The organism is Rossellomorea sp. GQ25, from assembly GCF_059758515.1.
The window spans coordinates 804,250-919,592 of sequence record NZ_JCAXEQ010000001.1 but is presented as its reverse complement, the minus strand read 5'-3'; the positions used below and the strand labels follow the sequence as shown (position 1 = coordinate 919,592).

105 protein-coding genes, 1 tRNA gene, 7 pseudogenes, 2 riboswitches and 1 other annotated feature (2 of these 116 only partly in view) are annotated in these 115,343 nt (G+C 39.2%); of the genes and pseudogenes, 101 read left to right on the top strand and 12 right to left on the bottom strand.

The genetic code is table 11. The features are described from left to right. The 12 genes from AC6CIB_RS04990 to AC6CIB_RS04935 all read left to right on the top strand — a co-directional run. Positions 1–941 carry the 3' portion of a carbon starvation CstA family protein gene (locus AC6CIB_RS04990; protein WP_498278379.1) on the top strand. 508 nt of this gene lie to the left of the window's left edge, so the window shows 941 of its 1,449 coding nt (coding positions 509–1,449); its start codon lies off the left edge, out of view; the stop codon is at positions 939–941. Between the two features lie 422 nt (positions 942–1,363). Continuing rightward, on the top strand, positions 1,364–2,254 hold the full coding sequence (locus AC6CIB_RS04985; protein WP_498278378.1) for a nitrilase-related carbon-nitrogen hydrolase: 891 nt from the start codon (positions 1,364–1,366) through the stop codon (positions 2,252–2,254). A 91-nt stretch (positions 2,255–2,345) separates the two neighbouring features. After that, positions 2,346–3,701, top strand: a complete 1,356-nt coding sequence (locus AC6CIB_RS04980) for an NAD(P)-dependent oxidoreductase (RefSeq protein WP_498278377.1) — start codon at positions 2,346–2,348, stop codon at positions 3,699–3,701. Positions 3,702–3,723: 22 nt separating this feature from the next. Beyond that, on the top strand, positions 3,724–5,010 hold the full coding sequence (gene preA / locus AC6CIB_RS04975) for an NAD-dependent dihydropyrimidine dehydrogenase subunit PreA (RefSeq protein WP_498278376.1): 1,287 nt from the start codon (positions 3,724–3,726) through the stop codon (positions 5,008–5,010). Between the two features lie 16 nt (positions 5,011–5,026). Next, on the top strand, positions 5,027–6,454 hold the full coding sequence (gene hydA, locus AC6CIB_RS04970) for a dihydropyrimidinase (protein ID WP_498278375.1): 1,428 nt from the start codon (positions 5,027–5,029) through the stop codon (positions 6,452–6,454). Between the two features lie 133 nt (positions 6,455–6,587). Next, positions 6,588–8,060, top strand: coding sequence for an NCS1 family transporter (locus AC6CIB_RS04965; RefSeq protein ID WP_498278374.1), 1,473 nt, complete (start codon positions 6,588–6,590; stop codon positions 8,058–8,060). Positions 8,061–8,131: 71 nt separating this feature from the next. After that, entirely contained in the window at positions 8,132–8,335 is a 204-nt protein-coding gene (locus AC6CIB_RS04960) for a hypothetical protein (RefSeq protein ID WP_113968125.1), read from the top strand. A gap of 21 nt (positions 8,336–8,356) precedes the next feature. Then, a complete protein-coding gene (locus AC6CIB_RS04955; protein WP_498278373.1) occupies positions 8,357–8,542 on the top strand; it encodes a hypothetical protein in 186 nt (61 codons plus the stop codon). Between the two features lie 72 nt (positions 8,543–8,614). Next, positions 8,615–10,216 carry a PucR family transcriptional regulator gene (locus AC6CIB_RS04950; protein WP_498278372.1) on the top strand — a complete coding sequence of 534 codons (1,602 nt, stop codon included), beginning with the start codon at positions 8,615–8,617 and terminating at the stop codon, positions 10,214–10,216. A 148-nt stretch (positions 10,217–10,364) separates the two neighbouring features. Then, the gene (locus AC6CIB_RS04945; RefSeq protein WP_498278371.1) at positions 10,365–11,831 is read left to right on the top strand and encodes a CoA-acylating methylmalonate-semialdehyde dehydrogenase; all 1,467 of its coding nucleotides are present in this window, start codon (positions 10,365–10,367) and stop codon (positions 11,829–11,831) included. Positions 11,832–11,852: 21 nt separating this feature from the next. Beyond that, positions 11,853–13,208: an aspartate aminotransferase family protein gene (locus AC6CIB_RS04940; protein WP_498278370.1), complete on the top strand. Its 1,356-nt coding sequence runs from the start codon at positions 11,853–11,855 to the stop codon at positions 13,206–13,208. Between the two features lie 106 nt (positions 13,209–13,314). Beyond that, entirely contained in the window at positions 13,315–13,686 is a 372-nt protein-coding gene (locus AC6CIB_RS04935) for a VOC family protein (RefSeq protein ID WP_498278369.1), read from the top strand. A 46-nt stretch (positions 13,687–13,732) separates the two neighbouring features. On the opposite strand, the gene AC6CIB_RS04930 is transcribed toward AC6CIB_RS04935, so the two are convergent. After that, positions 13,733–14,659, bottom strand: coding sequence for a VanW family protein (locus AC6CIB_RS04930; RefSeq protein WP_498278368.1), 927 nt, complete (start codon positions 14,657–14,659; stop codon positions 13,733–13,735). A 130-nt stretch (positions 14,660–14,789) separates the two neighbouring features. Here AC6CIB_RS04930 and AC6CIB_RS04925 point away from each other — a divergent pair, with 130 nt between their 5' ends. The 4 genes from AC6CIB_RS04925 to mutL all read left to right on the top strand — a co-directional run bounded on the left by AC6CIB_RS04925 (position 14,790) and on the right by mutL (position 21,057). Further along, the gene (locus AC6CIB_RS04925; protein ID WP_498278367.1) at positions 14,790–15,608 is read left to right on the top strand and encodes a hypothetical protein; all 819 of its coding nucleotides are present in this window, start codon (positions 14,790–14,792) and stop codon (positions 15,606–15,608) included. Positions 15,609–15,725: 117 nt separating this feature from the next. Next, complete coding sequence (locus tag AC6CIB_RS04920) at positions 15,726–16,346, top strand: DedA family protein (RefSeq protein WP_498278366.1); 621 nt, start codon at positions 15,726–15,728, stop codon at positions 16,344–16,346. A 186-nt stretch (positions 16,347–16,532) separates the two neighbouring features. Further along, the gene (gene mutS, locus AC6CIB_RS04915) at positions 16,533–19,154 is read left to right on the top strand and encodes a DNA mismatch repair protein MutS (RefSeq protein ID WP_498278365.1); all 2,622 of its coding nucleotides are present in this window, start codon (positions 16,533–16,535) and stop codon (positions 19,152–19,154) included. 13 nt (positions 19,155–19,167) lie between these two features. Then, a complete protein-coding gene (mutL, locus tag AC6CIB_RS04910) occupies positions 19,168–21,057 on the top strand; it encodes a DNA mismatch repair endonuclease MutL (RefSeq protein ID WP_498278364.1) in 1,890 nt (629 codons plus the stop codon). A 227-nt stretch (positions 21,058–21,284) separates the two neighbouring features. On the opposite strand, the gene AC6CIB_RS04905 is transcribed toward mutL, so the two are convergent. Continuing rightward, complete coding sequence (locus AC6CIB_RS04905) at positions 21,285–21,722, bottom strand: hypothetical protein (RefSeq protein ID WP_498278363.1); 438 nt, start codon at positions 21,720–21,722, stop codon at positions 21,285–21,287. Between the two features lie 558 nt (positions 21,723–22,280). Between AC6CIB_RS04905 and AC6CIB_RS04900 the strand changes: the two genes are divergently transcribed. The 4 genes from AC6CIB_RS04900 to spoVK all read left to right on the top strand — a co-directional run bounded on the left by AC6CIB_RS04900 (position 22,281) and on the right by spoVK (position 27,529). Then, positions 22,281–24,665 (top strand): penicillin acylase family protein, encoded by a 2,385-nt coding sequence (locus tag AC6CIB_RS04900; protein WP_498278362.1) that lies wholly within the window; start codon positions 22,281–22,283, stop codon positions 24,663–24,665. Between the two features lie 298 nt (positions 24,666–24,963). Then, a complete protein-coding gene (gene miaA, locus AC6CIB_RS04895) occupies positions 24,964–25,923 on the top strand; it encodes a tRNA (adenosine(37)-N6)-dimethylallyltransferase MiaA (protein ID WP_498278361.1) in 960 nt (319 codons plus the stop codon). A gap of 27 nt (positions 25,924–25,950) precedes the next feature. Next, a complete protein-coding gene (gene hfq / locus AC6CIB_RS04890) occupies positions 25,951–26,187 on the top strand; it encodes an RNA chaperone Hfq (RefSeq protein WP_113968114.1) in 237 nt (78 codons plus the stop codon). A gap of 388 nt (positions 26,188–26,575) precedes the next feature. Then, positions 26,576–27,529, top strand: coding sequence for a stage V sporulation protein K (gene spoVK / locus AC6CIB_RS04885; RefSeq protein WP_498278360.1), 954 nt, complete (start codon positions 26,576–26,578; stop codon positions 27,527–27,529). A gap of 79 nt (positions 27,530–27,608) precedes the next feature. Here spoVK and AC6CIB_RS04880 read toward each other — a convergent pair whose 3' ends face one another. After that, positions 27,609–28,217, bottom strand: a complete 609-nt coding sequence (locus tag AC6CIB_RS04880; RefSeq protein ID WP_498278359.1) for a trimeric intracellular cation channel family protein — start codon at positions 28,215–28,217, stop codon at positions 27,609–27,611. A gap of 216 nt (positions 28,218–28,433) precedes the next feature. On the opposite strand from AC6CIB_RS04880, the gene hflX reads away from it, so the two are divergent. From hflX to glnA, 4 genes are all read left to right on the top strand, one after another. Next, positions 28,434–29,675: a GTPase HflX gene (gene hflX, locus AC6CIB_RS04875; protein WP_498278662.1), complete on the top strand. Its 1,242-nt coding sequence runs from the start codon at positions 28,434–28,436 to the stop codon at positions 29,673–29,675. Positions 29,676–29,693: 18 nt separating this feature from the next. Further along, on the top strand, positions 29,694–30,971 hold the full coding sequence (locus tag AC6CIB_RS04870; RefSeq protein ID WP_498278358.1) for a methionine gamma-lyase family protein: 1,278 nt from the start codon (positions 29,694–29,696) through the stop codon (positions 30,969–30,971). Between the two features lie 139 nt (positions 30,972–31,110). After that, entirely contained in the window at positions 31,111–31,527 is a 417-nt protein-coding gene (locus AC6CIB_RS04865; RefSeq protein ID WP_498278357.1) for a MerR family transcriptional regulator, read from the top strand. A gap of 37 nt (positions 31,528–31,564) precedes the next feature. Continuing rightward, positions 31,565–32,899, top strand: a complete 1,335-nt coding sequence (gene glnA, locus AC6CIB_RS04860) for a type I glutamate--ammonia ligase (protein ID WP_498278356.1) — start codon at positions 31,565–31,567, stop codon at positions 32,897–32,899. 127 nt (positions 32,900–33,026) lie between these two features. On the opposite strand, the gene lexA is transcribed toward glnA, so the two are convergent. Next, positions 33,027–33,647 (bottom strand): transcriptional repressor LexA, encoded by a 621-nt coding sequence (gene lexA, locus AC6CIB_RS04855; RefSeq protein ID WP_044337292.1) that lies wholly within the window; start codon positions 33,645–33,647, stop codon positions 33,027–33,029. Between the two features lie 157 nt (positions 33,648–33,804). On the opposite strand from lexA, the gene yneA reads away from it, so the two are divergent. The 9 genes from yneA to AC6CIB_RS04810 all read left to right on the top strand — a co-directional run bounded on the left by yneA (position 33,805) and on the right by AC6CIB_RS04810 (position 44,116). Continuing rightward, positions 33,805–34,131: a cell division suppressor protein YneA gene (yneA, locus tag AC6CIB_RS04850; protein WP_498278355.1), complete on the top strand. Its 327-nt coding sequence runs from the start codon at positions 33,805–33,807 to the stop codon at positions 34,129–34,131. An 11-nt stretch (positions 34,132–34,142) separates the two neighbouring features. Next, the gene (locus AC6CIB_RS04845) at positions 34,143–34,793 is read left to right on the top strand and encodes a YneB family resolvase-like protein (protein ID WP_498278354.1); all 651 of its coding nucleotides are present in this window, start codon (positions 34,143–34,145) and stop codon (positions 34,791–34,793) included. 106 nt (positions 34,794–34,899) lie between these two features. Beyond that, a complete protein-coding gene (locus AC6CIB_RS04840) occupies positions 34,900–35,133 on the top strand; it encodes a DUF896 domain-containing protein (RefSeq protein ID WP_498278353.1) in 234 nt (77 codons plus the stop codon). A 186-nt stretch (positions 35,134–35,319) separates the two neighbouring features. Beyond that, positions 35,320–37,323, top strand: a complete 2,004-nt coding sequence (tkt, locus tag AC6CIB_RS04835) for a transketolase (protein ID WP_498278352.1) — start codon at positions 35,320–35,322, stop codon at positions 37,321–37,323. 266 nt (positions 37,324–37,589) lie between these two features. Beyond that, positions 37,590–38,027 carry a sporulation inhibitor of replication protein SirA gene (gene sirA / locus AC6CIB_RS04830; protein WP_498278351.1) on the top strand — a complete coding sequence of 146 codons (438 nt, stop codon included), beginning with the start codon at positions 37,590–37,592 and terminating at the stop codon, positions 38,025–38,027. 84 nt (positions 38,028–38,111) lie between these two features. Further along, on the top strand, positions 38,112–38,333 hold the full coding sequence (locus AC6CIB_RS04825) for a YneF family protein (protein WP_044337285.1): 222 nt from the start codon (positions 38,112–38,114) through the stop codon (positions 38,331–38,333). A 179-nt stretch (positions 38,334–38,512) separates the two neighbouring features. Beyond that, a complete protein-coding gene (locus AC6CIB_RS04820; RefSeq protein WP_498278350.1) occupies positions 38,513–39,634 on the top strand; it encodes a CamS family sex pheromone protein in 1,122 nt (373 codons plus the stop codon). Between the two features lie 924 nt (positions 39,635–40,558). Next, positions 40,559–42,307, top strand: a complete 1,749-nt coding sequence (locus tag AC6CIB_RS04815; RefSeq protein ID WP_498278349.1) for an ABC transporter transmembrane domain-containing protein — start codon at positions 40,559–40,561, stop codon at positions 42,305–42,307. Between the two features lie 3 nt (positions 42,308–42,310). Then, on the top strand, positions 42,311–44,116 hold the full coding sequence (locus tag AC6CIB_RS04810) for an ABC transporter ATP-binding protein (RefSeq protein WP_498278348.1): 1,806 nt from the start codon (positions 42,311–42,313) through the stop codon (positions 44,114–44,116). 90 nt (positions 44,117–44,206) lie between these two features. Here the strand turns inward: AC6CIB_RS04810 and AC6CIB_RS04805 are convergent, their stop codons facing one another. Next, on the bottom strand, positions 44,207–44,383 hold the full coding sequence (locus AC6CIB_RS04805) for a Spo0E family sporulation regulatory protein-aspartic acid phosphatase (protein WP_498278347.1): 177 nt from the start codon (positions 44,381–44,383) through the stop codon (positions 44,207–44,209). A 266-nt stretch (positions 44,384–44,649) separates the two neighbouring features. Between AC6CIB_RS04805 and AC6CIB_RS04800 the strand changes: the two genes are divergently transcribed. The 4 genes from AC6CIB_RS04800 (at position 44,650) to AC6CIB_RS04785 (ending at position 47,084) form a co-directional block, all read left to right on the top strand. After that, positions 44,650–45,357, top strand: a complete 708-nt coding sequence (locus AC6CIB_RS04800; protein WP_498278346.1) for a cytochrome c biogenesis CcdA family protein — start codon at positions 44,650–44,652, stop codon at positions 45,355–45,357. Between the two features lie 115 nt (positions 45,358–45,472). Continuing rightward, positions 45,473–45,832, top strand: coding sequence for a response regulator (locus AC6CIB_RS04795; RefSeq protein ID WP_498278345.1), 360 nt, complete (start codon positions 45,473–45,475; stop codon positions 45,830–45,832). Positions 45,833–45,955: 123 nt separating this feature from the next. Further along, positions 45,956–46,435 (top strand): CcdC family protein, encoded by a 480-nt coding sequence (locus AC6CIB_RS04790; RefSeq protein ID WP_498278344.1) that lies wholly within the window; start codon positions 45,956–45,958, stop codon positions 46,433–46,435. 169 nt (positions 46,436–46,604) lie between these two features. Then, complete coding sequence (locus AC6CIB_RS04785; protein ID WP_498278343.1) at positions 46,605–47,084, top strand: site-2 protease family protein; 480 nt, start codon at positions 46,605–46,607, stop codon at positions 47,082–47,084. A 437-nt stretch (positions 47,085–47,521) separates the two neighbouring features. On the opposite strand, the gene AC6CIB_RS04780 is transcribed toward AC6CIB_RS04785, so the two are convergent. Beyond that, positions 47,522–47,947: a DUF2621 domain-containing protein gene (locus tag AC6CIB_RS04780; protein ID WP_498278342.1), complete on the bottom strand. Its 426-nt coding sequence runs from the start codon at positions 47,945–47,947 to the stop codon at positions 47,522–47,524. Between the two features lie 206 nt (positions 47,948–48,153). Here AC6CIB_RS04780 and AC6CIB_RS04775 point away from each other — a divergent pair, with 206 nt between their 5' ends. The 21 genes and pseudogenes from AC6CIB_RS04775 to AC6CIB_RS04675 form a co-directional block, all read left to right on the top strand. Further along, positions 48,154–49,479, top strand: a complete 1,326-nt coding sequence (locus AC6CIB_RS04775) for an ATP-binding protein (protein WP_498278341.1) — start codon at positions 48,154–48,156, stop codon at positions 49,477–49,479. 575 nt (positions 49,480–50,054) lie between these two features. After that, positions 50,055–50,354, top strand: a complete 300-nt coding sequence (locus AC6CIB_RS04770; RefSeq protein ID WP_498278340.1) for a hypothetical protein — start codon at positions 50,055–50,057, stop codon at positions 50,352–50,354. A gap of 354 nt (positions 50,355–50,708) precedes the next feature. Beyond that, on the top strand, positions 50,709–52,352 hold the full coding sequence (locus tag AC6CIB_RS04765; RefSeq protein WP_498278339.1) for an alkaline phosphatase: 1,644 nt from the start codon (positions 50,709–50,711) through the stop codon (positions 52,350–52,352). Between the two features lie 638 nt (positions 52,353–52,990). Then, a complete protein-coding gene (locus tag AC6CIB_RS04760) occupies positions 52,991–53,167 on the top strand; it encodes a DUF3953 domain-containing protein (protein WP_498278338.1) in 177 nt (58 codons plus the stop codon). Between the two features lie 250 nt (positions 53,168–53,417). After that, positions 53,418–53,517: riboswitch (purine riboswitch) on the top strand. A 58-nt stretch (positions 53,518–53,575) separates the two neighbouring features. Next, positions 53,576–54,577 carry an adenosine deaminase gene (add, locus tag AC6CIB_RS04755; protein ID WP_498278337.1) on the top strand — a complete coding sequence of 334 codons (1,002 nt, stop codon included), beginning with the start codon at positions 53,576–53,578 and terminating at the stop codon, positions 54,575–54,577. 781 nt (positions 54,578–55,358) lie between these two features. After that, positions 55,359–55,901, top strand: a complete 543-nt coding sequence (locus AC6CIB_RS04750) for a DUF3995 domain-containing protein (RefSeq protein WP_498278336.1) — start codon at positions 55,359–55,361, stop codon at positions 55,899–55,901. Between the two features lie 322 nt (positions 55,902–56,223). Next, positions 56,224–56,709 carry a DinB family protein gene (locus AC6CIB_RS04745; RefSeq protein WP_498278335.1) on the top strand — a complete coding sequence of 162 codons (486 nt, stop codon included), beginning with the start codon at positions 56,224–56,226 and terminating at the stop codon, positions 56,707–56,709. Between the two features lie 250 nt (positions 56,710–56,959). Beyond that, positions 56,960–57,502 (top strand): hypothetical protein, encoded by a 543-nt coding sequence (locus AC6CIB_RS04740; protein ID WP_498278334.1) that lies wholly within the window; start codon positions 56,960–56,962, stop codon positions 57,500–57,502. 417 nt (positions 57,503–57,919) lie between these two features. After that, on the top strand, positions 57,920–58,762 hold the full coding sequence (mleCBF, locus tag AC6CIB_RS04735) for a CBF family alpha/beta fold macrolide esterase (protein WP_498278333.1): 843 nt from the start codon (positions 57,920–57,922) through the stop codon (positions 58,760–58,762). Positions 58,763–58,780: 18 nt separating this feature from the next. Then, positions 58,781–59,248, top strand: a pseudogene (locus AC6CIB_RS04730) (SRPBCC family protein). Positions 59,249–59,537: 289 nt separating this feature from the next. Then, positions 59,538–60,350, top strand: a complete 813-nt coding sequence (locus AC6CIB_RS04725) for a pentapeptide repeat-containing protein (protein WP_498278332.1) — start codon at positions 59,538–59,540, stop codon at positions 60,348–60,350. A 356-nt stretch (positions 60,351–60,706) separates the two neighbouring features. Then, the gene (locus tag AC6CIB_RS04720; protein WP_498278331.1) at positions 60,707–61,396 is read left to right on the top strand and encodes an aspartate/glutamate racemase family protein; all 690 of its coding nucleotides are present in this window, start codon (positions 60,707–60,709) and stop codon (positions 61,394–61,396) included. A gap of 64 nt (positions 61,397–61,460) precedes the next feature. After that, positions 61,461–62,114 (top strand): class I SAM-dependent methyltransferase, encoded by a 654-nt coding sequence (locus AC6CIB_RS04715; protein WP_498278330.1) that lies wholly within the window; start codon positions 61,461–61,463, stop codon positions 62,112–62,114. Between the two features lie 417 nt (positions 62,115–62,531). Then, complete coding sequence (locus AC6CIB_RS04710; protein ID WP_498278329.1) at positions 62,532–63,002, top strand: GNAT family N-acetyltransferase; 471 nt, start codon at positions 62,532–62,534, stop codon at positions 63,000–63,002. 399 nt (positions 63,003–63,401) lie between these two features. After that, positions 63,402–63,653 (top strand): hypothetical protein, encoded by a 252-nt coding sequence (locus AC6CIB_RS04705; protein WP_498278328.1) that lies wholly within the window; start codon positions 63,402–63,404, stop codon positions 63,651–63,653. A 139-nt stretch (positions 63,654–63,792) separates the two neighbouring features. Further along, complete coding sequence (locus AC6CIB_RS04700) at positions 63,793–64,524, top strand: class I SAM-dependent methyltransferase (RefSeq protein WP_498278660.1); 732 nt, start codon at positions 63,793–63,795, stop codon at positions 64,522–64,524. A gap of 913 nt (positions 64,525–65,437) precedes the next feature. Then, the gene (locus AC6CIB_RS04695; protein ID WP_498278327.1) at positions 65,438–65,779 is read left to right on the top strand and encodes a DUF3817 domain-containing protein; all 342 of its coding nucleotides are present in this window, start codon (positions 65,438–65,440) and stop codon (positions 65,777–65,779) included. 685 nt (positions 65,780–66,464) lie between these two features. Continuing rightward, a complete protein-coding gene (locus AC6CIB_RS04690; RefSeq protein WP_498278658.1) occupies positions 66,465–66,917 on the top strand; it encodes a LysR family transcriptional regulator in 453 nt (150 codons plus the stop codon). A gap of 539 nt (positions 66,918–67,456) precedes the next feature. Continuing rightward, entirely contained in the window at positions 67,457–67,933 is a 477-nt protein-coding gene (locus AC6CIB_RS04685) for a cell wall hydrolase (RefSeq protein ID WP_498278326.1), read from the top strand. Between the two features lie 24 nt (positions 67,934–67,957). Further along, positions 67,958–68,422, top strand: coding sequence for a spore coat protein GerQ (gene gerQ / locus AC6CIB_RS04680; RefSeq protein ID WP_498278325.1), 465 nt, complete (start codon positions 67,958–67,960; stop codon positions 68,420–68,422). 109 nt (positions 68,423–68,531) lie between these two features. Next, a pseudogene (locus tag AC6CIB_RS04675) lies at positions 68,532–68,695 on the top strand (tyrosine-type recombinase/integrase); the annotation flags it as partial. A gap of 111 nt (positions 68,696–68,806) precedes the next feature. Here the strand turns inward: AC6CIB_RS04675 and AC6CIB_RS04670 are convergent. Continuing rightward, a tRNA-Sec gene (locus AC6CIB_RS04670) sits at positions 68,807–68,903 on the bottom strand. Between the two features lie 301 nt (positions 68,904–69,204). Here AC6CIB_RS04670 and AC6CIB_RS04665 point away from each other — a divergent pair. The 26 genes and pseudogenes from AC6CIB_RS04665 to metH all read left to right on the top strand — a co-directional run bounded on the left by AC6CIB_RS04665 (position 69,205) and on the right by metH (position 94,582). Next, entirely contained in the window at positions 69,205–69,732 is a 528-nt protein-coding gene (locus AC6CIB_RS04665) for a hypothetical protein (protein WP_498278324.1), read from the top strand. 107 nt (positions 69,733–69,839) lie between these two features. Further along, complete coding sequence (locus tag AC6CIB_RS04660; RefSeq protein ID WP_113968090.1) at positions 69,840–69,977, top strand: YvrJ family protein; 138 nt, start codon at positions 69,840–69,842, stop codon at positions 69,975–69,977. Between the two features lie 181 nt (positions 69,978–70,158). Further along, complete coding sequence (locus AC6CIB_RS04655; RefSeq protein ID WP_498278656.1) at positions 70,159–71,304, top strand: exonuclease SbcCD subunit D; 1,146 nt, start codon at positions 70,159–70,161, stop codon at positions 71,302–71,304. Then, positions 71,301–74,435, top strand: a complete 3,135-nt coding sequence (locus tag AC6CIB_RS04650; protein ID WP_498278323.1) for an SbcC/MukB-like Walker B domain-containing protein — start codon at positions 71,301–71,303, stop codon at positions 74,433–74,435. The genes AC6CIB_RS04655 and AC6CIB_RS04650 overlap by 4 nt, the downstream gene beginning before the upstream one ends. Positions 74,436–74,793: 358 nt before the next feature. After that, positions 74,794–75,122, top strand: a pseudogene (locus AC6CIB_RS04645) (spore germination protein). A gap of 58 nt (positions 75,123–75,180) precedes the next feature. Beyond that, positions 75,181–75,402: pseudogene (locus AC6CIB_RS04640) on the top strand (spore germination protein); the annotation flags it as partial. Then, a complete protein-coding gene (locus AC6CIB_RS04635) occupies positions 75,383–76,252 on the top strand; it encodes a Ger(x)C family spore germination protein (protein ID WP_498278322.1) in 870 nt (289 codons plus the stop codon). The pseudogene AC6CIB_RS04640 and the gene AC6CIB_RS04635, both read left to right, overlap by 20 nt. Then, positions 76,249–76,542, top strand: coding sequence for a Ger(x)C family spore germination C-terminal domain-containing protein (locus AC6CIB_RS04630; protein WP_498278321.1), 294 nt, complete (start codon positions 76,249–76,251; stop codon positions 76,540–76,542). The genes AC6CIB_RS04635 and AC6CIB_RS04630 overlap by 4 nt, the downstream gene beginning before the upstream one ends. Before the next feature lie 113 nt (positions 76,543–76,655). Then, positions 76,656–76,952, top strand: a complete 297-nt coding sequence (locus tag AC6CIB_RS04625) for a hypothetical protein (RefSeq protein ID WP_498278320.1) — start codon at positions 76,656–76,658, stop codon at positions 76,950–76,952. After that, positions 76,949–77,770, top strand: a complete 822-nt coding sequence (coaW, locus tag AC6CIB_RS04620; protein ID WP_498278319.1) for a type II pantothenate kinase — start codon at positions 76,949–76,951, stop codon at positions 77,768–77,770. The genes AC6CIB_RS04625 and coaW overlap by 4 nt, the downstream gene beginning before the upstream one ends. An 81-nt stretch (positions 77,771–77,851) precedes the next feature. Then, positions 77,852–78,448 carry an SCO family protein gene (locus tag AC6CIB_RS04615; RefSeq protein WP_498278318.1) on the top strand — a complete coding sequence of 199 codons (597 nt, stop codon included), beginning with the start codon at positions 77,852–77,854 and terminating at the stop codon, positions 78,446–78,448. A 407-nt stretch (positions 78,449–78,855) separates the two neighbouring features. Then, entirely contained in the window at positions 78,856–79,173 is a 318-nt protein-coding gene (locus tag AC6CIB_RS04610) for a GTP-binding protein (protein WP_498278317.1), read from the top strand. Between the two features lie 20 nt (positions 79,174–79,193). Continuing rightward, on the top strand, positions 79,194–79,964 hold the full coding sequence (locus AC6CIB_RS04605; RefSeq protein WP_498278316.1) for an EF-Tu/IF-2/RF-3 family GTPase: 771 nt from the start codon (positions 79,194–79,196) through the stop codon (positions 79,962–79,964). Positions 79,965–80,147: 183 nt separating this feature from the next. Continuing rightward, a complete protein-coding gene (locus AC6CIB_RS04600) occupies positions 80,148–80,639 on the top strand; it encodes a hypothetical protein (RefSeq protein WP_498278315.1) in 492 nt (163 codons plus the stop codon). Continuing rightward, entirely contained in the window at positions 80,611–80,703 is a 93-nt protein-coding gene (locus AC6CIB_RS04595; RefSeq protein ID WP_498278314.1) for a hypothetical protein, read from the top strand. Before AC6CIB_RS04600 ends, AC6CIB_RS04595 begins: the two co-directional genes overlap by 29 nt. A gap of 7 nt (positions 80,704–80,710) precedes the next feature. Continuing rightward, positions 80,711–81,184 (top strand): 8-oxo-dGTP diphosphatase, encoded by a 474-nt coding sequence (locus AC6CIB_RS04590; protein ID WP_498278313.1) that lies wholly within the window; start codon positions 80,711–80,713, stop codon positions 81,182–81,184. Between the two features lie 80 nt (positions 81,185–81,264). Then, positions 81,265–81,822 (top strand): VanZ family protein, encoded by a 558-nt coding sequence (locus AC6CIB_RS04585; RefSeq protein ID WP_498278312.1) that lies wholly within the window; start codon positions 81,265–81,267, stop codon positions 81,820–81,822. A gap of 300 nt (positions 81,823–82,122) precedes the next feature. Further along, a complete protein-coding gene (locus AC6CIB_RS04580; RefSeq protein ID WP_498278311.1) occupies positions 82,123–82,641 on the top strand; it encodes a phospholipase D-like domain-containing protein in 519 nt (172 codons plus the stop codon). A 533-nt stretch (positions 82,642–83,174) separates the two neighbouring features. Then, complete coding sequence (locus AC6CIB_RS04575; RefSeq protein WP_498278310.1) at positions 83,175–83,831, top strand: HAD hydrolase-like protein; 657 nt, start codon at positions 83,175–83,177, stop codon at positions 83,829–83,831. Between the two features lie 13 nt (positions 83,832–83,844). Further along, positions 83,845–84,471, top strand: coding sequence for an NUDIX hydrolase (locus tag AC6CIB_RS04570; RefSeq protein WP_498278309.1), 627 nt, complete (start codon positions 83,845–83,847; stop codon positions 84,469–84,471). A gap of 98 nt (positions 84,472–84,569) precedes the next feature. Further along, positions 84,570–85,196: a metal-dependent hydrolase gene (locus tag AC6CIB_RS04565; RefSeq protein ID WP_498278308.1), complete on the top strand. Its 627-nt coding sequence runs from the start codon at positions 84,570–84,572 to the stop codon at positions 85,194–85,196. A 66-nt stretch (positions 85,197–85,262) separates the two neighbouring features. Further along, positions 85,263–85,504: a binding site (T-box leader), on the top strand. 60 nt (positions 85,505–85,564) lie between these two features. After that, positions 85,565–86,563: a tryptophan--tRNA ligase gene (locus AC6CIB_RS04560; protein WP_498278307.1), complete on the top strand. Its 999-nt coding sequence runs from the start codon at positions 85,565–85,567 to the stop codon at positions 86,561–86,563. A 223-nt stretch (positions 86,564–86,786) separates the two neighbouring features. Next, positions 86,787–86,896: riboswitch (SAM riboswitch) on the top strand. A gap of 93 nt (positions 86,897–86,989) precedes the next feature. Continuing rightward, positions 86,990–88,111, top strand: coding sequence for a methionine biosynthesis PLP-dependent protein (locus AC6CIB_RS04555; RefSeq protein WP_498278306.1), 1,122 nt, complete (start codon positions 86,990–86,992; stop codon positions 88,109–88,111). Further along, positions 88,104–89,288 (top strand): cystathionine beta-lyase, encoded by a 1,185-nt coding sequence (gene metC / locus AC6CIB_RS04550; protein ID WP_498278305.1) that lies wholly within the window; start codon positions 88,104–88,106, stop codon positions 89,286–89,288. Before AC6CIB_RS04555 ends, metC begins: the two co-directional genes overlap by 8 nt. A 16-nt stretch (positions 89,289–89,304) precedes the next feature. Next, positions 89,305–91,155 carry a bifunctional homocysteine S-methyltransferase/methylenetetrahydrofolate reductase gene (locus AC6CIB_RS04545; protein ID WP_498278304.1) on the top strand — a complete coding sequence of 617 codons (1,851 nt, stop codon included), beginning with the start codon at positions 89,305–89,307 and terminating at the stop codon, positions 91,153–91,155. Further along, positions 91,136–94,582 carry a methionine synthase gene (gene metH / locus AC6CIB_RS04540; RefSeq protein WP_498278303.1) on the top strand — a complete coding sequence of 1,149 codons (3,447 nt, stop codon included), beginning with the start codon at positions 91,136–91,138 and terminating at the stop codon, positions 94,580–94,582. Before AC6CIB_RS04545 ends, metH begins: the two co-directional genes overlap by 20 nt. A 68-nt stretch (positions 94,583–94,650) precedes the next feature. Here the strand turns inward: metH and AC6CIB_RS04535 are convergent. Together AC6CIB_RS04535 and AC6CIB_RS04530 are read right to left on the bottom strand one after the other, a co-directional pair. Further along, positions 94,651–95,890, bottom strand: a pseudogene (locus tag AC6CIB_RS04535) (IS3 family transposase). Positions 95,891–96,174: 284 nt separating this feature from the next. After that, positions 96,175–96,372 (bottom strand): hypothetical protein, encoded by a 198-nt coding sequence (locus AC6CIB_RS04530; RefSeq protein ID WP_498278302.1) that lies wholly within the window; start codon positions 96,370–96,372, stop codon positions 96,175–96,177. A gap of 495 nt (positions 96,373–96,867) precedes the next feature. Here AC6CIB_RS04530 and AC6CIB_RS04525 point away from each other — a divergent pair, with 495 nt between their 5' ends. From AC6CIB_RS04525 to AC6CIB_RS04515, 3 genes are all read left to right on the top strand, one after another. Beyond that, positions 96,868–97,713 (top strand): STAS domain-containing protein, encoded by an 846-nt coding sequence (locus AC6CIB_RS04525; protein WP_498278301.1) that lies wholly within the window; start codon positions 96,868–96,870, stop codon positions 97,711–97,713. Between the two features lie 172 nt (positions 97,714–97,885). Then, positions 97,886–98,866 (top strand): ring-cleaving dioxygenase, encoded by a 981-nt coding sequence (locus AC6CIB_RS04520; protein WP_498278300.1) that lies wholly within the window; start codon positions 97,886–97,888, stop codon positions 98,864–98,866. 14 nt (positions 98,867–98,880) lie between these two features. After that, positions 98,881–99,486, top strand: a complete 606-nt coding sequence (locus tag AC6CIB_RS04515; RefSeq protein ID WP_498278299.1) for an alpha/beta hydrolase — start codon at positions 98,881–98,883, stop codon at positions 99,484–99,486. A gap of 44 nt (positions 99,487–99,530) precedes the next feature. On the opposite strand, the gene AC6CIB_RS04510 is transcribed toward AC6CIB_RS04515, so the two are convergent. Next, entirely contained in the window at positions 99,531–100,448 is a 918-nt protein-coding gene (locus AC6CIB_RS04510) for a hypothetical protein (RefSeq protein WP_498278298.1), read from the bottom strand. Positions 100,449–100,708: 260 nt separating this feature from the next. On the opposite strand from AC6CIB_RS04510, the gene AC6CIB_RS04505 reads away from it, so the two are divergent. From AC6CIB_RS04505 to AC6CIB_RS04495, 3 genes and pseudogenes are all read left to right on the top strand, one after another. Then, positions 100,709–101,767 (top strand): bifunctional transcriptional activator/DNA repair enzyme AdaA, encoded by a 1,059-nt coding sequence (locus AC6CIB_RS04505; protein ID WP_498278297.1) that lies wholly within the window; start codon positions 100,709–100,711, stop codon positions 101,765–101,767. 18 nt (positions 101,768–101,785) lie between these two features. Then, positions 101,786–102,366: pseudogene (locus tag AC6CIB_RS04500) on the top strand (DNA alkylation repair protein); the annotation flags it as partial. Positions 102,367–102,572: 206 nt separating this feature from the next. Next, on the top strand, positions 102,573–103,178 hold the full coding sequence (locus AC6CIB_RS04495) for a YitT family protein (RefSeq protein ID WP_498278296.1): 606 nt from the start codon (positions 102,573–102,575) through the stop codon (positions 103,176–103,178). 32 nt (positions 103,179–103,210) lie between these two features. Here the strand turns inward: AC6CIB_RS04495 and AC6CIB_RS04490 are convergent, their stop codons facing one another. Then, positions 103,211–103,987 carry an MBL fold metallo-hydrolase gene (locus AC6CIB_RS04490; RefSeq protein WP_498278295.1) on the bottom strand — a complete coding sequence of 259 codons (777 nt, stop codon included), beginning with the start codon at positions 103,985–103,987 and terminating at the stop codon, positions 103,211–103,213. A 175-nt stretch (positions 103,988–104,162) separates the two neighbouring features. On the opposite strand from AC6CIB_RS04490, the gene AC6CIB_RS04485 reads away from it, so the two are divergent. The 11 genes and pseudogenes from AC6CIB_RS04485 to AC6CIB_RS04435 all read left to right on the top strand — a co-directional run bounded on the left by AC6CIB_RS04485 (position 104,163) and on the right by AC6CIB_RS04435 (position 114,405). Continuing rightward, positions 104,163–104,339, top strand: coding sequence for a hypothetical protein (locus tag AC6CIB_RS04485; protein WP_498278294.1), 177 nt, complete (start codon positions 104,163–104,165; stop codon positions 104,337–104,339). A 208-nt stretch (positions 104,340–104,547) separates the two neighbouring features. Next, positions 104,548–104,844 carry a TIGR04104 family putative zinc finger protein gene (locus AC6CIB_RS04480; RefSeq protein ID WP_498278293.1) on the top strand — a complete coding sequence of 99 codons (297 nt, stop codon included), beginning with the start codon at positions 104,548–104,550 and terminating at the stop codon, positions 104,842–104,844. Between the two features lie 103 nt (positions 104,845–104,947). After that, a complete protein-coding gene (locus AC6CIB_RS04475; RefSeq protein WP_498278292.1) occupies positions 104,948–105,301 on the top strand; it encodes a DUF3231 family protein in 354 nt (117 codons plus the stop codon). Between the two features lie 89 nt (positions 105,302–105,390). After that, positions 105,391–105,927 carry a DUF3231 family protein gene (locus AC6CIB_RS04470; RefSeq protein ID WP_498278291.1) on the top strand — a complete coding sequence of 179 codons (537 nt, stop codon included), beginning with the start codon at positions 105,391–105,393 and terminating at the stop codon, positions 105,925–105,927. Positions 105,928–106,853: 926 nt separating this feature from the next. After that, entirely contained in the window at positions 106,854–107,651 is a 798-nt protein-coding gene (locus AC6CIB_RS04465) for an alpha/beta fold hydrolase (protein WP_498278290.1), read from the top strand. A gap of 148 nt (positions 107,652–107,799) precedes the next feature. Further along, on the top strand, positions 107,800–108,000 hold the full coding sequence (locus tag AC6CIB_RS04460) for a hypothetical protein (protein ID WP_498278289.1): 201 nt from the start codon (positions 107,800–107,802) through the stop codon (positions 107,998–108,000). 51 nt (positions 108,001–108,051) lie between these two features. After that, positions 108,052–109,259 (top strand): annotated as a pseudogene (locus AC6CIB_RS04455) (sensor domain-containing diguanylate cyclase); the annotation flags it as partial. 314 nt (positions 109,260–109,573) lie between these two features. After that, positions 109,574–110,296 carry a YwaF family protein gene (locus AC6CIB_RS04450; protein ID WP_498278288.1) on the top strand — a complete coding sequence of 241 codons (723 nt, stop codon included), beginning with the start codon at positions 109,574–109,576 and terminating at the stop codon, positions 110,294–110,296. 58 nt (positions 110,297–110,354) lie between these two features. Further along, positions 110,355–110,906: a glycerol-3-phosphate acyltransferase gene (locus AC6CIB_RS04445; RefSeq protein ID WP_498278287.1), complete on the top strand. Its 552-nt coding sequence runs from the start codon at positions 110,355–110,357 to the stop codon at positions 110,904–110,906. Between the two features lie 35 nt (positions 110,907–110,941). Next, positions 110,942–112,549: an aminotransferase class V-fold PLP-dependent enzyme gene (locus tag AC6CIB_RS04440; RefSeq protein WP_498278286.1), complete on the top strand. Its 1,608-nt coding sequence runs from the start codon at positions 110,942–110,944 to the stop codon at positions 112,547–112,549. Beyond that, positions 112,546–114,405 (top strand): LTA synthase family protein, encoded by a 1,860-nt coding sequence (locus tag AC6CIB_RS04435; protein ID WP_498278285.1) that lies wholly within the window; start codon positions 112,546–112,548, stop codon positions 114,403–114,405. Before AC6CIB_RS04440 ends, AC6CIB_RS04435 begins: the two co-directional genes overlap by 4 nt. A 213-nt stretch (positions 114,406–114,618) precedes the next feature. On the opposite strand, the gene AC6CIB_RS04430 is transcribed toward AC6CIB_RS04435, so the two are convergent. Further along, positions 114,619–115,343, bottom strand: partial view of an ATP-binding protein gene (locus tag AC6CIB_RS04430; RefSeq protein WP_498278284.1) — the 3' portion only. Its footprint extends 526 nt past the window's final position; the window shows 725 of its 1,251 coding nt (coding positions 527–1,251); the start codon falls outside the window, past its right edge — the gene reads right to left on this strand; it ends in the stop codon at positions 114,619–114,621.

The following is a 115,343-nucleotide window of genomic DNA, read 5'->3' as shown; positions in this document are numbered from 1 at the left end:
TCATTGCGACTGTCTTACCGATTAATAAGATTATTGGAAAGGTCTATCCGTTCTTTGGAGCCATCCTTATCTTTATGGCAGTGGCAATTGGAATTGGGTTGTTTTTCTTTGAACATCCAGTCCCAAATCTAACAATTGAAAACTTACATCCAAATGGTTTACCTTTGTGGCCTTTGCTAATGGTTACTGTTTCGTGTGGGGCAATCTCTGGATTCCATTCTACTCAAAGTCCTATCTTAGCCAGAACCTTAAAAAAAGAAAGTGAAGGTCGAAAAGTATTCTATGGAGCGATGGTGGCTGAAGGAATCATCGCATTGATCTGGGCTGCAGCAGGTATGGCATTCTTTAATGGAACAGCGGGGCTTCAAGAATCCTTGGCCGCTGGCGGACCTGCAGGAGTGGTAAATGAAATCAGCAAAACGACGTTAGGCACTTTAGGTGGAGTACTAGCCGTCCTGGGTGTAATCATCCTTCCAGTCACAACAGGGGATACTGCGTTAAGATCATCAAGAATGATGCTTGCTGATTTACTGAAAGATCTACGTAAGAAAGATGTTGAAGGGAAATGGCTGCCAGTCTTGTTAGTCATTCCTGTGGCAGTCCCTACGTTTTTACTTACTCAAATTGACTATACCTTCCTGTGGAGATATGTTGGATGGTCCAACCAGGTAGTAGCAACCGTTATGTTGTGGACTGCTGCCATTTATTTATTACAGCAAGCAAGGTTCCACTGGATTTGCAGCATTCCTGCATTGTTTATGACAGGAGTTGTGAGTTCGTATATTTTTTACGCTCCAGAAGGTTTTGGTCTACCCTATTCAACAGCCATGATGATTGGTTCCGTCATTTGGTTGGCTGTCTTGATTTGGTTTGTGAGGCAAGTAGTAAAATACAGACCTAACCGAAAACAATTACTAGAGATGAAGTCAGTAAGTTCATAATGACTAACGACAAAAACAGCCTTTTCAGTAGAGAAGGCTGTTTTTTGTTAGGAAAGTTCAAATGTTCTTCCCAGACTTTTAGGGATAAGAATGAATCAAAAGGCAGCCTGTTTTTTGTCGATTGAAAACTGAATTTTTCAAAGATTAAAACAAATTATTCTACAAAATTCGTAATGAAAGTATGCTACCTTAAGAGAAACCATTCATTTTATTGAATATACATAATGACAAATCAGGAACATAGTTAGTGTTACAGAGTGTATAGTGCATTCTGTAAATGTACGAGTTAAAATAAAGTGAAAATACTTAAAATTCAGATTTTTATTTCAGTGAGTGAAATCTAGTAAGTGTGGACCAATGGAGCAAAAAACAATGAAGGCGCTTACTATTTTATGAAATCTATTTGTGTAGGGGGTAATGAAATGTCAGACTTGGTGAAAATTGGACTTATTCAAGCTTCTCATGATGTAGATGGAAGTGAAGGGGTAGACGTCCATAAAGAGCAATCGATCAAAAAACATGTGGAACTGGTGCGAGACGCAGCAAAAAAGGGAGCACAAATCATTTGTTTACAGGAAATTTTCTATGGCCCTTACTTTTGCTCCGAACAAAATCCCAAGTGGTATGACTCTGCTGAAGAAATACCAAATGGTCCAACAACAAAACAGTTTCAGGCGTTAGCCAAAGAGCTGAGTGTCGTCATCGTTCTACCAATCTATGAGAGAGAAGGAATAGCTACTTACTATAATACGGCAGCGGTCATCGATGCAGATGGATCCTATCTTGGAAAATATCGAAAACAGCATATTCCACATGTGGGAGTTGGAGAGGAAGGTTACGGATTCTGGGAGAAATATTACTTTAAACCAGGAAACCTTGGGTACCCGGTGTTCGATACTGCTTATGCAAAAGTAGGAGTTTATATTTGTTATGACCGTCACTTCCCGGAAGGTGCCCGCTTATTAGGATTAAAAGGGGCAGAAATTGTGTTCAATCCATCTGCAACCGTGGCTGGTTTATCAGAATACTTATGGAAGCTTGAGCAGCCTGCCCATGCGGTGGCAAACGGCTACTACTTAGGAGCTATTAATCGTGTTGGTTATGAGGGTCCTTGGAACATGGGGGAATTTTACGGACAGTCCTATTTAGTCGATCCGAGAGGCAGCTTTGTTTCCATTGGAAGCAGAGACAGTGATGAGGTCATTATCGGTGAAATGAATAAGAAGCTACTACGTGAAGTCCGGGATACATGGCAGTTCTACCGAGATCGCAGGCCTGAAACTTATAACGATATGACGGCTTTACTTCCTTAATAAAAGGAGGCTGACTGTGAACCATCATTGTCAGCCATGGTGTGTTTAACAGGTTATGGAAATTAATTGGAAATGATAGGGGGAAGTCAGTTTGTCTAACACACTATCTTTACTCAATCTTGAGAATAATTTTCTCGAAGCCCATGAGGGATTGACCAATAGGGAAGCAGTGGAGGAAGCGAATCGCTGCTTGTATTGTTATGATGCTCCGTGCATACAAGCTTGTCCCACAAGCATTGATATACCTTCATTTATTAAAAAGATTGCATCCGGGAACTTGAAAGGATCGGCAAAAACGATCATGTCTGCAAATCCTGTGGGTGCGAGCTGCTCACGTGTCTGCCCGACAGAAGAGCTGTGTGAAGGGGCTTGTGTACTGAATCATTCTACTAAGCCAATCATGATTGGAGATCTGCAACGATATGCAACAGATTGGGCAAGACATAACGACACTGTGCTATTTGAAGCAGGGGAACCAAATGGGATTAAAGTAGGGATTATCGGAGGGGGACCAGCCGGCCTATCGGCTGCAAGGGAACTTGCACGCTTCGGATATGAAGTAACCATCTATGAAGCGGAAAAGGAAGCGGGGGGCTTAAATACTTATGGAATCGTATCTTTCCGACTTCCTCAGAGCATATCTTACTGGGAAGTGGAGCAGGTAAAGAAATTGAATGTCGATATTCGAACCAATGTAAAAGTTGGTCAAGATATATCTACAGATGAAATCGTAGAGAGCCATGATTTTGTCATCCTGGCAGCAGGAATGTCCCATGTTCCAGATTTGAAAATTGAAGGAGAAGACTTAAAAGGTGTTCATGATGCCATTGAATTTGTTAAGGCAACGAAAAGTGGCAAGCTGACGCAAGACTATGTAGGCAAAAAAGTGGTGGTGATTGGGGCGGGAAATACAGCTATCGATGGAGCCACCTGTTCTGTCCGCTTAGGAGCAGACAATGTAAAAATCCTTTACCGACGTACACAAGAAGAAATGACGGCTTATGATTTTGAATACGAATTTGCAAAACAGGATGGCGTAGAATTCCGCTGGCTAACGGCTCCTCAGCGAATTATAGGAAATGATGCGGGAGAAGTAACGGGAATCGAATGCATCAAGATGGAGTTAGGAGAGCCTGGTGAGGATGGAAGAAGACGTCCGATTCCTGTCAAAGGCTCACAGTTTGTACTTCCTGTTGACGCAGTCATTAAGGCGATTGGTCAAATTCGTCATCTATCACTTATTGAACAATTCGACCTGGAGCATTCAGACGGTGTTGTACAGGTTAATCGAGACACCTTCCAAACCTCTAATCCAAAGATTTTCGCCTGTGGAGACGTTGTTTTTGGTAAGGGAGTAGGAGAAGCAATGGTCGTTACGGCTGCAGAGCAAGGGAAACTTGCTGCCTTTCATTTACATGCACAATCGGCGAAAGTACACGTGAATTAAGATTGTCCTAGGGGGGGAACTCATGGCAAATTTAAACATTGATTTAGCAGGAATAAAATCACCTAATCCATTTTGGTTAGCGTCCGCGCCACCAACGAATTCAGGTTACCAGGTTCAAAGAGCATTCGAGGCCGGTTGGGGTGGTGCAGTATGGAAAACATTAGGGGAGCCTATTATAAATGTATCTTCAAGGTTCGCAGCTGTAAGCTTTAATGGTCAAAAAGTAGCAGGATTCAACAATATCGAACTCATTACCGATCGACCATTAGAAGTGAATTTGAAGGAAATCTATGAAACAAAAAAGCGGTTTCCGAATCATGCAATCATTGCGTCATTAATGGTAGAGCCTAAACAAGAAAAATGGCATGAAATTGTAAAGAAGGTTGAAGATGTCGGTGTTGATGGATTAGAGCTGAATTTCGGATGTCCACACGGGATGGCTGAACGAGGAATGGGATCTGCGTCCGGTCAGGTACCAGAACTCGTCGAGAAACAAACCTTTTGGGCGAAAGAGGTGGCCAGGACACCTGTAATTGTGAAATTGACACCAAACATTACAGACATTACTGTCACAGCTGAAGCGGCTGTCCGGGGTGGAGCGGATGCAGTAAGTATGATCAATACAATCAACAGTTTAGCAGGGGTTGATCTGGATTCTTGGAATACCGTTCCACATGTAGCCGGTAAAGGTGCTCATGGAGGTTATTGCGGACCTGCAGTGAAGCCTATTTCATTGAACATGGTTGCCGAATGCGCCAGAAATCCACGTATCAACGTTCCGATTTCAGGAATGGGTGGAGTATCCAATTGGCAGGATGCCGTCGAATTTATGCTCATGGGAGCATCGGGGGTTCAGGTCTGCACTGCTGCTATGCATCACGGTTTTAGAATTGTCGAAGATATGCTTGATGGCTTAAATAATTATTTGGATGAAAAAGGGATCTCTTCAGTCCAGGATATCGTGGGGAAATCAGTGCCAAGATTTTCTGATTGGGGAAATCTTGATCTTAATTATAGTGTTGTGGCAAAAATCAACACGGATGTTTGTATTAACTGTAATAAATGTCATATTGCCTGTGAAGATACGTCTCATCAATGCATTGACATGCTGAAGGACCCTAAAGGAAACAGCTATTTAAAAGTGCGGGAAGAAGATTGTGTCGGGTGTAATCTATGTTCGATTGTATGTCCGGTTGATGGGGCTATTGACATGATAGAGGTTCCAAGTGGGCATATGCCAATGACATGGAATGAACGTCAAGCGGTAGTAGGGAACCTATCCGGAGCTAAAGTAAACGCGGCGAAATAATTCAGGAGGTACGAAAATGAATAAAATTATTCAAAATGGAACCATTGTTACGGCAACAGACACATATAAGGCGGATGTGCTTATACAAAATGGGAAGATCGCAGCTATAGGTAAAGGGTTTGATACTACCGATGCAGAAATAATTGACGCGAAAGGAAAGTACATTTTTCCTGGTGGGATCGATCCCCATACTCATCTGGAAATGCCCTTCGGTGGGACGGTATCAAAGGATGATTTCGAGAGTGGAACGATTGCAGCAGCGTTTGGAGGAACGACGACACTCATTGATTTCTGTTTGACCAATAAGGGAGAACCACTTCAAAATGCAATTGATACATGGCATGCGAAGTCTAAGGATAAAGCAGTCATCGATTATAGTTTCCATTTAATGATCGGGGAAATCAATCAAGATGTTCTATCACAGCTTCCTGAGGTGATGGATAAAGAGGGGATTACATCATTCAAAGTCTTTATGGCATATAAAAATGTATTCCAAGCAGACGATGAAACGCTATTTAGAACCTTAATAGCCGCGAAGGAATTAGGAGCACTCGTAATGGTACATGCCGAGAATGGCGACGTTATTGAGTATTTAACCGAAAAGGCTTTAGAGGACGGGAAAACAGAACCAATTTATCACGCGCTGACGAGACCTCCTGAACTGGAGGGTGAAGCGACTGGCCGCGCAGCTAAACTAACCGGATTGGCAGATTCCCAATTATATGTTGTGCATGTTTCCTGCTCTGATGCCGTTGAACAGATCTCAGCAGCAAGAAGTAAAGGATTGAATGTTTGGGGAGAAACATGTCCTCAGTATCTTGTGCTTGATCAAACCTATTTAGAGCGTCCGAACTTTGAAGGAGCTAAATACGTTTGGTCGCCGCCGCTTCGTGAGAAGTGGCATCAAGATGTTCTCTGGAATGCCTTGAAAAGTGGTCAACTGCAAACATTAGGGTCAGACCAATGCTCATTTGATTTCCAAGGGCAGAAAGATCTTGGGAAAGATGATTTCACTAAAATCCCGAATGGCGGACCGATTGTTGAGGACCGTGTATCCATATTATTCTCAGAAGGAGTTGAAAAAGGGCGGATAAGCTTAAATCAGTTTGTTGATATCATGTCTACGCGTAGTGCAAAGCTGTTTGGTCTTTATCCTCAGAAGGGAACCATTGCTGTAGGTTCTGATGCAGATGTGGTCATTTTCGATCCCAATGCTGAGAGAGTGATCTCTGCTGAAACTCATCATATGGCAGCAGACTATAACCCGTTTGAAGGCATGATGATAAAAGGTGAACCTGTTTCTGTATTGTCCAGAGGTGAATATGTAATTAAAGACAAACAGTTCGTCGGTAAGCTGGGAACCGGAAAATATATTAAGAGAGCGAAATACGGTAAGCTTCTTTCAAGTGAAGAGAGCGAAGCACTTCAATCCTCAAAGTCTTAAAAATTTTGGAAAACAAATGCATCTTAACTGTAGAACAACTCCTGCTAAGAGGAGGGGAGACTGCCTTCCTCTGGCCTCTCTTGTCAAAGATTTGGTTTTGCCATTCGAAGCAAACAAATGAGGGGTGTTCAAGATGAAGAAAAGTTATTTAAAGTCTCCGGATTTATTACCGATTAAAGAGAGCGAAAGAAAAATCACCAAGCTCGGCTATTCATTTATGTGGGTTGGAATGGTTGTGGTTCTTGCAACCTTCGCCATTGGGGGAGCCGGGGTCGTATCCTTACCTTTACCTCTTGTTGTGCTGGCCACCATTATTGGGTCTCTTGCGATCGGTCTATTTATTACATTAACCGGGGATATCGGGATTGAGCATGGGGTATCATTTCCAGTTTATATGAGAGCACCTTTTGGAACGTTGGGAACCCATATTCCCTCTGTAGTTCGTGGTCTGGCTGCATCAATGTGGTTTGGAATAAACACTTACTTTGGTGCAACAGCGATGAATGGTATTTTAAATATTTTATTTGGTTTTGATAATTGGTTTGTTTGTTTCGTGATTTTTGCGGTCCTTCAATTAGTGAATACAGCTCTTGGGATTAAAGCGGTGGAAAGATTTGCAGACCTTGCCGCACCGGTCATCATTCTTATTTCTGTATGGATGTATTCATCCTTATCTGAATCAGCCGCTTCTCAAGGAAGAGACATTTGGAGCTGGGTTGAAAGTCCGGTAACAGGTGCTGCCACGTTTACGGCTTTTCTGGTAGTCATCTTTAGTAATATGGGATTTTGGGCCACACTATCTGCTGATATTCCGTCCATTTCCAGATTCATGAAAGCTCCAAAAAATGAGCGGAATTGGTTTAAGAGAAACAAAAGCTCGTTAATTGGTAACCTTGTTGCACTCCCTATTACTCAATCTTTTATGGTGTTAATTGGTGGGATTTCGTATATTGCCGTTTTAAATTATGATCCCGTTGTAGCCCTTCAAGAAGCAGCGAGCGGATTCGTTTTAGGAGTCCTACTTCTGATGATCGTCCTGGCTCAATGGTCAACGAATATTGCTGCGAATATCGTTCCGGCTGCAACAATATTCTCTAATGTCGGGGGACCAAAATTCCCGTTCTGGGCAGGGGTCATCACTGCTGGTATTGTGGGTACGATCGTACAACCATGGAACCTTTTTGGTGTGATCATTCCAGTTCTACTATTCGTAGGAGGCATTTTGTCAGCCATCGTAGGGATTTTGATTTCAGACTATTATTTTATCAGGAAGCGAAGAGTCAATGTACCTGCATTATATGAAGACAAAGGACAATTTAAGTATATGAATGGAGTGAATCTTGCAGGGTTCATCTCATGGATTATTGGAGGAGTTGCCTCCTATTACGTTCCAAACTTCTCATTTTTAGTCGGCTTCGGGGTTGGAGCCCTTTGCTATTATGTATTAGCTAAATTCTGGTGGTTTAAGAAATACGAGCAGGCAGAACTAATGGATCCGAGTGATGAGAAGTATCTCGGATTGTCTGTCGGTCGCGATTGGGAAATTCAAGTCGAAGAAGAAGTCATTGTCTCAGAAGAATCCCCAACAGGCACAAGTTTTTCTTAAATGAAATGGTATTTATTGAATCCTGAAGCAAGGTAGTTCTTATCTGAAGATACGATAGAAAGGGTGTCGTCATGTCTGATTATCAAGAGTTTTTAAGTGAACGGGATAAGATTGACTTTCTCATTCAAAAAGGCTTTAAAATTGAGAAAATAACAGAGAACCTAAGTGGTGCATTTGTTCTTTTTAAGCACACGGAAAATAAAAGAAGTGCCACTCTTCATGTGAAAACGGCAAATGCACGAAAGTATTTTTCAAATCTATTACTTCAAAACTGATAGTTGAAGGGGGAGAGGTGGATGAGTGACGTTATGGGACCGCGTAAGGGAAAGGAACTGACACTTTTTCCTGGAAATATGCAAACGTCTGATGAGTTAATCGATTGGGTGTTAGCCGTCTTATCTTCACAACATCTATCAGATGAAGAAATAACGAAATGGTGGAGTGAAGAGATCCAGTTTGCAATCCCCTATATAGAAGAATAGAAGCAAAATGAAGGATTGGTTCAGCCAATCCTTTTTCTCCATTTTCCTAAGGCAGAACATAAGGAGAGAAAAATGAAAAGTAATTACTATTTCTCAGTAGAAGATATTCTAGTAAGAAAATACTTTGAACATGCTAAAGTGATTGCTGGGCACAATGGTCTCAGCCGTCAGGTGAAGTGGGTTCATGTAGTCGAAGTAACATCGATAAAAAATCTTCTTAACGGAAATGAACTGATTCTTTCTACAGGAATCGCTTTACAAGAGGAAGAGACCTTTCTTTCACTCATTCAACAGTTAATCGAGAGTGAGGCAGCAGCCATTTGCATTGAACTTGATACAAATATTTCCACGATTCCGATTTCTGTATTAAAGTGTGCAGATACATTTGATTTTCCTATTATTGTGTTTCAAAGGGAAGTTCCGTTCGTTAGTATAACTCAAGATATTCACTCTGTACTAATCAATCAGCAATACGACATGATAAAAAAACTGGATTCATATGCACAGGAGTTAAACAGAAGGCTGCTCGGCGTTAATCACTTCAGAGAGATCCTTCACGTTTTACATAAGGAGCTTACTGTACCTGTACTATTTCAGTTGAAAGAACAAGAGGTGGAAATCTATCCACTCATGTGCTCACCTGAGGAAGAGAGAATACGAAAATGTTATCACAGTCATAAAGATTCCCGTAATCACCATTTTGCCTCCACTAAAGTTATTCTATTTGACCAGGAGTACGCAGAGTTATGTATATACAGAAGCGATCATCCATTTAGTGAATATGAGCTTCTCATATTGGACAGAACTTCAACGGCGTTAGCCCAGTATTTAATGAGAGAATTGTATTTTAACGAGCAAAAACGGTTAGAAGACTCCAAATGGATTACCTGTTGGTTAAAAGGAGAACAGTCCTATGAGAGACTCTCCGCATTTTTAGCCGACTTAAAAGTACAGGTAAATGGTGGAGTCGTCTGTATTTGCCAGACGAATAGGCTGAATGAACAAGAGCCGATTAATTTAACCTATTTTAACCTTGTCACCAGAAGCATTTTTGAACAACAGGGTTTTCGTGTGTTACCCGAAAGAGTAGGGAATGATCTCATTTTCATTCTTCTGGACACAAGGAGGATAGGGGGTTGGAAATCGAGAGTCACCTCTGCCTACGAAAAGATTCTTCAGTCTGATTTTTTTAAAGATTCTTCACAAACAGTATTTGCAACTGGCAAATACCAAATGGAGATGATGGAAATTCACAAGAGCTATGAAACAGCTAAAGATAGTCTGATGTTTCAGTCAAAGGTGGATGCTTCAAAAACGTATTTTTTCTTTGATGATTTGCATTTATACAGGCTGATTTCAATCGTTAACAAAAATGTAAATCTGTGGGAAATGATCGAAGAGTACCTTACACCTCTCCTGGAATATGATCGTAAACATGATGGCAGTCTATTGAAAACGTTGAAAGTTTTCCTTGAATGTCAGGGATCAAAGCAGGAAACATCGAAACAACTATTCATTGTAAGACAAACACTCTACCATCGCCTAAAAAAAATTGAAGATTTGCTTGGAGATGATTTCATGACCTCAGATAAACGTGTGGCTATCGAGTTTCTTCTTGCTGCCCATGATTATTTGCAACCACATGGCTCTTTGAAAAAGTCGAAAATTAATTAATTGTAAAATGTCAAACTGACAAGTCTGGTTCTTTTACACATTGTCTAATGAATCCGCTAACAATTTCTTTCATAATTAAACTATAAACTATACCACAGGTTCTACACCACCTAGAAAAGTCTGCTGAAAAAATAAGGAGGAACTGAATATGACGATAATTAAAAAGGACGTTGCTGAATTAAAGAATTACATTGGAGGTGAATGGGTGGATTCTCTAAGCTCACAAACGTTACAAGTAGTGAATCCTGCTACAAATGAAGAGATCGCAAGAGTTCCAATTTCTACCAAAGAAGACGTCGCTATGGCTGTGAAAGCTGCTAAACAAGCGTCACAAACCTGGAAGAAGACGCCGGTTCCAAAACGTGCCCGCATTCTATATAAATACCATTCTTTACTTTCTGATAATCATGAGGAGTTGGCCAAACTCATTGTACAGGAAAATGGTAAATCATTTAAAGAGGCGTATGGCGAAGTGCAGCGGGGGCTTGAGTGTGTGGAATTCGCTTGTGGTGCACCGACTTTAATGATGGGTGAAACGCTGAGTGGTATTGCAGAGGATATAGATTCAGAAATGTTCCGTTATCCACTTGGTGTAGTGGGGGGGATCACTCCTTTTAACTTTCCTATGATGGTACCCCTGTGGATGTTCCCGCTTGCAATTGCGTGTGGAAATACTTTCGTGTTGAAGCCATCTGAAAGAACCCCGATTTTAGCCAATAGGCTTGCAGAGTTATTAACAGATGCAGGAATGCCCCGTGGTGTATTAAATGTCGTGCATGGTGCCCATGATGTCGTAAATGGGTTGATCGAGCATAAAGATATTGGAGCCATATCCTTCGTCGGGTCTCAGCCGGTGGCTAAATATGTGTACCAACAGGCTGCCTCTCATGGGAAAAGGGTGCAGGCCTTATCCGGGGCGAAGAATCATCATGTTGTCATGCCTGATGCAGATATGAATAAAGCGGCTGAGCATATTATCAGTTCAGCATTTGGCAGTGCCGGCCAGCGATGTATGGCGTGCAGTGCCGTAGTGGTTGTAGGGGATAATGAACCGTTTGTAAAGGCTTTAAGTAAAAAAGCAGATGAATTATGTATTGGTAACGGAATGGACGAAGAAGTGCTTCTCACTCCCGTCATTCGAAAAGAACATCGAGAGAAGACACTGGGTTATATTGACAAAGGACTGCAGGAAGGTGCATCCCTCATTCGAGATGGGCGTAAAGAAATGGATGACTTCAAGGAAGGAAACTTCTTGGGTGCAACCATCTTTGACCATGTTTCACCGGATATGACCATTGCAAAAGAAGAAATGTTTGCGCCTATCCTCAGTTTGCTGAGAGCCAAGGATTTGGATGAAGGACTTGATTATATTCGTCAATCAAGATACGGAAATGGTGCTACGATTTACACGAAAGATGCAAAGGCTGTCAGACAGTTCAGAGAAGAAGCAGACGCTGGAATGCTGGGTATTAACGTTGGTGTTCCTGCGACAATGGCGTTCTTCCCATTTTCAGGGTGGAAGGATTCTTTCTATGGGGATATGCATGTAAACGGTAAAGACGGAGTAAATTTCTATACTAAGAAAAAAATGATCACTTCTCGATTTGATTTTTAATCAGAGTTAGGGGGAACTTTCATGGTGAAAGCAGGGCAATCTCAAGATGTATGGTTAAGGAATGATGAAAAGCTCATTTGGCATTCAATGAAACCATACAATCCCGATGGAACAATGGTCGTTACAGAGTCTGCTGGGTCCTGGATTACAGATAAGGATGGTCAAAAATTTCTGGATGGCATGGCAGGGCTATGGTGTGTGAACGTAGGATATGGTAGACAGGAATTAGCAGAGGCAGCCTATGAGCAGCTTAAAAAAATGGCTTATTTTCCACTAACACAAAGTCATCAGCCGGCTATTGAGCTTGCAGAGAAATTAAATCAATTACTTGGGGATGACTATGTCATTTTCTTTTCCAATAGTGGGTCAGAAGCCAATGAAACCGCCTTTAAGATTGCCAGGCAGTATCACCAGCAAAAAGGGGAACATGGACGGTATAAAATTTTCTCCAGATATAGAGGATATCACGGTAATTCCATGGGGGCCCTAGCTGCAACAGGTCAGGCTCAGCGTAAATATAAGTATGAGCCGTTAGCGCCTGGATTTATCCATATCGCTCCACCTGATAGCTATCGCGATGAAGCATCCGGGAATAGCCCACATGATCTTCCTGGAGTAAGAGCAATTGATCAAGCCATGACCTGGGAATTAAGTGAAACAGTGGCTGCGTTGATCATGGAACCGATCATCACAGGAGGTGGAATACTCGTTCCACAAGATGATTATATGAAAGCGGCGAAAGAAGTTTGTGAGAAGCATGGAGCACTTATGATTGTCGATGAAGTGATTTGTGGCTTTGGACGTACAGGCAAGCCATTTGGTTTCATGAATTATGATGTGAAGCCGGATATCATCACGATGGCAAAGGGGATTACGAGTGCGTATCTTCCACTATCAGCAACAGCCGTGAAGCGTGAGGTATATGAAGAGTTTAAAGGATCTGAGGAATATGATTACTTCCGCCATATTAATACTTTCGGTGGAAACCCTGCAGCATGTGCCCTTGCTTTGAAAAACATTGAAATCATGGAGAGTGAGAAACTTTTTGAACGATCCGCTGATCTTGGTGAAAAGGCATTGAACACGTTGAAAAATCATTTACAAGATCATCAATATGTTGGAAATGTCCGAGGAAAGGGTCTGTTAATTGGAATTGAAATGGTAAGTGATAAGGAAACAAAAGAACCATTAGACGTATCGAAGGTCAATGAGGTGATTGGATACTGTAAGCAAAAAGGGGTAATCATTGGGAAAAATGGGGCAACAGTCGCTGGTTACAATAATGTGCTTACCTTATCACCACCATTAAACATAGAAGAGGAAGATCTGGATCTGTTATTATCCACCGTGATGGATGGAATCAAGCAACTTCAATAATAATGACTGGGAAAACACCTGTTTGTGCAGGTGTTTTCTATTTTCTTATTAAATTGAATTTTATGGTAAAATGAACGAGTAAGAACCAAGGGGGAGAGGATACATAATGAGCATCATTTTCAAAGGTATTGACCATATTCAGTTTGCTGCTCCAAAAGGCTGCGAAGAGGAAGCTAGAAGGTTCTTTGGTGAAATAATTGGTCTGAAAGAAATACCAAAACCTGAAAATCTTCAAGGGAGGGGTGGTTGCTGGTTCCAATATGGACCACAAGAAATTCATGTAGGGGTACAAAATGATTTTGTGCCAGCAACAAAAGCACATCCAGGATTACTTGTTACAGATTTAGAAGCACTTAGACATAACCTAATGGAGAAAGGTATCAGGATAAAAGAAGATACACCGATTAACGGTAGAAATCGCTTTTTCGTCTCAGATCCATTTGGAAATAGAATTGAATTTTTAGAATACCATCAATAATGAATACACCTCATGAATTAGGAGGTGTATTTTCATTTTAAGATCACTATTCTTGAATAAATTTATCGACATCTTTCTCTGTAGATAATTCTTGTGAAGCGCTAGGCACCTTCCTTTTTTCCACATTAATAAAATCTGAAGAATAAATCGAAATGATAACTTGCCCACCAATTACTTTTGCACGGATGAGCAGTGGCTGGTTATAAGCGTTTCTAAAAGTGAAGTCAGGGCCATACCAACTAACAGTAGCATCTCTACCCTGAGGCACATAAGGGACCCGCTTTGAATGATGATACCTTTCTAATATTTTTACACCTGCCTGGTCAACCGCATTAAATAAGGTAGACGAAACCTGACAAATCCCTCCCCCAATATCTTCTGATAGTTCCCCTTTTACAATCACAGGTGCTTTTTTATATCCCTTTTCTTTCGTTCGTTTTCCCACCACTCCATTAAAGGAGAACACTTCACCAGGAAACACAACCGTATTATTGATCTTTTTGGTGGCGAGAGATATATTTTGAGTTCGTTCCTCATTATGCATATTGAAATATGTGATGTATCTTCCAATAAGCTGTGTTCGGATGTGCGCCAGGATTTCACTATCGACTTTGGGATGTAGTGTCATAAGGGGAGCTTCCGTATTGATTGACCCTCTAGAAAACAAGAAGGAATAAACCAGCTCACGAAATCTCCTTTCATCAAGTTTGTAACCGGCTCTTTCTGAAATAATTTGATTATTCTCATTGATATAAGCATTTTGAGGAGGAGTATAGACCCGATATTGCACTTTTGATACTAATTCCTTATATTGCTTTTCGTCGATAATTGGTTCATCTACCAATGGTATATTCAATGAATTTCGTTCTATAGAAATGGGCGTATGATTTTGAAATTGAATATGTAATTGATCTTGACCATTCATCACAGGAAACAGTAAAAGGCCGATTGTACTAAGTTTAATCAAGAGCATGTGAACCCTTCCTTTCGTATGTAGTATCGGTGAAAAAGGCTTCTTTCATGTTAAATCCTAATTGCCAAAAATTGATGGTTATGTATTTGCAACTGTGATTAGAAACTAAGGAAAAAAAGAGGTCTTTTACATGCTTTATCTATTTAGATTCATGATGGTTGTGTCATTACTTTTTGTCTGCTGTGCTAAACCTGCGGGGGCAATGCCTAGTTTTACTGTAGAAATACTTCCGTGGGATCAAGTGAAAGATATCATTCCTAAACAATCGTATTTTACGATCATTGATGTAGAAACCGGCCTTTCTTTCAAGGTACAAAGAAGAGCGGGAAGCAAACATGCGGATGTACAACCAGTTACAGAAAAAGACACGAAAATCATGAAATCCATCTATGGAGGAAAATGGAATTGGGACCGTCGTGCAATTCTCGTTTTAGTTGATGATCAATTAATTTCTGCCTCAATGAACGGTATGCCGCACGGAGCAGGTGCTCTCCAAAACAATTTTCCGGGACATTTCTGCGTCCATTTTTATGGGAGTACAACCCATAAAACGCCAACGCCTGATTTGGCTCATAAGCTCATGATTTTAAAAGCAGGTGGAAAACTGGATGAGTTTCTATACAAATTAGATCCCTATGAATTGATCAGCGTTATGGAGATTGCTGTCAATCAGCATGATGAAAAGCTAATTTCACAAGTGATGTATGAAAGTACTGGGTCCGTGAAGGAGATCCTTAAGAGAGTGAAACATATAGATGTTACTCAGAGATCGATACTTCCTGTAGAGGATTTACCTGCACTTATTGGGATGAAGCTTAAGGTTAGAGTGAAATGGATACGCTCTGATCAATCTAAAGAAGAAAATAATGTTCAATTCATCATTCGGAAAGATGCGATTGAGGATCAATGGAAAATAGACGGACATGCATTTCTTGAGGAAATGGAATAAGGGTCAATTGAAATACATTATTTCCCTTCAGTGGATGAATTCTTATTCTTTATGAGCGTTTTTAATATGCAAAATAGGGAAAAGGGTATATAAATGAATCGTGGAGGGAACACACCGATGTTTGATTTTGTAATAAATTTAATTAAGGAGCTTGGAATGTGGGGGTTATTCGCTGGGAATGCAATTGAAGCCTCATCCCTGCCTTTTCCAGGAGCTTTCGTTACGCTGACTTATGGTTACCTTTTAGATCCATCTTGGACGAAGCTGATCATTTTAGCATTCACTAGCAGCTTGGTTTATACGGTATTTAGTTATATCCCTTATGGGATAGGATATAAATTAAAAGATAAAATCAAAGAAAAAACCAGCTCGAAGAAAATGGCTAAAGGTCAGAAATGGTTTCGGAAATGTGGATTGTGGAGCATTGCCATCACGAGACCGCTTGGCATTGGTAACTATATTTCTTATGTTGCAGGTATTAGTAAAGTGAACAAATGGACATTTGGCGGATTAACGTTCATCGGAATATTTCCAATTACCTTCACGATGTTAATAGTCGGCAAGAATGGAAATCTCAAATATGTACAGTCTTTGATGAGTAACATACAAACCTACCTTCTCATTGGAGTGGCTATACTGTTGATTGGTTTCTTAACATATAAATACTTTTTCAAGTTTAAGGCAAAAAACACCAGCTGTATGGACGATGAGTCAAGCATAGCAAAACAAACCAAATAAACAAGACATCGATTCGCTCCCGCTTAGGGAAGCGGATTTTTTGGGGTGAGTAAAGAAGATGTACACACTAATCTTGAGGTGACCAGATCTGGTTTCCTCAATCTACTACATGCTCCAATCCTTATACGTGTGATATAATGAATAGTCGAGATTAGTAGATTTACTTGGAAAGGTTTGAATGAAACCATGACACAATATACTCCAATGATAAAACAATACTTACAAGTAAAGGCAGAATACCAAGATGCCTTTTTATTTTTTCGTTTAGGTGATTTTTATGAAATGTTTTTTGACGATGCCATAGCCGCATCGCAGGAACTTGAAATAACGTTAACAAGTCGTGATGGGGGAGGGAAGGAACGTATTCCCATGTGTGGTGTTCCTTATCATTCTGCTCCTAACTACATAGAGCAGCTCATCGATAAAGGCTTTAAAGTAGCGATTTGTGAACAAACCGAAGATCCGAAACAAGCTAAGGGAGTTGTGCGGAGAGAAGTTGTTCAGCTCATTACACCAGGAACGGTTATGGATGGAAAGGGCCTGAATGACAAAGAGAACAACTATATTGCTTCTGTGACCGATTTTAATGATGAAACTTACGGACTGTCTTATAGTGACTTAACAACAGGAGAAACAAAAGTGACCTTGGTCACAGATGGCCTTCAAGCATTGTTGAATGAATTATCTACGATTGGTGCGAAGGAAGTTGTCATTCACCCCGATCTTAGTGAAGCTGTACAAGGAAAGATTAAAGAACGAAACGATGTTACCTTGTCATATGAGAAAGAAGCTGACGGAGAAGGAGAATTTGCTCATCTCGTTGCTCCTTTAAAACAAGATAAACTAATAAAAGCTTCATCCATCCTTTTTCACTACCTCTTCCGTACACAGAAGAGAAGCCTGGATCATTTACAAGTCGTTGAGACATATCAGCTGCATCAATTTATGAAAATGGATTACTATTCAAAGCGAAATCTGGAGTTGACAGAAACGATCCGCTCAAAAGGAAAGAAAGGATCGCTTCTTTGGCTTTTAGATGAAACGATGACGGCTATGGGAGCTCGATTACTCAAGCAATGGATCGATCGACCACTTATTCATAAACAGGACATTGAAAAGCGTCAAACGGTTGTTGAAGTGCTATTGGAGCGATTCTTTGAGAGGCAGGACCTTAGAGAACGATTAAAGGAAGTGTATGATCTAGAGAGGCTGGCGGGACGGGTCGCGTTCGGTAATGTGAATGCACGTGATCTGATTCAGCTGAAAAAATCACTTCAGCAAGTACCCGTGTTAAAACATCTGGTGGGATCACTCGAAAATGAAGCAACCGATGATCTCGTAAGGAAACTTGATTCATGTGAAGAGCTGACAAATCTTCTTGAGCTAGCTTTAGTGGAAAACCCTCCTCTTACAATTAAAGAGGGAAGTCTGATTCGGGATGGGTATCATGATGAACTTGATCAATACCGTGACGCAAGTAGAAACGGGAAGTCCTGGATTGCTCAACTCGAACGGGATGAGAGGGAAAGGACTGGAATCAGGTCCCTTAAAGTTGGATTTAACCGGGTCTTTGGCTATTATATCGAAGTAACGAGAGCAAATCTTCAACACCTGGAAGAAGACCGTTATGAAAGAAAACAAACATTAACCAATGCGGAGCGATTCATCACCCCGGAGTTAAAGGAAAAAGAAGCACTTATCCTTCAGGCCGATGAAAAAAGCATGGATCTAGAATATGAACTGTTCCTTGGGATTCGTGAAAGCGTGAAAGAATTTATCCCCCGCTTGCAGAAACTCGCGAAACTCGTAAGTGAATTAGATGTTCTTCAATGCTTTGCAACGGTCAGTGAAAAGCGTCATTATACCCGCCCTGTCTTTAATGAAGAAAGAAGAATTCAGTTGAGGGACGGACGTCATCCGGTTGTGGAAAAGGTGATGGGTGCTCAGGAATATGTTCCTAATGACTGCTATATGGATCAAGAAAACGAAGTCTTTCTTATAACAGGACCGAATATGTCAGGGAAAAGTACCTATATGAGACAGGTGGCTTTAACGAGTATTCTTGCTCAAATTGGTTGTTATGTTCCTGCCAGTGAGGCAAACCTGCCAATTTTTGATCAAGTATTTACACGAATCGGGGCAGCGGATGATCTGATTTCAGGTCAAAGTACTTTCATGGTGGAGATGTTAGAGGCGAAAAATGCGATCATCCACGCGACTCAGCAGAGTTTAATATTATTTGATGAAATTGGACGTGGTACTTCCACTTATGACGGCATGGCATTGGCCCAGGCGATTATTGAATACATTCATGAACATATTGGGGCAAAAACCTTATTCTCCACTCACTATCATGAGCTGACGGTTCTTGAAGACGACTTGCAAAAGGTAAAAAACGTACATGTAAGTGCTATGGAACAAAACGGGAAACTCGTTTTCCTTCATAAAATCAAGGAGGGAGCAGCTGACAAAAGTTATGGAATTCATGTTGCCGAGCTTGCAGAGCTGCCTAAAGCCCTGATTGAAAGAGCGAACGAAATCCTTCTTGAACTTGAGCGTAAGGAAGAGCCTTCTTACTCCAGAGAATTGGCTGCAACGAGGGAATCAGCTGTTGAGAAACACGAACCAAATGAAGAAGATCTTGCCCAGCTATCCTTCTTTGCTGCTGAGAAAAAGGAGAAAAAAGAAAACCTTATTTCTAAAGAAAAGAAATGTTTAGATGAGCTTAAAAAGATCGATATCCTGGAGATGACTCCATTGGATGCAATGAACACCCTCTACGGGATCCAAAAAAAGTTGAAAAATTAAAGGAGGTGAAACTGTGGTCAAAATATTTCAGCTTGATGATTCGCTTTCTAATAAAATTGCCGCTGGTGAAGTTGTGGAGAGACCGGCTTCTGTCGTGAAGGAGCTCCTTGAAAACAGCATAGATGCAGGCGGATCTGTGATCGAAATTCATATTGAAGAAGCAGGCTTACATTCGATACGCATCGTTGATAATGGTGACGGAATTGAAGCGGACGATGTGAAAACAGCATTCAAACGCCATGCAACGAGTAAAATTAAAGACGAAAATGATTTATTCCGTATCCGGACTTTGGGATTTAGAGGTGAAGCCCTTCCCAGTATTGCTTCCGTTTCCCATTTTGTACTGAAAACGAGCACGGGAGATGGTCCGGGTACGTATATCGAACTTGAAGGTGGGGAAATCAACACACTTGAAAATACATCGTCAAGAAAAGGGACAGATATCACAGTTTCCCAACTGTTTTTCAATACACCTGCACGATTGAAATACATGAAAACCATTCATACTGAGCTGGGTAACATTACAGATGTGGTGAACCGGATTGCCCTGGCTCATCCAAACGTTTCTATCAAGCTTCTGCATAACGGTAAATCTTTATTACACACCAACGGTAATGGAGATGTCCTGCAAGTTCTGGCAGCTATCTATGGGATCGGAATAGCCAAGAAGATGGTGCCAATCGAAGTGAGTTCACTTGATTTCAAGGTAAAGGGCTATATCTCCCTGCCGGAGGTTACACGTGCCTCCAGAAATTATATTTCAACGATGATCAATGGGCGGTTTATAAAGAACTATGCTTTGGCGAAATCGATCGGCGAGGGGTATCACACACTTCTTCCTATTGGGCGTCACCCAATCGTCCTTCTCAGCATAGAAATGGATCCGATTCTAGTAGATGTGAATGTACATCCTTCCAAGATGGAGGTTCGCATTAGTAAAGAAAGTGAATTAAATACATTAGTTACGGAAGGAATCAAAAAGGTCTTTAAAGGAAAAGAATTGATTCCTTCAGGATCCGTGGCACCGAGGATTGCTCAGCCGAAATCAGAGCAAACATTTATGAACCTGGACCATTTTCCTAAACCTCAGCCGAAAGAGGAAACGGTGGGATTCGCAGGTGCGGTTCGTGAACGATTGCTTCCTAAAGAAGAGCTGAAAAAGCTTTATGAGCCAGAACCACAAAGGAACGAATTCCATGAGGCAAAAATTCCTGTTTCAGTTGAACCGGCAGTTCCGGACTTAATGCACACACTTGAGGAAAAAGTGGAATTCCAGGATACCAATATGGAAGAAGTATTCGATGAGGAAGGCCACTCTCCTAGAGTTCCTCCCCTTTACCCTGTTGGCCAAATGCACGGAACTTATATCTTCGCCCAAAATGATCGCGGCCTATATATTATTGATCAACATGCAGCTCAAGAACGAATTAAATATGAGTTCTTTAAAGAAAAAGTGGGGGAGGTTGCGAAAGAGCTCCAAGAACTCCTGGTCCCACTTACCCTTGAATTTTCTACAGACGAGTATATTAAAATTAATGAATACCGCCATCTTCTGGAAGAAGTCGGTGTGTTTCTGGAAGAGTTCGGCTACAATAGCTTTATTGTCCGGGCTCATCCTCAATGGTTTCCAAAAGGGGAAGAACAGCAAACCATCGAAGATATGATTGAACAGGTGTTGAAAATGAAACGGGTGGATATCAAAAAACTCCGGGAAGAAGCGGCTATTATGATGAGTTGCAAGGGTTCCATTAAAGCAAATCATCATTTGCGGAATGAAGACATGCAAGCTTTATTGGACGAGCTGAGAAGGACGAGTGATCCATTTACCTGTCCACACGGCAGGCCAATCATTATTCACTATTCAACCTATGAAATGGAAAAGATGTTTAAACGAATAATGTAAAAAGAGCCGATGGAATACTGCTAATCCATCGGCTTTTTCTCTGGAGTTATTAATCACCAGTGGCGAAGGGTTTAGCTCGTTATTGTTATAAGCAAAAGAACCTACCAGCAGCATAATAGAACCACATTTTGAAGGTACTGAGAAGATGATGCTGAATAGATAATTTGTAGTATCATAATATGCCTCACCCAATAATGGTGAGGCATAGGTTGTCCGATTTTTATAAATCATCCAGCTGTTGCAATAGCACTAAAGCTCTCAGGACCAACTCTGGTTGCCCCTATAGCTGAGGCGCTTATAAATGCAGTATATACTAAAGGTCCACTTTCCGGCTTAGGGGCGTTAAAGTTTGCACCAGAAAATGTAATAAGCTGTGGTCCCACTACTGCAAGATTTAATTGCTGTTCTGCAGTATATACTGTTGTTAATCCTGTTTGTTGTGTTCCTCTAACAATAGTAATAGTTACACTAGTTGCAACTGGGGCTAATGGTAACTGTACAGCGACAGTTCCATTGAACTCGACTCTTATCTGTCCAACGGTTGCCTTTGTTACGTCTAATCCAACCACACCAAATAAAGAATCGGTACCTACAAGGATTGGAGTAGATATACTGTTAGCCAAACTAGCATTTTGACTTGTTCTACCATCTAGAAAGATACCCATCATCTCACCTCCTCTTTTCTAAACTAGTATACGTTATGCAATTTAACTATTATTGACTGTGCTCGTTGATTATAAATCGAAAAATACACTAACTAGCTGTGTGTTGGCTCATACTGATATGGGTTGCCGAGAGTAACTTGTAAATATCTCCATTTTTCAGAAAAAAGTATTATCTTTATGAAACGAGAGAGAACTGGTTCCAATAAAAAGGATTGAAAATAAGGGTGGTGCACCTAAAGTAAAACTTCTGAATGTGGTTATTTACAATAATTATATTATGGTAACTTATGATTTTTCGGGTTTATGAAGGTCTTTTCGTTTTTTAAAATAATTATTTGCAATAGATTGTAAGCGCTTTCTCAAAGGAGAAAAATTTAGAGTGATCGAGGTTGAAACGTACTGTTGCTCTATTAGACGAAAGTGCTTTATAGCCATTTCGTTTTTATATATGAATTTGATCAGAATGCATTTTAGTAGGAGGAATTCCTCTCACAAAAAGCTAATACTAAGATATAGATATTTTCAGAAAATTCCATATATATAATAGGAGGAAATGAAATGAACGGAGGCATAGAGCTAAAACGGGAGAAAAAGAATAAACGACTAAGAATCACTTTGTGGACGGCAGGATCTCTTCTGTTTATCCTGCTAGGAATTCTGATTTTTGTAAACTATTACATTGACAAATCCCTACCCGTTACATCGGGGACGATTTCTTTAGAGGGGCTGTCAGAGGATGTTGAAGTAACAAGAGACAAGGACGGTGTCCCTCATATTCTGGCTCAAAATGAAAAAGATTTGTATAGGGCACAAGGATATGTACAAGCGCAAGATCGCTTATTCCAAATGGACCTAAGCAGAAGACAGGCTTCGGGTCGTTTGAGTGAAGTAGTTGGTGAGAAAGCGGTAGACCGGGACAAGTTTTTCCGTACATTTGGTTTGCGCAGGGCAGCGGAAGTATCATATGCTGCATATCCTGATGATGCTAAACAGCTTCTGGAATGGTATTCAGATGGAGTCAACTCCTTTATTAATGAAGCGAAAGAAAAGGGGAAGCTACCAATTGAGTTTACTCTTCTTGGTTATAAACCTGAAAAATGGACACCGATCGATTCATTGACCATCGGAAAGTATATGGCATTTGATTTAGGGGGCCACTGGCAAGGGCAGGCATTCAGATACTGGGCAATGGAGAATTTGCCAATGGAAAAAGCGTATGATCTATTCCCATCATACCCTCAAGACGCTCCTTCCATTCTATCAGATATTGGAGGAGTAAAGGTTGATATGGAGCAATCATTTGCGAGTGCAGTCATTCCCCCGGAGTTCAATGGAAGCAATAACTGGGTAGTAAGCGGTGAGAAAACAGCAAGTGGTAAACCCCTCCTGGCAGATGATCCACATCTATCATTAGGAACTCCTTCCATTTGGTATCAGATGCATCTGGAATCTCCACAAGTCAATGTCAGTGGTGTCATCTTTGCCGGCATACCAGGAATCATACTTGGTCATAATGAACAAATTGCTTGGGGGGTGACGAACACAGGGCCTGACGTCCAGGACTTATATGTGGAGAAACGAAATGAAGAAGATCCGACTCTATTCCTTTATGATGATAAGTGGGAAAAGGCAACAATCATAAAGGAGCCTATTAAAGTGAAGGATGGTGAGACTATCCCTTATGAAGTAACCATTACCAGACATGGTCCGGTGATTTCAGAATTTGCTCATCAAAATGAGAGTGAAAAAGTTCTATCAATGAGATGGACAGCTCTTGATCCAAGTCTTGAACTTCTTGCAATCGTTAACATTAATAAGGCAAAGGATTGGGATGAATTTGAAGAAGCCTTAAAGGACTTTCACGTTCCTACGCAAAATTTCGTTTTTGCCTCAGCGGATGGGACGATTGCGTATAAGGCAAATGGGAAAATTCCCATTAGGAAAAAAGGGGACGGACTTCTACCTGTTCCCGGGTGGGATCCTGATTATGAATGGGAAGGGTTTATACCATTCGAAGAGCTTCCAAAAGTCATCAATCCTGAATCGGGCTTCATGGCAACAGCAAATAATAAAGTGGTTTCCGATGACTATCCATATCACATTAGTCATCATTGGGCTCAGCCATATCGGTACATGAGAATATCGGAGTATTTAGAAGGGGAAAATGATCTCACTCTTTCCGATATGAAAGACCTTCAAATGGATCAGATGAATTTACATGCACGAGAAATGGTTCCTATTCTTATTGAAGATATGGAGAGCGGCTCATTAACAGCTAAAGAAAAAGAAGCGGTTGAGTTGTTGAAGTCCTGGAACTATAAAGATGATAAAAAATTAGCTGCGCCCCTCGTTTTTCATCAATGGATGAACGAAATTTCCACTGGGCTATTTAAGAGAGAAATTCCAAAAGATATGATGAAATTATTTGAAGGCCGTCAAAGTGTCGTGGATGAACTCATTAGAAAAGCTCATAACGGAGAGGAGTCTCAGTGGTTTGTAGATAGGGGAGGATACAAGACTTTTCTAACAGCTTCACTTACCCAATCATTAGACGAGCTAGAAGAAGCTTATGGTTCTTCAATGGACGAGTGGGAGTGGGGATTGTATCATAGAGTATACTTTGAACACCCTTTATCGGGAGCTTCCTCCGTATTGAAATGGTTCTTAAATGACAGGGATCCCGAGCCGGTGGGAGGAAGTAGAGTGACGGTTGGAGCTGCGAGTTACAATGAGAGTGGAATCGTCAATCATGGTGCTTCATGGAGATTTGTTATTGATTCAGAGAACATGAACAATGGTTATCATATTGTAAGTCCAGGTCAAGCGGGGCATTATAAAAGTAAATGGTATCAAAATCAAATGGACGCATGGAAAAATGGGGACTATCATCAAACATCCATTTCAAACCCAGATGGGGATAGGTTAATTTTAAAAGCGAATTAAAGTCTATAGCAGCTGGTCATCCAAGGTTAAAATACATTTCCTACATGGAAAAGTTATGAACATGTATAAACAGTCTGGAGACCCTCTTCAGGAGTTTATTGTATGAGAGTTTAATATCGATGAGTTTTATCCCTTATAGAAATGGGTACATTCACTTCAAAGAAGAAGGGAGGAAACAGCTTCTAATCTTGAATAATCATAAAAGAATTGGGTATACTAGCAAGATGTGATTTAACAACATCTATCATTATGGTACGATAATATGTAAAGAAACATTTACATAGAAAGCAGTGAACGTATGACAAGAATTGAAAAAGAGAAAGTGATCGTACTAATTGGTCCGACTGCTGTAGGGAAAACCAATACAAGTATAAAACTTGCCAAGAGGTTTAATGGGGAAATCATAAGTGGTGACTCCATGCAGATCTATAAAAAAATGGATATCGGTACCGCGAAAATCATGCCTGAAGAGATGGAAGGAGTCCCACATCATCTGCTTGATATTAAAGATGCCGGGGAATCCTTTTCTGTAGCAGACTTTCAACAACTTGTCCGAAAGAAAATTTCAGAGATTCACTCACGTGGGAAAGTCCCTCTTATAGTAGGGGGGACAGGACTTTATATTCAGTCGGTATTATACGATTATCATTTCACTGAAACTCCAGGTGATGAACACTATCGTGAAGAATTAGAAGCAAGTCTTGAGAAAAATGGTTCCGAGTGGCTTCATGATCGGTTAGTATCTGTGGATCCCGTTTCAGCAGGGAATATTCACCGGAATAATACCCGTCGTGTCATTCGTGCCTTGGAGATCTATCATTGTACTGGAAAGACAATGTCTGAGTATCAAGAAGAGCAATCCCAGGAGGTGCAGTACGAAGTGGCATTAATTGGTTTAACCATGGATCGGGAAAAGCTTTATGAAAGAATAAACCTTCGCGTTGATTTGATGATGAGACAAGGTTTATTAGAAGAAGTAAAAGAGTTATACAATGAAGGAATAAGAAATGTTCAGTCTGTTCAAGCCATTGGGTACAAAGAACTTTACGATTATTTTGATGGTACAGTCAGCTTGGAACGGGCAATAGAAAGTCTAAAGCAAAATTCAAGAAGGTATGCAAAGCGCCAACTTACATGGTTCAGAAATAAAATGGACGTTGCCTGGTTCGATATGACAAATGAGAGTCAGCACGCCAAAAATATTGAGGATATTTCAGAATTTATTGCAGGAAAGCTACAATTAAAGTCGAATAAGTAATGTAGAGATAGAAGAGGAGGACTAACCATGAAACAATCCATTAATATCCAAGATCAATTCCTTAATCAATTGAGAAAAGAGAGTTCATTATGTACGGTATTTTTATTAAATGGATTCCAAATCCGTGGACAAGTGAAAGGTTTTGATAACTTTACAGTGCTGTTTGAATGCGAAGGAAAACAGCAGCTTGTATATAAGCATGCCATTTCAACATTCGCTCCACAGCGTAATGTCCAAATAAATTTTGAAGAACAAAGCAATTAATATGAAAACACTGCGAAGGCTGCCTCTAGAGGCAGCTTTTTTTGTAGTCATTATCCGTATGCTTGATCAAACAGGACATGAATCTGATTAATGATTGCAAGAATTAATTAATGAAACGAAAAGTAATTGAATAGGATGATAAGAGGGGCTTTTTTATATGTCCCTCACTTATAAGATCCCAAACTAGTTTTCAACAGTTATGAATATGATTAATCGTTATGAAAAATAAACGAAGCAAAACACTCCGTATTTCTTTTTATTTCTCGGGAAAGCGCAGGAATAGACAGAATTCTTCTAATTACTCGAGAAAACCAGGTGAAATATAGGCGTTTGTCACCCTAAAATCTTCAGGAGCGTATACTGTCTTAAGAATGGTGAGGTGAATCCATTGGATCAACCAATGAGAATGAAAAATAATGGTCAAATCAGCATTGTATTGAATTCTCAAAAACGGAGTTCAGTAAAAGATACGTTGAGGCATGATTCCGTTCCTCAGTCGCTCCCTCAAGAGCATGTCGCATTAAAAGAAATAGAAGAAGAACTCGGATCTCTAGTCGGAATGGAAGAAATGAAGAAAATGGTGAAAGAAATCTATGCTTGGATATATGTTAATAAGAAACGGGAAACAATGGGGTTGAAAGCGGGAAAACAAGCCCTTCATATGATGTTCAAAGGAAATCCCGGTACAGGAAAGACTTCCGTAGCAAGGATTATCGGAAAACTGTTCTTGAAAATGAATGTACTTTCTAAAGGACATTTAATTGAAGCAGAGAGAGCTGATTTGGTTGGTGAATATATTGGTCACACAGCTCAGAAAACAAGAGACCTTGTCAAAAAAGCCTTAGGAGGAATTTTGTTTATCGATGAAGCGTATTCACTAGGCAGAGGAGGAGAGAAGGATTTCGGAAAAGAAGCCATTGATACACTTGTCAAACATATGGAAGATAAGCAGCATGAATTCATCTTGATCCTGGCAGGATACTCGAGGGAAATGGATCACTTTCTTACATTGAATCCCGGCCTCCAATCACGATTTCCTCTCGTATTTCACTTTCCTGATTATTCAGTTGATCAGCTGATGGAAATCGGCAGAAGGATGTTAGAAGAAAAGGAATATTTATTAAGTCATGATGCAGAAAGAAAGATTCGGGAACATCTTCACTCAGCAAAAAACACATTATCTCCTATGGCATTTTCAAATGGCAGGTATGTACGAAATGTATTAGAGAAGTCAATTCGTGCTCAGGCCATGCGGCTGCTAATGGAAAATTGCTATGATCGACATGATTTATTAACAATCCGCAGTAATGATTTAGTGTTTAACAAAGGGTCATCTGAATGACTATACTTAGTAATTAGTAAACATTTAGTAAAATTAAAATCTATGAAAAAATGCATTCATAAGTGATTGCATTTTTTCATTATCCATGTGCTCGTAAGCTCCTATTCGGTAACCTCCATTTATATAAATAGGATAGAACACGTAATGCTGTTGTAATCACGAATAAAGAGTAGAGTTCAACGGCTGAATGGACAATTCCGAGCCCGATTGCTGCCCCACACAGGACTGCCCACACAGCATAAATTTCTGAACGAAGCACCAATGGTTTACGACCGGCAAGGAGATCACGAATAATTCCACCCCCGCTCCCTGTCAGCACAGCGGCTACAATAATAGCACTTATTGGATGATTCATTTCAGAAGCATACAGTGCCCCTTGGATAGCAAAAGCTGAAAGACCTATGGCATCAAAGAAATTTCCCCATTTTCTCCAGTGTTTAAGGAGATTATTAGGGAAAAGAAAGACAGCTGTTATGGAAAGGAGGGCAATCTGAAACAACATGCCTTGCTCCCATAGAGCGGAAACAGGGACGCCAATCAGTAAATTCCGAATAGCTCCTCCACCGAATGCTGTGACAATTCCTAATATATAAACACCGAGGATATCGTATTCCTCTTCCATGGCAATAATAGCTCCTGAAATAGCAAAAGCAATGGTACCTATAATACTCAATACTTCCCACGTCATACGCATTCCTCCTAACCCTATTACAATATGCTACATGCCATTATGTAGATTCTTGAATGAGTGTGATTTCGTTAATTCAAACATACTGATTTTAACACGTTTGCACTTAATTGCAACCATTTTCACTGCTTTTCACATAGAGTTTACGAGTCGGATTTGTTATGATGAAGATGATAATGAAATGTACAGAAAGAGGGATGTTTATTGAAGAATGAAATGAAGGAAAAAGTCATTCTGGTTGGGTGTCAACTCGAAGAAGATGACTTGCGTTTTCAATATAGTTTAGCGGAGCTTGAAGAGCTGACTCAAACGGCTCAAGGTCAAGTTGTGGCTGCTCTCACTCAAAAAAGGGACCGCGTTCATCCTGGTACATATATCGGGAAAGGAAAAGTAGAAGAGTTGGTCCTGTTGGAAGAACAATTTGAACCGGATATCATCATATTTAATGATGAACTTTCTCCGAGTCAAATACGAAACTTATCCAAAGATTTACATGCAAGGGTGATCGATCGAACTCAACTGATCCTGGATATCTTCGCACAACGCGCCCGTTCAAGAGAAGGAAAATTACAAGTAGAGCTTGCACAACTTCAATACTTACTTCCAAGATTAATCGGGCAGGGAGCATCTCTCTCCAGATTGGGGGGAGGGATTGGAACAAGAGGACCTGGTGAGACAAAACTCGAAAGTGATCGTCGTCACATTCATGGCAGAATTGATGATATAAAGAAACAATTACAAACCATAGTCGAGCATAGAGAAAGGTATCGTGAACGAAGAAAGCGTAACAAAGCCTTTCAAATTGCGATGGTAGGTTATACAAACGCCGGGAAATCGACTTTGTTTAATCGAATTTCATTAGCAGATTCTTATGAAGAGAATCAACTCTTCGCAACATTGGACCCGATGACAAGAAAAATGCCTTTGCCCAGTGGTTACTCAACATTACTTACGGATACTGTCGGATTTATTCAGGATCTCCCTACTACATTAGTAGCGGCATTTCGTTCTACCCTGGAAGAGGTGAAGGAAGCGGATCTGCTTCTCCATGTAGTGGATAGTTCAAATCCTGATCACAGTCAGCATGAAAAGACTGTTCAGTCATTATTGGAAGACTTAGGCATGAACGGACTTCCTCAGTTAACGGTATATAACAAGCGTGATGTGGTGGACCCTGACTTTGTTCCGGGTAGTGAATGGGATCGTATCATGATCAGTGCCTTGAACGAAGAGGATCGAGGTCAGCTTTTATTAAAAATAGAAGAAATCGTGAAAAAATATATGACATCTTATCATGTGTTCATCCCAGCTAGTGAAGGGAAGCTCCTTTCACAATTAAAAAATGATACGATCCTAAGAAAATTAGAATTTATAGAAGAAAGCCAGGTTTACGAATTGACGGGCTATCACTTAGAAGATCATCCAATCGCAGGCAGTATCAAGAAATTTCAAAGGTAGAAGGGAAACAAAAACCTCATGTTTGAACAATTAGTGCACGGAAACACTCTAAAACCATTGGTAACAAAAGTTGAAGCAAGCATTAAAGATATACACAACCAAATTGAAGAACGAGCTGAAAATAACCAGTTCAATGTGCTTAGATCTTTTCAAAAGCACCGTGTAAGCGATTCTCATTTCATACCTTCAACTGGATATGGGTATGACGATGCAGGAAGAGACACATTAGAAAGTATTTATGCCGATGTATTCGGAGGAGAAGCAGGACTAGTGCGACCTCAGATTATTTCAGGTACTCATGCGATCTCCATCGCCTTATTCGGTGTACTTAGACCTGGGGACGAACTAGTGTACATAACGGGAAAGCCATATGATACGCTAGAAGAAATTGTTGGGATTCGCGGGGAAGGAACCGGTTCACTGAAAGACTTTCAAATTGGCTATCAAAGTGTAGATTTACTTGAGTCTGGAAAGGTCGATTTTGAAGGGGTGGCAAGGACGATTTCTTCCAAAACAAAAATGGTGGGGATTCAGCGGTCGAAAGGATATGCCAACCGACCTTCCTTTACTATAGAAGAAATCAAAGAAATGATTGATTTTGTAAAAGAGATCAACCCTGAAATGGTCGTCTTTGTAGACAACTGCTACGGAGAATTTGTAGAAGAGAGTGAGCCTTGTCACGTCGGAGCAGACTTAATGGCCGGCTCCCTTATTAAAAATCCTGGGGGAGGCCTTGCTAAAACCGGGGGTTATATCGTAGGAAAGAAAGAATACGTAGATGCATGTTCATATCGAATGACCTCCCCTGGAATAGGGGCAGAGGCGGGTGCATCTCTTTATAGCTTGCAAGAAATGTATCAAGGCTTCTTTTTGGCACCCCATGTGGTGGCACAATCATTAAAGGGTGCTGTCTTCACATCGGCTCTCTTAACGGAACTTGGCATGAATACAAATCCAAGTCCTCATGCAAAGCGAACAGATTTAATCCAGTCTGTTCAGTTCGATGACAGAGATAAGATGGTCGCATTTTGTCAGGCAATCCAGTTTGCATCACCTGTAAATTCTCATTTTACTCCATATCCAAACTATATGCCTGGTTATGAGGATGATGTCATTATGGCGGCAGGAACATTCATTCAAGGTTCAAGCATTGAATTATCTGCAGATGGACCGATAAGACCACCTTATGTGGGATACGTTCAGGGGGGATTAACTTACGCGCACGTGAAAATTGCCGTTTGCTCAGCAGTTGATAATTTGATTGAAAAAGGTTTAATCACTGTGATAAAAGGATAATAAAATTGTAATTGGATAGTCTAGAATCGACTATCCTTTCCTTTTGAATTCTTATGTAAGAAATTCTAACATATGATTGACAGAACTCCTCACATTACATATAATAAGGTCAAGAAGGAAAACAAAAGGAGGAATCAAGATGAGCGGAAGTGAAATTCGTCGAACGATGGCATTATTCCCAATCAGTATTGTCATGCAGCTCACGGACCTAACAGCTCGTCAGATTCGATACTATGAAGAGCACCAACTGATCAGCCCTGCACGTACTGAGGGGAATCGTAGGCTCTTTTCCTTGAATGACATTGATAAGTTATTGGAAGTAAAGGATCTGTTAGATCAAGGCATCAACATGGCAGGGATTAAGAAGATATTTGCTGTATCCAGTCATAATGAAAGTAAGGTAGTATCTGACGTAAGTAATGAAAAGGAAGAAAAAGCACGACAAGATTTATCCGATGACGAGCTGCGTAAATTACTTCGAAATGAAATGATGCATTCTGGTCGATTTACTAAAGCATCTTTGCGTCAAGGTGACATGTCTCGCTTTTTTCATTAAATAAAACCTTTAATAAACTTGAGGAGGAAATACGTAAATGGCAAAGTATACTCGAGAAGATGTTTTAAGATTAGCGAACGAAGAAGGTGTCAAGTTCATCCGACTGCAATTCACTGACATTCTGGGGACGATTAAGAACGTAGAAATCCCTCTAAGTCAACTTGAGAAGGCATTAGATAACAAGATGATGTTTGACGGATCTTCAATTGAAGGATTTGTTCGTATTGAAGAATCAGATATGTACCTATTCCCTGATTTAGATACTTGGTTAGTATTCCCATGGACAGCTGAAAAAGGAAAAGTAGCCCGACTAATCTGTGATATCTACAATCCAGATGGCACTCCATTCGAAGGAGATCCGCGTAACAACTTAAAGCGCATCTTAAGCCAAATGGAAGAGCTAGGGTTTACTGACTTCAATCTTGGACCTGAGCCAGAATTCTTCCTCTTTAAATTAGACGTAAATGGTGAGCCGACATTAGAATTAAATGATAACGGTGGCTATTTCGATTTAGCTCCTACAGATTTAGGTGAGAACTGCCGTCGTGATATCGCATTAGAACTAGAAGAAATGGGCTTTGAAATCGAAGCATCTCACCACGAAGTGGCTCCTGGTCAACATGAGATCGACTTTAAATATGCAAGTGCATTAAGAGCATGTGATGATATCCAAACATTTAAACTAGTGGTTAAAACGATTGCACGTAAGCATGGATTACACGCAACATTCATGCCGAAGCCTCTATTTGGTGTAAATGGATCAGGAATGCACTGTAACATGTCCCTATTCAAAAATGGGGAAAACTCTTTCTTCGATGAAAAGGGAGATTTGCAATTAAGCGATACAGCTCGTCAATTCCTTGCTGGCATCATTAAACATGCAACTGACTTTACAGCGATCACGAACCCGACTGTAAACTCATACAAGCGTTTAGTACCTGGATATGAAGCACCTTGTTATGTTGCATGGTCTGCTCGTAACCGCAGCCCATTAATCCGTATCCCTGCTTCTCGTGGATTAAGCACACGTGTTGAAGTCCGAAGTGTTGATCCGGCGGCTAACCCATACCTGGCGATGGCTGTATTACTGGCAGCTGGATTAGATGGAATCAAAAGTAACCTTCCAGCTCCTAAGCCAATCGACCGTAATATTTATGTTATGGACAAAAAAGAGCGTGAAGAAGCGGGAATCGTAGATCTTCCAGCAACATTACACGCTGCATTAGAAAATCTTAAAACAAATGAAGTAATTGTAAAATCTCTTGGAGAACACATTTTCGAACATTTCGTAGAAGCGAAAGAGATCGAATGGGATATGTTCCGTACACAAGTACACCCATGGGAGCGCGAGCAATACATTCAAATGTATTAATCCTTAATAATTGCTATTAATTAAAAGCAGTGAGTGGTAGCGTTTTCGCTACCACTCACTGCTTTTTTAGAGACTTAAAAAGTATAGATTAAATTAAGCCGCTATTATGCATAGCGGCTTAAACGTATTAATGTACTTGGCGATAAACTCCGACAACTTTTCCTAAAATGGATACATTACGTAAAATGATCGGATCCATTGTTGAGTTCTCTGGCTGTAATCGTACATAATCTTTTTCTTTAAAAAAACGTTTTACAGTTGCTTCATCTTCCTCTGTCATCGCTACAACGATGTCTCCATTATTCGCTGTTTGCTGCTGACGCACGATGACAAAATCCCCATCTAAAATCCCGGCTTCTATCATACTATCACCCATGATTTCCAGCATAAAGACCTGTTCATCTGAAGGTGCCATACGCTCTGGCAAGGGGAAGAATTCTTCTACATTCTCTACGGCTGTAATAGGTTGACCGGCTGTCACCTTACCGATTAATGGAACATTCACAACTCGTTGGCGTGGAATCGTATCCTCTTCAAGATTTAAGATTTCGATGGCTCTTGGTTTAGTGGGATCTCTACGAATAAGTCCTTTACTCTCTAACCTGGCCAGATGTCCGTGTACGGTGGAACTAGAAGCAAGACCAACGGCTTCACCAATTTCCCGTACGGAAGGTGGATACCCTTTTTCTCTTACTGCAATTTTAATATATTCTAGTATGTCTTGCTGTCTTTTAGACAATTTTGTCATGTTCACGCACCTCTATTATAGATCTTATGTTCCCATTATAGCATGTCTTTCCAGTCGATACAAACATAAGTTCGAATTTTTGTTGACACCAAACGAATGTTCGTATTACAATGAGTGTAACGAAAAACAGAACAAACATTCGCATGGAGGTTTATTTATGTTAACACATATTTGGAATCGTTTCTCTTACATTATTATTTTATTTGTCTTAGCACTTTTATCAGCAGTGTATTTTCTCATAGTCACGGCAAGTCAACCATCTTACCAAAGCATCACTGTTCGGGATGGAGACACTCTTTGGACTATTGCCAAACAGTATAATGAAGAATATTCTATGACAGTGGAAGAATTTATCGCCTGGGTAGGAGAGGAAAACAATCTTACATCATTCTCCATTAAACCCGGTGAATCACTTGTTTTACCTATAGAAAAACCAACATTATCTACACATTCAGATTATGAAGTGGTAATGAACGAAGAATAGAGGGATAGAAGATGGAGGCAGTAATTTACTGCAGAGTCAGTACAAAGAAAGACACACAGGAAACATCCTTGGAACGCCAAGAAGAGGAATTAGTGAAATTGGCACAAGACCACCAATACGAAGTGGCTGCTATTATAAAAGATCAAGCAAGCGGTTTTGAATTAGATCGTCCTGGTGTTCTTGAACTTCTTGATTTGATTAAAGATGAGTCGATTGCGGCTGTTCTCATCCAGGATGAAACAAGAATTGGCAGAGGGAATGCCAAAATTGCTCTTATTCACTGTTTATTAAAAGAAGAAGTCAAGATTATCAGTCAAACTCATAGTGGGGAGCTTCACTTATCTGAATCTGATTCTATGGTGATTAATATCGTAAGCATGGTTGAGGAATATCAAAGAAAACTCCATAATTTGAAAATCAGACGAGGGATGAAAAGGGCAGTGGAAAATGGTTTTCAACCTCATAAAAATCTAAAAAATAAGGGGAATATAGATGGAAGAGAGCGGATCGAAGTACCGGTTGAGGAAATTGTCCGGTTAAGGAAGAACGAATTGACTTTTGCTGAAATTGCAGCCACATTAAGAGGCTTCGGGTATGATGTCTCCAAAGCTACGGTACATAGGCGTTTTAAAGAATATATGAATTCAGTGGAAAATGCGTAACTCTTGTTTTATCTCCTTGAATCTAGTAACATGACGATAGTATTACGTACAATTTTTAGTTGTGTTTTAGAATTTGCTGACAAATGCAATAAAGGAGTTTTTATAGATGCTTTCAAAAACGAAAATGAATCGAATCAATGAGCTTGCCAAGAAGTCTAAAAGTAGCGGACTAACCGAACGAGAAGCAAAAGAGCAGTCCAAGTTGAGAAAAGAATACCTGGAAACGTTTCGTCAATCGATGAAAGGGACCATTGAAAATACAAGAATCTTTGATCCGGAAGGTAATGAAGTGACGCCTAAGAAGATTCAGGATATCCAGACCAAAAAGAAAATGCATTAAATTAATGAACTGCCAGGTCCATTTAAATTGGACCTGGCAGTTTTTTTTCATTTTCATCCCTTATGAAATCACAAGGGTTTTTATTTTCAACGGTCATAAAGTCATGTTATCATTCAAGATAGTTGTATAAACTAACAAAGAAGATTAATATTAATAAGGTACATTAAAAGGAAGGATGTCTGACATATGTTTGATAACACAGATCAATTAGCAATTAATACAATCCGTACATTATCTATCGATGCAATTGAAAAAGCAGGTTCTGGACACCCCGGAATGCCTATGGGAGCAGCTCCGATGGCGTATGCTCTATGGACAAGATTCATGAATCATAATCCGAAAAATCCTGAGTGGTTCAACCGGGATCGCTTCGTTTTATCCGCTGGTCATGGATCTATGCTATTATATAGCCTGCTCCATTTATCAGGTTATGACGTTTCAATGGAAGATCTTAAAGAATTCCGTCAATGGGGAAGTAAAACTCCGGGTCACCCGGAATACAAACATACCCCAGGTGTTGAAGCCACTACTGGACCACTTGGACAAGGAATCGGTATGGCAGTCGGTATGGCATTAGCTGAAAGGCATTTAGCGTCTACATACAATAAGGATCAATACGATATGGTAGACCATTTTACATATTCTATTTGTGGAGATGGAGACTTAATGGAGGGTGTGGCCTCTGAAGCAGCTTCATTAGCAGCTCACTTGAAATTAGGTCGTCTTGTAGTTCTCTATGATTCAAATGATATTTCACTTGATGGAGAGTTAGACAAATCTTTCTCTGAAAGTGTTAAAGGCCGATTTGAATCATATGGTTGGCAATATATTCGTGTTGAAGATGGGAATGACCTTGAAGAAATTTCCAAAGCAATCGAAGACGCTCAAGGGGATACTACCCGTCCTACTATGATCGAAGTTAAGACGGTCATCGGATACGGAGCTCCTAATAAATCAGGGAAATCTGCTGTTCACGGTGCTCCACTTGGTGAAGACGAAATGAAGCTTACGAAAGAAGCTTATCAATGGACGTTTGAGCAGGATTTCCATGTACCTGAGGAAGTCTATAGCAGATTCGAGGAAAAAATCCAACAAGTAGGTTCTGAAAAAGAAGAAGCTTGGGCTGACTTATTCATAAAATATAAAGAAGAGCATCCAGAGCTTGCTTTCCAATTAGAAGCAGCTATCAAAGGTGATCTTCCAGAAGGATGGGATCAAGATATCCCGGTATATGAAGAAGGAAAAGCACTAGCAAGCAGAGCTTCCTCCGGTGAAGTGTTAAATGCGATTGCGAAGAATCTTCCTTCATTCATTGGTGGATCAGCTGACTTAGCCGGATCTAACAAGACGATGATTAAAGATGAAGCAGACTTTACTCATGAATCGTATGAAGGTCGTAATATCTGGTTCGGTGTTCGTGAGTTCGGTATGGGTGCAGCCATGAATGGTATGGCTCTTCACGGCGGTCTGCACGTATTCGGAGGAACATTCTTCGTATTCAGTGACTACTTAAGACCCGCTATCCGCTTAGCGGCTCTAATGGGCTTACCTGTGACATATGTATTCACGCATGATAGTATCGCTGTTGGAGAAGATGGACCTACGCATGAACCTGTAGAACAGCTTGCTTCACTTCGTGCCATGCCTAACCTTTCTGTCATCCGCCCTGGTGACGGAAATGAAGTTGCTGCAGCCTGGAAATTATCCTTAGAGTCTAAGGATCAGCCTACGATGTTAGTTCTATCTCGTCAGGACCTTCCAACACTTAAAGGTACTGCAGATAAAGCATATAACGGCGTAGACAAAGGAGCCTATGTGGTATCTGCTTCTGGCAAGGAACAGCCTGACGCCTTACTGATTGCAACTGGTTCTGAAGTACATTTAGCAGTAGACGCTCAAAATGCACTTGAAAAAGACGGAATCAGCGTATCGGTCGTAAGTATGCCGTCTTGGGATCGCTTTGAGAAACAATCAAAAGAATACAAAGAATCTATTCTGCCTAAGAGTGTGAAAAAACGCCTTGCTATCGAAATGGGATCTCCTATGGGCTGGGATCGCTATGTAGGAGACGATGGCGACATTTTAGCGATTGACGGATATGGTGCATCTGCTCCTGGAGCAAGAGTCATGGAAGAGTACGGCTTTACTTCAGACAATGTAGTTTCAAGAATCAAAGCATTACTTCAGTAATAAATTAAAGACATGAAAGGTCGACTCCTTAATACTCTTAAAGGAGTCGACCTTTTTTAAGCTGAATGTAATTGTCGATTAAAAAGAGTATGTCTGGAAGAGATTGGGTAAATGATGATAAGTCCCTAAACTTGCTTGAGACAATCCCTGGAATTTTGAGTTTAATTGACCTTCGACAAAACTAGTGTAGATTTTCAACAATTTCCGACAATGACTCCTTTCTAGTTGATTTATACTATATGAAAGAAAGGTAGGAGGGTGTAAAAGTGCGAAACTATCAAATCTATTGGATTGAAGAAATGTTTGTTCAGCACTATTATGGTCGGGAAAGAATATTCTATCAGCTTTTTTCCGAATGGGAATCAAGTTCAGGAGAACTTCACGATATCATCTCGAAACAAGTAAATTACATTACTAGGCCTATTCCATACCTTCCTACACAAAGACTACTGCAGCACGAGATTATTAAAATTGAAGGAGCGGCTTGGGTTGATTCTGTTGCAACGATTGAAAGGATCGATTCAGGTGCTACACTTGTTCTCAATGAAAAATGGATGACGCTCAATGCTTGGGGTCACGATGAATCTGAATATATATTTTTTGAAATTCTGCGCAGAAATATGGGTCAATTGCTCGCGATTGATATCCAAAATGAACGTTTTGGGTGGTTAAAACCGATAAAACAAAGAAAATTTATATATTAATAAGAAATTATGACAGAAATATTGTATAATGTTTCATGGTTTAGTACACTTTTATAAGGACAACATGAAGGAGGAAGTAAGAGTATGTCAACGACTGGGTTACTTATTCTAGTTGGAGTTCTAGCATTACTTGCTGGAGTTGCACTAGGATTTTTCATTGCTCGTAAATATATGATGAGCTATCTTAAGAAAAATCCACCAATCAACGAGCAAATGTTACGCATGATGATGATGCAAATGGGTCAAAAACCTTCCCAAAAGAAAATCAATCAAATGATGAATGCAATGAATAAGAACATGAAGTAGTGGATAGAAGCACTCAGGTGATGAGTGCTTTTTCTATTTGTGACTATACTGAATTTATATTCCCTGTTCCTTTCGTAATTTAGGCTAAATTGATTATTTTAGTCAATTCATAAAAACTTAATGATTATCATTCAGATTAAAATTGAATTTATGATAGAATATAGTCCGGAGGGAGTCATATGAAAAAATGGATGATTGCTTCACTGTCTCTCATGATTCTTGTTGCCGGATGCAGCAATAAGCCTCAAGAAGTGATGGATGAAGAAACACTTGAAATTCAAAATAGTGCAGCTGGAGAAGCGCGCGAATATTTAAATTATAAAGTGAACAAAGAGAAGAAATCAATCAATCGTGGTCTCATTACGATGATGATTAACAATCGCAGTGATATGGATGAAATCGAGACTGGCCTCATGTCTTTATCCACCGAGCATTTTTCACCAGAGGATTACGTATACCAGGAAGGTCAATATCTTAAAGGTCTAAATTCATGGCTGGGAAGAAAGTCTGAATCAAATAAATTAGGGCTTAATCCTCCTCTGGAGATTACGGATGATATGGGCTGGGAACAGCAAATGGAGCTTGAAAAAAAGAACCCCATGTATCTCGCTTATATCCATGAACAGAACTACGTTGACTCAGAAGGGAAAATAAAAGGGATTTCCCTCGGTCTTGCTATGAATACCGTAGACTATATTCGAGTCGAAGATGAAAATAAGCTCATGCATTTTGATGAGACAAAGATCGATGAACAACAGTTAGAAGAATACGGAAAGAAGATAGCTAACACCGTTGTCAGTAGGGTGAAAGCCAATAAGGAACTGAAAGATGTCCCTATCATGATATCCCTTTACAAACTTCAACCATTGAATAGCGTAGTGTCTGGAAGCTATATTACTTCCAGTTATGTTGACGAAAATGATAAGAGTGCAAAAAAATGGAATGTCGTGACGGATAGATATTATTATTTCCCTAGTGATGAAGGGGAAGAGAAAGATCGTGATCTACATAATCGGATTCGTGATTTAGAAGATTATGTTTCGAAATTTTTTTCACACCAGGATATTGAGTTTGTCGGAAAAGCCTTATACCAAAAGGACACCTTGAATAAACTCGTGATTGATGTACATACAGGAATGGTGAAAGAAACAGAACTAATAGGCTTTTCTCAGGCGATTGGCCCTGAAATTGTTGATTACTTCCCTCATACACCCGTTTACCTATATGTGAAGACACCAAAGGGTCTGAAAGCAACCATTGTAAAAGAAGTGGACCAAGAACCATTTGTTCAAATCCATTAGTATAATACTAACTATAAGAGCATCTCTTAAGACATTAAGAGGTGTTTTTTTTTTGATTATATGTCTTATCAAAAGGCTCTTTTCGTTAACATTGTGGCTATTTACAGAAGATAGTAGTAGTTGATTTCCGCTACAGGATGCTCGCTTTCCGCGGGGCTGGCGCTGAGCCTCCTCGGCTTCGCCTCCGGGGTCTCAACCTGTCCAGCCCCGGCGGCTAGCCCCTCGAGGTCATAAGCTAAATGGTCCAAGAAGGCAAAGAACGCCTTCTTAGGCCCATTCATCTTATGCTTGTCGGGGCTAAGCCAGCCGCCTCCGCTATTCGGACTGTCCAGCTCCGGCGGCTAGCCCCTCGAGGTCATAAGCTAAATGGTCCAAGAAGGCAAAGAACGCCTTCCCGGCCCATTCATCTTATGCTTGTCGGGGCTAAGCCAGCCGCCTCCGCTATTCGGACTGTCCAGCTATTCCCGCCGGAGTCGAGCACCTGCAGCGAGAATCAACTTTCTGAGTATGTTTCTTAAAAAGAAATAAATAAAAACAACAACTTTAAGGAAACAACCTCTTTTAAGGTGAGTAGAGGTTAATCTCCTTTTGAAAAAGTGTTTTGTTTTCTACTTAGATTGTTTTTTGACACCTTTTTGATCTATCACGTAAAATCTCTTGAAGATGGTGAGGGGATCTGCGTAGGCTCCGGCGGATTTTGGTCGTGCCGAGACCCCGTTCGGCTAAGCTGAGGAGGCTCGGCCGAACGCTAGCTGCAAGCGAAGCAGTTCCCCTCACCATCCAGCACACACTGATTGACAGAGCCCAAGCAGACCTTTTGTTTAAAAAACAATCTTTGCGAAAAGAGCTTATCAAAAAAGATTTCTCATTTTTTTGAAATTTGGTAAAATAAAGAGTCGATTTAATAGATACGGAGGAGAGAGAATGAAAGTCTTTTTAGATTTAAAGTGGTTTTTTCTGCAAGAGAAAAAGTCATATATCACAGGAACCATCCTACTTTTATTTGTTGCATTTCTTCAATTGATTCCACCAAAGATTGTAGGGATTATTGTGGACAGTATTAAAGAGAACTCATTGACCCGTGAAGACATGTTGAAGTGGATTCTCATCCTCATCACCACGGCTCTATCGATGTACGGACTTCGGTTTGTATGGAGGATCATGATTTTTGGTTCGGCGACCAAACTTTCCCGCTTGCTCCGGAATCGTTTGTATCATCATTTTACTAAGATGTCGCCCTCCTTTTATCAAAAGAGGAGAGTCGGTGATTTGATGGCGCATGCCACAAATGATCTTCAAGCGATTCAACAAACCGCAGGGGTTGGAGTATTAACGTTTGTGGATTCCATTTCTACAGGAGGTTTCGTGATACTGGCAATGGCTTTTACAATAAGTTGGAAGCTTACCCTTATTGCATTGATCCCAATGCCATTCATGGCAATGCTGACGAGTTATTATGGTACCCTTCTACATAAACGATTTCATAAGGCTCAAGAAGCTTTCTCATCCTTAAATGATAAAACGCAGGAAAGTGTAACGGGGATTAAGGTTCTTAAAACGTTTGGACAAGAGAAAGAAGATATCGAGTCATTTAGAAAGCAATCTGAAGATGTAGTGCAAAAGAATATAGCTGTTGCAAAAGTGGATTCCCTTTTCGATCCAACTATTTCCATTATAGTAGGAATTTCTTTCTTTTTATCGATTGTATTTGGATCAAGGTTTGTCGTAAGCGGAGAGCTGACAATAGGAGAACTGATCTCATTTACTACCTACCTGGGACTTCTCATTTGGCCGATGCTCGCATTCGGATGGTTATTTAATATTGTGGAGAGAGGACGTGCGTCTTACGACCGTGTTTTACAGCTGTTAAATGAAAGGGTAGACGTTAAAGATCACGAAGGAGCGCTGGAGCAAGTGCCTTCAGGAGATATAATGTATAAGATAGAGTCCTTTTCTTATCCAAATGAAGATGTGCATGCTTTAGAGAATATTCACTTTTCCTTAAGGAAAGGTCAAACGTTAGGAATCGTAGGGAAAACGGGAGCAGGTAAAACAACCCTATTAAGATTATTACTAAGGGAATTTGAAAAGTATAACGGCGAGATAACGTTCGGTGGGCAGTTGATCCAGGATTATAAATTATCCCGTTTACGTGAAAGTATTGGTTATGTGCCTCAAGATCATTTTCTATTTTCAGCCACGATTCTGGAGAATATAGCTTTCACTAATCCACTTACCCCGAAAGAAAAAGTGGAAGAGGCGGCAGCACTTGCGCATATCCATGAGGATATCGTTCATTTCGGTGAAGGATACGGAACTGTGGTCGGTGAAAGAGGGGTTTCCTTATCTGGTGGACAAAAGCAAAGGATCGCGATCGCGAGAGCCCTGTTAATGAATCCAGAGATACTCATTCTTGACGACTCATTGTCAGCTGTTGATGCGAGGACAGAGGAATCCATTTTGACATCATTAAAGGAAAATAGATATGGAAAAACGACTATGATCACTTCTCATCGATTAAGTGCCATTCAGCACGCAGATCTGATCATTGTTCTCGAAGAAGGGAAGGTCATGGAGAGAGGCACTCATAGCGAATTAATGATGAAAAAGGGATGGTATCGGGAGATGTATCTGCGTCAACAGTTAGAAGAAATAGTGGAGCATGGGGGATAAGAAATGGACACTATACCGACTTTAACGGCGAAAGAACAGCGAAACATATTTTTTCGTCTAATGAAATATACAAAGCCGCATAAAAAAACGATATTATTTGCATTTTCGCTATTGTTGCTAACAACGATAGGCGATGTCTTTGGACCAATCATCATCAAGGTTTTTATTGACGATTATTTAACCCCAAGAGAGTTTCCATACGGTCCACTAGTAGGATTGGGAGCGACGTATTTATTCATCCAAATAGGGAATGTATTGATCTCTTACTTTCAATTATTGAAGTTCCAAGAAATAGCTCTGAAAATCATTCAGCAGCTTCGTGTGGATGTTTTTACGAAGGTACAGGGTTTAGGATTGAGGTATTTCGATAAAACCCCTGCAGGAGGTATTGTCTCCCGGGTTACTAATGATACGGAAGCGATTAAAGATATGTTTGTGAGTGTGCTGGTATCTTTCATTCAGGGAGCATTCCTACTAACAGGTATCTTTATCGCCATGTTTGCACTCAATACCCGGCTGGCATTCTTCTGTTTATTCATCTTGCCGGTCATTTTTATGATTATGAATCTTTACCGCAAGTTTAGCGCGATCTTCTTTCAGGATATGCGCGAGAGATTAAGTCAGCTTAATGCAAAGCTTAGTGAGTCTCTTCAAGGAATGTCCATTATCCAGGTGTTCAGGCAGGAAAAAAGACTTAGAGAAGAATTCGGCGATATTAATGAAAAACACTATTTAGCAGGAATGAAAAATATAAAAGTGGATGGATTATTACTAAGACCCGCCATTGACCTGGTGTATGTAGCTGCCTTAATGGTTGTTTTAAGCTATTTTGGCGTGACATCATTCTATCAGCCTATTGAAATAGGGGTTTTATACGCCTTTGTTAATTATCTGGACCGATTTTTTGAGCCCGTCAATCAAATCATGATGAGACTATCCATGTTTCAGCAGGCAATCATTGCCTCTTCCCGTGTCTTTAAGCTACTGGATGAAGATGAACTTTCCCCGGCACAGAATGTAGAAAATCATTTTAAAAAAAACATCAGTGAAGGTGAAATAACATTTGACAATGTTTCATTCTCTTATGACGGGAAGAGAGATATTCTTAAGAATATTTCATTTACCGCAAGACCCGGAGAAACGGTCGCTCTAGTCGGACACACAGGAAGTGGAAAGAGCTCAATCATCAATTTACTCATGAGGTTCTATGAATTCAATCATGGAAATATTCTAATTGACGGTCAAAACATTAAGTCTTATCCAGTAGAAGAGCTCCGTGAGAAAATGGGGCTTGTCTTGCAGGATCCATTTCTCTTCTTCGGAACCATCAGAGATAATATTAAGCTTCATTCCGAAGCCATGACGGATAAAGAAGTGGAGGGAGCTGCCACATTCGTTCAAGCCAATACTTTTATAGAAAAACTGCCTGAAGCGTATGGGCATCCAGTGGTTGAGAGGGGATCAACGTTTTCGAGTGGCCAAAGGCAATTAATCGCTTTTGCGCGAACCATCGCCACCAGACCGAAAATCCTTGTCCTGGATGAAGCAACGTCCAATATCGATACGGAAACGGAAGAAGCCATTCAAGGGGCATTATCAAGAATGAGAAAAGGAAGAACAACGATTGCCATTGCTCACAGGCTTTCTACCATTCAAGATGCAGACCTGATCCTGGTCCTTCATCAAGGGAAGATTGTAGAGAGAGGAAGTCATCAGGAATTACTTGTTCAAAAAGGCATTTATCATAAAATGTATCTTCTACAAAATGGTTTAGTAGATGGCATGGAAGATGCTGTATCTGGTTCTTGAACGTATGAAAGGCAGACCCTATAGATGAAGAGTCTGCCTTTTGGTCGTTGATATTTATATTAGAATAGTATAATTGTATTCAATAACGCCTTAGCTCATTTGAGGTGAGTATTTTTTTATGTATAGGGAGTTGTAGCTATTTAACAGACGATCAAGTTCCTGACTAAATTGAATAGCTTGAGGTGACGTGAGTCCATTTTCAGCAACAATATCAATTAATTGAGCACGCTTTTTTTCAATTCGTTCGAGAAGCTCTTTTTTAGACACGGCTGTTTCCTTTCTTTTGTATGTCCTTAGAAACGGAATACAAAACTAGTAATAACTGTAACTTTTTATAAGTATAACGAAAATCGAACTGTTTTTCAAAGCAAAATTATTAGTTTTTTTTAAAAGAAAAGAGAGTTTAACACATTTGAAAAAGTAAATTGTGCATGTAATATAATGGTCACAAATCTTTCACATAAACATTCCTCATAGAATCCGGTTTTGTTTGATAGAATAGAGATATATACTGAAATGTAGGAGTTGTAAAAATGTCTGATATTAATATTTTCTTAGCAATTGGGGCCGGTTTCCTAAGCTTCATCTCTCCATGCTGCCTTCCATTATATCCTGCTTTTCTTTCTTATATAACAGGAATGAGTGTGAATGAGCTCAAAACAGATAATGCAATGCTTCAAAGAAGAAGTTTACTACATACGTTATTTTTCTTAGTCGGTTTCTCGGCAATCTTTATCGCCATCGGTTTTGGTACTTCCCTTATCGGAAACTTCTTTTTAGATTATAAAGATCTCATTCGTCAGCTTGGAGCTATCTTCATTGTCATATTTGGATTGGTAGTCATCGGCGTGTTCACACCGGAAACATTGATGAAGGACCGTCGCATTGAATTCAAGAATAGACCGGCAGGCTTTTTTGGCTCGATATTAATCGGAATGGCATTCGCTGCCGGCTGGACACCATGTACCGGGCCGATTCTTGCTTCCGTTCTGGCTCTTGCCGCCTCTAATCCAGGTTCGGGCGTCATATATATGACAGCTTACGTATTAGGATTTGCCATTCCGTTCTTCATTCTGTCATTCTTTATCGGGAGAATGCAATGGATCAGAAAAAACAGTGGAAAGATTGTAAAAGTGGGAGGATATGTGATGATTGCGGTAGGGATCATGCTATTCTTTGATTGGATGACCGTCATTCTAGCTTACCTTACTTCGGTATTTGGAGGATTCACTGGGTTTTAAACCAATAAAATAATGGAATATACAGTTCATTACGTTTTATGGTATAGTTTAAATGGATGAATTAGGAAATAAGATTCAATAGACATCGGGTAGTGTATACGAGGAGGAAACATCTGTGGCAACGATACTTGTAGTGGATGATGCGAAATTTATGAGAATGACTCTTGGAAGCATGCTTTCCTCTGGCGGTCACGAAGTCGTAGGGGAAGCAGAGAATGGACTTATCGCCGTAGAAAAGTATCGTGAGCTTCAGCCGGATCTGGTGACAATGGACATCACGATGCCTGAGCTGGATGGGATAGAAGCGGTTAGAAGAATTTTATCCGAGTTTCCCCAAGCTAAAGTAATCATGTGTTCAGCTATGGGACAACAAAAGGTAGTGGTGGAAGCCATTGAATCGGGAGCGAAGGACTTTATTGTAAAACCCTTTGACGAAGTGCGAGTAGAAGATGCCATCAAAAGAGTTTTAGGGTGATAATATTGAAAGAGAGGTTAAGGCTCTATTCAACCTCTCTTTTTTTGTGTTTTCGTTTTCCTCTCATTTGGGCTATAATAGGGAAAGGTATGAAAGTAGAAAATAAAAGGATGATGATGGTTTATGATGATTGCTTCATCCATTGTTGCGATTTGCATGGGTTTTATGGTGATATTTATTAGAATGAAGGCTCAGAAAAGGCCTGTAAACAGCAAGAAGATTATCTTACCTCCTTTGTTTATGAGTACAGGTGCGTTGATGTTCTTATTTCCTGTTTTTCGAGTCACTTTAGGAGAGTTCCTAGAAGCGATTATCGTAGGAATGATCTTTTCTATATTGTTGATCAAGACTTCCAAATTCGAAATTCGTGATAATGAAATTTATTTAAAACGTTCTAAAGCGTTCGCATTTATTTTGATTGGACTTCTATTAATACGAATATTGGCCAAGTCCATTCTAAGTGCATCGATCGATTATGGTGAACTTAGTGGGATGTTTTGGATTCTTGCCTTTGGTATGATTGTACCGTGGAGAATCACCATGTATCTTCAATATAGAAAGCTGCACCAAGAGCAACAAGATTTAACAACGAATTCAATTTAATTCACTGGGAAAAATAGCAGGGTGATTCCTATCACGCTGCTATTTTATTTGGAAACTTCTTCACATTAGATAACGATTTCTTTACAAAGGGGACCAATGTGCTTAGGCTTGAGTCATTTAGGGCAAAGAGAGATGAAGAAAATAACAAGAGATATTGGTGGGATAAGTATTGTTTACACTAGCAGATATTTGGACGTTTTTTCTGGCATTCTTTTTAACATTACCATTGGTCACCATCGTCCATGAAGCAGGTCATATCCTCGTTGCTCGCATATTTGGTGCAAAGATAAAATTTTGCATTGGAACCGGTAAGCATTTAATGAGCATTGGTCCATTGGAAGTGAAGAGAATGTATTTTATGGAAGGCTGGTGTCAGTATACAGAATTGAAGTATAACAAGGTGTGGGTTCATGTGCTTATTTATATGTCTGGAAGTTTATTTAACCTGATTTCGATTTTAGTCATTAATTTCCTGATTTTTGAAGGAGTCATTCCTGTTCACATCTTTTTCTATCAATTTGTCTATTTCTCCGTTTATTTTATATTCTTTTCATTGTTTCCCTTTCGGAATGGAGAAGGGAAACCAAGCGATGGACAAGCGATACTTGACGTCATGAGATACGGTAAGGCAGAAGATCCCATTGATTGATCATATAAAAAGCTCTTTTTGCAAAAATTGTTGTTTTTTAATAGAAGGTCTGCTTGGGCTCTGTCAATGAATGTGTGCTGGATGGTGAGGGGAACTGCTTCTTTTGCAGCTAGCGTTCGGCCGAGCCTCCTCAGCTTAGCCGAACGGGGTCACGGCACGACCAAAATTCGCCGGAGTCTACGCAGTTCTCCTCACCATCTTTAAGCGGTTTTTCGTGACAGAGCTAAATGGTGTCACGAAACAATCCCAATCCTCGTTGGGTAATGGTAATAACGAAAATTTTGCCAAAAGTGCCAATAAAAAAGGTAAACGACTAGCGTTTACCTTTTTTTGCTTGCATCCATTTAAAAAACAGAAATGCCGCACCTATAATAAAAATTAAATATAGCACAATCGGAATAATTAGTATCGATCCCATTCTCTTTCCTTCCTGTCACCTAGAATAAATGTTCATAAGGGGTTACATCTATTTGCATTTCGTTTAGTTTTTTTCGAAGAAACTTATGATCCCGTTTCGGAGTCGCCAGGATATACCCTCTTATGACTAATTCCTGAGTAATGGAAGAGGCTCTGTCTTTTAAAGCCAATTCTCCAATTTTGCCTGCAATCTTTTGCTTCGCTACGTCTCTAAATAATTCGGGTACGGGTGTGACCAACTCATTGAGCATTTTCTTTTCCTCATCACCCCATAAATGGATGGTTTCATTCACGTAATGCTCTTCCCAGTCCAAATCGGATTTTCCATCCTCTTTAGGAAATCTCTTTAAAAATTTCCTGAACATAAAGAATCCACCAATAGCAAATGAAGTCACTAAAAATACGACCCAAAACAGTATGAAATATAAAAACCAACCTTCAAGCATGCTTTCACCTCAATTTTTCGAAAAGCGTATGTATCGTATTCATTATAGACAAGGGAAAAGCTTGTGACAAGAATATCGCTGTTTTTACAAAAGTAGTCTATACTGTTCTTAATTAGAAATGATATACTAATAAATAACAAATATCGCGAAAATTCTTTCTATTTCGATTCGATTCTCAAGTGTGGATGGATAGGGGGCCTCATAGGATGAAATATAGGGGGAGAATAGTATCGGTTCTCTTTGGACTTTTACTAGTCTTAACGTGGGATTTTATTTATTACTTTGTTCTGCATTACCCAGTGCATTTGAAAGTGGATTTGGTGTTCACTCTATTGATTCTCTTTATCAGCTACTATATGGGGAAAAATCATGACATCAGCCATAAAACATTAGCTGCTTTACGAAAGAGTGAAGAGAGAGTGAAGCTTCTAAATGAAGAAATGCAGCATGTGCTTCAGAGTATCGATGAAGTTGTCTTCCATACTAATTCCAAAGGAGAGTTTCAATTTCTGAATCAATCCTGGGAAGACTACACGGGATATACGGTTAAAGAAAGTTTACATAAGAATGCACTTCATTTTATATCTTTACATGAACGTCATGAAATTCTTCGAATGGTAAGACAAAGTATAAGCTTGAAAAAGGAGAAAATGAAAATGGACTTCTCTTATCAGAAGAGAGAAGGTCAGTTTCGTTGGGGTGAAGTGAATGTTAAGTTAAACTACAATGAAAATGGTGAGCTTCTTGGGACGGTAGGAACCATCTCAGACATTACCGAAAGGGTACATAATGAAGAAGAATTGATTGAAATGAATGAAACGTTAGCCATAGAATCTCAAAAACTATCTGTTGCAGGGCAATTAGCAGCCGGAATTGCACATGAGGTACGTAATCCCCTTACGTCGATCAACGGTTTTCTACAGTTATTAAGAGATGATGCCGATGAGAAGACGAAGGAATACTTAGGGATTGTCTTTTCTGAAATTAAGAGAATTGAACTTGTGCTGAGTGAGTTATTGATACTAGCGAAGCCGCAATCTGTTACATACAAACGTATTAATATCATCGAGACCCTCGATCATGTAGCGAAATTGTTAAATACGAATGCCATTTTATATAATATTGAAATCCAAACCGATTTTCATGAAAGGGAGCTTCATATTCGTGGAGATGAAAATCAGCTAAAACAAGTATTTATTAATTTACTTAAAAACGCCATAGAAGCGATGCCACATGGAGGAACGATAACGATAAGTGCAGACTTGTCCTCTTATAACAAGGTTCAATTAACCTTCAAAGATGAGGGAGTAGGCATGAAAAAAGAAACGCTGGATAAACTCGGAGAGCCTTTCTTCACAACGAAGACGAAAGGCACTGGCTTAGGCCTCACCATATGTCTGAGAATTCTTCGTGATCATGGAGCGGATATCAGGGTGCAAAGCGAGCAGGGAGAAGGGACCACCTTCCATATCATGTTTGATGGAGTTCAAGCTTCAGAGAGAAAAAGGAGGGAAACCTTACAAAGCCAATGAAATAAGAGCCCTTATGGAACGAACATAAGGGCTCTTTCGTGTGTGAAGATGATGATTTCAATTTGGCGGGACCGCCTGGGAATCGAACCCAGCGGAGACAGCACGCGCCTCCCAGGAGGCTTTGAAGTTATAGGTGCTAAGTATTTTATTAGTATCGTTAAGTCCTCTAATGTGCTATATAATAAGGACTTAATAATATACAATCTTTCGCAGTATCATTAAATTTTCGGAAATGGGCACCAAACTCGGCACCTATTTTAAAAGGAAAGTTTCAATCCCTAATGCTTATTAATTCACAATTTGACTGGTACTGAATTTATTCTTTTTGTAGATAAGAACTGCAAAATAATCCCTTTTTATCTACTTGTCATGGAACAGCCATTCCGGGGTAACCCATAACCAAACGCTGAACCTTTCCAGAAAATACATGTTGGAGGATAATATTTCACCTGTACAAGCATTTCTATATAAGCCGCTATCCAGATCTGCAGCCGATTATAGAGGAAGAAGTACTTAGGTGTATTCAAGCCCTTCAAGAGTATTGGTGTCAAGCTTAAGCTAATGATTCAGTAAAATTGATTATACTTTCACTGCACCGGGAAAAAAGATCCATCCAGGCTGTTTTGAAGGTCAAGGGACAGAAAAGAGTAGGTCTTAAGGGAAAACTGACAGCATTCCTGGATTCTAAAATTGTAATGAACTGCATAGACAACATGGCTTTATTAGGTATGAATATGAAACTAAAAGAAGCAGAAGAAATAAAGATGACAAAAGAGAAAGCCTTTGAGAAGCTGAAAGGTTTCATGGAACTGCCCCCTGGTATGTTTTTGATGCAGAAATTTTTTGCGAAAAAAAGATTATTGACCATGCAGTGAAAGCTGCCAGTGGGGAGAGTTTAAGTGATTGGTAGTTGGATTACGTAAGACGGAGATACCGGCTAACTATCCGGCCATGGCAATTTTCCGCAAAAAACGAATCTTTTTAACTACTATTTTCAAATTTCAGCAAAAATATATGACAAATAGCATGATTATTCCTCAGGATTCCCGATGGCATCTAAGAGAAGTAACGAGAATAAGAGATAAAGCCCAGGACTAATGAAAGGTGTTTTTTATTGTTTCAAATGTTTCAAATTGGTTTACAATTACTCAATCTTTTTCTCTATTTCTCTTTACATCTTCCTATTATTATTGTTTTGTAATGAACTAGATAACTTGGGGGAAAGGAAGATGAGTAAAATGAAGAAGAAGATTGCAGGAATGACGGTTGCAGGAGCAGTTGCTTTGGGATCTCTTGGATTTGCCGGAAACAATGAAGCGATTGATGCAAAAGGAAAGAAGAAGGAACCGGAAAATGTCATCATGCTTGTTATGGATGGGACGAGTGCAGGAGCTACGTCTCTGGCAAGGTGGTACAAAGGTGATAATCTTGCTATGGATGAAATCATGACTGGCGGCGTCCGGACTCATTCCGCTGAGTCAGCAATCACTGATTCCGCGCCTGCAGCAACAGCATTGGCTACTGGACAAAAATCCAACGATAAATTTGTCGGAGTCCTGCCGGAAGTGGTCAATTCTCCTGGAGTTGATAAGGTAATGGCCGAAGATGCCCACAGGCCGGTTGCCAATGTGCTTGAAGGAGCACAAGAGCTTGGCAAGGCGACAGGAATCATTGCAACTTCTGAAATCCAGCATGCCACTCCAGCTGGTTTCTCCTCTCACGTTACCCATCGCAGCAACTATGGCGATATTGCTGAGCAGCAGGTTTACCAGGAAATCGATGTGGTTCTGGGCGGGGGTAAAGAGTCACTTTCGCCAGATAACCGTAAAGACGGTGAGAATCTATTAAAGGTTGTTGAGGAAAACGATTATGATCTTGTAGAAAACCGGGACGAATTGTTGAACTCTAATTCCGATAAAATCTGGGGTTCTTTTGCACCGAGTGCCCTTCTTTATGATTTTGACAGACATGCATCTAAAAATAATGAACCTTCTCTTCCTGACATGACAAAAAAAGCGATTGATACCTTATCAAAAGATGAAGATGGATTCTTCCTTTTTGTCGAAGGAAGCAAGCCTGACTGGGCAGCACATGCGAATGATACAGTCGGAATCATCAGTGATGTCCTGGCTTTTGATGCGGCAGTCGAGGAAGCGCTGGAATTCGCCAAGGAAGACGGCAATACTATGGTCATCGCAGTAAGTGACCACGGAAACAGTGGAATCACTATGGGCAATGCAAATACGAGCGGAAATTACTCCATGATTCCTGTGTCAGACTATATCGATCCACTTAAAAAAGCAAAGATGACACTGGAAGGTGCTTTGAATCAGCTGAAGCCTGACCGCTCCAATATAAAGGAAGTGGCTGAGCTATACGGCTTGGACAATCTTTCGGATGAACAGGTTGCCAGTCTGAAAAACTCCAGTGCATTGTCTAAAGATATGGCCAAAATGCTGGCCGACCGTGCTAACATCGGCTTTACCACTGGCGGCCATACAGGGGAAGATGTATTCTTGTATTCATATGGTCCGGAGCGTCCAGTAGGGTTGATTGATAATACAGAGATTGCTAAATCAATGGCTGGTTTCATGGGATTTAACCTCAGCAAAATGACGGAAAAGCTCTTCGTGAATGCACAGGATGAGTTTGAACGAAAGGGCTATAAAACCCAGATAGATACTACCGATGTGAACAATCCAGTGTTCGTTGCCGAAAAGGGGAAGGAGACCATTGAGATTCCTGCTAATAAAAATCTTGCAACTGTAACAAAAAATCGAAAAACATATACTAAAACTCTTAATGGCGTGTCCGTATATAACGGCAAAGGTTTCTTTGTTTCACAGGATGCTGTAAAGCTGTCTGGAAAATAACAGGAGAAGAGGGAGGCTCAAATTTTCGAGCCTCTTTTTATTGGTTCTATGGCGATCGCGAAACATAATCAAATTTGGATTACAAGAATAAAGGGCAGGTTTACTCATCCGTTTTGCCATTCAGCATTTGACAGGGGGAGGTTCCGCTATAATTGTCTAAATATTTGGTTGCCACCCCTTGAACAGGAGAGGGCCACCACTTCAAATTCATTCAATTTCCACTAAATAAACATATGAATAGAGGAATCGAAAAACAGAATTAAAAAGTCAACGAAAACTGGCTGTCTATTGTAGATGCAGCAGAAGAACTTGGGGTAATTTCAACAACGTGCTCCATTTAATTTAGGAAAGTCAATTGATAAAGCAAATGACCCTCAATCAATTTTATTTGAAGTAACTCAAAACAAAGGTATTTTTTCTACAATGGTGGGAAGGAAGAAGATAGAACATATCAAGGATCACATTCAAATCTTTCAAAAAGGGTTTCAGCTTAAGTGAAACCCCTTAAACGGGGGCAGTATCTGAAGATCTTCAGGTGATCTCCAGCTTTTTTACTTACGATAAATTTTAAAGTTCTTATCAAGGGGACAAATATATGTTGAAAATTTCAAGAATTATTTTAGCAATAAGCTATTACTATGGCAGGTTATGGCTTACTAACTGAAAATAATTGGCTGCAACCATACATGTTATTCCTCTTAGGTTTAATGATGTTGGTTATGGGATTAGAAGAATTTCAAAAAAGACTAAACGCTTATGGCTATCTTAGTTTATTTGTTTCTATGTTTCTACTCATAGTACTATTCATCACCTAAATAGGGCCATTCTGCAATAGATCTTCAATCTACAATTAGGGCCGGATTGTGGAGTAATTAATCAGCATACAAAATACTATAATAATATGGAGGAAGTATTGTGAGGCCGTCAAATAAAATGACACAGGCTATCATGTTTGCTTCTACATATAAAACAGACATTTATATCTTGAAATTAGTGTTTCATTTTATGTGAGGAGATCTATCTAACTCCTTGACAATAAAGATAAATTCTATTATCGTTGTAAAAAAAGTAATATATACTCAAATTCGTATAACTCCAATAATATGGTTTGGAGGTCTCTACCAGGAACCAATAAATCCTGATTACGAAGAAGATACAAGCATTTTATTTGTATTTTCTTCGTAATCAGGATTTTTTTTTTTGAAAATCGAGGAGGTCCAACAATGAATTTTTCTATAATGCCTAAAATTGAACTTCACTGCCATTTGGATGGGAGTGTTAGACCCGAGACCATCATTGATATCGCAAAGAGAGAAGGCATCAGTATACCTTCCTTTGATAAGGAAGAGATAAAAAAAGAACTAATTGCCCCGTTAGACTGCGAGTCTTTAGATGAATATTTAAAAAAATTTTCCATCCCTAATTTAGTAATGCAGTCAAAAGGAAATTTAAAAAGAATTACCTTTGAGCTTTTTGAAGATGCAGCAAAGGAAAATGTGAAATATATGGAGGTTCGATTTGCCCCATTACTTCATACGCGAATGGGATTATCTGTAGAAGAGATCATTCAAAGTGTGATAGAGGGAATGAAAGAGGCAGAAGAACAATTTGATATTAAAGGAAATATCATTTTGTCATGTATGAGAACGATGTCGGTGGAAAGTGCTTTTGAGGTCGTCGAAAGGGGTAAGATATTTCTTGGAAAAGGGGTTGTCGCGATTGATTTGTGTGCTTCCGAAGAGGAAGGATTTTGCGGAAAGTTTATTGAACCAATCGCATTGGCTAGAGAATATGGCTACAGAGTCACGATCCACGCCGGTGAAACTGGAATCGGAAAAAATGTGCTTGAGGCTGTTGAATGGTTAGGGGCTGAAAGAATTGGACACGGTGTATTTATTAAAGACTGTGTAGAAGCTTATAACATTGTAAAGGAAAAACAGATAGTGCTTGAAATGTGTCCAACAAGTAATATCCAAACGAAAGCAGTAAACCAATTTAGTGATCATCCATTCTGCGATTTTCACAGGGACGGGATAAAAGTAACCGTTAATACGGACAACAGAACGGTATCAGATACAACTATGGCGAAGGAATGTGATTTAGTCTCTAATGAATTTACTATGAGTGATGAAGAGTATAAACAAATATACATGAATAGCGTGCAAGCCTCTTTTGCAAATGTAAAGACAAAGGAAAAACTGAAGAAATATCTACTAGATATTTAAACTTTATTTGCTGATAAACTCAGCAATATGAGGATTTGAAAGGATTTTTGATCAACTTTCAAAGCTACATTTTTACCTTTTGGATATTATTGTAAAATATATTAGGTCAGAAATATTTATTCCTAAACATACGAGTGAAAATTGGATTATCCATCCAGTTTTTCTCGTATTTTTTATTGTTTGTAAATTAAAACAAATTAATAGACGAAAGACAGCTTATTTTTTTCTCATAGGGATCCCGAAATGGTGAAGTGGATTGGTACCAATACGCTTGATATTTAATGCTTTCCTTCTTACTTTATTTTTATGCTAATCTCATTTAGATTTTCATTGCACAAACACATAAAGAAAATGGGAACATGCTTTAGTAGGTTATTACGAGATTATGATTTTATTTATTAAAACGAAGATCTTCCATAATTAGGCGCGATTCTGGAGCAACGCAGGTCGCAGGTTTGAAAATGATTAAACTTTTTTATAAAAACTAAACATCCAATAACAAAAAAAGAATCCATTTTGATCAATCTTTTTTCAAAATGGACTCTATTTGTTTACCATAGAATGCGAACTTGTAAAAAAATTTTAATCAAACTTTAACAGTATATAAAATTCTGTATAACTATAAATTGGGACAAGTTTAAATCCCTTGGCTCAAATGGCGTTTATGATAGTTCCGATCAGGATCATTATATACAATTCAAATTAATATTTTTATACATCACTCATTTTCTTTCTCATCCCATGATAAAATGAATAAAAAGTAATATTAGGGGTGGATCTATTGAAGTTTCGAAAGAAGATGTCCAAAGTGAAACCGAATTCAACAACTTGGGGTTATGTGGCATGTATTTCGGCACTCTTATACGCTGCACCACATCTTTGGTGGGGGATGGGAATATCTGTAGCTTTTCCAGGTGACTATAAATCGTTCCCTAATAACATTTGGTCAATAGCGATTGGATTTTGGACAATGGGCTTCGTGGCTGTTCTTGCAGCAATTTTTGCACTTTCTTTTATTAAACCATGGGGTCGAAGACTTCCTCGTTTAATGCTGCTTACACTTGGTTGGATCTCATCAGTCGGGTTGACGTTTTGGGGTCTCGGTTTTTATTATTTAAGGTTTTTTATAGAAATTGGTCGTGTAACATCTTCCCCACAATTTATTTATCAAGATTCAATTATACATCCTATAATTTGGGGTTACATTTGGTATTCATTGTTCTTAATTTGGGGTATTTCACTAGGTCTTACCGTCCTGCAGTACCAAAGAAAATCTCGTGTACAGAGTGAGGAAGTTCATCAATCCATATCTATAGACAACTAAGTGAGTAATGGCAGTTACAATAACGGAATAACGAATTTTATGTTGAATAGATATGTGAAACAATAAGCTTTTTGTTCAACAATCGGGCGCGTTTATTGAGCAACGTGTCTTTTTGTATATGGCCGGATTATCGAAGAACGCTTGGCTATAAGATATTTGTTAGTATAAAGAATATGGAAATTTTCACCTTAAACTTACGGTCATGATTGTTTAAGAAGGAATTTATACTGGTTAGTTGGAATAGTAATACTGGAGTTAGTTTAGTTTTATTATCAGAAGTATTTTATTAGTCAACATATTCTTGAAATATGGAGGGGTTTCATTGCAAACATTTTTTCAATATAACTGGATGGTCAGAGAAGAATGGTATCGGTGGTGTGAGGAGCTAAGTGAAGAAGATCTTCTACGCAACCGAACTGGCGGAGTAGGTAGTATACTACATACACTCTTCCATATAGTTGATGTAGAATGGAGTTGGATACGCGTTTTACAAGGTAAAAAAGACTTTGAGGAGAGTTTTGATAATTATAAGAGCTTGAATCAGGTGCGAAAATTGGACGCTGAATTTCGAACGGAAGTGGAGAACTTTGTGAACAACTGGGATGAGAGTATGGAAAATCAATTATTTTACGATACCCTACAAGATGGAAGAATTGTAACGGATACCTGGGGTGAGGTTATACGACATGTCATTGCCCATGAAATTCACCATAGAGGACAATTATCAATTTGGGCAAGGGAAGTAGGGAAAAAGCCTGTGTCTGCAAACCTTATTGGACAGGGACTTTCCTCACATTTGAATAATTAATGTGAAAATTAGTCGTTATTACAAAGCATTGAGGAAAAAGAAATGACTTTTCTCCATCTAAACATTGGAGAACAAGCTGGGATGATCGAAACCTTGAAGAATCCACAATAGAGTTGGTTCGATTTCAACTGAAGGATGGAATCAATTAAACGATATCGGCGGACATCCTGCTGCTTCTGCCATCCAAATGGGAGTAAAGGAACGTTTCTTTGATAGTCTTTCCAGTGGCAATTTCAATCCGGATACCCACTTGGACAGAAAGCATCTTGCCCGATACTTGGTAATGGGTGCTGAAATCCGTCAATCCCTTCCTTTAGATCCAAAAGGTCCTTTCACTGATGTAAAAGACGAAGATAAAGCATTTGTAGAGGCTGCGACGGCCAAGGGCAGTTCTTTTCGTGATGAAAGTCATAACCAGAATCCTGTTATACTGGTCGATGGAAGCAAAGAGAAATTTGCTCCTAACGAGGGGGTAAGCCGTGCAGAGCTTGCTTATTCTCTTGTTCAGTCACTTGGATTACAAGAAGAAGCACAGCAATTTAAAGGGGAATTAACGGTTCAGTACAAAGATGAAAGAATTGTAATTGATGATGGTGCAAACGTACCGGAAGAGTTAAAAGGTTATGTGCAGCTTGCGCTTGACTTAAATATCCTCAATGCCTATTTCTCAACTGAACAAGGCCATTATGATCTGAAACCAGTGATCAGGGCATCCTTTAATTCAGATGAGAAAGTCACACGTGGAGATTTTGCGGTCGCGATGACCCGGTATTACCAAGCCTTTTTGAAATAAGAAGATAAAGAGTTTTTATTAACTTCCCAAAGGTATTTATATTTTATAAGCTTGCAGACCTGTTTAAAGAATGAATGGAGTCTGCAAGCTTTTTATTTCCTTATAAGAAAGAGGGTTAAGATCTTGTGGTTCTATCTTTTCAACAAAAGGCCATTTCGTATAATGGAATAACATAACTGGAGGTTTTAGAGATTGTTTTATCAATCACATTTGTAGATGAATTTCAAAAGGTATTAGTTTTAAGGTACTAACTATTAAACATTTATTTTATTCAACTACCTATAATTAAAAAAAATAATCGCATAGCATCATAAGAGAAAAGAAAATTTTGGTAGAAGAGGGAATGATCCTAATGTTATAGAAATAAATATAGGAATGATTTCCATTTTATTTAACATTTTAAAGGAGGTAAAAAACATGAGCGAACAGATTCTGAAAATAAATAAAGTGGATATATGTACAGAAAGTTTTGGAAACTCTAAGGACCCTGCTGTGCTTTTAATCATGGGAGCGATGTCTTCATTAGACTGGTGGGATGAGGGTTTCTGTCTCCGCCTTGCTGATCAGGGGAGATTTGTCATTCGGTACGATCATCGTGATCTGGGACGATCCTCCACTTATGAGCCTGGTACTTCCAACTATACAATAACGGACATGGCTGACGATGCGGTTGGAGTCCTGGATGCTTATTCCATAGAGCAGGCCCATATCGTTGGAATGTCCTTGGGTGGTTTGATAGGCCAGATTCTTGCCCTGAGATATCCAGAGCGCATTTTTACGCTTACCCTAATTGCGTCAAGTGTGTTCGGAACTGAGATGGAAAAATTGCCTCCAATGGATCAGAGCATAATGGATCATCATGCGAAGAGAACATCCATAGATTGGTCAAATCGGGAGGCGGTAATTCCCTATCTGGCGGATGGATGGAAAACTTTAAGTGGTTCGAAACCTTATGAGCAGGTAAGAATATATAAATTGGCAGAAAGAGAGGCGACCCGCGCCAAACAGCTACCGAGCAGATTTAATCATGCCTTACTGCAAGGCGGAGACGAGTATTATGATAGAATGGGTGAGATCAGCGTACCTGTACTCGTTATTCATGGCACAGAAGATCCAGCTCTACCATACGAGCATGGGCTTGCTCTTACAAGAGCCATTCCCCATGCTGAATTAGTGACTCTTCATGGATCAGGACACGAGATTCATAGTGAAGACTGGGACCAAATTATGGACTCATTTGGAAAGCTTAGTTCACGATAGTAACCTTTACTTTGACGGCTGCCATATTGGACTGTTTTAACTTCTGTAGAAGATCGGGAACTCATTATCAATCGTGTCTTTAATGTTCCACGTGAGCTGGTATATAAGGTTTGGACTGACTCTAAACATTTACCGCAATGGTGGGGACCAAAAGGCTTTACGATTACAGTTCAAGAAATAGACGTAAAGCCAGGCGGTGTATGGCGGTACGTCATGCATGGACCCGATGGTGTGGATTATGACAATAAAATTCACTTCATAAAAGTCGTTATCCGCGAGCGACTCGTTTACTTCCATGGCGATGGAGAGGACGAACATTTTTAAGTAACGGTAACATTTTCCGATCAAGGCAATAAGACCGAACTCACCATGCGGATGCTCTTCAAGTCAGCAGTGGAACTTGACAAAGCGGTTAAGGAGTATGGAGCCATTAAGGGCGCAAAATCAACGCTTGATCGTCTTGAAGAACAATTGGCTGTTGATTGACAATAAAGTTGTTACATTCAATAAAGTTATTTAAGAATATGCCCGTTCTGTAATTCTACAATCGTGCCATATTCTGGAAAAACAGTTTTAAAGGAAATTGGCTATATATAGGTTAAAGTTTAGAAGTTGTGAAGAATTGTATTAAATTAACGGAGCAGTTCAGTTTAAGTTAACAACTTTACAGTTTAGTCAGATTGCTTGGGAATAAACTACATTTTAAATGTGTTAAATAAAAAGTCTTTCATTTATACTTGAAATAAATCTAAGGGAATGCGGAAGTGTCTTATCAATGAATGATTATTTAAAATCAGATTGTAATAAATGTTTTGGGTTATGTTGCGTAGCCTTACCTTATGCCAAATCAGCAGATTTTCCATTCAATAAAGACGGTGGAGAGCAATGTCGAAATTTATGTTTAGATAATCGTTGTAATATACATGATCAATTGAGAGAAAAAGGGTTTCGTGGTTGTGTTTCTTATGAGTGCTTTGGAGCCGGACAACATGTATCACAGACTATCTATGCCGGTGGTGATTGGAGAATTAATTCAGAGCGTGCCATAGAAATGTTTGCGGTATTTCCACTCGTTCAACAACTTCATGAAATGCTTTGGTATCTCAATCAAGCTCTAAGCTTGAAAGAAACACAGTCATTTCATTCAAGTCTGCAAAACATTTATGAAGAAACGTTAAAATTAACGGAGAAAGCGCCTGAAGAAATTTTAAAGTTAGACATTGTCGCACATAGAAGTAAAGTTAATGTTTTTTTACTGAAAACAAGTGAAGTGTTTCGTGAAGATCTAATTAAAAAAAGTAAAAAGAAAAGAATAAAGAAGGGTTTAGATTACTTAGGAGCCAATCTAAAAGGGGCAGATTTACAAGGGGTTAGTTTACGAGGAACTCTAATGATAGCAGCTAATTTAAGTCATGCTGATTTAAGAAAAGCTGATTTTATTGGCGCTGACCTTAGAGATGCAGACCTAAGTAATGCGAACTTAACAGGTGCTATTTTTCTAACACAATCTCAAATAAATTCAGCTAAAGGAAATGTCCATACGAAAATACCAAACTTCTTAGAAAAACCAGATCATTGGTTGGAATAAATTATCTTTACCAACTGTTTCCGTCTACTCTGCTTAATCTTTATTGTGCTAAAAGGGGCTTGGTTTGAAGTCCCTTATTAAATGTTAGATAACCATTTTCTAATAATGATCTTCAACTATCTGGCGTTTATCTGTAATAAGGTAAGTGTCCTTTTTAATAGAATATAAGATGGAGTTAATAACCTATTTTTGAAATAATTGGTATTAAGCAATCGTGCCATTTTACGGAATACGAGAAAGGGTTATACGTTAGTAAATCGAAGTTTATAAAAAGATGTTATGACGCTTATTTGAACAAGAAAACTTGCTTGATGCTAAACTAAGGGAAGAATAAAAAAATATGGTGGGGATATAACATGAAGGTTATTGGTCTTATTGGTGGAATGAGTTGGGAATCATCTGTTGAGTATTATCGGATTATTAACAAAGAAGTGAAAAGAAGATTAGGGGGGTTACATTCTGCAAGATGCCTTTTATACAGCGTTGATTTTGAAGAAATTGAACGTTATCAGTCAGTAGGTGACTGGAAAATGGCTGGTGAAACATTGGGTGATGTTGCACATTCTTTGGAAAAAGGGGGAGCAGACTTTATCGTAGTTTGTACCAATACCATGCACAAGGTTATTAGTGACATACAGGAAAAAATCAGTATACCTATTTTGCATATTTCAGATGCAACAGCTAAACAAATTAAAAAGCAAGGAATTAATTCCGTAGGTTTACTTGGCACAAAGTATACGATGGAGCAAGACTTTTACAAATCACGCTTAGAGTCTAACAGTATAAAAGTTATGGTACCAAATGATAATGAAAGAGAAATCGTAAACAAAGTTATTTATGAAGAGTTATGTTTAGGGAAGGTTCAACAAAAATCAAGGGATTATTATAAAAAGGTTATCCGAGATTTAATTGAAAAGGGAGCTGAAGGAATTATATTAGGCTGTACAGAAATTGGATTATTGATAAAACCAGAGGATTCCGAAGTTCCTCTGTTTGACACAACTTATATACATGCTCTTGAAGCAGTAAATATGTCTTTACGGTAATAGAGAAGTAATTAAGATACAAAAATAATTAATATAATTTATTGATGAATTGAGGTAGAGACGAATGATTCAACAGAAAAAATATTGGAATGAACGATTTAAAGATGGTGAAATTTGGGGTAGTGAGCCTTGCCCATCTGCGGATATGTCTATAGATTACCTTGAGAAAAATAATGTAACCAATATCTTGGTTCCTGGTTGTGGTTATGGTAGAAACAGTCTATATTTTGCTCAAAAAGGCTTTAATGTCGTTGCTACTGATATTTCTGATGTAGCCATCAATCACGCTATGAATGAAGCCAATAAACTTAAGCTTAATGATTTAAACTATTTTTCAAGTAATTTATTTACCTTAACTTTTATAAAACAAAAATATGATGCTATATACCTTTCTAATGTGATTCATTTGTTTCTTGAAAATGAAAGGAGTAAGCTTTTGTCAAAAATGAGTTCGTTATTAAAACAAGATGGTCTATTGATTTTTACTTGTATTTCAATATCGGACACAAAGAATTTTAGTGTAGGTAAAGAAGTTGAGAAAAATACCTTTATTAGCCATGGAAAAACGTTACACTTTTATACACAAGATGAAATTCAAGAAATGCTATGTTCAACATATAAAATCCAAGAACAAAAACTACATATTCAAACTGAAACTGATCCTGATGGTCATAAGGAAAATTTAAAATTATGGTTTGTTGTAGGGCGAAAATTATAATCCCTTTTCTAAAACCTCCTTGTTGAACAAACGGGTGAGATTCAGTTAAGTATCACATCAAACAAGAACTTTTTTTAAAAGAATTAAGCTATTCCACAATCGGGGGCGTTAATCCAAGAAGGAATTAACGCTCTTTTTATTGAAACTTTATAAACCAGCTATAATAAAAATTAGGATGCTAAAGAGATGATTTGTGTGGTGAAGTTGCGAATTAGTGTCCCCTAAGAAAATTACTTTAAGGAGGAAAGAAAATGAAAGTTATTTATAGAGAAGCCCTGATTTATATATTCAACAGGTAAAAGTATTATATGATGACGTAAGGCTTTTATCGAATGAATGAGTTAGTGCTTCCCATACATACTCTAGAATAACCAGAGTTGTAAAAAACAGAATAATATGTATGGAGGTGAGTAGTGGGTGTCATTTATAGAATTAAAAATAATAACTTCAGAAAATTGGAGAGAAGCACTTAAACTATCCGTACACGAAGAGCAACAGAAATTTGTTGCATCAGTTAATCCTCCAGTTGTTATTGCACTTGCTAAAGCATATATAAGACCCGGTGGGAAAATGGTTGAGCCATATGGTATTTACTATCAAAAAAAGATGGTAGGATTTTTCAATTTGCATTATACGCCAGATAGTACAGATGATTATTGGCTCTTTCATTTTTTCATAGATAAAAAAGTTCAAAGAAACGGACTAGGCTCAAAAGCATTAAGAGAATTAATGAAACAAATTAAACATAAAAATCCTGCTTGTAACCGTATACGTTTAACTGTTCATCCAGAAAATGAAGCAGGGAGAAGGTTTTATTTAAAAGTTGGATTTTCTGAAGATAATATTCTGACATTTGAAGAACCTACCTATTCCATATTCATATCATAAATCTTCGGAGCACATTTCTAATATACTTGTAAAACTAATGGCGGCTAAAGTAAAGACGATCTAGGGGATACCTTGATTTCGAGTCTTCCGTATAAGGGGAAATATCTGAAGATCAGGCAACTGATCTTCAGTTTTTTCTTTGTTCACTTATTGGGCAGTTAAATTAAATTACTCGAAACTTAAATTAAGTTGATTCCGTCTAACTCTTAAAGTGGCAGTAGAGTTTAAGATGGATTTCTGCTTATGTACGAATACACGGGTTTAAAGGAGTATTATCTTGGATACATCATTGTTAAATGTTATCGTGGGATTTTTCTTACCATTGTTCATAATTATGCTTTTGTTTATTGGACAATATAAGTTCCTTATTCAAAAAGGTTTATACTAACAATAATACTTATGTTTTTAGCGATTTTAGTTTTTTTCGTTCCTTTAATTCTTGCTTCTCTTGATGTGATTGGTGGAGGTTTCGGAATAGCAATTCGAAGTATTTATTTCTCAGGTTTTCTTGGCGTAGGAATATTAGTGAATATTATTGTAGCTGCATTTATAAAGAAAGATAAAGAAAGTGTTATTTATTATAGGGGGCAAAAGCTGAAGAACGAGCAGTTGATCTTCAGATTTTCCTTTATTCACTTATTGGGCAGTTAAGTTGAATAAAGACTGTGTTATATTAAGTATATTATTTTTAATGAGGTGAAAGAAATGGTTAGAAGGAGATAGATAGCCTCCTGAAATATGTTGTATTCATTTTAGGAGGCTATCTTAATATTTAGGAGTTGTATAAATGATGAAGCAAAACAAGTATGATAATGTGAATTTCTTTTCTGAATATAAAAAAATGGCACGTTCTGTCAATGGGCTTGAAGGCGCGGGAGAATGGCACGTATTAAAAGAACTTTTACCTGAACTCAGAAATAAAAGTGTACTTGACTTGGGATGCGGTTTCGGTTGGCATTGCCGTTATGCCCGTGAACAGCAAGCAAGGTCTGTTATTGGAATAGACTTATCTGAAAAAATGCTTCAACAAGCTCGGGAAATGACTAATGATCATTTAATTTCTTACATTAAAATGCCAATTGAAGACATCAATTTTTCAGACTCTCAATTTAATGTTGTCATTAGTTCTTTGGCTTTTCACTATATAAAGTCGTTTGAATCAATTTGTAAAAAGGTATATGATTGTCTAAAACCTGGAGGTTCTTTTGTATTTTCAGTTGAACATCCAATTTTCACTTCACGAAATGAACAAGATTGGTATTATGATGACAAAGGGAATCGTCTGCATTGGGCAGTTGACAACTACCAATTGGAAGGATTACGTGAAACATCATTCCTAACAGAAAACGTTATAAAGTACCATCGTACATTTACAACTTATATCAATGACTTAATTCTTGCTGGATTTAATATAAGGACAGTCAAGGAACCAATTCCCTCTGAGGAAACGTTAAAAAGTATTCCTGAAATGAAAGATGAACTCCGTAGACCTATGTTCTTAATAATCTCAGCAGAAAAGTAAATGTTTTTTATACGCTCCTACGAAATGTAGGGGCTTTTTTCTTATTTAACTACAGGGAACTTATCCAGAATAGGATAAGCCATTTATTGTATAAATTCATCTTGAGCTTAACTATTGGATTTTGAAATAATTGGTATAAGATAACCGCCAATTAATTAATATAAACTGCATTTGGAACAGGCATTGTTTAAAGCAGAGTACTACTTTGAATAAATTTTATTTCATATATTTCTTTTAGATTTGTTTAAGCATATAAGTCTGCTCTAGTCGTGAGAAAATTTTGGTTGGCAGCCCGTCGATTAGTTCTGGTTACCTTGGGGCGGAAGTAATGGAAGTAAGGTCGAATGAGATTGGGAGGAAAAAAGTTAAAAAACTTAAAGAGGTACTTAAAAACGTAGAAGTAACAAACACCTATCGGACTTAAGGGAATGACTATGCTTTTTTACAATAGCTGCAAATGATAAGAATAAAGATACATGGGCATATACATGTGTCAAGGTGATAATATTGCTATCATCCGAAGAGGTTCTGATGATTACTACATACTAACTAAAAAACAAACACGATTTATGGCTCCGCAGGAAGGGGCCGTTTATAGGATTGCAGTTGATGGCTTTAAAATTTTCAGTATTGGTTTTATGATGATGGGCTTTAATATTTTTACGTCATCGTTGTTTACCCATTTTCCAACGGCAAGATCTCGGCCGTTATTTTTCTTATGCGTACACTCGTTTTTGTATTAACCGGGTTGTTGGTATTGCCAATTATGATGGGGATAGAGGGTATATGGCTCGCTGTACCATTTGCTGTGTTTCTTTCACTCATTGTTTGTGTTATTTTCTTAATCTCCTATAGGAAGAAATATAACTATGCTTGAGTTATAAGATGATTAGGTTTCAATTCATTTAAATTAATGTTCAGTCAAAATGGAAAGGTCAGTAAAAATCTTAGGAGGAAAACAATGCTCAATAATGCATTAGGGCGATTTCGATTGATAGGTCTACTAGACGGTAGTTCATTATTGTTATTGGTGTTCATAGCTATGCCTTTAAAGTATTTTTTTGAGTTTTCAGAAGCAGTACGTGTCATGGGTAGCATTCACGGATTCATATTTTTAATTTATTGCATTGGAATCATATACGTAGTATTCACCGTTAGATGGCCATTCCGATATACTATTGGAGCATTTTTTGTTGCGTTTATTCCATTCGGTAACTTCTTATTAGATCGTAGATTGAAAAAGTTAAAAATATAATGAAAGATTTTGGCGAAGTTACTACTAACTAACTAACAATGTACCGCTTTTTCCTAAATTTGTATATAATAAAGTCAGCAATCTTCAACTACAAAAATGGGATGAAAATGAGCATTGAGATAATAGATCCTATGCTCATTTTTTCGTATGAATTACCACAGTGAATCGTATAAAGTAAGATGAATTAATCTTAAACAGTCAGGTGCTTATGTTAAATTAGATGGCAGCAAAAACTTCAGCATCTTTGTTGCACAGTAGAAATATACTATTCAATAGAAGTAAAGATATTCTACAAACGGGAATTATTGGATGAACACACTGCTTTAAAAGGTAAACACTACTACATCATTTTGTCTGCGATTACTACTCAAATTATGTGGATAATGTCGCAAGTTTAGAATTAATTTAGTTATCTAAGACTTAATGAAAGGGGTCTGTCCCTAAATTTTACATTCAATTATGAGATAGATCTTATTTATTTATATATCAACACCTCGGGGCTATAGCCAGTTCAGCGGACAACTTGGCAGGGGAATACTAAGGTATTTTATTGTCAAGGAGCTGGGTAAGGGAACAGTTTTGAACTTTTCCTTAAATCAGCTAAAGCAAAAAATGCTATATATTAAGAAGATTGTTTGGGTTTATTCTATTAATAGGAGGTAAAAATGAATAAAAAGACTGGGAAATATTATCAATGATAATAAAAGAAGGGAATATAACAAAGGCTGCTAGAAAACTGTTTTTTACTCAACCAGCGATCACTTTAAGAGTACAAAAGATAGAAAAGGAATTAGGGGTCAAAATTCTATATAGAATTAATCGTAGTTCTCAATTAACTCCTCAAGGAGAATATTTAGCTAGTCAAGCTGAACGGCTAATGAAACGTATGGACAATATGAAAAGCTTATTAAATAGTATGAACAGTCCTGTGTCAGGTACGATAAAAATTGGTGCCGCTAATTTTATGATGAGATATAAGCTTCCAGAAATACTACAAGAGTTTAAAAAGATTTATCCATTAATTGAATATAACGTTACAACAGGGTGGAGTCAGAATATTTTTAAACTGATGCAAGATCAAGATGTAAATATAAGTTTTGTAAGAGGCAACTATGAATGGGAAAGTACGAATGTGTAACCCTAGTTTTATTAGATAAGACCTATTGGTGGCGGGACTGCCTGGGAATTGAACCTAGCGGAGACGGCACGCGCCTCCCAGGAGGTTTTGAAGTTCTCGGTGGTAAGTATTTTTAGTGTCATTAATTCCTGTAATGTGCTATATAATAAGCTCTAAATAATATACAATCTTTGGCGTTATCATTAAATTCCCAAAAATGGGCACCAATCTAGACACCAGTTATTATAAGGAGTTTGATTTCCTAATACTTTATTGTATTACGAAATTTCGTACTTCGGGTCTCTTCTTTTTAGAGTGAAAAAATTTAAAACACACTCACTTATTTTGTTTAACTACTATAAAAAGAAACTCTAGGATATATCTAGGGCTTAAAATCATATCTTAATGTTTCAGAACAAGATTACCTGTCCATCTTTCCCACAGAAGCAGGACAATGCTTTTTCGTTGAGGATTAACTCCACAAGTTTGGGCTGATAGGCAAGTTGCCAAAACCACCTTCATGCAATAAGTTACTTGTATAGGCTGAAGGGGGTGAGTAAATGGGAAGGCAAATAAAACATACTTCTCGTGATGTGGAATCGTTAGCGAGGCTCATGATGTCGGAAGCGATCGGTGAAGGGGCCCAAGGAATGAACATGGTAGGAACGGTTGTGGCCAATCGGGTCGAGGCAGACTGTGCACCGGACTTCAAAAATCTGCGCAATATCAGGCATGCGATTTATCAAACGATCCCTGGAACTGGTATTCCTCATTTCGAACCCGTCTTAAACGGAACTTTGTATACACAGCGCCCCGACGAATCAGACCTCCAGAGGGCCAGGGATTTACTGCAAGGTTACAGGGATCCTCGAGCCAGAATGAGCTTGTGGTTTTTTAACCCCAGTCCGGGTAGACAATTTCGAGCTCCTTGTACTGAGACGATGCCAAGATCCCCCATGACGCAGTTCGAATTTGCCCACAAAAATCATTGTTTCTACGTAGGTGTACCGGGCTATTGCCCAGAGTTTTATCGCTAAATATAGAAAGGAGCTGATCTTAAAATGACATATGGAGACTCCAGTTATTATGTAACGAATTTTTATCCAGGTTATTATCCGGCTTCCATAATGGGGAGCAGGACCATGCAACAGCCAGGAGGCTTCCCGATGAATACGCCTTCTGGACCGGCCTATTCCGTTCCAGTGATGCCGATGGGGACCGGGCAGCAATTACCGACAGGCGTGGTGGAAGAATCATTCATCGAAAATATCCTGCGTTTCAACAAAGGGAAGGTTGGGACCTTCTATTTTACCTACCAAGGAAACAGCAGATGGAATGCAATGGTTTATCATGGACGCGTGGAAACGGCTGGCCGTGACCACATCATCATCAGCGACCCGGATAACGGAAAACGCTACTTGCTTCTGGTGGCCAATCTCGACTGGGTAGAATTCGAGGATCGGATCAATTATCCACACACTGAAATTAGTCCGGCAGTACAGGCGTCCATGGAAACATCAGCTTGATTTTGTAGGAGGCTAAAAACCCGCTTATTCCTTTGGGAAACTGTGCGGGTTTTTTAGTTACATAGCAGGGGTAATTACCAATGGAATAATAGGAAGTTTTATTGGCGGTGACTTGCGCCACTCTCACGCTTCGGACTTGCTCAAAAAAATAATGCATTCTAAAATCGTGAGTGAACGATTAGGTCATTCTAAACGAGCTTTACATTAGAAATTTATAGCCATGTTGCACCGTCACTTCAGGAAGAGGCCGTTAAAGCGTTTGATGAAGATTAATAAGGATAACACCCATTCGGCACCCAGATGGCACTTGAAAAGAATTGTTGATTCTTTGGGCGAAAAACATACATGGTAGGGATTAGGCTTGAACCCTTGAATTATAAAGGTTGGCGGGACTGCCTGGGAATCGAACCCAGCGGAGACGGCACGCGCCTCCCAAGAGGTTTTGAAGACCTAGGTAATCACCAGCTCTACAATCAGCCCCAGAATAAGTATAAATAAGTTATACCATGGAAGAAAAACTTGTTCAAATGTTTTAGAAGATGTTCGTCCCATTGACCCGTGAGTAAAGTATGATAATCAGATGGGGAAAAGGCTTTATATTTAAAATATTTATAAGATTTAAACTTTAGTGAAATTAGAAAAATCTTCTTTACCATTCGATTCTCCCCGTGATAAGATACTTTTTGCCGGCTTATCATAAATTGAAGAAAGCGATTTCCTAAAGGAATTGCTTGCCTTCTATACTTGAACATGTTGATTAAGACAGAGAGGAGAAAACAAGTATGAAAAAAGTATGGTTTTTAGGTCTGGGTCTATCTTTAGCTTTAGTTGGATGTTCTGATTCAGGTTCTGACGAAGCTAAAAAAGATGAAACAACAAATGCAACGGAAGAGAACACAAATGTTGCTGGAGATTTAATGGATTTTTATTTAAATTTAACAACAACCGTCAATGGTGTTGATATTGATCTTAATGGATATGAAGAAGCGATTGCAGGGGAAGAGCCTCCTGCAGGAGAAGAGTTGGAAAAAATGAAGGAAGCCGCTGCAGCTTCAGCAACAGAATCTGCTAAAGCGGTAGAAGGCATGGAGATCCCTGGAGGTCTTGGTGATCAAAAAGAAGCGGTGGAGTCATTCAAATCCACCCTGACAGAATCATATAATATGAAAGCTGAAGCACTTTCTAAAGATGGCGAAATAGATTTAACTGCAGCCAATGAGAAATTAAACGAAGCAGAAAATCAAATCAAAGAAATTCTTGATGAAGCAGGTTTAGTAAGCTCAAGCTTAATAAGTGATTTGAACGGATAATAAATTCAAAAAGCGATTCCATGAAATGATGGATTCGCTTTTTCTTTTCAGCTAGTCTCCTTTTTCTCTCATTTTACCTATATAAAAGATGAGAGGAGGGGAAGAGGATGGAAACTATTATTTCATTCGTTTCTGAAGTAGGCTTTCCGATTGTTGTCACGATGTATCTCCTATATCGTATTGAGACGAAGCTGGATGCCGTGATCACGTCGATACAAACGCTACCTCAGCAGTTAAAAGAATAATAGAAAGGAGGCCCAAATGTGAAATGAAGGGCCTCCTTTCCTTTCTATATATGGAGGTTCAATAAGAAAAAAAGTGATATAGGAACAAATGTTCTGTAAGTTGACATTTCTTTTCACGTATAACTTCTTAGTTTGATATAATTTAGGGAGATACTCAATGACCGGAGAGGAGACAACAGCAGTGAAATTCATTCATACCGCCGATTGGCACTTAGGTAAACTGGTTCACGGCATTTATATGACGGAAGAACAACGCTATATATTAGAGCAATTGATAGAGCTCGTGAAAGAGGAGGAGCCCGATGCAGTCGTGATTGCTGGGGATCTTTATGACCGATCCGTTCCTCCTACTGAAGCTGTAGAGTTATTGGATGAGGTTTTATTCAGAATTAATGTAGAGTTAAACACACCTATAGTGGCTGTATCAGGAAATCATGATAGTGCAGAACGATTATCATTTGGTTCATCATGGTACAAGCATAGTCACTTTTACTTGAAAGGGAAGCTGACAAATGACTTTACTCCATTTACTATTAATGGGGTTAATTTCCACTGCGTTCCCTATGTTGAGCCTGGTAATGTCAGACAAATCCTTGAAGACGATTCAATCAATTCTCATCACGCTGCAATGGAAGCGATTGTGAAACGGATTGAAGAAAATATGAATCCTAATGAACCACATGTCTTTGTGGGTCATGCATTTGTGCTTGGGGGTAAAACCACAGATTCAGAGCGCACCCTTTCTGTTGGAGGATCTGGTTGTGTCGGTGCAGATGTATTTAAGTCTTTTCATTACACAGCCCTGGGTCATCTACATAGTCCAGATGCTATTAAGCATGAAACGATTCGATATTCAGGGTCTCTATTAAAATACTCATTTTCTGAAGCAAGTCAGCGTAAGTCAGTGAGCATCGTAGAAATAGAAGGGAACGGATCATTCCGTTTACGAGAAGAAGTGCTTAAGCCAAAACAAGATATGAGAGAACTCCAGGGACTGATGGAAGAGCTTCTAGACCCTGCCTTCTATCAATCCCAGAAAGTCGATGACTATTTAAAGATCACGATACATGATGAAGGTACGTTAATCGATCCCATTAATCAATTGCGACAAGTCTATCCGAACGTCCTTCATTTGGAGAGGAAAATGGATCTCACCGATGCAAAAAAGAAAAATACGTTCCACGTACTAGAGGATAAGAAAAGGTCGGAGCTTGAATTGTTTAAAGAATTCTACGGGGATATGACGACAGGTGAATTTACCGATGAAAAGGAAGAAGTCCTGCAAAACGTTATTGAAAAAGCGAGAAAGGAGGTCGATCAAGCATGAAGCCTCTTCAATTAGTGATGCAAGCTTTTGGACCCTATGCAGGAAGAGAAACGATTGATTTTCGTTCGTTGGGGAACCGCACAATGTTCGTGATATCCGGGAAGACAGGATCAGGCAAGACGACTATTTTTGATGGAATATCCTATGCGATCTACGGAAAGGCAAGTGGTGAAGATCGCAGTCCGACTGAACTGAGAAGTCAATTTGCAAGTAATGATATTATTACGGAAGTAGAACTTACATTCAGTTTAAGAGGCAGATCGTATCGTATTTGGCGCTCCCCTCAGCAGGACAAAAAGAAAGCAAGAGGAGAAGGCTACACAACCATCAATGCCCGGTCTGAATTGTACGTATACGATGAAGATGGGAAAGAACAGTTACTGGCGGCAAATGTCAGAGATGTGGATGAAAAGATCAAAGAATTGATTCAACTGGATGCCAATCAATTCAGGCAGATCCTGATGATTCCACAAGGGGAGTTTCGGAAACTCTTAACTTCAGATAGTAAAGATAAGGAGCTTATCCTGCAGCGTCTGTTTCATACAGAACTTTATAAGACGATTCAGGAAAAACTGAAATCCGAGGCAGACGAATTAAAAAAGTCAGTTGAAACCTCAATGGAAGAACGAACAAGGGAATTATTAAGGATTCATTTTGAAAAAAATGAAGAACTTCAGTCCTTATTATTGGAGAACCCTTTGAATGATCATCACATTCTTCAACTTCTTCCTGCTCACATAGAAAGCATGGAAATAAGGGAGAAAGAAATACAGCTTAACTATGAAAGTGTGCAGGAGAAAAGAGATGCCCTTCATAAGCAGCTTCAAGAGGCAGAAGGATTGGTCGATCAATACGAGCTTCAAGAAAAACTAATGGCTCAGAAAGAATCCCTTTTAAAAGTAAAGCCTGAAATCGAATCAATCGATCGAGACATTCTATTAGCCCAGCGAGCCTCCCGTTTAGTTCAGCAAGATGAGTATTGTCATAAACTCAATCGAAACCTGAACGAACTGAAGGGGCAATTCACTCAGCTTTTAGAGGAAAAGAAAGCAATCTCAGAAAAGCTTATGGAAGCTAAAGAAAAATTAGAAAAAGAAACGAATAACGAAAATAAAAGGGACGACGTTTCAAAGAAAATCACTCAACTCGAAGAAATGGAAAAAGATATAGATTCTTTGGATATGTTGATGAAAGATACCCGAGAAATGAAAGAAAAATATGAGAAGCAGCAAGACATCGTCAAAAAGCAGACAGAGCAGATTTCATTTTTACAAGAAGGCATAAAAGCCAGGGAAAAACGAATTGAAGAAGGGGAAAATGGTCAAACAGATTTATTCCGGTTAGAAAAATCTTTTCAAGAGAATCAATCCCTATTAGAACAGGTAAATGAAATAGAAAAGATGGATCAAAAATTTCAGCTTGTCCATAAGCAAGAGCAAAAATTAAAAGAACAGTATCATCACCTTCAGAAACAAAGTTTGGATGCGTCTGAAACTCTGGCCCATTTAGAAGAAAAGTGGCACTCTGCTCAAGCTGCACACCTTGCAAAAGGGCTAGTTGATCACGCTCCTTGCCCCGTTTGTGGCTCAGAGCATCATCCACTCCCTGCCGTTGAGGTGGATTCATTACCCTCTCAGGAAGATTTGAAAGTGGCGAAGGAAAAGCAGGAGGAACTCAACCTGGAAGAAAAAAGGATGAGCCTTGCCATCGCTCAAGAGGAAACAAAAATGCAGGGTATTCAGGATCAGATAGACGATATCGTTCGGAAAATTCGAGAAAAGAAAAGCGATTTTAAGCGGGACGAAATAGATGATATTCTTTCTAAAGTGACATCGGAGATTGAAGCCCTGAAACTTACAATGGCTGAAAAGAAAAGAGAAGTCGAACAAGGAAAGGTAATGAGGGATGAAGTAAGAAAAGGAAGGGAAAAGCTAGAAGAACTGGACGGCTCAAGGTTAAAAAATTTAGACAAGCTACAGGAGCTGAATACTCTGTTCCTTACGAAAGATACTACCCTTCAAAAGGTGAAGGAAGATATTCCTTATGAGCTCAGATCAAAAGATCAATTTAACAAAGTGTTAAAGGAGCAGAAGCAAAAAAGAGAAGAGTTGAAGGCGGCATACGAGCGCGCCCAGAAGCAATACTATGAGCTTGAGAACATGTACAGCGTAAAAGTGTCACAAGTGAGAGACAAAGAAACGCAGATAGAAAAAGTAGATGCCGAGATGAAAACAGAACGTGAAGCATTCCTTACGCTTCTTACAGAACAGGGATTTCCCCACTATAAAGCATTCCAGGAAGCAAAAAAGTCTGAAGCAGAAATCCTCGGTCTTCAAGAAAAAGTGAAGAAGTATGGTGAAGACCTGCGTTCCGTTTCCGATCGTCTACATGACATCGAAAAGCACTTACAGGATAAACATAAGCCTGATGTGAAAAGCATTGAGGGTAGCATATCGCAAATTACTGAAGAGCTGAGGCTTGTTAATGATGAACGGAATAAAATCATGACGAATACAAAAGAGAATAAGCTTATCTTTTCCAGGGTGACAACCATTAATGAGGGTATAAAGCATTTAGAATCCAGATATCAAATGGTCGGACATCTGGCAGAAGTGGCCCGGGGTCAGAATGCAAATCGCATAACATTTGAAAGATATGTTCTGGCATCATTCCTTGAAGATATTCTTCAAGTGGCAAATGAACGATTAATCAAAATGACATCAGGTCGATATCAGCTGATTCGAAAAACGGATCGAAGCAAAGGAAACGTCCAGAGCGGTTTAGAGCTTCTCATATTTGATCAGTACACAGGACAGGAAAGACACGTAAAAACGTTATCCGGAGGGGAGAGCTTCAAGGCATCGTTAGCATTGGCACTCGGACTTGCTGATGTCGTGCAACAGTATGCAGGTGGCGTCTCACTTGAAACAATGTTTATTGATGAAGGATTTGGCACATTGGATCCAGAATCTCTGGACCATGCAATTGAAGCACTGATGGATATTCAAAGCAGTGGCCGACTTGTAGGGTTAATTTCACATGTTCCAGAGTTAAAAGAGAGAATCGACGCTCGTCTTGAGGTCATATCTTCCCAAAGTGGAAGCAGAACCGAGTTTCAGTTTTTGGCTTAGTTAATTCTATTAGTCCATTGCAGATTCACAATAACGATTAAAACAGTCAAAGAGACCATCTCTTTGACTGTTTTCTATTGTGGCAAAGATACTAATCATGAATATAAATATGATTTCGGCATGGGCGCTCCTTAATTGGAGAATGAGGTTTGATTTCTTTTATGTAGGACATAAATAGTGATAAAACTACCTAACTTTGGAGATAAACTATGAAAAGCATTCGTCCTATTTTAATACCTCGACAGCTTATATTATTGCTTATTCTTTCAACCGGTTTATTAAATCATGTCATGCTTATTCCAAGTGTTATTAATGCAGCAGGAAGAGATGGGAAAGGATCCTACGAGTAAGCGGGGTTTTGATTTCAGCTTATTTACCAGGATTATGGGTTGCATTTTCGCCTTATAATATTGAACAAATTCCCTATCTGCTCGTGGCGATGATCTCCATATCCAGGTTCGGCTTGCCACTTTCCGCTCCTGTTGAGATGTTTATCGTCCTATTTTTGTTTGAGTTTTTTAATGAGGCGGGTGTCCGCTGCCCAGGGCAATTGGTCAGACGGTTTCTGTACTTGGAGGACTGATTGTGGGTGATGCCGCCAAACGTGCCGGATTGACATCCCCAACCATGCTTGTCATTGGTGCCATTACATATATTTCTCGTTTACTCTCGTCAATCAAACATTGAAATATGGAACAACGATATTAAGGTTCATCGTATTGCTCATTAGCACTTTTTTGGATTATTCGGTGTTGTTATGAGTTTTATTCTGACGGTTCTTTATTTAGCGACAAAATCTTCCTTTGGTACTCCATTCCTTGGTTCTGTAGCTCCCATCAGTTGGAATGAAATCATTCGGGCGTTTTTCCGATTACCTATTCAATTCTATAAAATACGCACCCCTTCAACCAGCCCGGATGACGATACAAGGAAAGGAATCAATCAGAATGATCAACAAGATAAGTAAACTCATCTTAGTTACATCAGTCCTATTATTAACAGGATGTACGGGTTCAAAAAACATTCAGGATCTAACGTATATTGTCTCGATCGGTTTAGATTACAATGAAGAGAATCAGGAATATACAGCATACCTTCAAGGCTTGAATTTTGCCAATGTAGCAAAACAGGAGGGGAGTAAGCCTTCAGAACCTGTTCCGACATTTGTAGGTTCTGCTTCCGGTAAAACACTGAATTTGGCTGTAAGACACCTATATAAAGCATCAAGGCCAGCATTATTTTTTGGACATACAAAAACGCTCGTCGTCTCAAAAAATGTGTTGAAGTACAAATTCAAAGAAGTCCTGGAGGATGTGGGAAGAAATCGCTCATTAAGGCCCAATCTGCAGATATTTACAACTGACGAGAGCATTGAAGAAATCTTTAAGGTGAACGGATTATTTCATTATCCTCCCGTTTATACAGTTTTGCTGACTGAAAGAACGATAGAGTCTTTACAAGATGATATCGGGGCTACAAGTTTAATGCATTTTCTAAGGGAATACTATGAACCGATGGGTACGGCATTCATTCCAAATATTAGTATTGATAAAAAATCCTGGCAGACGGATCAACCTTACCCTGTACTTTACTTGAACGGTTATAGCCTGTTTCAACAAGCACAATTCAAAGGAGATCTTCCTTCTAAACCCTCAATCATCGTTGATTGGTTGCTTACCAAAAAAAATCAAATAGATTACCCTTTATATATTGATGATGAATTGATATCCACATTTAAACTATTGACGAAGGAGCCTAAAGTAAATATAAGAAAGAAAAAGGTGGTTTTCCCTCGCTTTCACTTGAAGTCAGCGTGAAAGCAGAACTAATTGAAAAATTAAAGGAAGCTCCATATAGAGAAGTGAAAAGTGCACTCGAAAAGTCTTTGGAAAATGAAATTGAAAAAGTGTATAACATAGGGCTGAACAAACAAGTGGATTTACTAAATGTAGGTGAGAAGTGGTATAGATATCATCCACTAAAGTTTAACAAACTTGAAGAACAGCCTTCATTTTATTTAACTGACAATGCATTAGAGGAAGTAATAGTGAAAGTGGATATCACTCATTTCAACGCATATCGTTACGATCACAAAAGCTTGGAATAGGATTAAAGCTGGAAACACCAAATCAGATTGGTGTTTTTCCCATTTTCTCTTTCATTTTCCAGCTTGATTGAATACCATAGAAATAGGAAGAATTTGAATGGAGGGCATCATTGATGAAAATAAGTATTTACATATTATTATTGTTAGTATCAGCTGTAGTTGCCATTGGATGGAGCTGGAAGAGGCTTTTGGATTTCAATACCTATAAAAAGCCATTCTTGGAGGGAGTTGCTCTTCAATTTCTATTTCTTCTTTTTGCATCGGTATGGTGGCTCATTACAGAGGATACTTCAGATGGGGTCATAGGTGTTTTCTATTATTTTCTTGCTTTCCTTACGATAATGGTTGTTCATGGGTTTACCCTGCACTATTTATTTTCTAAGAAAAAAACGCAGGATCGGGAAGAATGAGTGTGATCGGGGTAGATGCTGGTGGAACGTTAACCAAGATCGTGTATGAGGAAAATGGCGGGCTGCATTTTAAAACCTTTTCCAGTGAGCAACAAGAGAATGTCCTACAGTTGCTTACAATCCTGGCCCAAAATCATAAGCTTTACATTACGGGAGGAAAAGCTAAGAAGTGGGGAGAAACCTTTCCACATGCACGTATTATTGGTGAATTCGAAGCGGTATGCAGTGGAGCTAAACTTCTCCTTAAAGAAGAAAAAAGTGACCTGAAACAGTTCACCCTCATTAATATAGGTACAGGGACGTCTATTTTTAAGGTTGATGAAAACGGATGTGAAAGATTACTCGGTAGTGGGTTAGGGGGCGGAACCTTTATGGGATTGGGAGGTTTACTTACGGGAGAATCTGACTATTACGAGCTGGTACGGCTATCAAAAGAGGGCAAACGAGAGCAAGTTGATTTATCTGTGAGAGACGTTTATGAGGCAACGAACTCTCCAGTTCCTGAACATTTGACAGCTGCTAATTTTGCTAAAGGGGATTCTTCTTCTAAGAAAGCAGACAAACTGCGGGCTTTAACGAATATGATAGCAGAAACCATTATTCTGCTTGCATCTCAAGCCTCTCAAGTCCATAAATTAAAGCATTTCGTGTTTATTGGAAGTACGTTGAAATCAAACCATGCTTTAAAAGAGGACCTTTCACAATTTCAAGATATGTTATCCTATACCCCAATTTTTCTGAAGAGAGGTGCATACGCTGGAAGTCTGGGAGCGTTTGATGTTGGAAGGGAAGCAGAGCATTCACAAAATAGACAATGAATATTGCCTCTGCTGATTGTTTTTTTATCCCCTTTTTACTAACATAGAATGGAGAGATAGATAAAGTCGGAGGAGATAAAGATGTCAAAAACCAAAACATTCATTGTGGTGATGACCATCATCGGGATTCTCCTTGCAGGTTGCAGTAATAGTAACTTTCAAGCAGAAACAGATTATGAAGTGAAAGAATTTTCTTATACGAATCAAAATAATCAAGAAGTCGGTTTGAATGATTTAAAAGGACAAGTCTGGATCGCAGATTTCATATTCACTAAGTGTGAAACAGTTTGTCCACCTATGACATTTAATTTAACGAAGCTTCAAGAAAAGCTGAAAGAAGAAGGGGTAGAGGATTACAAAATCGTTTCCTTCAGCGTAGATCCTGAAAACGATTCACCGGACGCATTAAAAGAGTATATTTCAAACTTTGAAGCAGATACAAGTAAATGGGAACTACTTACAGGCTATAAATTTGACGAGGTAAAGAACCTTGCGGAACATTCCTTCCGCTCGATTGTAGCCGACGATCCTAATTCCGATCAGATGATTCATGGTACGAGCTTCTACTTGGTGAATCAAAAAGGTATAGTCGTAAAAACGTATAGTGGCAATAGTGATGTCCCTTACGATGAAATTGTCCAAGATATGAAAACATTGATTCGAGAGGGATCTAAATAGACTTTATAGGAAGGAGAATCACAGGATGTCAGGTGCTTCTCCTTTTTTACTATTGAATTTCCATTCCAAAATCAGGGTTTTAAGGATTATAATGATAAAAAGGGGAGCCGCTATGTCGGGGAATATTATATGGCAAGGTTTAGACCTAATGGAACGGTGAAGCAGGATTATGATAAAGTGAAAGAATCGCAACTAAATTAAAGGGCAGCAGGTGAAGAAACATTCGAAACTCAAAAGGTATGATGATGATTGATATAGGCATAACCCTATTTATATTGATGTGGGTATTGAAATCTTTTTCAGATGGAGATGTATGGAAGGGAATCTTATTTGCCATTTGTTTTGCCATAATGGCCGGTGTCCTATTCTTCCGGTTCAAAAAGAATAGATAGAGAGAAGGTGAGAGGATGGGGAAACAATATTATACGATTGGAATGGCCGGTCATATTGATCATGGAAAAACCACTCTCACAAAGGCCCTTACTTCTGTGGATACTGATCGATTAAAGGAGGAAAAGGAGCGCAGTATCTCGATTGAACCCGGGTTTGCCCCTATATATCAAAATGAAGATATGCAGATTTCTGTTGTGGATGTTCCTGGTCATGAGCGGTTTATTCGCCAGATGATCGCAGGTGTGGCCGGGATCGATCTCGTTGTGTTAGTGGTAGCCGCAGACGAAGGTGTCCGCAAACTAAGGAACACCTTGATATACTGGCGCTACTAGGAATCTCTCAAGGCATTGTCGTGCTGACGAAAATTTCGAAAGTTGAAGAAGAATTAAAGGATTTGGCTCTTGAAGAAGTGATAGATGAGTTGAAGGGAACGGTATTTGAAGAGGCACATGTCTTGATGGCAGATAGTATATCTGGAGAGGGTGTCGAAGAGTTAAAACAGAAAGTCATTACTGCATTAAAGGGCATGGTTTCAAGAAGTGTCATAGGCGATTTTCGTTTACCGATTGATCAAGTTTTTACGGTAAAGGGTCAGGGAACAGTCGTAAGAGGGACTGTTTTCGAAGGAACCTTGGATACTGGAGAGAAAATAATCATATTACCTCAAGGAATACATACGGAAGCGAAACAAATTCAAGTCCATCATAGGAAAGAGAGTAGTGCTTATGCTGGTCAGCGTGCAGCGATAAACCTTTCTGGAGTGGATTACAAAGAATTGAAAAGAGGAAATGTACTCGTCACATCCACACATTTTACCGTGACCAACAAAATTGATGTGTGTCTTGAAGTATTACATGCAGTAAACCATCCTATAAATCAAAGAATGCCAGTTGTGGTTCATGTAGGAACTTCTGAAGTGATGGGGAAGCTCGTATTTTTTGATCGAAATAAAGTCGATTCGGAAACGGACCCTATTTTATGTCAGATCCGGCTTGATGAATCGATTGTTGCCAAAAGAGGTGATCGTTTTATTCTAAGAAGACCCTCTCCAATGGAAACAATCGGGGAGGCTGGATTATTCAGCCGAATGGTGGAAAATACAAATTCGGAGAGGAAACGATAGCCCTTCTTCAGTTTGAACGGCACGGTACGCCTCAGGAAAGAGCTCTAAAGCTAATTGATCAATACAAATGAGGAGATGAAGTTTTCATCTTAAGAGAAGCCTCCTTTAACTTATAAAGACCTGCATGATATGCTACAGGGTGATGATCAATGGATAGTACTATCACAAAATAAGGTTACGCATATGAAAATAGTGGAAGAATGCGTGAAATCCATCGAACAGATTCTTCGAGGGTTCCATGGGGAGTTTCCTTTATTAAAAGGGATCAATATTGGTGAGTTGAAGCAATCTTTAAAAAGGTACACAGGAGATTTAGTGGACTATGCGATTGAGGAAAAACATTGGAAACGAAACAGTGGTTTTCTTTGTTTAGAAGGGTTCATTCCTCACTTACCTCCTGAATGGGAGAAACGATGCAATCAGCTCATTACCTTATTAGAGGCTGATGGTACACAAGTAAAAGACATGAAAGAGTATTTTCATCAAGTAGGTATTCCTCAAAAATGGCAGTCAGACTTTTATCACTTTTTTATTCAGGAAAAGAAAATCGTGTCATTGGATGATAAAAAAGCCTTTTCTTATCAAGTTTTTATGAACCTTCGATATAGCAGTTGCGAAAGCCGCTCTGGGATTATCCAGAAAATACATGATACCGTTTTTAGAAAAGCTGGATAAGGATGGTCTGACTTTAAGGATCCAGGGGCTGCGTAAGTGGAGTGGAACAAGTATAAAGGGATGAGGAATGAATGAAGGTAGAAACAGTGATGTATTCGTTAGTAATGATACAGCGTGGGGACAAAGTGCTGTTATTAAATAGGCCGGAGCGGAAAGAATATCCCGGTTATATTGCACCTGGAGGCAAAGTTGACTTTCCAGAAAGTCCTGCAGCCGGGGCGATTCGTGAAGTAAGAGAAGAGACGGGTTTACATGTAGAGAAATTAAGGTATAAAGGGTTAGATGAATATGTTGTCCCTGAGAATCGATTTCGGTATATAGTGTACAATTATCTTGCCTATGAAACCTCTGGGGAGCTCATTGATAATCCTCCAGAAGGGGACTTGGTATGGGTACCCAAAACAGAAGCGCTTGATTTACCGATGCAGCCCTTTTTCAAGCGGAAATTCCCATTGTTTTTCGAGGAAGGAACATTTGAAATTCATACTTCTTGGGATGGAAGCGACAAGAAGACTGCAGAAGTGACCATTCGCACCTTGTCATAATGCTTCTCTTTCAAACATATATCATCGTAAATAAACTAAATCATCGTTTGGTAGCTTAGAGGAAAGTAGGAAAAGGAATCATGAAAGAATTATGGAGCGCATTTGGTTGGGTTCTTCCAATTATTGTAGTTGTGACGATTTCCCTTATCTTTGCGGTCTCCTTTTGGAAGAAAAGAAAAGGGAAGGGCAGATGGATGAACTTACTGCCTGTTCTATTTACGTGCATAACGATTGGAGGCATCTGTTTAATTACCCTGACTCCATTGACTGGTGGAAATGTGGCTGAGGGATCGGTGAATTTTGATCCATTCTCTAATCTTAAGTTGAATTTAATTTACCGAAATCATTTAGATGTACCCATTAGAAACTTGTTGGCCAATATATTATTGTTTATTCCATTAACCTTTTTTATAGCTTGGTGGATGAGGCATTCGAAACAAATTATTCTGATGGTCACGTTTATAGGGGCACTTTTTTCCTTTGGAATTGAATTTGCCCAATATTATTTACCTTTAGGAAGAGCGACGGATATTGATGATTGGATAATGAATACGCTAGGTTCATTTATAGGGGGCATCTTATTTGTGATCGCCCGTTTTATCTATAAAATTTTGAAGATCAATAAGAAAGTAAACTGAGAGCATTAACGATATCGTTAATGCTCTTTTATTGTGTCAAAAATATCTCATAAATGCTTAAGCGGCATGTTAATTTCCAAAACAATAGATATGTTGGACGAGATAAACTTTGAAGGGAAATGTATAGTCTTTCCCCTTAAACAAAAGCTAACAATACACAAAAATGAGGTGAGTTCTCTTGCTGAAAAAAGGACTTAAAGGAATCCTGATAACGGCTGCATGCATCGTGATTTTATTTCTCATCATGCACTGGGATGTGAAACAAGGTGTGAAAAACTATGCGAGAACTCACCCCAATTCTTGTTTTCAACAGGAGACAGTATTGCAGAAAAGACAGTAAACAGGATTAACAGTTCGGAAGAGAGTGTCACGATTACAACCCCATACTTTCTACCAAATGGGAAACTTGTATCAGCTTTAAAGAAAGCAGTGAAGCGTGGGATAAAAGTGAAGATCCTCATCCCGGACGATACAGATGCATGGTTTACGAAGCCGCCAGATTACAGAGTAGAGAAAACTTTGTTAGAGAGCGGAGTGGATCTCTATATATACGAAAGAGGATTTTTCCACGGTAAAGTGCTGGTCATTGATCATAAATGGGCTGATATTGGTACAGCAAATTGGGATCCACGGAGCTTTTACTTAAATGATGAAAGCAACTGCATCATTCGGGATGCAAAAGTTGCCGGCGAATTAGAATCACTCATCCATAAAGACATTAGTGATAGTAAAAAACTGACCATGAAGGATTTTAATGAACTTTCTGCCTGGGAAAAAGCGCTCCGTAAAACGCCTGAATGGGCATATTATTATTTCTAAGAATAAATAATTTTTATTGAATAAGAAAATATGGTAAAGTGTGTTCATATCTTAAAAAGAATACACCTTACTGAAGAAAGGGATTGTCCATGAGCGAGCTCTTGTTTGTATCTTTGTTTATTCTTTCGTTATTGGCTTTTAAGTTTTTTAACGTGTTAAAGAAGAAACATGTGTCAAAGTCTCACAAGTCTGTAGCAGTTAGTATCGTGATTTTTTCTGTTATTGGCATGATGTTGACGATCCTCTTTTATCTTCCAAATGCATCTTAAAGAAAATAAGATATAAACCGATTTAAGGAATACACACGAGAGAAGCATTCTCGTGTGTTTTTTTGTAAATAGAGAATTCGTCGTCATTATATGGACAGTAATAATTAGTAAGAAGCTGATCATCTTCCTATTAAAAGTAGCTGCTTTCTTTCGGCCGTGAATTTGATATGATAAGAGAAGGTTTATTTTCATGTAAGCAATATAGTGACTTAAGCATAAATCTCGAACATACTAATGTACGAAAGGCAATGAAGGAGAATATAAATGAAAGCTGGAATGATTTTTGACATGGATGGAACGTTATTTCAAACGAATCGTATTCTTGAAGCTTCACTTCATGATACCTTTCAACGACTTAGAGATGAAGGAATGTGGAAAGGGGATACACCTCTTGAAATATACAGGGGAATTATGGGTGTCCCTCTTTCTGTTGTGTGGAAAACACTTTTACCTCATCATCCATTACATATACATAGTAAAGTGAATGATGAATTTCATGAAAAGCTGATTGAAAATATTCAGAAAGGAAATGGAGCGCTCTATCCACATACGGAGGAAATATTAACTTATTTATCAGGGAGAGGTTTTCCGATCTTTGTGGCAAGCAACGGATATCCTCGGTATTTACAGACGATCGTCCAATACTTTCATTTGGATCAATGGATTTTAGACTGCTACAGCATTCAGGAAATAGAATCAGATGACAAAGGGGAGTTGATTGGGAAAATCAAAAAGGATCACAATCTGACACATGGGATTGTGATTGGAGATAGATTGTCTGACTTCAAAGGAGCAGAGGCAAATCACTTTCTTTCGATAGGTTGTGCCTTTGATTTTTCTCAGGAAAAAGAATTAAGTGAAGCGGATATTGTGGTTGAAGAACTCTTGGAGGTTAAAGAGTATCTGGAGGAAATGAAATAAAGGAGGGATTCGGGTGGAGAATGAACAACTAGCCTTCTTTGATGAGTACGGTAATAGGCTTGGAGTAGCCAGTCGTTCCGAGGTGCATTTAAAGGGATATTGGCATGAAACCTTTCATTGTTGGCTTGCGCATTATGATGAGAGTAGTGGAGAGACCTATATTTATTTCCAAATGAGAAGTGATAAGAAAAAGGATTTCCCTGGCTTACTTGATATTACCGCCGCTGGACATATTTTGTCACAGGAGAAGATTGAAGACGGTGTGAGAGAACTTCATGAAGAGCTTGGACTTCTTATTACGATAGACGAATTGCAATCATTAGGAATCGTAAAAGGGGAGTTAATTCAACGGGATATGATCGATCGGGAACTAACTCACATATTCCTGTATACCAAGCCGGTTGCATATGACGAATTTCAACTTCAGTTAGAAGAAGTGTCCGGTATTTTCCGTTCAACTCTTAGAGACTTTAAAGCGCTCGTTCAACAAACGAAAGCGGAAATCAAAGTAGAAGGATTTCTTGTTAAGGAAACAGGAAAAAAGGACTTCCTTAAGCAAAGGGTGAGTTACCATCACTTTGTTCCACATGAAAGGTCCTATCTTCTTGAAATTATTGAGCGCATATCGGCTCATCTTTAGGAAATTAATTCGTACTTCCCATGGTCAATATGGATAATAAAGGCTATTATAGTAATCTAGTTACATATATAATGAGATAAGAGAGTAGGAGGACACACTTGAACGGCACAGCACATATGGCAATTGGAGCAGCAACAGGATTTATCGTGGCCAACTCATTTGGAACTGGTCCTGACATAACGGCCGCACTTGTGGCAATAGGCGGGGTATCCGGACTCATGCCTGATATGGATATTGACGGAAAGCTTAGTAACAAGGTTACTTTTTCACCAAAAATGATCAGAGCAGTGGCACAAATCATTGGTTTTTTAATGATGATATACAGCTATCTTGAAGGAATTGGGAAAGAACGATGGCTTGGTATTGGATATGGTGCAGGAATGATGATTCTCTCCAGTTTCATTACCCAGAGAAGAATGCTGATGATTACCGGCATCGGTGTGACTGCATGCGGTTGGCAGCTGAATGAAACGTGGTTATGGTTGTTAGGTATTTATATTTTCATTGCCTCATTCGTTTCACATCGCAGTTATACTCACTCTTTTCTTGGAATTGTATATTACGGCATGATTGCTCATTATCTAGAGTCTTCTTTAATGATTGAGGGAGTATTTGAAGCATGTGTAATCGGGTATGCCAGTCATCTGATCGCGGATATGAAATTTCTCCCTTTTAATAAGAGAGGCATAAAGCTTTTCCTTCCCCTTTCATCCAAAGAAATCTAAAATGTGTTTACACCTACTTGACCATTATTTCCCGATACATTAAAATAATGGAAACACATTAAATAGTTAAATGCGATGAGGAAGAAGAGTAGACGAACGAAACATTTCAGAGAGCTGATGGCTGGTGAGAATCAGTATGGTGAAATCGTTGAATGGGCTTTTGAGCATCCAAGCTGAAAATAAGTAGGTTATGGCGAAGGGTCTCACCGATAAAAGAGACGATGTATCGAAGGCGACTTCTGTACAGATGAGTGCGTTTACACAATGTAAGCGAATGAAGGTGGCACCACGGGTTTCTCGTCCTTTTTCAGAGGATGAGAAGCCCTTTTTGTGTTTATTTTTATTATTTTTCAGCGGAGGGAATTGTTATGAAAAAACAAGTTCTGACTGGTATTAAACCAACAGGCCGTATTCATTTAGGGAATTATATTGGTGCAATCAAACCGGCATTACGATTGGCAGAGAATCAATCCTACAACACAGCTTATTTTGTAGCGGATTATCATGGTTTAACAAAAATACATGATCCGCATGAAATGAAACAACTATCTTATGGAGTGGCCGCAGCTTGGTTAGCATTAGGATTGAATCCTGAGAGGGCGGTCTTTTACCGTCAATCCGATGTACCTGAAATCTTTGAATTGAGCTGGATCCTGTCTTGTTTTGCACCTAAAGGATTAATGAATCGCGCCCATGCATATAAATCAATGGTTGAAGAAAATCATTCCGCGGGCAGGGAGGTGGATGCGGGCGTCAACATGGGATTATTCACCTACCCGATCTTGATGGCGGCAGATATCCTTCTATTCCAAACAGAACTGGTTCCTGTTGGGAAAGATCAAATTCAGCATGTTGAAATTGCAAGGGATATAGCAGAAACCTTTAATAAGCAATATGGAGAAACATTTGTCATCCCTGAATATATCATTCAAAAAGAAACTGCCGTTCTCCCTGGACTAGACGGTCGTAAGATGAGTAAAAGTTATAACAACACCATTCCATTATTTGAAGAACCAAAAAAGCTTCAAAAATTAATCAATAAAATCAAAACAGATTCTTCATCCCCGGAAGAGCCTAAGGATTCTGATTCATCAATCATATTTTCGCTCTATAAAGAATTTGCTACATCCGATCAAGTTGAAGAATTGAGAAGGAGATTTCAAGGAGGAATAGGATGGGGAGAAGCGAAAAAAGAGCTCTTTCAAGTCATGAATTCCTTTATCGAAGAACCGCGATCCAAATATGAAGAACTAATAGCACACCCCCAAAGGCTGGATGCCATTTTACAAGAAGGAGCCGAAAAAGCAAGAGAAAAAACGATTCCATTTATGAAGGAAATTAAAAGAAAAATAGGGATTTTTCATTAAATAAAAAATCGCTCTGTTAAGTTTTGTTGAATCCAATCTTTCATCTGCCGTTTGATTGGAGTGGAATGTGTGCGCCTCCTGCGGAATAGAGGGAGACGAAAAATGCCTCAAAAAAAGGCGTCACTACGTAAATTTTATTTTCGAATAATTCATAATTCTCATTGACATTTGTTCTCCTATGTTATAAGTTATGGGAAAGTTATTTTTCACAATATCATATAGTTTCTTATCAAGAGAGGTAGAGGGACTGGCCCGAAGACACCTCAGCAACCAGCCAAAGTTATAGGTATGGTGCTAATTCCAGCAAGTTGATGTCAACTTGGACGATAAGAGGGAGAACGAACGTACAAAACCTTCTTATTTTCATAAGAAGGTTTTTTTGTTTTTTCCCTTTTCGTTTTCAAGAAAGAAAAGGAGAGAAGAATATTGAAAAAACATATTGATACTTTGCTTGTCCAGGCAGGTAATCGGAAGGATCCTGCAACGGGTGCCGTCAGCCTGCCCATTCATCTATCGACAGCTTATGAACATAAAGGGATCGGCCAATCGACAGGCTATGATTACACGAGAACTGGAAATCCAACACGCAGCACCTTAGAGGAAGCTCTTACTCTATTGGAGGAGGGGTACAGAGGATTTGCCTTCAGTTCGGGGATGGCCGCGATTCAGGCAATCCTTGGCTTATTCTCAAGCGGGGATGAATTGATTGTATCGAAAGACCTTTACGGCGGAAGCTACCGTTTATTCCTACAGTATGAAGCGCAATATAGTATCAAATTTCATTTTGTTGACACAAGTGATGCTGGCTCCATAGAAGAACAAATTTCTAACAGAACCAAGGCCATTTTCCTTGAAACGCCAACCAATCCATTGATGAATGAAGCAAGTATTTCTGAGGTTGCTGGAATTGCCAAGCATAACGGATTGCTTTTAATTGTTGATAATACCTTCTACACCCCTGTTCTGCAAAAGCCTCTCACTGAGGGAGCAGACATTGTTATTCACAGCGCCACGAAATACTTAGGGGGCCATAATGACGTGCTGGCAGGTGTGGTGATCGTAAACACAGAGGAGTTGGCGGAAAAAATCTATACCATTCAAAATTCAATCGGCGCGGTTCTCGCACCATTTGATTGTTGGCTCTTATTAAGAGGGATGAAAACCCTTAGTCTCAGAATGGCTCAGCATGAAAAAAACGCAAGAAAACTAGCAAAATATCTTGAAGAGCATGAATGTGTAACGGACGTTTTATATCCGGGAAAAGGCGGCATGCTTTCCTTTCGTATCGCAAAGGAAGAATGGGTTGCTCCCTTTCTCCGCCACTTAAAAGTTATTACGTTTGCTGAAAGTTTAGGAGGGGTTGAAAGCTTTATCACCTATCCCGCTACCCAAACACATGCAGACATTCCTGTAGATGAACGAAATAAGTTGGGTATCTGCAACAGACTCCTGCGGTTTTCTGTAGGGATTGAATTTATTGATGACCTGATTGAAGACTTGGAGAATGTTTTTCATCAAATGGAAAAAGAGGTGCTTACGTATGAGTAAAAAACCATTTTCACTTCAAACGTCACTCATTCATTCTCACGGATTTGATAAAGAGACAGGAGCGGTCTCTACGCCGATTCAACATGCAACAACCTTTCATCAACAGGATTTTGATCAATATGGAACGTATGACTACAGCCGTTCGGGAAATCCGACGAGGGAAACCGTTGAAGAAACGATCGCCGAATTGGAAGGCGGGATAAGGGGCTTTGCCTTTTCATCCGGAATGGCGGCAATCTCCACAAGCTTCTTATTATTGTCGAGTGGAGACCACGTTCTCGTATCAGAAGAAGTGTACGGTGGGACATACAGAATGATTACCGAGGTCCTCACTAAGTTTGGGATTGAATACTCATTTGTGAACATGAAGGATTTACATGAAGTGGCTTGTTCAATCAAGCACAATACGAAAGTGATTTATATGGAGACACCATCCAATCCGCTTTTGAATATCACCGATATTGAAGGAGTCGTTAAGCTTGCCAAGGCGAATGGATGTTTAACGTTTCTTGATAATACATTCATGACCCCCCTGTTGCAAAGACCGATCAGTCTAGGGGTAGATGTTGTTCTCCACAGCGCCACGAAGTTTCTTGCCGGACATAGTGATGTCTTGGCAGGGCTTGCCGTAACGGGAAATGAAGAGATTGCCAGGAAACTTGCATTCCTGCAGAATTCGTTCGGTGCGGTCCTCGGAGTTCAGGATTGCTGGCTGCTCTTAAGAGGGCTGAAAACATTGCATGTAAGATTGAAGGAATCATCAGAATCGGCTTATAAGATTGCGGGCTTCTTAGAAAAGAGAAAGGAAGTAGAAGAAGTGTATTACCCTGGCTTGAGCTATCACCCCGGTCGTGAAATTCAAGTTCGACAAGCGGAGGGTCCCGGTGCGGTTCTTTCCTTCCGATTAAAAGGGGAAGAGGAAGTGAAGCAACTCATACAAAATGTAAACATCCCGGTATTCGCCGTAAGTTTAGGAGCTGTTGAATCAATTCTATCCTATCCATCAAGGATGTCACATGCTTCTATGCCAAAAGCGGAGCGGGAAAGAAGAGGTATTACAGATGGTTTATTGCGATTATCAGTAGGACTTGAAAACGTGGATGAATTAATTAACGATCTTCAAAACGGTTTAGATAGTATAAAAAAGATCAATCGAAACAACGTGATAAATTTATAAAAAAGGAGGGAATGTCATGAAGCCGTTGCTAGAAGCACTGAAAGAAAGAGTATTAATTGCAGATGGGGCCATTGGAACGTTGTTGTATTCATATGGAGTGGACAGATGCTTTGAAGAACTAAACCTTTCTCACCCAAATGAAGTGTTGAAAGTCCATAAAGAGTATATTGATGCAGGAGCAGATATCATTCAGACCAATACGTATGGAGCCAATTATCAAAAGCTTTCCAGATATGGATTGGAGGATTCTGTTAAGGAAATAAATACAGCTGCAGTGCGTCTAGCAAGAAAAGCTGCGGGTAAAAACACCTATATTCTGGGCACCATCGGGGGAATTAGGGGCATTAAACAAAATGTGTCACTGGAAGAAATCAAAAGAAGCTTTAGGGAACAGCTATACTGTTTATTATTAGAGGGTGTAGATGGCATTCTGCTTGAAACCTATTATGATTTCGAGGAATTAACCACGGTATTAAACATTACTAAACGTGAAGCGGACATTCCTGTCATTGCTCAAGTTTCTCTACATGAAACGGGAGTTCTTCAAAATGGAATGGAGATAAAAGACGCACTTCAGCAATTAGAATTATTGGGGGCCGATGTTGTCGGCATCAATTGCCGCATGGGGCCATTTCATATGGTGAACTCATTAGAGGAAGTTCCATTACCTAAAAGGGCATTTCTATCCGTCTATCCCAATGCCAGTCTGCCAAACTATGAAGAAGGTCGATTCTATTACTCTGCTGAGCCTGATTACTTTGGGGATATAAGCAACGAATTGAGACTGCAAGGTGTGAGAATCATTGGGGGGTGCTGTGGAACCACACCTGATCACATTCGTTCAGTAGCCAGCAGGTTAAAAAGCAGGGAGCCTGTTAAAGAAAAAGTAGTGAAAGCAAAAAAGGCTGTTCAGTTATCATCACCTTCTATCAGGGGAAACTTGCTGCATGAGCAAGTAAGAGAAAAGAAAACGATTATTGTTGAACTCGATCCCCCTAAGCATCTCGATACGAAGCTGTTCTTCCAAGGGGCTGAGGCATTAAAGGAAGCTGGAATTGACGCACTCACGCTTGCTGACAATCCGTTAGCATCACCTCGTATTAGTAATGACGCCATTGGTAGCCTAGTCAGTTCCAAATATGATCTTACGCCTTTAGTTCACATCACTTGCCGGGATCGAAACCTGATTGGACTACAGTCTCATCTAATGGGATTGCATACGTTGGGAATACACAATATATTAGCCATTACAGGAGATCCGGCCAAGATTGGAGATTTTCCTGGAGCAGCATCCGTATATGATTTATCTTCCCTTGAACTTATTGAACTCATCAAACAGAACAATGAGGGGATATCCTTTTCCGGTAAATCACTCCGGGAACGTACTCAATTTTCAGTAGGTGCAGCTTTTAATCCGAATTTCCGTCATTTAGACGCTTCTGTAAAAAGGCTTGAAAAGAAAAAGAAAGCAGGAGCCGACTATTTCATTTCTCAACCGATCTTTGGGAAAGAACAGCTGATTCAAGTACATGAAGCTACGAAGCATTTAGATGTTCCGGTCTTTATCGGAATCATGCCGTTAATCAGCTCAAGAAATGCAGAGTTTCTCCATCATGAAGTTCCGGGAATTAGTGTTCCGGAAGAAACAAGAAAAAGAATGAAGGAAGCGGGAAGTGATCCGGTTATGGCAAGAGCAGCTGGAATGGAGATAGCAAAAGACTTACTTGATACAGCAATAAATCTGTTTAATGGGATTTATCTTATCACGCCTTTTGTTCGATACGATATGAGCATTGAATTGATTCATCATATACAAGAGAAAACCAACACAGAAAGAGAGGTTCCCTATGGCCAACACTTTGTTTGAAGAACAGCTTAGGAAAAAAATACTCGTACTCGATGGAGCAATGGGAACGATGCTTCAACAAGCGAATTTATCCCCAGAGGATTTTGGTGGAGAAGAGCTTGAAGGATGTAATGAAAATCTGGTTTTGACAGCGCCGGAGGTAATCTATCAGATCCATCTGGAATATTTGAAAGCCGGAGCTGATGTGATTGAAACGAATACCTTTGGTGCAACCCCCATCGTACTGGACGAATATGATTTAGGTTCTAAAGCATACCAAATCAATAAAGTAGCAGCTGAAATTGCCAGAAAAGCAGTAGAAGATGTCTCAACTTCCAAGTGGCCCAGGTTTGTTGCGGGATCCCTCGGTCCGACTACAAAAACCTTATCTGTTACAGGAGGGGTAAGCTTCGATGCGCTAGTAGACAACTATCGTGTTCAAGCAGAAGGTCTTCTCGATGGAGGAGTTGATGTACTGCTGCTTGAAACGAGCCAGGATGCTTTAAATGTAAAAGCAGCAAACCTTGGAATTCGAACTGCCTTTGAATCCAGAGGGAAAGAAATCCCCATTTTATTATCCGGAACCATTGAGCCGATGGGCACTACACTCGCCGGCCAGAACATCGAAGCATTTTATTTATCCCTTGAACATTTAAACCCTTTGGTAGTTGGTCTTAACTGTGCAACGGGACCTGAATTTATGCGTGATCATATTCGTTCCTTATCAAGTCTAGCCACTACCTATGTCAGCTGTTATCCGAATGCAGGACTTCCTGATGAAGAGGGAAATTACAATGAGACGGCAGATTCACTCAGTGTAAAGATGAAAGGATTTGCTGAAAAAGGCTGGCTGAATCTTGTTGGAGGGTGCTGTGGAACGACACCGGAGCATATTCGTGCTCTTTCAGAAGTAGTAAAGGGATTGCCTCCTCGTAAACCCAATGAGTCTCACCCTCATGCGGTGTCAGGAATTGAGGCGTTCGTCTATGAGGATGAAGACAGAAGGCCGATTTTGGTCGGTGAACGGACGAATGTCATCGGTTCACGTAAATTCAAGCGATTAATAGCAGAAAATAAAATGGAAGAAGCTTCAGAGATAGCGAGAGCACAAGTGAAAAAAGGAGCTCAGGTGATAGATATATGTCTTGCCGATCCCGATCGTGAAGAAGTAGAAGATATGAATGCATTTATCCAAGAAGTGGTGAAGAAAGTGAAAGTTCCACTTGTCATAGATTCTACAGATGAGAAGGTGCTAGAGACCGCCTTGAAATATTCTCAAGGGAAAGTGATCATAAACTCTATTAATCTTGAAGACGGAGAAGATCGGTTTGAAAAGATTACAAAGTTGATGAAGGAATTTGGAGCGGCGGTTGTGGTAGGAACGATTGATGAAAAAGGAATGGGAGTGTCAGTTGGGCGTAAGGTAGAAATTGCCCTTCGTTCTCATCAACTGTTAACAGAGAAATATGGCATTGCTTCAGAAGACATTATCTTTGATCCCCTCGTATTTCCAGTAGGAACAGGAGATCAGCAATACATTGGATCCGCCAATGCCACCGTTGAAGGGATAAGACAGATTAAGGAAGCCTTACCAGAATGCCCTCATATCTTAGGGGTTAGTAACGTATCTTTTGGACTGCCTCCTGTAGGAAGAGAAGTTCTCAATGCTGTATATCTTTATCACTGTACGAAAGCTGGCCTTGATTATGCCATAGTCAATACGGAAAAATTAGAGCGATTTGCCTCTATTCCTGAAGAAGAAGTTCGAATGGCGGAGAAACTCTTATTTGAGACTACTGATGAAAATCTGGCTGAATTCACAGCATTTTACAGAGGGAAAAAGAAAGAAGTAAAGGTTCCTGTTAACACTATGACTCTAGAAGAAAGACTGGCTCATTATGTAGTGGAAGGAACGAAGGAAGGACTGATTGATGACTTAAATCTTGCTCTTCAACAATATGATGCACCCCTTGATATCATTAATGGTCCCCTTATGGATGGTATGAGTGAAGTCGGGAGATTATTTAATGATAACCAGTTGATTGTAGCAGAAGTATTACAGAGTGCCGAAGTGATGAAAGCATCCGTTGCTCATTTGGAACCACATATGGAACAATCGGAAAGTTCATCTTCGAAAGGCAAAGTGATCTTAGCTACGGTTAAGGGAGATGTTCATGATATTGGTAAGAATCTCGTTGATATTATTCTAAGTAATAATGGATATGAAGTAATTGATTTGGGCATTAAAGTAACGCCTCAGCAACTGATCGAAGTCATACGGGAAAAAAACCCCGATATCGTAGGTTTATCCGGGCTTCTCGTGAAGTCCGCCCAACAGATGGTCATTACGGCTCAAGATTTAAAACAATCTGATATTTCAGTCCCTCTTGTAGTAGGAGGTGCAGCGCTTACCCGAAAATTCACTACAAACAAAATTGGACGGGAATACGATGGGCTGGTTCTTTATGCGAAGGACGCAATGGATGGATTAAGCATCATGAATGGGATTCAACATGAAGAAACGAGGCTGCAGTTGGAAGAGGAGAGTCGCGAAAAGTTAAGTAAGGTCGTTTTGACTGAGGACTCACCGAATCGAAATACATCTTCTGTGGCGGTGAAAGTACGTTCTACAGTTGCAAAAGATGTAAAGGTTCATGTCCCTTCTGACTTAATGCCACACACCATAAAAGAATTTTCACTTGATCAAATTCATCCCTATATTAATCAGCAAATGCTGCTTGGGCACCATCTGGGGATTAAAGGGAAAATTTCAAGATTACTGGCAGAAGGGGACGAACGAACGGTCGGACTTAAAGCAGTAACAGATGAATTGTTCCATAAAGCAAAAAGGGATGGGATGATTCAGGCATCTGCAAGATATCAATTCTTCCCTGCTCAATCAGATGGTGAAGATGTTGTTATTTATCATCCAGATGATTCTTCCACAGAAATAGAACGATTTCATTTTCCAAGACAAGCAGGAAATCAGCATTTGTGTTTAGCAGATTACTTGCGGTCTGTAGAAAGTGGAGAAATGGATTATGTCGGTTTCTTTGCGGTAACGGCCGGTGTGAAAATCAGGCAGTGGGCAAAAGAAATGAAGGAAGAAGGCCGATTCCTTGAAAGTCACGCACTGCAAGCTCTTGCCTTAGAGACAGCAGAAGGACTGGCTGAAAGAGTTCATGAAATGATGAGAAGCCGGTGGGGTTTCCCTGATCCCGTTGATTTTACGATGCAGGACCGGTTTCGGACTCATTATCAAGGGCAGCGTTTTTCATTTGGGTATCCCGCCTGTCCCGAACTTGAAGATCAGAAGAAGCTGTTTAAGCTTATTCAACCTGAAAGAATCGGAATCCAACTAACAGAGGGATGTATGATGGAACCGGAAGCATCGGTAACAGCGATGGTCTTCGCTCATCCGGAAGCAAGATATTTTAATGTATTATAAATACCATACTAAAAAGGCAACTTCCCAAAGTAAAGTGTACCCCCTGTAAAGGACAGTTTTAAAAAAGGTCAAGCAGTTAGAAGAAGATGACTTCTGTATTGAACAGGGGTCATCTTTTTTAGATTCCATTGGTATCGGTAATGATTATAGTAGGTAAAATACTTGTTTATTTCCTTCCTTAATTCACCTAGCGTTTTACATGCCTTAATATCGACCTCATACTTAAGGTGACCAAAGAATGATTCGATTGGTGCGTTGTCCCAACAGTTTCCTCGTCTAGACATGGACTGATGAAGTTTCATTTTCTTAACGAGTTTTTGAAAGTCAGGGTGCGTGTAATGAGTCCCTTGGTCCGAATGTATTAACGCGTCTTCTTCCTTCCTAAAGTTTCGATTTTTCTTTAGCTTGCGCAGGGTGTCAGTGGCTAGCTCCATGGTGAATGCGGTCTGATATATGTTGAGCGAGTATTAGTCCTGTGGAACCGTCCTTAATGACGGATAAGTAAGCTCTTTGGCCATTCTGGTAATGTAAATAAGTGATATCGGTAAGTAGGACTTTGCCAGGAACTCCTTGCTTAAATTGACGGTTTAATAGGTAGGTACTACACGATGTTCTTTTGTAGCTTTCATCATTCTTCTGTATGGATTTGCTTTTCTAATAGGGCATACAATGTCGTATTTTTTCATAATTCTCCTGATTCTTTTCAAATTGTAGACACACTGAAATTGACCTGCCAATGTCATCTTGATCTGGCGAGCCCCTTTCTTCCGACCTTTGAAACGAAATGCCTTTAAAATCAACCCTATATTTCACAGAGGTATTTCACCATATGTTTGAGACTGTATTTTTCAATTACGAATCGAATCAGACAGAATTTCTGACTAGCTGGGACTTTTACTTGTTTAGCCCCCTTTCTGCCATACGAATCTTTTTTAGGAGTTCGTTTTCAGCCTTCAAAAGGTTAATCTGGGCTTCTAGCCTAGCGTTTTTTTCTTCAAGCGATAGCTCCTTAATTCTAGGCCTTCCAAGGCTTTTACTCCGACTGTCTTTAAGACCTAAGACGCCTTCTTTCTCATAAGATTTTCTCCAACGCTCAGAAGATGATCTAACTCTATTAAAGCCAAGGATATTAATATCAAACCCCGCCTCCTCAAATAATTCTCTCGGTAGCTTTCCTATTTAATATTCGGAAATAAAATGATGTTTAAATTCCTCAGAATAGGTAATACCCCTTGGACTAATGGAATTTACATATGGATTTTTAGATAGAATAGCGATCTCTTTCTCTGTAAAAACTTTCTTAGACATAAAAACTTCCCCACAATAAATTATTTTTTCTTCATTATACAAAAAAGTACCCTATAAGGAGACCTTTTTTCAAAGTGTCTACACTATAGGGTACATTTTAAAGTGGAATTGCCTTTTTGTTTTTATGGCGACAAGTTCAGCAGTCTATTCTTATTTATCTCTTGGCAAGATCAACAGAGGTCCACTAATTCAAAATAAAAATGGATATTTAGGTAATGAAAGAATATAAAGGTTAGGGGATGATGGATAATCGTCTTGTAGAGTAATAAAGGGGAAACACAGAGTTAGAAAGAGTGATTTTCTGTTTTAACACTTTGATTACTAAACTTAGTTTCGAGTATTTCCAGTATTCTTTCTTCTGAGAATCCTGTGACCATCGATAGATTAAGTAAACTGGGCTTGATTCCTATAGACACACAGAAATGATAGGCACTTTGGATAGCAAGTGTTTCAATACACCTTCTTGTCAGATTGTTTTTCATTCTCTATTCAGCTCCCAACTATTTTGACAAATGACTAAGTAGTAGGATTACGACATCATATTAAGATTTGCGGTTGGTTTCTAGTAGGAGATTCATATACATCGAAATAGTATATCGAGACATACCTGCTGTCTGTTTCTCAGTTAATACCCTCATTATACACTTTATATGGTGAATTGTAGAGTTGGTTTTACAAAATAATGTAATGTTTTTAGAATATACTTATAATTTTTCCGGATTTTTATACGGACCTTATATACTCATAGTTAGAAGTGTCTGAATGGAAATTTTGTATGAATGTGATATATAATGAAGGATGGTATAAGAAAATGTCGAGCACTCTAATTAATCGGTTGGATTGAATCTGAACGAAAGACAAATTCTGAAATGACAAAGGAACAAGAGAAAAGAGTATGATTTCCCAACTACTCATTACGTCAGATAGGGAAGAAGAAATTGATATAAATATATTGGATATCATAGGAGGAATCATACATGCATAGAAATAAGGAACTACATACATTTTTATTAAGCAAGGCTCGTCAGTTAACGGAAGATTGGTATAATTCCCTGGATAAAGGCACCACAAAGGGTGTTTATTCCTCCTCAGATCCCAAGGTGATAGAAACTTTAAAAAAACAAAATTTTGAGTTTCACGGCATTCTTTGTAATGTGTTTGCTGAGGATAAAGAAACGTTTAACAAGAAGATCGATGAATGGGTCTTGACCATTGCAGAGGATAAGGAACATTTAGAAACCCCAAATCACTATATTCTTAGAGAATTCATGAGGGTTAGACATCAATACCTGGAGTTCTTGAAAGAATATGCCGAAACTCATATGGAAGAAAACATCTTCGAACAATTTAGCCGTTGGAATCAAGTCATTATTGATGCATTTGATCGGGTTATGTTGCGTTTTGTTGAGCTGCAAACAGAAGTGGTGGAGCAACAGATCCAATCGCAGCAGGAAGTCATAAATGAATTAAGTTCACCTGTCATATCCTTGAATGGACATACAGCGCTATTACCCCTTGTAGGTAATATCGATCCTACACGTGCAGAATTAATATTAGAGAATGCTTTGGAACAATGTGTTAATATGGAAGTTTCTCAATTGTTCATCGACTTATCAGGAGTTGTATTAATAGATACGATGGTAGCCCATCAAATCTTTCAGCTAATTGATGCACTTCAGTTGATCGGTGTTAAGACGATTCTATCTGGGTTACGTCCTGAAATCGCCCAAACAGCTGTTCAACTGGGATTGAATTTTGACAATCTGACGATTACTTCTACCTTGTCACAAGCCCTGACTATAAAAAATAATGAAGTCGTATAATGGATCATATCAAAACATTCGTACATGGTGTACGGATGTTTTTTTGTGGGGATATTGGAGAGTGTAGAAAAGCCAAAAACATTTCGAAGTAGAGTATCTTGAATTAAAGACAATTTTCGTGTATGATGAAGATAGAAACTAAACAAGAATAATCCTAAGGAGTGAATCCATTATGAATTTAAAACCACTTAAAGGGCAGCATCACGTTTCTGCCATTACAGCTAATGCTAAGAAAAATTATCAATTCTATACAAAAACACTAGGACTTCGACTCGTAAAAAAATCTATCAACCAAGACGATACTTCTGTTTACCATCTTTTCTATGCAGATGAAAGAGGAAATCCAGGGACGGATCTCACATTCTTCGAAATTCCACATGCGGGGAATACGTATAAAGGGACGAATAGTATTTCATTAACGGCACTGCGAGTGAACACGGATGAGTCTTTGGCTTATTGGAAAAATCGTTTTGAAGAGATGGGTGTTGAGCATGACGAAATTTCTCACCATAGTGGGCGAGCAACACTAAGCTTCCGTGATTTTGAAGGACAGCGCCTTATGCTTGTGTCAGATGAAAAGAACGAAGGAGTTCCTGGTGGGAAGCCTTGGGACAAGAGCCCGGTACCCGCCCAGCATGGGATTGTTGGCCTGGGTCCGATTACGCTGACGGTTGCCCGTGGGGAAAACACGGCAATGGTACTGAAAGACGTATTAGGTTTTAGAGAAACAAGGACTTTTCCTTCAGATGTAGATGGGCAACCGGATATCCGCGTGTTCGAAACAGGGGAAGGCGGTACTGGTGGAGAGGTATATCTTGAAGAAAGAAATGATCTTCCACAAGAAAGACCGGGAAGAGGAAGTGTTCATCATGTAGCCTTCCGTGTGGAAGATGAAGATGAATTACGTAAATGGGTAGATTGGGTCACACAAAACCGCTTGCCGAACTCAGGTTTTGTTGAAAGATACTATTTCCGTTCCCTCTACTTCCGTGAACCAAATGGTATTCTTTTCGAACTGGCTACAGACGGACCAGGCTTTGAGACCGATGAAGATTTTGATAATTTAGGTGAAAATTTATCACTTCCACCATATTTTGAAGCGCAAAGAGATTCCATAGAAGCGAAATTAAAACCATTAGATACAAAAGAATAAAGGAGGAAGTCAGCTTGAAACATATATTTAAACAAGGACAAAAAGACTTACCCACACTTCTGCTCCTTCATGGAACAGGTGGAGATGAGCGTGACCTATTACCACTGGCTGAGATGATTGAACCCGATGCATCTGTATTAAGCGTAAAAGGGAATGTGGATGAAAATGGAATGGCCCGCTTTTTTGCACGCTTACGGGAAGGTGTTTTTGATGAAGAAGATTTAGTCTTCCGAACGAAGGAATTGAATGAATTCATCGATGATAGTGCTAAAAACTACGGGTTCGATCGTCAAAATATTGTTGCGTTAGGATACTCCAATGGAGCGAATATCGCGGCAAGTTTAATGTATCATTACAAGGATGCATTAAAAGGTGGAATCCTGTTTCATGCTATGGTTCCTAGACGAAATGTCGAGCTTCCAGACTTAAGTGAGGCACTCGTATTCATTGGTGCAGGAAAGCGAGATCCACTCATCCCTATGCAAGAAACAATGGAACTTGTTAAAAATCTTCAAAATGCCCGAACACAGGTAACAGAGTTCTGGACAGAAGGTGGACATGAGCTTCGTCGTGAGGAAGTAGATGAAGCCAAAAGATGGTTTGAAGGAAACTTTAAATGATTTTCAGAATCCGGAAGGGGAGAGCCTTCCGGATTTTTTTATAATCAATTAAAATCTACTCTTTCATACGCAGCGAACACTCTTAGCATTCCAAGGGTCAATATTCCCTTCCATTCCTTTTGGGCAATTGGCCATGTCTCGTCATATTGACCGAACCAGGACCAATTCGGCTGCCAATAACCTTTCTGGTGTTGAGTTTCAATCTCGACATTCAATTGCCTATATACCTCCTCTTTTAAGGCTTCATAAAACGGAGAAGCAGGATGACTGGCTATCTGCAATGGTTTGGCTACATATTCATTCCAGCGTGATGGATCGGTACAAACCGTCTTTCGTACGGAAGAAGAAAGAATCCTATAAAGAATGGATTCCGTTTCCCCTTTCACCTCAGAAAGGAGTCGATAATAACAGAGAAAATCATGCAACTCTATTGGGTGTGAAAGAATCTTTAGCTCTGTGACCGCTCTCTCAGTCCATTCTTGTAAACGAGGGTGTTCTGGACTGAATAGATGGAAATAACCTACTATTTCAGCATTAGGGTTAGCCCAAGTCGTTTGAACACCGCTATGTCCCTTTTCAGAATCAAAATGCCACCAGGGTGCATGGGGAACAAAATTCACTTCTTCAGACACTGCATGCCAGCCGTTGATTTTCTCATTGTATGTGTCTTGAAGATAGCTCATAGCTTTTTGAACGATTGGGTGTTCGGCTGAAAGCTTTAAGTCCTTTGCATGCTGTAATCCAATGGTTGTTGCCATTGGAGATGATCTATCTAATCGAAAATCAGGCTCTATACAGTGGCCGAATCCTCCGTCCGTATTTTGGAAATGTGCTAGTTCTTTGATTGCTTCCTCTTTAGTTCCTTCTTCAAAGAAAAAGGTGAATAGCTTTTGTTCAAGTGGTCTCGCGTGGGTTTTGATATAGGTAACTGCTGTATTCCATTGTTGTGTTGTCAAATTCATGAGAGATGCTCCTTTACCGTAATTTAGGTTTAATATTCGCTACCTTAATACATTATCTATTGGTTGAGAGAATCCCTGCTTGTTACGATAATTAGTAGGAATACAAAGTTCCGCCCCTCAGTATTCGCAGACATCTCATGAAAATGGGAGAAGAATAGAAACTTCGATTATTCTAATAAAAATCGATGCCTGATTTTCGGCGTCATCTTTTTTTTATTAAAGTTATAATAAAGCAAGAATGAAATAGTGGAGGAATGAGAATGATTTCAGTTGAATTACAAAGGGAGTATTATCAAGCGTTAGTGGAAAAAAGATCGGAATACGAAGGGGTTTTTTATGTAGGGGTTAAAACGACAGGTGTGTTTTGTCGCCCGACTTGTCCGGCTAGAAAACCTAAAATTGAGAACTGTGAATTCTTTGGAACAGCTCAACAAGCCCTTCTGGCATCGTTTCGACCTTGTAAAAGATGCAAGCCCTTAACGCACCCCAATAGTATCTCAGATGTGGTAAAGATGCTGGTAGAGGCTGTGGAAAGAAATCCTGAAAAACGTTGGAAGGATAAGGATTTTCAGGAGCTATCCATAAATGCATCTACTGCACGGCGTCAATTTAAGAGGCGGTTCGGTATGACCTTTGTAGAATATGCCAGAGCTCGCAGGATGGGGATTGCCATGAAGCACATCAGATCAGGGTCGATGGTGATGGATGCTCAACTTACAACGGGATATGAATCAAGCAGCGGATTCAGAGATGCTTTTTCGAGAATTATGGGAACGGCACCAGCTTTGTCTCATCAGCAGCACATACTTAAAGCAGCTTGGATTGATACGAAACTTGGACCAATGATTGGAATTTCAGACGAAGAGGCTTTATACCTGCTGGAATTTGTTGACCGACGTGGTCTGGAGAATGAAGTGAAGAGAATGAGGGAGAGAACAAAGGCAGCAATCATTCCCGGTTCTACAGAGCCACTTCGTTCCATCGAAAAGGAATTGAACGCCTATTTTGAGGGCACTTTATCAGGCTTCCAAACCAATTTGAAAATCATCGGTACACCTTTTCAACAGAACGTTTGGAGCGAATTGCAAAGAATCCCTTTTGGACAAACCAGATCCTACACTGAGATCGCTGAAAATATTTCCAGTCCAGCAGCTGTTCGAGCAGTCGCAAGGGCCAATGGGTGTAATCAGCTTGCTATCATCATTCCTTGTCATCGAGTAATCAGAGCGAATGGTGATCTTGCCGGCTATGCAGGTGGTCTTACCCGGAAAAAATGGTTGATTGAACATGAAAGCAAGATGAATGAAGGAAAGAAGTAATCATTCACGAACTAAATAATTGGGGATATGAAAAAACTGGTGAAACATGTGAAAAAAGATCAAGGTCTTGCACTAAGCCTGTACGAATCGGGAAATTTCGATGCCATGTACCTGACAGGATTATCTGGAAATCCTAAAAAGATTGGGTCATTAAAGATGATTGGTACATGCTGGCTGAATACACTGTCGCTAATATAACCGCTGAGAGTTACTACGCTATTGAATTAGCGAACGAGTGGATTAAATCGGAAAATGAAATGGTGGCAACGGCTGGCTGGAGTGCCTATGCAGGGTATATTAGTATAACCTTAGACAAAGAAATCAATATAGACGAAATCAAACAGTATCTGTGTCATATTGAAAAAACGATTCATGAAGAAAGAAATAGAGTACGTTACGTAATGAATGGTTTTGTCATTTCTGTTGGAGCACATGTAGCTCCTTTGTTAGATGAGGCAAAACAAGTGGCGAAAAAAATGGGGAAAGTACATGTCGATGTTGGAAATACAGCATGTAAAGTACCGGTAGCTACAAGCTATATAAAGAGGATAGAAGATAAAGACAGGATCGGTGTGAAAAGAAAGACATGCATATGTTAAATGGAAGATAAAGAGAGGTTGGAAAAGAGTTCATATTGAATTATTTGACTTGGCTAATGGTACTAAAACATTTAATGAATACGTTTCTATTATTTGAAGAATTTCAATTAGTCCGTAACTAGCCATTTCATTTCTCTGTTGCAGATGAAGTGTATAGCTACTAGACTATGAAATAGAGTCCTTTACAGAATCGGAGCAATGTACAAATGAATGTATTGAAAAAGGGTACTATTTTAGGTATAGCAGCAAGCATACAAGGGTTGGCCATGGCTATGTTTTTGTTCCCCCATTTTATCCCTTCAGGTGGCGCTGCGAGTGTGAGTGTGATATTAAACTATTTGTTGCATGTTCCATTTGCCATTACGCTATGGGTGTTAAATGCAGGTTTATTACTAGCCGCGGTTAAATGGTTAGGAAAAGAGAATGCGCTTTGGACCATGTATTGTGTGACTGTCACGTCGTTTGTAGTTAATTTCTTAAATTCCTATTTAATCGGAACTGTCTCATTTGTTTTCGTAGATCTATTGATTGGCAGCATCCTTTTCGGCATCGGATTAGGGATCCTGTTCAGAATGGGAGCATCCTCTGGGGGCATGGACATTTTGGCACTTATTATTTCAAAGCTAAAAGGGTACACCCCAGGGAAGACTTTATTCGTCATTAATGGCAGTGTGTTACTACTTACAGGAATCGTAGTAGATTTAAAAATCATTCTTTTTGCCTTAGCCTGCCAATTCATAGGAACAAGAATCCTGGATATCATATGTCAGCTGGAATACAAACGAAGCCTCAACCGCCTCGGAAATCAGTAAACAGAAGGTCCGTCCCTCAACGGACCTTCTGTTTACGATATTCCTTTGATGATGGATTTGACTGTATGTTCTGGTGAGTTTTCAAAAAGTGAAATATATTGAAAAAGTTTGTTTTTGGGAAGCAGGTGTTTTCGAATTTCTTTAGCCGTTTTTCCCTCCAGGTGTGCTTTCGTGACGGCTTCTTGAAGGTTCAGAAGGTAGGCCTGTTTCTTCTCTAAAAGCTTTCTCCCTTGCTTCAAGTATCCTTGATGTGAACAATACACTTCTTGGAAGGAATACTGCAGGGTTCTGTCAATTGATCGAATGAGCTCAGGTACAGATTCAAATGAAAAATTAGAAGTAGGAGAATGGAATAAGTATAAATCACCTGAAAAGCAAATGCCCTTCTCTTCATCAATGAGAACGATGTGATCATCAGCGTGTCCTGGTGTATGAACGATTTGAAACGAATGCTCGGTCGTTTTAAATACGTCTTCTTTAAGTGGCATCGGGTTAAATGCCTGGCGGATATGCCAGAACATGGCTCTGTAAAAAGGCAGTTTAGTGCTGTGAGAGCACTTTTGTACCCCTAACGGATGAATCCATTGAGGAATGGAGTAAAACCTTTCGATCCATGAACTGTTACCCGTGTGATCCTCATGATGATGAGTATGAATCACTCTTTGGATAGTAAGCTCTTTTACAATTTTACGCACTTCTTTTTTCATACTGTAAGGTCCTGTATCAATAAGGACATCGTCGACTTGAAAAATGTAAACGGGCATTTTCTGACCCATTGTTTGAACGTTTAGTTTAAATGATTGTATCAATTTAGTTACCCCTTATGATTTAGTGTTATTGTACATAGTTCGAATGAAAGTTGGAAAATCCTGCATGAATTCATTTTTTGGAGGGAATATCCTTAACCAAGGTAACTAAATGGATGTACATGGTATAATTTACTTTAATTGGTGTATCAAACAATTTTAAAGGGGTTTTTAATGTATGAAAGGGAAACAGAAATCTTTGCTCTTAATCCTAACCATCATGATGGTGATCACCCTTATACTGCTGGATAAAATGGGTTTAAAAAAAGCGATTGAGTCTTGTGAGAACCATGGCAGTGTAGCAGAGGTGGAAGAAGGAATCCTGTCATGGAATGTATCGTGTGAAAAAAAGTAATATTGGTGTTGAATCTAAATTTTGGTTAGATATGCGAAACCATTCACAATAACTGTGTTGAAAATATTGGGGGTGGGGTGTGATTTTGGGGACCCCAGCACTGACCACGAGTGAATACGAGGGACGGACCTCATTAACTTCTACTCCTGACGGCCTTATAATGGTAAACTAGAGAAAAGAGTAGATGATTATCATAGGGGGAAATGTTTTGCAGAAGTGTAATGTATGCAAGAATCCGTTTCAGTGGAAAGAGTTATTATTCTCCATTTGGAGGTCTTATAAACCAATTGAATGCAGTCAATGTGGCAAAAAACATACGATTAATTTCACCTCAAAATTTTTTGTTTCTTTTCTCATCATTGTTCCAGCAGTTGTATTCGGATTATTGATAGCACCCGAACAGGGGTTATCAAAGCCGTTCACTTTTGGTGTAATCATATTATTGGCTATTGTTATTTCACTATTTCTTCCGTTATTTGTGAAATATGAACATAAGAACAGATAATAAAGAGAGCTGCCGATCACAGGTAGCTCTTTTCATTTACCATAAATCATCCAGAATAATTTACAATATTAGGAAAACATTAAGAGGAAAAAGGAGTCGAAAGATGGAGGACAAAGACATAAGATTGACTACTGCAGAAATCTCCGCTGTGTGGACGACTTATATTAAGTGCTCTTCGTTAAATTGCTTTTACACACATTTCCTTACATACCTGAAAGACGAAGGAATCAAATTCATCATCGAAGAAAGTCTACAGAAAAACGTAGAAATAATGAGTAAGATTAATTCTCTTTTTATGTCCGAAGGATTTCCTGTACCAAAGGGCTTCACTGATAGGGACATAGATACAACCGCAGCACCCTTATATACTGATTTGTTTGCCCTTAGTTTTGTTTACCGTGGAGGTCAGGTCACGAGCGGTCATTACACCACTTATAGTGGGGGCCGTTGCCCGTAAAGAAGTATATGACCTTTTTGAAAAGGCACTGACAAAATCATTATCACTATATAAACAATCATTGCAATTAATGTTGGAGAAAGAGATCTATGATCGTCCAATTATCCCCATTCTATAGATACATTTCAGAGCAGCCATCTTTGTTGGAGAGCTGGTTAGGTGAAACAAGGCCACTTAATGCATTGGAGTTGAGTGAATTATTCTTTGTAATTGAGAGAAATTGCATTGGAATTATTCTATTGAAAGGATTTATGCAAGTTTCTAAAGATATCCAAGTGAAGAGAAATCTCAAAAAAGGAAAAAAATTAAGTGAAAAGCAGATTACTACTTTTAATAATGTCCTGGTAAAAGATGATTTATTTCCCACTTATCCGGTATCCATGGAGGTAACAGATTCGACTGTGGCCCCGTTTTCAGAAAAATTGATGCTTTTTTTTATCTCTTCTTCAAACTCAGTGGGGCTTTCTACACTTTGTCACGCCATCACGATGTCTACAAGGAAGGATTTAGTCGTTCATGATACACTTTTTGTGACAGAACTCATGAAGCATGGTGCAGATGGTCTTAAACTGTTGAACGTGGATGGATGGAGCAGCCACCACAGCAGAAGAGTCGTGAGGATTTGAAGGAATGAAATTGGAGGTATTTGAATTGGTTTCGAAGATTCTTTTAATTTTTCTAATTGGAATGATTACGCTGCTGAAGAGTGATTTAATAAAAAATCGAGTTAAGAATGCAGTGAGATATAAGTTCTCTAGTGTGGTATCGACATTTTATATAATGCGGTAGTGAAATATGAAAGAAAACGTATCCATATGTTATTTTAAGATTTGGGTCTTTTATTTAGTAATTCCTTGAGAGTCAAATTATATTTAAGTTAAACGATTCATTTGTAGAAAGTGTGTTCATGGTAAATCCCAGAAGAAAGTGAGCGATGAGTACGGAGGCAAGATTTTAGCTCAACGTTTTCGTGAACAGTGGGAAAATCAAATTCTTTATTTTTTTGAAACTAAGGGATTTGAAATCACGAATGAACCCGAATTAATTGGACGATGGGATTTTACAAGAATTTAAGATTCATAAGGGTAAAATGATTAATGTGTTAATGAACGAGGCAAGGTCAAGGGGAGCGAAACGATTACATTTCATGCTTCAGATATTCCTGAAAAGGACATTCAAAAGCAATTGGGATTAAGTGAGCTTACGAAAGATGTCATGATGGTGAAGGAAGTATAAGCTTTGGTTACCAATCTAAAAATCTGATGGCAGTAGGGTGACAAATGTAAGGCATTTTTAAAATTGGCAGGTATTCTCCCATTCATCACAAAATGTTCGGAATTTCTTCAGCTTTTATATGACAAAGCGACTTCGGATAGTATAGAATGAAAGATAATTAAGGTAAGGCTTCAAAAGCTTAGAATGCATCATGCGATTGTATTGAAAATCGATTTTCACATTAATGAATAGTTAATAGAAGTAAAACGGTTCTCGAATAATTGGCCTGATTCATTTCATTCTTTTGGTAGGTTGTGCTGTTTTAAGGAGAGAATTGATGCTAGAATACAACGTTCATCAAGGAGTCGGCAAAGAGTATGTGGTGTTTCTCCATGGAATTGGGGGAAACTCAAGAATTTTCGGCAAACAGCTCGATATATTCAAGAAATATTATAATGTAATAACGATTCATTTGCCAGGACATGGAGAGTCCCCAAATATAGAATCATATAATGAAAAATTCACAATTGATTTAAATGTGCGTGAAGTTCTTAAGGTATTAGATCATCTTAAAGTGGAACGTGCTCATTTTATCGGCATTTCCCTTGGCTCGGTTCTAATACACGCTTTGCTTCAAACTGCTCCTAATCGTGTGAAAAGTGCCGTTTTAGGAGGTTGTATTACCAGGTTTAATTTTCTATCCAACACACTTCTTAAAATTGGTGATGCAGTAAAAAATATGATTCCATTTATGTGGTTATATAAAATTTTTGCCTATATCATGATGCCTAAAAGGAATCACAGAGTTTCGCGAAAATTGTTCATCCGCGAAGCCAAGAAAATGAATCGTAATGATTTTCTCGGGTGGTATCGTCTTACCCCTTGTGTAAAATCAACATACGCTTCTGTACAAGAAAGGGCTTCTCATATTCCTAAGCTTTACATATCCGGGAAAGAAGATCACCTATTTGTACAGTCCCTTGATCAGGATACAAAAGGAGATCCCTCTGCTACGAAAGTGTTCATTGAAGATTGCGGACATGTTTGTAATGTAGAGAAGCCAGGGGAATTTAATCGACTGGCACTTGATTTTATTTATAAGAACCAGGGTGTACCATTACGCAAGGTTCAATAAAAACAGATGTTTCCCATTTCTTATTGAGATGGGAGCTTTTTTTGTGTGAATGCAGGGTATTCGCAGATTTGATTTATATAGTATAACTCTGTTCATTAAAGGTTTACATAAAAAGTATATCAATCATACACGAAAGGAGAGTGGAAATATGGGAGATTCTATTGATGATAGCTATTTAAATAATGTTGAACGTGTCAACGAGCTTACGTGCATGAACATTTACCAGTGTGGAAAAGAAGAACGCTACGACCGCATATCACGACTTGTGAAAAAAGTATTCCAAGTGGATGTTTGCCAGATCAATCTATTAACGGATAAAGAACAGTTGTTAAATCTTCTGTGGGGTTAGCAGGGGATACGGATGTTGTAAGTCGCTCGTCGGTACACGAAATTATGTCAGTATGTAATTGTGGATAAGGAATATTTTGTAGTTGAGGACACTTTAAAGGATGTTGATTCACCAACCCTCCATTACGGAAAAAAGTATGGAATACGATTCTATGCGGGTGTCGGGTTAAGAATGAAATCAGGTCATGTGATTGGAACACTATGCATTGCCGGATACACTCAAAGAACGTTTTCTTGTGATGGATTGGATCTCCTTAGAAGCTTCGGGGAGTGGGTAACAACCGAAATAGAGCTTCAAGAAGAAATGACGTTAAAAGAAAGTCGGGAAACCTATTTAAAGAAGTTGTATTCCTTTTTCACTTCAACTCAATCATTAGAAGAGAAGCAGCAACATCTGCTTGATACCTTTTCGCGTCTATTAAAAACCCGTTTACTTGGCATGTACTATATGAAGAAAAATCAGTTTCTCCCTTTAGCCAGTGAAGAAGACATTTCATCGTATTGGAATCAGGAACTTCAAAGGGAAATACATACCTATTTAACGGATTACAGTCGTAAAGGGATCCTTGAGAGTAATGATACTCAAGTTCATCTTCTACACATAGTGGATAATGGGGTATCAAAAGGATGTTTCTTCTTTATTGATAATTCATGTGAAGAAGATTCCATGCTTCACCAACACTTGAAACTGAATGAAGATTTATTAAATTTGGGTACCGAGTGGATGAACACAGAATATATCCGGATGGAATCACATCTTGAAATTCAGAAGCTCCTAAGAACCGACGAACTTACTCAATTAAAAAATAGAAAAGCGCTAAATGAGGACCTAAAAGACTTGTACACAAAGGAGATAGACTATGCATTGTTGTTCCTGGATATCGATCACTTTAAAGGGATCAATGACACCTATGGTCATTCACTTGGAGATTATGTGCTAAAGGAGATAGGGAAACGATTAAACGGATTGAAACGACAATACTCTGTTGAATGCTACCGGATTTCAGGAGATGAATTTGTGCTTCTAATAGAAAAATTGAAGATGCAAATACGGTTGAAATGTTGGCTGAAAAAGTATTAGGGGCTTTTTCGGTACCTGTTATATTTGATGGAGCAAACGAACTGATTGTGGGAGTGTGCATTGGAGGTAGTGTCTCATCTGATAATAAAATGGATGACTTTAAGTCTACGATTCAGCGTGCAGACCGGTCTTTGTATGATTCAAAGCGTAGTGGCGGGAATCGATTTACAATGGACTAAGAGTTATAGAGTGGAGAAATCTCTGTTAAGGAATTTCATGGGATCTTAACAGGGATTTTTTTGTTCTATGGTTAAGGGTTTTGAAAAAGGGAATAGGGAGGGATGGAATGGTTAGATTGGGTTAAGGGCAATAATTGGGAGATATCTTTGGGAAGGTCCGTCCCTTAAGTGTATAAGAATGTGATGAAAAGCTTGTTTTTAGCTGAGTATAATGGAAGAGTGAGGTCCGTCCCTTAAAGGAATTGATGAACCATTAAGAGAATATAGTATAGATGGGCGTTCGAAGGGGAGTTGAGGGGTTGGTGAAAGAGTTTATGAATTTTAGGTTTGAGGAGTATCCTTTTGAGTTGTTTTCGGTATCCCATGTGGCAGCAATGATAGTCTCGTTCGGATGTATGATCGGTTTGTATGTGCTTAGAAATCGACTAAGCGGCAGTGGTAAGAATGTGTTGAAATGGCTTCTCGTGGTGCTATTGGTTTTGAGTGAAGCATTATTTCAGATTTGGTACTTGATCAATGATCAATGGGATGTAGCCATTAATTTGCCGTTTCAATTATGTTCCATCTCATTGTATCTGTGCACGATCATGCTCATTACGAAAAACTATAGGATCTTTGAAATCAGTTTTTTTGCCAGTATGACAGGTGCCTTTATTGCCATCGTGACACCTGAGTTGTTTTTTGGTTTTCCCCATTTTCGTTATTTTCAATTTTTCTTAGCACATTTGGCGATTGTACTATCCTGTTTGTACATGGTATGGATCGAAGGCTTCACGTTGACGTTCCGGTCTATGGTGAGGGCATTCATTGCTATAAATCTGATTGCTGTCATTGTGTTCATGGTTAACAGATTGTTAGGAGCAAATTATATGTTTCTTTCTCATAAACCGTATAATGCAAGTCCCATAGACTATTTAGGTGAGTATCCCTACTACCTCCTGACTCTTGAAGGAGTCGCCCTTCTATTATTCAGCCTTCTTTATTTACCATTTTATCTCTTTAAAAACAGGAAAATAGGAGGAAATGTAAATACATGAAACTTTCTTGGTCTTCAATTCGTCTATTAACATATAAGAAAAGTCAGGTGTAGGTATGATGAGTATTAGTATAGTCATAAGTATTATCATTTTGGTTTCTTACGGTCTAGGAACTATAACAGGTGCTTATTATATAGTGAAAATGTTTACCGGTGAAGATATTCGTAAACTGGGAAGCGGAAATGTCGGAGCGACGAATGCAGGTAGAGCAATAGGGAAAAAAGGATTTCTTCTGACGCTGCTGATTGATGCGGGGAAAGTGATTCTTGCATTAATGATCACGGCACAACTGGCAGAAGGCGAGAGTTACTTTATTCTCAGTTCGATATTTGCCATGATCGGACATTTGTTTCCAATCCAGCTTGGATTTCACGGTGGAAAGGGAGTGGTTGCTTATTTAGCATCTGCATTATTTCTTAGTCCACTTACCATTGGGGTTTTCGCCTTCACCATGGGAGTCTTATATATGACTTTGAGAAAATACACCATTGCCGGTTTTCTTTCAATGGCAACCATTCCGATTATGGCATTTGTGATTGATGGTTCATTCACTATTTCAATCGGATTATTGTCACTATTCGTTTTTGTTCTAATGTCCCATAAACGATGACTGCAGCAATCTGTCGATACATAGGAGGTACGAGAATGGAAAACCTTTCTCTTCAGTATAAAATTGCAAGTGAATCATATGAGTTTCAACAAATCTATGCATTGAATTATCAGACCTTTGTAGAAGAAATACCTCAGCACGAACGAAATCCAGCACACAAACTGATTGATAAGTTTCACGATGAAAATACATATGTTATTGCTAAAGATGAAGGTGAAGTCGTGGGCATGATTGCGGTTCGTGCCAATCGTCCCTTCTCTTTGGATTTAAAACTGAGAGATCTGAATGAATATTTGCCGGCTGGTGCTGTTCCTTGTGAAATTCGCTTATTATCTGTAAAAGAAGCATATAGAAGTACGAGGGTTTTTTATCAATTATGTGAGCGTTTAGTATCTTATTGTTTGGAGAAAGGATATACGATGGCTCTCATTTCAGGAACGGTTCGTCAGCTAAAGTTGTATAAACGAATCGGTTTTCAGCCTTTTGCCGATCTCGTGGGGGAGGAAGGGGCCAAATTTCAGCCAATGTATTTAACCCGCTATAATTTCGAAAATTCGACGAAAGCCTTTCAGCGATTAATGATTCCAACAGAAAAATCAGTTCCGCTTTCATTCCTTCCAGGGCCGGTTCCACGTCATGGAAAGGTAGAAGAAGCTTTCAAAGGAGAGGCCATTTCTCATAGAAGCAGCTCGTTTATTCATGAAATGGAAGAAGTAAGAAAATCATTATGCGAGATAACAAACGCAAACTATGCAGAAGTTGCAGTGGGAACGGGAACCCTATCTAATGACATGGTTGCAGCTCAGCTGAAATGTTTGTCAGGCAGCGGCCTTATTCTCGCAAACGGAGAATTTGGGTACCGGTTGATTGATCATGCAAACAGGTTTGATTTACATTTTCATACGTTCGAAAAGGATTGGAATGAAGCCATTTCATTAGGCGAAGTGGAAAGCTTACTCCAGGAAAATCAAAACATTCAATGGCTTTGGACGGTTCATTGTGAAACGTCGACCGGCTACTTGTATGACCTGGACGGGCTGCTTTCGCTGTGTAAAAGGTATGGAGTGGAGCTATGCGTCGATGCCTGTAGTTCGGTTGGGACCATCCCAGTGAACTTTAAGGAAGTGTACCTTGCCACAACGGTCAGTGGGAAGGGATTAGGCTCTTATCCCGGCCTTGCCATTGTATATCATCGAGAGGTACTAAAATCCAGCAGATCAATTCCGAGATACTTGGATATAGGAACGTACGAGATGAATGGAAGCATCCCATATACCCACTCATCTAATCTAGTAAGAGCACTAAAGGAGGCACTGCATTTTACTGAGTATGAAATGAATGAAAAATTAGCTCTGAGAGTAAGGTCTGTGTTAACTCAAGGAGGATTTCATATACTAGGGGATGAAAACTATTCTCCAGGAGTGATTACCATCGCACTGGAGAGGGAACAGTGTAGTAGACAGTTTGGTGATGTTTGTAAAGATAGAGGTATTTTATTAAGCTACGAAAGTGACTATTTAGTAAAGAGAAATTGGGTGCAGGTGGCACTTATGGGAAGACAAAACGAACGAAAGGTTTTGGAAGCAATGAAAATACTCAACAAAGAATATCAAAGCAATGTCGATTCAAGGGTTGTGAAATGAGTAGGATATCCCGTTTTATATTTCGCTTTAAGACATACAAATTAATTGGGTTTGCCCTCGTAACCTTATGGTTAAAGACCGTATTAGTTTCTTTTATTGGGTTTAATTTACATATCGAATCCTTCTTGGACTTATTACTCATCATATTCAATCCTCTTGGTTCGGTAATGCTATTAATTGGATTCAGTTTTTACTTCTCAAAGAAGATAAAACCCGTTGTTGTCGTCCTTGTTATGGGGATTGCAACCGGGCTCTTATACGGTGATCTATTATATTTTCGATTTTACTCAGATTTTGTTACCGTTCCGATTTTATTTCAGTTTAAAAATGTGGGGGGAATTGGACCAAGTACCTTTGAACTGATGAGTCCCTGGGATCTCCTTTTAATTGTAGATTTCCTTCTTGTCGGGTGGTTATTAAAGAAAAAGTGGGCGGCTACCTCTTCCATTAAGGTCTCAAGGAGGTGGAAGATTTCATATATCGGGTTGAGTCTACTATTACTACTCGTAACAGTAGGATTAGGACTGATGAAATCTCCATATTTATTTGCTGAATCATATGACAGAGAGCAAATGGTCAAATCAGTGGGACCATACAATTATCACCTATATGATATTGGGGTTGAATCTACGGTTCCATTCACCAAGATGCTTGCCAGTAAATCAGACACAGAAGCGTCTATTAAATATACACAATCCAAGAAACATAACAACTCAGACTTGTTCGGTGTTGCCAACGGAAAAAATATTGTATTGATCAGTATGGAATCTACCCAAAATTTTGTCATCAACCAAAAAGTCAACGGGGAGGAAATTACTCCTTTTTTAAATTCTTTAATCAAGGATAGTTTTTATTTCAATAAAATTTATGATCAGACGGCTCAAGGAAAAACCTCAGATTCTGAATTCATGATCGATACAGGATTATACCCACTAGCAAGCGGCTCAGCATTTGTTCGCAAACCGGATAACCGTTATAAAAGCATGCCCTATATTTTAAAAAAGAAAGAAGATTATTATGCGGCAGTTTTCCATGGCAATGATCGCACCTTTTGGAATCGTGAAATAATGTACGAATCGTTAGGCTACGACCGCTATTTTTCAAAGAGAGACTTCAATGTAACGGAAGAAAATTCTGTTAACTACGGATTAAAGGATATCCCGTTTTTCCAACAATCTATTTCGTATCTTGAGAAATTACCCCAACCGTTTTACACACGTTTCATTACGCTGACCAATCACTTCCCTTTTTTATTAGAAGAAGAGGATAAACTTATTCCAGAGGCTTCAACAAATGAGGATGTTGTGAACCGTTACGTAACAACCGTACGTTATGAGGATGAAGCGATTAAATCATTGTTTGAAAGGCTTAAAAAAAACGGAATGTATAAAAACACGATTTTTGTACTATATGGAGACCATTATGGCATCTCAGAAAAATATGAAAATGGAGTGTTCGAGCTTTTAGGGCAGGAAGACACTCCGGTGAATCATGTGAAACTTCAACAAGTTCCACTCATTATCCATGTGCCTGGTGAAAATGGAAAAACAATCGAAACGATAGGGGGAGAAATCGATATTCGTCCAACCATTCTCCATTTATTGGGGATTAAAACGAAGAATAATCTTTCATTTGGACATAATCTGTTCACTCGAAAAGAAGATCATCCTGTTATTTTCAGGGATGGTGACTTTGTAACTGAAAAGTACGTCTTTAAAGACAATGTTTGCTATGATAAGAGCAGTGAAGCATCGACTTCTGAATCATTATGTGAGCCATTTAAAGAAACCGTAAGAAAAGAGTTAGGTATGTCTGATGATATTATTTATGGAGATTTGTTGAGGTTTTTAGATTAGAAGAAAACCCGGCTCTACTGGAGAGTCGGGTTTAGTATTGTATATTTAATTTTTATAATATTATTATGTGAACTTTAGTAGAACCTTCCATTAAAGCCAATCACTCCTATACTAAATATGCGGTTCGGGTCATTTAGGCTTATGTAGTGTCTATTTATTCGATTATTCCAAGAAAAAAGCTCAGGATAAAATATCCTAAGCAATTGGTGAAGATTATTGTTTGGTTGTGAGAGGCAAACGAATTTTCACGACGGTACCATTATTCAATTCACTTTCGTATTCAATCATTCCACCCATTTCACGAATGATTTTATTCGTCACCATGCTTCCAAGGCCGGTGCCCTTTGTTTTCGTTGTGTAAAAGGGTAAACCGATCTTTTTCAACTCATCCCCTGTCATTCCTTTTCCCGTATCTGAAATATTGATTAGTACATTGTTGGAAGAGTCTTCCTTTAAAAAGATGGTGATTTCCCCATGCTCCTCAATGGATTCAATTCCGTTCTTTATGACGTTCATAATCGCTTGCTTCATATGATGCTCATCACCCTTAATATAATAGGTGCCATTTTGGTGGAATAGTATCGATGTATTCGAATAGGAGGCAAATGGTCTTAGTAAGTCGACACAGTCTTGTAGCACTCTTTCCAGGTTGAGTGTAGACAGCTGAAATTCACTTGGTCTTGCTACGCTAAGGTAGTCTGTGATGATTTTATTCGTACGATCTAATTCATTCAGAATAAGAGGGGAGTATCTTTTTAACTGTTCATCTTCAGTGTCCTCGCTTAGATGCTGTATGAACCCTCTTACGGTTGCAAGGGGATTGCGAATCTCATGCGCAATAGAAGCTGCCATCTGTCCCACCATGTTCAATTTATCGAGATACACCATTTCTTCGATCTGTTTGTTCGTTCGAATCAAATGTTCAATAATGAACACCA

Coding starts and splice junctions, on each gene's coding strand:
- AC6CIB_RS04985 (WP_498278378.1), top strand. CDS start 1,364: ATGTCAGACTTGGTGAAAATTGGACTTATTCAAGCTTCTCATGATGTA.
- hydA (WP_498278375.1), top strand. CDS start 5,027: ATGAATAAAATTATTCAAAATGGAACCATTGTTACGGCAACAGACACA.
- add (WP_498278337.1), top strand. CDS start 53,576: ATGAATTTTTCTATAATGCCTAAAATTGAACTTCACTGCCATTTGGAT.
- AC6CIB_RS04650 (WP_498278323.1), top strand. CDS start 71,301: ATGAAGCCTCTTCAATTAGTGATGCAAGCTTTTGGACCCTATGCAGGA.
- AC6CIB_RS04525 (WP_498278301.1), top strand. CDS start 96,868: ATGCATAGAAATAAGGAACTACATACATTTTTATTAAGCAAGGCTCGT.
- AC6CIB_RS04880 (WP_498278359.1), bottom strand. CDS start 28,217: ATGACGTGGGAAGTATTGAGTATTATAGGTACCATTGCTTTTGCTATT.
- AC6CIB_RS04695 (WP_498278327.1), top strand. CDS start 65,438: ATGTTCAGTCAAAATGGAAAGGTCAGTAAAAATCTTAGGAGGAAAACA.
- AC6CIB_RS04615 (WP_498278318.1), top strand. CDS start 77,852: ATGTCAAAAACCAAAACATTCATTGTGGTGATGACCATCATCGGGATT.
- AC6CIB_RS04435 (WP_498278285.1), top strand. CDS start 112,546: ATGAGTAGGATATCCCGTTTTATATTTCGCTTTAAGACATACAAATTA.
- tkt (WP_498278352.1), top strand. CDS start 35,320: ATGTTTGATAACACAGATCAATTAGCAATTAATACAATCCGTACATTA.
- AC6CIB_RS04905 (WP_498278363.1), bottom strand. CDS start 21,722: ATGGGTATCTTTCTAGATGGTAGAACAAGTCAAAATGCTAGTTTGGCT.
- AC6CIB_RS04940 (WP_498278370.1), top strand. CDS start 11,853: ATGGTGAAAGCAGGGCAATCTCAAGATGTATGGTTAAGGAATGATGAA.
- AC6CIB_RS04685 (WP_498278326.1), top strand. CDS start 67,457: ATGGGAAGGCAAATAAAACATACTTCTCGTGATGTGGAATCGTTAGCG.
- AC6CIB_RS04870 (WP_498278358.1), top strand. CDS start 29,694: ATGTTTGAACAATTAGTGCACGGAAACACTCTAAAACCATTGGTAACA.
- AC6CIB_RS04760 (WP_498278338.1), top strand. CDS start 52,991: ATGGCAGGTTATGGCTTACTAACTGAAAATAATTGGCTGCAACCATAC.
- AC6CIB_RS04945 (WP_498278371.1), top strand. CDS start 10,365: ATGACGATAATTAAAAAGGACGTTGCTGAATTAAAGAATTACATTGGA.
- AC6CIB_RS04610 (WP_498278317.1), top strand. CDS start 78,856: ATGGGGAAACAATATTATACGATTGGAATGGCCGGTCATATTGATCAT.
- miaA (WP_498278361.1), top strand. CDS start 24,964: ATGACAAGAATTGAAAAAGAGAAAGTGATCGTACTAATTGGTCCGACT.
- AC6CIB_RS04930 (WP_498278368.1), bottom strand. CDS start 14,659: ATGCTCTTGATTAAACTTAGTACAATCGGCCTTTTACTGTTTCCTGTG.
- AC6CIB_RS04600 (WP_498278315.1), top strand. CDS start 80,148: ATGAAAATAGTGGAAGAATGCGTGAAATCCATCGAACAGATTCTTCGA.
- AC6CIB_RS04465 (WP_498278290.1), top strand. CDS start 106,854: ATGCTAGAATACAACGTTCATCAAGGAGTCGGCAAAGAGTATGTGGTG.
- AC6CIB_RS04840 (WP_498278353.1), top strand. CDS start 34,900: ATGCTTTCAAAAACGAAAATGAATCGAATCAATGAGCTTGCCAAGAAG.
- yneA (WP_498278355.1), top strand. CDS start 33,805: ATGTTAACACATATTTGGAATCGTTTCTCTTACATTATTATTTTATTT.
- AC6CIB_RS04800 (WP_498278346.1), top strand. CDS start 44,650: ATGTCTGATATTAATATTTTCTTAGCAATTGGGGCCGGTTTCCTAAGC.
- AC6CIB_RS04700 (WP_498278660.1), top strand. CDS start 63,793: ATGAAGCAAAACAAGTATGATAATGTGAATTTCTTTTCTGAATATAAA.
- metH (WP_498278303.1), top strand. CDS start 91,136: ATGGCCAACACTTTGTTTGAAGAACAGCTTAGGAAAAAAATACTCGTA.
- AC6CIB_RS04445 (WP_498278287.1), top strand. CDS start 110,355: ATGAGTATTAGTATAGTCATAAGTATTATCATTTTGGTTTCTTACGGT.
- AC6CIB_RS04505 (WP_498278297.1), top strand. CDS start 100,709: ATGATTTCAGTTGAATTACAAAGGGAGTATTATCAAGCGTTAGTGGAA.
- AC6CIB_RS04775 (WP_498278341.1), top strand. CDS start 48,154: ATGAAATATAGGGGGAGAATAGTATCGGTTCTCTTTGGACTTTTACTA.
- preA (WP_498278376.1), top strand. CDS start 3,724: ATGGCAAATTTAAACATTGATTTAGCAGGAATAAAATCACCTAATCCA.
- AC6CIB_RS04955 (WP_498278373.1), top strand. CDS start 8,357: ATGAGTGACGTTATGGGACCGCGTAAGGGAAAGGAACTGACACTTTTT.
- AC6CIB_RS04780 (WP_498278342.1), bottom strand. CDS start 47,947: ATGCTTGAAGGTTGGTTTTTATATTTCATACTGTTTTGGGTCGTATTT.
- AC6CIB_RS04520 (WP_498278300.1), top strand. CDS start 97,886: ATGAATTTAAAACCACTTAAAGGGCAGCATCACGTTTCTGCCATTACA.
- AC6CIB_RS04470 (WP_498278291.1), top strand. CDS start 105,391: ATGATCGTCCAATTATCCCCATTCTATAGATACATTTCAGAGCAGCCA.
- AC6CIB_RS04960 (WP_113968125.1), top strand. CDS start 8,132: ATGTCTGATTATCAAGAGTTTTTAAGTGAACGGGATAAGATTGACTTT.
- AC6CIB_RS04635 (WP_498278322.1), top strand. CDS start 75,383: ATGATCAACAAGATAAGTAAACTCATCTTAGTTACATCAGTCCTATTA.
- AC6CIB_RS04665 (WP_498278324.1), top strand. CDS start 69,205: ATGAAAAAAGTATGGTTTTTAGGTCTGGGTCTATCTTTAGCTTTAGTT.
- AC6CIB_RS04440 (WP_498278286.1), top strand. CDS start 110,942: ATGGAAAACCTTTCTCTTCAGTATAAAATTGCAAGTGAATCATATGAG.
- AC6CIB_RS04510 (WP_498278298.1), bottom strand. CDS start 100,448: ATGAATTTGACAACACAACAATGGAATACAGCAGTTACCTATATCAAA.
- AC6CIB_RS04825 (WP_044337285.1), top strand. CDS start 38,112: ATGTCAACGACTGGGTTACTTATTCTAGTTGGAGTTCTAGCATTACTT.
- AC6CIB_RS04965 (WP_498278374.1), top strand. CDS start 6,588: ATGAAGAAAAGTTATTTAAAGTCTCCGGATTTATTACCGATTAAAGAG.
- AC6CIB_RS04790 (WP_498278344.1), top strand. CDS start 45,956: ATGATGATTGCTTCATCCATTGTTGCGATTTGCATGGGTTTTATGGTG.
- AC6CIB_RS04575 (WP_498278310.1), top strand. CDS start 83,175: ATGAAAGCTGGAATGATTTTTGACATGGATGGAACGTTATTTCAAACG.
- AC6CIB_RS04475 (WP_498278292.1), top strand. CDS start 104,948: ATGGAGGACAAAGACATAAGATTGACTACTGCAGAAATCTCCGCTGTG.
- AC6CIB_RS04595 (WP_498278314.1), top strand. CDS start 80,611: ATGATACCGTTTTTAGAAAAGCTGGATAAGGATGGTCTGACTTTAAGG.
- mutS (WP_498278365.1), top strand. CDS start 16,533: ATGACACAATATACTCCAATGATAAAACAATACTTACAAGTAAAGGCA.
- AC6CIB_RS04725 (WP_498278332.1), top strand. CDS start 59,538: ATGAATGATTATTTAAAATCAGATTGTAATAAATGTTTTGGGTTATGT.
- AC6CIB_RS04495 (WP_498278296.1), top strand. CDS start 102,573: ATGAATGTATTGAAAAAGGGTACTATTTTAGGTATAGCAGCAAGCATA.
- AC6CIB_RS04925 (WP_498278367.1), top strand. CDS start 14,790: ATGCTTTATCTATTTAGATTCATGATGGTTGTGTCATTACTTTTTGTC.
- AC6CIB_RS04865 (WP_498278357.1), top strand. CDS start 31,111: ATGAGCGGAAGTGAAATTCGTCGAACGATGGCATTATTCCCAATCAGT.
- AC6CIB_RS04460 (WP_498278289.1), top strand. CDS start 107,800: ATGGGAGATTCTATTGATGATAGCTATTTAAATAATGTTGAACGTGTC.
- lexA (WP_044337292.1), bottom strand. CDS start 33,647: ATGACAAAATTGTCTAAAAGACAGCAAGACATACTAGAATATATTAAA.
- AC6CIB_RS04585 (WP_498278312.1), top strand. CDS start 81,265: ATGAAAGAATTATGGAGCGCATTTGGTTGGGTTCTTCCAATTATTGTA.
- AC6CIB_RS04660 (WP_113968090.1), top strand. CDS start 69,840: ATGGAAACTATTATTTCATTCGTTTCTGAAGTAGGCTTTCCGATTGTT.
- AC6CIB_RS04715 (WP_498278330.1), top strand. CDS start 61,461: ATGATTCAACAGAAAAAATATTGGAATGAACGATTTAAAGATGGTGAA.
- AC6CIB_RS04720 (WP_498278331.1), top strand. CDS start 60,707: ATGAAGGTTATTGGTCTTATTGGTGGAATGAGTTGGGAATCATCTGTT.
- AC6CIB_RS04920 (WP_498278366.1), top strand. CDS start 15,726: ATGTTTGATTTTGTAATAAATTTAATTAAGGAGCTTGGAATGTGGGGG.
- AC6CIB_RS04765 (WP_498278339.1), top strand. CDS start 50,709: ATGAGTAAAATGAAGAAGAAGATTGCAGGAATGACGGTTGCAGGAGCA.
- AC6CIB_RS04450 (WP_498278288.1), top strand. CDS start 109,574: ATGAATTTTAGGTTTGAGGAGTATCCTTTTGAGTTGTTTTCGGTATCC.
- hflX (WP_498278662.1), top strand. CDS start 28,434: ATGAAGGAAAAAGTCATTCTGGTTGGGTGTCAACTCGAAGAAGATGAC.
- AC6CIB_RS04900 (WP_498278362.1), top strand. CDS start 22,281: ATGAACGGAGGCATAGAGCTAAAACGGGAGAAAAAGAATAAACGACTA.
- AC6CIB_RS04705 (WP_498278328.1), top strand. CDS start 63,402: ATGTTTTTAGCGATTTTAGTTTTTTTCGTTCCTTTAATTCTTGCTTCT.
- AC6CIB_RS04845 (WP_498278354.1), top strand. CDS start 34,143: ATGGAGGCAGTAATTTACTGCAGAGTCAGTACAAAGAAAGACACACAG.
- metC (WP_498278305.1), top strand. CDS start 88,104: ATGAGTAAAAAACCATTTTCACTTCAAACGTCACTCATTCATTCTCAC.
- AC6CIB_RS04590 (WP_498278313.1), top strand. CDS start 80,711: ATGAAGGTAGAAACAGTGATGTATTCGTTAGTAATGATACAGCGTGGG.
- hfq (WP_113968114.1), top strand. CDS start 25,951: ATGAAACAATCCATTAATATCCAAGATCAATTCCTTAATCAATTGAGA.
- mleCBF (WP_498278333.1), top strand. CDS start 57,920: ATGAGCGAACAGATTCTGAAAATAAATAAAGTGGATATATGTACAGAA.
- AC6CIB_RS04935 (WP_498278369.1), top strand. CDS start 13,315: ATGAGCATCATTTTCAAAGGTATTGACCATATTCAGTTTGCTGCTCCA.
- AC6CIB_RS04485 (WP_498278294.1), top strand. CDS start 104,163: ATGAAAGGGAAACAGAAATCTTTGCTCTTAATCCTAACCATCATGATG.
- glnA (WP_498278356.1), top strand. CDS start 31,565: ATGGCAAAGTATACTCGAGAAGATGTTTTAAGATTAGCGAACGAAGAA.
- AC6CIB_RS04820 (WP_498278350.1), top strand. CDS start 38,513: ATGAAAAAATGGATGATTGCTTCACTGTCTCTCATGATTCTTGTTGCC.
- coaW (WP_498278319.1), top strand. CDS start 76,949: ATGAGTGTGATCGGGGTAGATGCTGGTGGAACGTTAACCAAGATCGTG.
- AC6CIB_RS04950 (WP_498278372.1), top strand. CDS start 8,615: ATGAAAAGTAATTACTATTTCTCAGTAGAAGATATTCTAGTAAGAAAA.
- AC6CIB_RS04545 (WP_498278304.1), top strand. CDS start 89,305: ATGAAGCCGTTGCTAGAAGCACTGAAAGAAAGAGTATTAATTGCAGAT.
- AC6CIB_RS04625 (WP_498278320.1), top strand. CDS start 76,656: ATGAAAATAAGTATTTACATATTATTATTGTTAGTATCAGCTGTAGTT.
- AC6CIB_RS04530 (WP_498278302.1), bottom strand. CDS start 96,372: ATGAAAAACAATCTGACAAGAAGGTGTATTGAAACACTTGCTATCCAA.
- AC6CIB_RS04810 (WP_498278348.1), top strand. CDS start 42,311: ATGGACACTATACCGACTTTAACGGCGAAAGAACAGCGAAACATATTT.
- AC6CIB_RS04560 (WP_498278307.1), top strand. CDS start 85,565: ATGAAAAAACAAGTTCTGACTGGTATTAAACCAACAGGCCGTATTCAT.
- gerQ (WP_498278325.1), top strand. CDS start 67,958: ATGACATATGGAGACTCCAGTTATTATGTAACGAATTTTTATCCAGGT.
- AC6CIB_RS04815 (WP_498278349.1), top strand. CDS start 40,559: ATGAAAGTCTTTTTAGATTTAAAGTGGTTTTTTCTGCAAGAGAAAAAG.